The 111,975-nt window shown below is 65.6% G+C and carries 99 protein-coding genes, 1 tRNA gene, 1 other RNA gene and 1 pseudogene; 43 read left to right on the top strand and 59 right to left on the bottom strand.

The annotated features are described in order from the left end of the window. Positions 1-105 precede the first annotated feature (105 nt). The 6 genes from QNN99_RS04120 to QNN99_RS17470 all read left to right on the top strand — a co-directional run bounded on the left by QNN99_RS04120 (position 106) and on the right by QNN99_RS17470 (position 7,487). Positions 106-705 (top strand): GDSL-type esterase/lipase family protein, encoded by a 600-nt coding sequence (locus QNN99_RS04120; protein ID WP_229965164.1) that lies wholly within the window; start codon positions 106-108, stop codon positions 703-705. Between the two features lie 384 nt (positions 706-1,089). Next, entirely contained in the window at positions 1,090-2,844 is a 1,755-nt protein-coding gene (locus QNN99_RS04115) for an ABC transporter family substrate-binding protein (RefSeq protein ID WP_229965163.1), read from the top strand. A gap of 110 nt (positions 2,845-2,954) precedes the next feature. Then, positions 2,955-4,487, top strand: coding sequence for an ABC transporter permease (locus QNN99_RS04110; protein ID WP_229965162.1), 1,533 nt, complete (start codon positions 2,955-2,957; stop codon positions 4,485-4,487). A 12-nt stretch (positions 4,488-4,499) separates the two neighbouring features. Further along, positions 4,500-5,537 carry an ABC transporter permease gene (locus tag QNN99_RS04105; protein WP_229965161.1) on the top strand — a complete coding sequence of 346 codons (1,038 nt, stop codon included), beginning with the start codon at positions 4,500-4,502 and terminating at the stop codon, positions 5,535-5,537. Further along, entirely contained in the window at positions 5,534-7,321 is a 1,788-nt protein-coding gene (locus QNN99_RS04100; protein WP_229965160.1) for a dipeptide ABC transporter ATP-binding protein, read from the top strand. Before QNN99_RS04105 ends, QNN99_RS04100 begins: the two co-directional genes overlap by 4 nt. Before the next feature lie 91 nt (positions 7,322-7,412). Beyond that, positions 7,413-7,487 (top strand): 50S ribosomal protein bL37, encoded by a 75-nt coding sequence (locus QNN99_RS17470; protein WP_369299106.1) that lies wholly within the window; start codon positions 7,413-7,415, stop codon positions 7,485-7,487. Between the two features lie 96 nt (positions 7,488-7,583). Here the strand turns inward: QNN99_RS17470 and rsrA are convergent, their stop codons facing one another. Together rsrA and QNN99_RS04090 are read right to left on the bottom strand one after the other, a co-directional pair. Continuing rightward, positions 7,584-7,844: a mycothiol system anti-sigma-R factor gene (gene rsrA / locus QNN99_RS04095; RefSeq protein ID WP_229965159.1), complete on the bottom strand. Its 261-nt coding sequence runs from the start codon at positions 7,842-7,844 to the stop codon at positions 7,584-7,586. Beyond that, positions 7,841-8,680 carry a sigma-70 family RNA polymerase sigma factor gene (locus tag QNN99_RS04090; protein WP_269439144.1) on the bottom strand — a complete coding sequence of 280 codons (840 nt, stop codon included), beginning with the start codon at positions 8,678-8,680 and terminating at the stop codon, positions 7,841-7,843. The genes rsrA and QNN99_RS04090 overlap by 4 nt, the downstream gene beginning before the upstream one ends. Before the next feature lie 201 nt (positions 8,681-8,881). Between QNN99_RS04090 and QNN99_RS04085 the strand changes: the two genes are divergently transcribed. From QNN99_RS04085 to QNN99_RS04050, 8 genes are all read left to right on the top strand, one after another. Continuing rightward, positions 8,882-9,463, top strand: coding sequence for a DoxX family protein (locus QNN99_RS04085; RefSeq protein WP_229965157.1), 582 nt, complete (start codon positions 8,882-8,884; stop codon positions 9,461-9,463). 4 nt (positions 9,464-9,467) lie between these two features. Beyond that, entirely contained in the window at positions 9,468-10,832 is a 1,365-nt protein-coding gene (gene aroA, locus QNN99_RS04080; RefSeq protein WP_229965156.1) for a 3-phosphoshikimate 1-carboxyvinyltransferase, read from the top strand. Next, positions 10,832-11,947 (top strand): ribosome small subunit-dependent GTPase A, encoded by a 1,116-nt coding sequence (gene rsgA, locus QNN99_RS04075; protein WP_229965155.1) that lies wholly within the window; start codon positions 10,832-10,834, stop codon positions 11,945-11,947. Before aroA ends, rsgA begins: the two co-directional genes overlap by 1 nt. A 112-nt stretch (positions 11,948-12,059) precedes the next feature. Further along, positions 12,060-12,869, top strand: coding sequence for a histidinol-phosphatase (hisN, locus tag QNN99_RS04070; RefSeq protein ID WP_229965154.1), 810 nt, complete (start codon positions 12,060-12,062; stop codon positions 12,867-12,869). 2 nt (positions 12,870-12,871) lie between these two features. Continuing rightward, positions 12,872-13,687, top strand: a complete 816-nt coding sequence (locus QNN99_RS04065) for a class I SAM-dependent methyltransferase (RefSeq protein ID WP_229965153.1) — start codon at positions 12,872-12,874, stop codon at positions 13,685-13,687. Further along, positions 13,684-14,160: a fluoride efflux transporter FluC gene (locus QNN99_RS04060; protein ID WP_229965152.1), complete on the top strand. Its 477-nt coding sequence runs from the start codon at positions 13,684-13,686 to the stop codon at positions 14,158-14,160. The genes QNN99_RS04065 and QNN99_RS04060 overlap by 4 nt, the downstream gene beginning before the upstream one ends. Continuing rightward, positions 14,157-14,528: a fluoride efflux transporter FluC gene (locus tag QNN99_RS04055; RefSeq protein WP_229965151.1), complete on the top strand. Its 372-nt coding sequence runs from the start codon at positions 14,157-14,159 to the stop codon at positions 14,526-14,528. The genes QNN99_RS04060 and QNN99_RS04055 overlap by 4 nt, the downstream gene beginning before the upstream one ends. Before the next feature lie 152 nt (positions 14,529-14,680). Then, complete coding sequence (locus QNN99_RS04050) at positions 14,681-15,793, top strand: carboxylate-amine ligase (protein ID WP_229965150.1); 1,113 nt, start codon at positions 14,681-14,683, stop codon at positions 15,791-15,793. Positions 15,794-15,886: 93 nt separating this feature from the next. Here the strand turns inward: QNN99_RS04050 and QNN99_RS04045 are convergent, their stop codons facing one another. Continuing rightward, a complete protein-coding gene (locus tag QNN99_RS04045; protein WP_229965149.1) occupies positions 15,887-16,333 on the bottom strand; it encodes a DUF2568 domain-containing protein in 447 nt (148 codons plus the stop codon). Positions 16,334-16,368: 35 nt separating this feature from the next. Next, complete coding sequence (locus QNN99_RS04040) at positions 16,369-18,078, bottom strand: glycoside hydrolase family 13 protein (RefSeq protein ID WP_229965148.1); 1,710 nt, start codon at positions 18,076-18,078, stop codon at positions 16,369-16,371. Positions 18,079-18,330: 252 nt separating this feature from the next. On the opposite strand from QNN99_RS04040, the gene QNN99_RS04035 reads away from it, so the two are divergent. Next, positions 18,331-18,822: a DUF1269 domain-containing protein gene (locus QNN99_RS04035; RefSeq protein WP_229965147.1), complete on the top strand. Its 492-nt coding sequence runs from the start codon at positions 18,331-18,333 to the stop codon at positions 18,820-18,822. A 200-nt stretch (positions 18,823-19,022) separates the two neighbouring features. Beyond that, the gene (locus QNN99_RS04030; RefSeq protein WP_331461757.1) at positions 19,023-19,340 is read left to right on the top strand and encodes a hypothetical protein; all 318 of its coding nucleotides are present in this window, start codon (positions 19,023-19,025) and stop codon (positions 19,338-19,340) included. A 78-nt stretch (positions 19,341-19,418) separates the two neighbouring features. On the opposite strand, the gene QNN99_RS04025 is transcribed toward QNN99_RS04030, so the two are convergent. The 9 genes from QNN99_RS04025 to prfB all read right to left on the bottom strand — a co-directional run bounded on the left by QNN99_RS04025 (position 19,419) and on the right by prfB (position 27,147). Further along, complete coding sequence (locus tag QNN99_RS04025; RefSeq protein ID WP_229965145.1) at positions 19,419-20,054, bottom strand: uracil-DNA glycosylase family protein; 636 nt, start codon at positions 20,052-20,054, stop codon at positions 19,419-19,421. A gap of 341 nt (positions 20,055-20,395) precedes the next feature. Then, positions 20,396-20,765: a transfer-messenger RNA gene (ssrA, locus tag QNN99_RS04020) on the bottom strand. 77 nt (positions 20,766-20,842) lie between these two features. Then, complete coding sequence (locus QNN99_RS04015; RefSeq protein ID WP_229965144.1) at positions 20,843-21,205, bottom strand: hypothetical protein; 363 nt, start codon at positions 21,203-21,205, stop codon at positions 20,843-20,845. Further along, the gene (gene smpB / locus QNN99_RS04010; protein WP_229965143.1) at positions 21,205-21,678 is read right to left on the bottom strand and encodes an SsrA-binding protein SmpB; all 474 of its coding nucleotides are present in this window, start codon (positions 21,676-21,678) and stop codon (positions 21,205-21,207) included. Before smpB ends, QNN99_RS04015 begins: the two co-directional genes overlap by 1 nt. A gap of 42 nt (positions 21,679-21,720) precedes the next feature. Next, positions 21,721-23,127, bottom strand: a complete 1,407-nt coding sequence (locus QNN99_RS04005; RefSeq protein WP_229965142.1) for a M23 family metallopeptidase — start codon at positions 23,125-23,127, stop codon at positions 21,721-21,723. 53 nt (positions 23,128-23,180) lie between these two features. Then, positions 23,181-24,092, bottom strand: coding sequence for a permease-like cell division protein FtsX (ftsX, locus tag QNN99_RS04000; protein ID WP_229965141.1), 912 nt, complete (start codon positions 24,090-24,092; stop codon positions 23,181-23,183). Further along, positions 24,089-24,883 (bottom strand): cell division ATP-binding protein FtsE, encoded by a 795-nt coding sequence (gene ftsE, locus QNN99_RS03995; protein ID WP_229965140.1) that lies wholly within the window; start codon positions 24,881-24,883, stop codon positions 24,089-24,091. The genes ftsX and ftsE overlap by 4 nt, the downstream gene beginning before the upstream one ends. A 175-nt stretch (positions 24,884-25,058) precedes the next feature. Next, positions 25,059-25,922: a 3-hydroxybutyrate dehydrogenase gene (locus tag QNN99_RS03990; protein ID WP_229965139.1), complete on the bottom strand. Its 864-nt coding sequence runs from the start codon at positions 25,920-25,922 to the stop codon at positions 25,059-25,061. Positions 25,923-26,028: 106 nt separating this feature from the next. After that, positions 26,029-27,147 carry a peptide chain release factor 2 gene (gene prfB / locus QNN99_RS03985; RefSeq protein WP_229965138.1) on the bottom strand — a complete coding sequence of 373 codons (1,119 nt, stop codon included), beginning with the start codon at positions 27,145-27,147 and terminating at the stop codon, positions 26,029-26,031. A 175-nt stretch (positions 27,148-27,322) separates the two neighbouring features. On the opposite strand from prfB, the gene QNN99_RS03980 reads away from it, so the two are divergent. Further along, complete coding sequence (locus QNN99_RS03980) at positions 27,323-27,646, top strand: hypothetical protein (RefSeq protein ID WP_229965137.1); 324 nt, start codon at positions 27,323-27,325, stop codon at positions 27,644-27,646. 13 nt (positions 27,647-27,659) lie between these two features. Here the strand turns inward: QNN99_RS03980 and QNN99_RS03975 are convergent, their stop codons facing one another. The 12 genes from QNN99_RS03975 to rfbA form a co-directional block, all read right to left on the bottom strand. Continuing rightward, positions 27,660-28,145: a pilus assembly protein TadG-related protein gene (locus QNN99_RS03975; RefSeq protein WP_229965136.1), complete on the bottom strand. Its 486-nt coding sequence runs from the start codon at positions 28,143-28,145 to the stop codon at positions 27,660-27,662. Then, positions 28,142-28,612, bottom strand: coding sequence for a hypothetical protein (locus tag QNN99_RS03970; protein WP_229965135.1), 471 nt, complete (start codon positions 28,610-28,612; stop codon positions 28,142-28,144). The genes QNN99_RS03975 and QNN99_RS03970 overlap by 4 nt, the downstream gene beginning before the upstream one ends. Next, positions 28,587-28,940, bottom strand: a complete 354-nt coding sequence (locus tag QNN99_RS03965; RefSeq protein ID WP_229965167.1) for a TadE family protein — start codon at positions 28,938-28,940, stop codon at positions 28,587-28,589. Before QNN99_RS03965 ends, QNN99_RS03970 begins: the two co-directional genes overlap by 26 nt. Positions 28,941-29,041: 101 nt before the next feature. After that, positions 29,042-29,266 carry a hypothetical protein gene (locus QNN99_RS03960; protein ID WP_229965134.1) on the bottom strand — a complete coding sequence of 75 codons (225 nt, stop codon included), beginning with the start codon at positions 29,264-29,266 and terminating at the stop codon, positions 29,042-29,044. Between the two features lie 25 nt (positions 29,267-29,291). Continuing rightward, a complete protein-coding gene (locus tag QNN99_RS03955; RefSeq protein WP_229965133.1) occupies positions 29,292-30,233 on the bottom strand; it encodes a type II secretion system F family protein in 942 nt (313 codons plus the stop codon). Further along, entirely contained in the window at positions 30,230-31,084 is an 855-nt protein-coding gene (locus QNN99_RS03950) for a type II secretion system F family protein (protein ID WP_229965132.1), read from the bottom strand. The genes QNN99_RS03955 and QNN99_RS03950 overlap by 4 nt, the downstream gene beginning before the upstream one ends. Further along, positions 31,081-32,307 carry a TadA family conjugal transfer-associated ATPase gene (locus QNN99_RS03945; RefSeq protein ID WP_229965131.1) on the bottom strand — a complete coding sequence of 409 codons (1,227 nt, stop codon included), beginning with the start codon at positions 32,305-32,307 and terminating at the stop codon, positions 31,081-31,083. The genes QNN99_RS03950 and QNN99_RS03945 overlap by 4 nt, the downstream gene beginning before the upstream one ends. Positions 32,308-32,482: 175 nt before the next feature. Beyond that, a complete protein-coding gene (locus tag QNN99_RS03940) occupies positions 32,483-33,451 on the bottom strand; it encodes a D-alanyl-D-alanine carboxypeptidase family protein (protein ID WP_229965130.1) in 969 nt (322 codons plus the stop codon). Positions 33,452-33,668: 217 nt separating this feature from the next. Next, positions 33,669-34,880, bottom strand: coding sequence for a glycosyltransferase family 2 protein (locus tag QNN99_RS03935; protein ID WP_229965129.1), 1,212 nt, complete (start codon positions 34,878-34,880; stop codon positions 33,669-33,671). Positions 34,881-34,911: 31 nt separating this feature from the next. Further along, positions 34,912-35,340 (bottom strand): hypothetical protein, encoded by a 429-nt coding sequence (locus tag QNN99_RS03930; RefSeq protein ID WP_229965128.1) that lies wholly within the window; start codon positions 35,338-35,340, stop codon positions 34,912-34,914. A 396-nt stretch (positions 35,341-35,736) separates the two neighbouring features. Next, positions 35,737-36,972, bottom strand: a complete 1,236-nt coding sequence (locus QNN99_RS03925; RefSeq protein WP_229965127.1) for an acyltransferase family protein — start codon at positions 36,970-36,972, stop codon at positions 35,737-35,739. Positions 36,973-37,006: 34 nt separating this feature from the next. Further along, the gene (gene rfbA, locus QNN99_RS03920) at positions 37,007-37,873 is read right to left on the bottom strand and encodes a glucose-1-phosphate thymidylyltransferase RfbA (RefSeq protein ID WP_229965126.1); all 867 of its coding nucleotides are present in this window, start codon (positions 37,871-37,873) and stop codon (positions 37,007-37,009) included. Positions 37,874-37,929: 56 nt separating this feature from the next. On the opposite strand from rfbA, the gene rfbB reads away from it, so the two are divergent. The 4 genes from rfbB to QNN99_RS03900 are packed head-to-tail and all read left to right on the top strand — an operon-like array spanning position 37,930 to position 41,459. Then, entirely contained in the window at positions 37,930-38,928 is a 999-nt protein-coding gene (gene rfbB, locus QNN99_RS03915) for a dTDP-glucose 4,6-dehydratase (RefSeq protein WP_229965125.1), read from the top strand. Between the two features lie 2 nt (positions 38,929-38,930). Further along, positions 38,931-40,373: a sugar nucleotide-binding protein gene (locus tag QNN99_RS03910; protein ID WP_229965124.1), complete on the top strand. Its 1,443-nt coding sequence runs from the start codon at positions 38,931-38,933 to the stop codon at positions 40,371-40,373. A gap of 4 nt (positions 40,374-40,377) precedes the next feature. Then, positions 40,378-41,043, top strand: a complete 666-nt coding sequence (locus tag QNN99_RS03905; RefSeq protein WP_229965123.1) for a glycosyltransferase family 2 protein — start codon at positions 40,378-40,380, stop codon at positions 41,041-41,043. A gap of 5 nt (positions 41,044-41,048) precedes the next feature. Then, positions 41,049-41,459, top strand: a complete 411-nt coding sequence (locus tag QNN99_RS03900; RefSeq protein WP_229965122.1) for a DUF2304 domain-containing protein — start codon at positions 41,049-41,051, stop codon at positions 41,457-41,459. 243 nt (positions 41,460-41,702) lie between these two features. On the opposite strand, the gene QNN99_RS03895 is transcribed toward QNN99_RS03900, so the two are convergent. Beyond that, a complete protein-coding gene (locus QNN99_RS03895; RefSeq protein ID WP_229965121.1) occupies positions 41,703-42,587 on the bottom strand; it encodes a glycosyltransferase family 2 protein in 885 nt (294 codons plus the stop codon). Between the two features lie 179 nt (positions 42,588-42,766). Between QNN99_RS03895 and QNN99_RS03890 the strand changes: the two genes are divergently transcribed. Next, complete coding sequence (locus tag QNN99_RS03890) at positions 42,767-43,546, top strand: glycosyltransferase (RefSeq protein WP_229965120.1); 780 nt, start codon at positions 42,767-42,769, stop codon at positions 43,544-43,546. Between the two features lie 95 nt (positions 43,547-43,641). Here the strand turns inward: QNN99_RS03890 and QNN99_RS03885 are convergent, their stop codons facing one another. Both QNN99_RS03885 and QNN99_RS03880 read right to left on the bottom strand, forming a co-directional pair. Then, positions 43,642-44,565, bottom strand: coding sequence for a glycosyltransferase (locus QNN99_RS03885; RefSeq protein ID WP_229965119.1), 924 nt, complete (start codon positions 44,563-44,565; stop codon positions 43,642-43,644). Between the two features lie 58 nt (positions 44,566-44,623). Next, the gene (locus QNN99_RS03880; RefSeq protein WP_229965118.1) at positions 44,624-45,529 is read right to left on the bottom strand and encodes a glycosyltransferase family 2 protein; all 906 of its coding nucleotides are present in this window, start codon (positions 45,527-45,529) and stop codon (positions 44,624-44,626) included. A 177-nt stretch (positions 45,530-45,706) separates the two neighbouring features. Here QNN99_RS03880 and QNN99_RS03875 point away from each other — a divergent pair, with 177 nt between their 5' ends. Then, positions 45,707-46,978, top strand: coding sequence for a lipopolysaccharide biosynthesis protein (locus tag QNN99_RS03875; protein ID WP_229965117.1), 1,272 nt, complete (start codon positions 45,707-45,709; stop codon positions 46,976-46,978). A 122-nt stretch (positions 46,979-47,100) separates the two neighbouring features. Beyond that, positions 47,101-49,095: a DUF6541 family protein gene (locus tag QNN99_RS03870; RefSeq protein WP_229965116.1), complete on the top strand. Its 1,995-nt coding sequence runs from the start codon at positions 47,101-47,103 to the stop codon at positions 49,093-49,095. Positions 49,096-49,244: 149 nt separating this feature from the next. Here the strand turns inward: QNN99_RS03870 and QNN99_RS03865 are convergent, their stop codons facing one another. From QNN99_RS03865 to QNN99_RS03840, 6 genes and pseudogenes are all read right to left on the bottom strand, one after another. Beyond that, positions 49,245-49,976 (bottom strand): ABC transporter ATP-binding protein, encoded by a 732-nt coding sequence (locus QNN99_RS03865; protein WP_229965115.1) that lies wholly within the window; start codon positions 49,974-49,976, stop codon positions 49,245-49,247. 2 nt (positions 49,977-49,978) lie between these two features. Beyond that, positions 49,979-50,848 (bottom strand): ABC transporter permease, encoded by an 870-nt coding sequence (locus tag QNN99_RS03860; RefSeq protein ID WP_229965114.1) that lies wholly within the window; start codon positions 50,846-50,848, stop codon positions 49,979-49,981. A gap of 2 nt (positions 50,849-50,850) precedes the next feature. Beyond that, the gene (locus QNN99_RS03855) at positions 50,851-52,887 is read right to left on the bottom strand and encodes a glycosyltransferase (protein ID WP_229965113.1); all 2,037 of its coding nucleotides are present in this window, start codon (positions 52,885-52,887) and stop codon (positions 50,851-50,853) included. Then, positions 52,884-54,077 (bottom strand): annotated as a pseudogene (gene glf, locus QNN99_RS03850) (UDP-galactopyranose mutase); the annotation flags it as partial. The gene QNN99_RS03855 and the pseudogene glf, both read right to left, overlap by 4 nt. A gap of 100 nt (positions 54,078-54,177) precedes the next feature. Beyond that, on the bottom strand, positions 54,178-56,184 hold the full coding sequence (locus tag QNN99_RS03845; RefSeq protein ID WP_284015639.1) for an acyltransferase family protein: 2,007 nt from the start codon (positions 56,182-56,184) through the stop codon (positions 54,178-54,180). 401 nt (positions 56,185-56,585) lie between these two features. Then, positions 56,586-57,023 (bottom strand): hypothetical protein, encoded by a 438-nt coding sequence (locus QNN99_RS03840; protein ID WP_229965110.1) that lies wholly within the window; start codon positions 57,021-57,023, stop codon positions 56,586-56,588. A gap of 248 nt (positions 57,024-57,271) precedes the next feature. Between QNN99_RS03840 and QNN99_RS03835 the strand changes: the two genes are divergently transcribed. Then, on the top strand, positions 57,272-57,520 hold the full coding sequence (locus QNN99_RS03835) for a WhiB family transcriptional regulator (RefSeq protein WP_104052537.1): 249 nt from the start codon (positions 57,272-57,274) through the stop codon (positions 57,518-57,520). 178 nt (positions 57,521-57,698) lie between these two features. Here the strand turns inward: QNN99_RS03835 and QNN99_RS03830 are convergent, their stop codons facing one another. The 4 genes from QNN99_RS03830 to QNN99_RS03815 all read right to left on the bottom strand — a co-directional run bounded on the left by QNN99_RS03830 (position 57,699) and on the right by QNN99_RS03815 (position 66,154). After that, a complete protein-coding gene (locus tag QNN99_RS03830; protein WP_229965109.1) occupies positions 57,699-59,180 on the bottom strand; it encodes a sensor histidine kinase in 1,482 nt (493 codons plus the stop codon). Between the two features lie 21 nt (positions 59,181-59,201). Beyond that, positions 59,202-64,049, bottom strand: a complete 4,848-nt coding sequence (locus tag QNN99_RS03825) for an NAD-glutamate dehydrogenase (protein WP_229965108.1) — start codon at positions 64,047-64,049, stop codon at positions 59,202-59,204. An 84-nt stretch (positions 64,050-64,133) separates the two neighbouring features. Further along, complete coding sequence (locus QNN99_RS03820; protein ID WP_229965107.1) at positions 64,134-65,510, bottom strand: CpaE/TadZ family protein; 1,377 nt, start codon at positions 65,508-65,510, stop codon at positions 64,134-64,136. Continuing rightward, positions 65,507-66,154, bottom strand: coding sequence for a CpaB family protein (locus QNN99_RS03815; protein ID WP_229965106.1), 648 nt, complete (start codon positions 66,152-66,154; stop codon positions 65,507-65,509). The genes QNN99_RS03820 and QNN99_RS03815 overlap by 4 nt, the downstream gene beginning before the upstream one ends. A gap of 220 nt (positions 66,155-66,374) precedes the next feature. Here QNN99_RS03815 and QNN99_RS03810 point away from each other — a divergent pair, with 220 nt between their 5' ends. Further along, positions 66,375-66,608, top strand: a complete 234-nt coding sequence (locus tag QNN99_RS03810) for a helix-turn-helix domain-containing protein (RefSeq protein WP_229965105.1) — start codon at positions 66,375-66,377, stop codon at positions 66,606-66,608. Between the two features lie 150 nt (positions 66,609-66,758). Here QNN99_RS03810 and QNN99_RS03805 read toward each other — a convergent pair whose 3' ends face one another. Next, positions 66,759-67,310, bottom strand: a complete 552-nt coding sequence (locus QNN99_RS03805; protein WP_229965104.1) for a hypothetical protein — start codon at positions 67,308-67,310, stop codon at positions 66,759-66,761. A gap of 297 nt (positions 67,311-67,607) precedes the next feature. Here QNN99_RS03805 and QNN99_RS03800 point away from each other — a divergent pair, with 297 nt between their 5' ends. Next, positions 67,608-68,414 carry a LysM peptidoglycan-binding domain-containing protein gene (locus QNN99_RS03800; RefSeq protein ID WP_229965103.1) on the top strand — a complete coding sequence of 269 codons (807 nt, stop codon included), beginning with the start codon at positions 67,608-67,610 and terminating at the stop codon, positions 68,412-68,414. Between the two features lie 144 nt (positions 68,415-68,558). Continuing rightward, positions 68,559-69,188 carry an Rv3235 family protein gene (locus tag QNN99_RS03795; protein ID WP_229965102.1) on the top strand — a complete coding sequence of 210 codons (630 nt, stop codon included), beginning with the start codon at positions 68,559-68,561 and terminating at the stop codon, positions 69,186-69,188. A 22-nt stretch (positions 69,189-69,210) separates the two neighbouring features. Here QNN99_RS03795 and secA read toward each other — a convergent pair whose 3' ends face one another. The 9 genes from secA to mtrA form a co-directional block, all read right to left on the bottom strand. Beyond that, entirely contained in the window at positions 69,211-72,012 is a 2,802-nt protein-coding gene (secA, locus tag QNN99_RS03790) for a preprotein translocase subunit SecA (protein WP_229965101.1), read from the bottom strand. A gap of 91 nt (positions 72,013-72,103) precedes the next feature. Continuing rightward, positions 72,104-73,312, bottom strand: a complete 1,209-nt coding sequence (locus tag QNN99_RS03785; RefSeq protein ID WP_229965100.1) for a winged helix-turn-helix domain-containing protein — start codon at positions 73,310-73,312, stop codon at positions 72,104-72,106. A gap of 211 nt (positions 73,313-73,523) precedes the next feature. Next, on the bottom strand, positions 73,524-75,149 hold the full coding sequence (locus QNN99_RS03780) for an HNH endonuclease signature motif containing protein (RefSeq protein ID WP_229965099.1): 1,626 nt from the start codon (positions 75,147-75,149) through the stop codon (positions 73,524-73,526). A gap of 34 nt (positions 75,150-75,183) precedes the next feature. Then, on the bottom strand, positions 75,184-75,327 hold the full coding sequence (locus QNN99_RS03775; protein ID WP_229965098.1) for a hypothetical protein: 144 nt from the start codon (positions 75,325-75,327) through the stop codon (positions 75,184-75,186). Between the two features lie 517 nt (positions 75,328-75,844). Then, positions 75,845-76,561 carry a ribosome hibernation-promoting factor, HPF/YfiA family gene (gene hpf, locus QNN99_RS03770; RefSeq protein ID WP_229965097.1) on the bottom strand — a complete coding sequence of 239 codons (717 nt, stop codon included), beginning with the start codon at positions 76,559-76,561 and terminating at the stop codon, positions 75,845-75,847. 170 nt (positions 76,562-76,731) lie between these two features. Then, positions 76,732-77,616 (bottom strand): ComF family protein, encoded by an 885-nt coding sequence (locus tag QNN99_RS03765; protein WP_229965096.1) that lies wholly within the window; start codon positions 77,614-77,616, stop codon positions 76,732-76,734. Positions 77,617-77,764: 148 nt separating this feature from the next. Beyond that, complete coding sequence (locus tag QNN99_RS03760; protein WP_229965095.1) at positions 77,765-79,528, bottom strand: LpqB family beta-propeller domain-containing protein; 1,764 nt, start codon at positions 79,526-79,528, stop codon at positions 77,765-77,767. After that, on the bottom strand, positions 79,518-81,257 hold the full coding sequence (gene mtrB, locus QNN99_RS03755; protein ID WP_229965094.1) for an MtrAB system histidine kinase MtrB: 1,740 nt from the start codon (positions 81,255-81,257) through the stop codon (positions 79,518-79,520). Before mtrB ends, QNN99_RS03760 begins: the two co-directional genes overlap by 11 nt. Beyond that, entirely contained in the window at positions 81,229-81,906 is a 678-nt protein-coding gene (gene mtrA, locus QNN99_RS03750) for an MtrAB system response regulator MtrA (protein ID WP_229965093.1), read from the bottom strand. The genes mtrB and mtrA overlap by 29 nt, the downstream gene beginning before the upstream one ends. Positions 81,907-82,169: 263 nt before the next feature. Between mtrA and QNN99_RS03745 the strand changes: the two genes are divergently transcribed. The 6 genes from QNN99_RS03745 to QNN99_RS03720 are packed head-to-tail and all read left to right on the top strand — an operon-like array spanning position 82,170 to position 88,525. Next, complete coding sequence (locus QNN99_RS03745; protein WP_229965092.1) at positions 82,170-83,558, top strand: DUF7847 domain-containing protein; 1,389 nt, start codon at positions 82,170-82,172, stop codon at positions 83,556-83,558. Then, on the top strand, positions 83,555-84,226 hold the full coding sequence (locus QNN99_RS03740; RefSeq protein WP_229965091.1) for a DUF4129 domain-containing protein: 672 nt from the start codon (positions 83,555-83,557) through the stop codon (positions 84,224-84,226). The genes QNN99_RS03745 and QNN99_RS03740 overlap by 4 nt, the downstream gene beginning before the upstream one ends. Then, complete coding sequence (locus QNN99_RS03735; protein WP_229965090.1) at positions 84,223-85,428, top strand: DUF4350 domain-containing protein; 1,206 nt, start codon at positions 84,223-84,225, stop codon at positions 85,426-85,428. The genes QNN99_RS03740 and QNN99_RS03735 overlap by 4 nt, the downstream gene beginning before the upstream one ends. Continuing rightward, positions 85,425-86,501 (top strand): AAA family ATPase, encoded by a 1,077-nt coding sequence (locus QNN99_RS03730; RefSeq protein ID WP_229965089.1) that lies wholly within the window; start codon positions 85,425-85,427, stop codon positions 86,499-86,501. The genes QNN99_RS03735 and QNN99_RS03730 overlap by 4 nt, the downstream gene beginning before the upstream one ends. Positions 86,502-86,513: 12 nt before the next feature. Further along, positions 86,514-87,806: a DUF58 domain-containing protein gene (locus tag QNN99_RS03725; protein WP_229965088.1), complete on the top strand. Its 1,293-nt coding sequence runs from the start codon at positions 86,514-86,516 to the stop codon at positions 87,804-87,806. A 5-nt stretch (positions 87,807-87,811) separates the two neighbouring features. Beyond that, positions 87,812-88,525 carry a DUF4166 domain-containing protein gene (locus QNN99_RS03720; RefSeq protein WP_229965087.1) on the top strand — a complete coding sequence of 238 codons (714 nt, stop codon included), beginning with the start codon at positions 87,812-87,814 and terminating at the stop codon, positions 88,523-88,525. Between the two features lie 25 nt (positions 88,526-88,550). Here the strand turns inward: QNN99_RS03720 and QNN99_RS03715 are convergent, their stop codons facing one another. The 4 genes from QNN99_RS03715 to QNN99_RS03700 form a co-directional block, all read right to left on the bottom strand. Further along, positions 88,551-89,672, bottom strand: a complete 1,122-nt coding sequence (locus QNN99_RS03715; RefSeq protein ID WP_229965086.1) for a uroporphyrinogen decarboxylase/cobalamine-independent methonine synthase family protein — start codon at positions 89,670-89,672, stop codon at positions 88,551-88,553. Then, entirely contained in the window at positions 89,656-90,036 is a 381-nt protein-coding gene (locus QNN99_RS03710) for a chorismate mutase (RefSeq protein ID WP_229965085.1), read from the bottom strand. Before QNN99_RS03710 ends, QNN99_RS03715 begins: the two co-directional genes overlap by 17 nt. A 94-nt stretch (positions 90,037-90,130) precedes the next feature. Next, on the bottom strand, positions 90,131-91,285 hold the full coding sequence (gene mnmA / locus QNN99_RS03705) for a tRNA 2-thiouridine(34) synthase MnmA (RefSeq protein ID WP_229965084.1): 1,155 nt from the start codon (positions 91,283-91,285) through the stop codon (positions 90,131-90,133). Beyond that, positions 91,282-92,544 carry a cysteine desulfurase family protein gene (locus QNN99_RS03700; protein WP_229965083.1) on the bottom strand — a complete coding sequence of 421 codons (1,263 nt, stop codon included), beginning with the start codon at positions 92,542-92,544 and terminating at the stop codon, positions 91,282-91,284. The genes mnmA and QNN99_RS03700 overlap by 4 nt, the downstream gene beginning before the upstream one ends. 102 nt (positions 92,545-92,646) lie before the next feature. On the opposite strand from QNN99_RS03700, the gene QNN99_RS03695 reads away from it, so the two are divergent. The 6 genes from QNN99_RS03695 to QNN99_RS03670 all read left to right on the top strand — a co-directional run bounded on the left by QNN99_RS03695 (position 92,647) and on the right by QNN99_RS03670 (position 97,600). Continuing rightward, complete coding sequence (locus tag QNN99_RS03695) at positions 92,647-93,432, top strand: nucleoside/nucleotide kinase family protein (RefSeq protein WP_229965166.1); 786 nt, start codon at positions 92,647-92,649, stop codon at positions 93,430-93,432. 241 nt (positions 93,433-93,673) lie between these two features. Then, positions 93,674-94,636 (top strand): J domain-containing protein, encoded by a 963-nt coding sequence (locus QNN99_RS03690; RefSeq protein WP_229965082.1) that lies wholly within the window; start codon positions 93,674-93,676, stop codon positions 94,634-94,636. Positions 94,637-94,657: 21 nt separating this feature from the next. After that, positions 94,658-95,125, top strand: a complete 468-nt coding sequence (locus QNN99_RS03685) for a tRNA (cytidine(34)-2'-O)-methyltransferase (RefSeq protein ID WP_229965081.1) — start codon at positions 94,658-94,660, stop codon at positions 95,123-95,125. A gap of 9 nt (positions 95,126-95,134) precedes the next feature. Beyond that, positions 95,135-95,935, top strand: coding sequence for a class I SAM-dependent methyltransferase (locus QNN99_RS03680; protein ID WP_229965080.1), 801 nt, complete (start codon positions 95,135-95,137; stop codon positions 95,933-95,935). Positions 95,936-96,135: 200 nt separating this feature from the next. Continuing rightward, a complete protein-coding gene (gene sigK, locus QNN99_RS03675; protein WP_229965079.1) occupies positions 96,136-96,798 on the top strand; it encodes an ECF RNA polymerase sigma factor SigK in 663 nt (220 codons plus the stop codon). Next, positions 96,779-97,600: an anti-sigma factor gene (locus QNN99_RS03670; protein WP_229965078.1), complete on the top strand. Its 822-nt coding sequence runs from the start codon at positions 96,779-96,781 to the stop codon at positions 97,598-97,600. The genes sigK and QNN99_RS03670 overlap by 20 nt, the downstream gene beginning before the upstream one ends. Positions 97,601-97,729: 129 nt before the next feature. Here the strand turns inward: QNN99_RS03670 and QNN99_RS03665 are convergent, their stop codons facing one another. The 4 genes from QNN99_RS03665 to QNN99_RS03650 form a co-directional block, all read right to left on the bottom strand. Then, positions 97,730-98,515, bottom strand: coding sequence for a PIG-L deacetylase family protein (locus QNN99_RS03665; RefSeq protein WP_229965077.1), 786 nt, complete (start codon positions 98,513-98,515; stop codon positions 97,730-97,732). 4 nt (positions 98,516-98,519) lie between these two features. Next, entirely contained in the window at positions 98,520-99,464 is a 945-nt protein-coding gene (locus QNN99_RS03660) for an electron transfer flavoprotein subunit alpha/FixB family protein (RefSeq protein WP_229965076.1), read from the bottom strand. A 56-nt stretch (positions 99,465-99,520) separates the two neighbouring features. Continuing rightward, entirely contained in the window at positions 99,521-100,366 is an 846-nt protein-coding gene (locus QNN99_RS03655; RefSeq protein WP_229965075.1) for an electron transfer flavoprotein subunit beta/FixA family protein, read from the bottom strand. Between the two features lie 213 nt (positions 100,367-100,579). Next, positions 100,580-102,091, bottom strand: a complete 1,512-nt coding sequence (locus tag QNN99_RS03650; RefSeq protein ID WP_229965074.1) for a S1C family serine protease — start codon at positions 102,089-102,091, stop codon at positions 100,580-100,582. Positions 102,092-102,347: 256 nt separating this feature from the next. Here QNN99_RS03650 and QNN99_RS03645 point away from each other — a divergent pair, with 256 nt between their 5' ends. Next, on the top strand, positions 102,348-104,390 hold the full coding sequence (locus tag QNN99_RS03645) for a TPM domain-containing protein (RefSeq protein ID WP_229965073.1): 2,043 nt from the start codon (positions 102,348-102,350) through the stop codon (positions 104,388-104,390). A 69-nt stretch (positions 104,391-104,459) separates the two neighbouring features. Continuing rightward, complete coding sequence (locus tag QNN99_RS03640; protein ID WP_229965072.1) at positions 104,460-105,200, top strand: PspA/IM30 family protein; 741 nt, start codon at positions 104,460-104,462, stop codon at positions 105,198-105,200. A gap of 237 nt (positions 105,201-105,437) precedes the next feature. Here QNN99_RS03640 and QNN99_RS03635 read toward each other — a convergent pair. The 3 genes from QNN99_RS03635 to QNN99_RS03625 form a co-directional block, all read right to left on the bottom strand. Next, positions 105,438-105,514: transfer RNA gene (locus QNN99_RS03635), tRNA-Met, on the bottom strand. Between the two features lie 63 nt (positions 105,515-105,577). Then, positions 105,578-108,592, bottom strand: a complete 3,015-nt coding sequence (locus QNN99_RS03630) for a UPF0182 family membrane protein (RefSeq protein ID WP_442860472.1) — start codon at positions 108,590-108,592, stop codon at positions 105,578-105,580. Positions 108,593-108,826: 234 nt separating this feature from the next. Next, a complete protein-coding gene (locus QNN99_RS03625) occupies positions 108,827-110,041 on the bottom strand; it encodes a YlbL family protein (protein WP_229965071.1) in 1,215 nt (404 codons plus the stop codon). A gap of 324 nt (positions 110,042-110,365) precedes the next feature. On the opposite strand from QNN99_RS03625, the gene QNN99_RS03620 reads away from it, so the two are divergent. Beyond that, positions 110,366-111,874, top strand: coding sequence for a zinc-dependent metalloprotease (locus tag QNN99_RS03620; protein WP_229965070.1), 1,509 nt, complete (start codon positions 110,366-110,368; stop codon positions 111,872-111,874). The last annotated feature ends 101 nt before the right edge of the window (positions 111,875-111,975 follow it).

The following is a 111,975-nucleotide window of genomic DNA, read 5'->3' as shown; positions in this document are numbered from 1 at the left end:
CGCCGAACACCCTTGACACCACCCCGTGCGCACGCCAGTTGGCTATGTGGGGGGGGGGCCCGGGGGGCCCCCCACCCCGTTTTTTGTGACCGGAGAAGGTGACTAGTGGAACAACGCAAAATCAGGCTTGCAGCCGTTGGGGACGAGCTGCTGGCCGGGCACGGAGACCCGCGGGCCCTGGGCTGGCTGGGCCGAGTCTTGGCCCGCACCACGCCCGAAAACGTGAGCGTTCAGGCGTACGCACTGGCTGCGCCCCAGGAGGGGACTGAATCCCTCGCCAACCGCTGGCTGCAGGAAGCGGGACGCCGGTTCGATGACCGCTGCGAGAACCGCTTGGTAATCGGGCTGTCGGACCGCGACCTTGACCTTGGCTTGTCGACGGCGCGCAGCCGCCTCAACCTCGCCAATATCCTGGACGGTGCGGCGCAGATGAACATTAAAGTCTTCGTTGTGGGCCCCCCGCCCTGCCTGGATGCTGAGCGGAACCGCCGAATTTCGGATTTGTCCGCTGCTTTCGGCGACGTGACGACACGGCGCAAGCATGTGTATGTGGACACCCTCACCCCGCTGCTGAATCACGAGCAGTGGCGCACCGATCTGGCTTCCAACGGCGGCACTCCCGGGCAGGCAGGTTACGGCCTGATCGCCTGGCTGGTCCTGCACCGCGGGTGGTACCGCTGGCTGGACCTGCCGGAAATGAACTGAGCGGCAAGGCTTTACCGGACATCCTGAGAGGACATCCGAATAAGCCGTATTGAAATGAGGGCCCCGGCAGCAGCCGAGGGCCCTCGTTTCGTTAAGACAAACTGTGCCCGTGACACGGCACCCTTGACGCACACCGCGCCGTTGCGACACGCCCGCAGAACAGCGGGTGGAAACTCCGCGGCGCAGGCTCCGGCGACGCCCTGACATGGTCCTGCACCGCTTTTCCCCAAGCCGCTCAGGTAACGATCGGTTAACATCCGCTAACAGTTTGCACACTGGAAACAAATAGTGGCTAGTCTTTCGGACATGTGGCGGTCATCACGGCCGCTTTGGGGGAGCCGCCGATGGTGGTTCCTGACGACTCATCCTCAGTTAGGACTACGAATGCGTACAAAGCGCACGGCAACTCTTGCCGCACTTTCCGTGGGAGCGCTCTTCCTTGGCGCCTGCGGTTCAGCCGGAGGCGGCGAAACCGCCGAATCCGACACCACGGAGGACGCCAACCTCGCGTCGTCCATTTCCGTAGCCATTAGCCAGGCGCCGGACTTCTACAACGGCGGAACGTCCAAGTCCAACAGCGTGTACAACACCTACGTGGACAACCTGGTGCACAGCAACTTCTCGGAGTACAGCCCCGAAGGCGTCATCCGCAACGAGGAGTTCGGCACCTTCGAAAAGGTCAGTGATGATCCCCTGACCGTGAAGTACACCATCAACGAGGACGCCGTATGGTCCGACGGCACGCCGATCGACTTCGACGACGTCCTGCTGAACTGGGCGGCTTTCTCCGGCAAGGTCCTGGAGGGCGAAGCCGAAATCTTCGAGCCCTCCTCCAACAACGGCTACGAATACCTGTCGATGCCCGAGGGCGAAGCCGGGTCCAAGGAGTTCGAGTACGTCTACGAGACTCCGTACGCCGACTGGGAAAACGTGATGATCGGTTCCCTCATGCCCGCCCATATCGCGGCTGAGCAGGGCGGACTGAGCGTTGAAAACGACGGCGAGGCACTCGTCGCCGCGATCCAGGACAACGACCTGGCTTCCCTGAAGCCTGTTGCCGAGTTCTGGAACACCGGCTGGGGTTATGCCGAGGGCCTCCCCTCGCTTCCCGATGCAGCACTGATCCCCTCCTCCGGCCCGTACATTCTGGACAACGCAGCCGGCGGAAACCTGACGCTGACCAAGAATGAGAATTACTGGGGCGAAGAGCGCCAGGGTGCCACGGAGAGCATTGTCTTCAAGACCATCGAGGACACCGAAGCCGTGCAGGCGCTGCAGAACGGTGACGTGGACATCATTGAACCGTCCGGTCCCACCGGTGACACCAAGGACCAGATCGAAGCCATCGGTGAGTCGGTCTCCCTGCTTACCGGTACGGGCATGACGTTCACCCACATTGACCTGGACCAGTCCGAAAACGGCGTGTTCAAGGACCTCAAGGTCCGCCAGGCTTTCTCCAAGTGCGTTCCGCGCCAGGACATCGTGGACAAGTTCGTCAAGCCGGTCGACCCGGAGGCCACCGTGCTGAACCTGCGCGACTTCCAGCAGTCGCAGCCGGAATACGACGAAGTTCTTGAAGCAGCCCCGTCCGCCAGCGAATACGACGAGGTTGACCTCGAAGGCGCCAAGGCGCTGATGGAAGAGGCCGGCAAGACCGAGCCCGTTGACGTCCGTATGCTGTTCTCGTCGGCAAGCCAGGTGCGCGCCGATATCACTGCCCTGATCAAGGATTCCTGCGACCAGGCCGGCTTCAACATCATCGCCACCCCCGACGCCGAGTGGACCGCGAAGCTCGATGAGCTCGGCTCCTGGGATGCCGCACTCTTCGGCTGGTCCGGTTCAGGCCTGGTAGCCAGCGCACAGTCGATCTACGACTCCGAGGGCGTCCAGAACTACGGCAAGTTCAAGAGCGAAAAGGTCGACGAGCTGTGGGACGAAATTGCCCGCACCACTGAAGCCGACAAGGTGCTGGAGCTGAAGAAGGAACTCGAAGAGGAACTGGCCAAGGACGTCTACAACGTCGTTCTTTACACCCAGGCCGACATTGTTGCCCACAACTCCGGCATGGAGAACGTGGAGTACAACCCCACTCAGAGCGGCGTGACATGGAACGCCTTCAAGTGGACCAAGCAGGCCTAACCAAGGCCTCGCGCCTCAACGGTTAGAAGCCGGGATGGGCAGACCAGTGGTCTGCCCATCCCGGCTTTGTGCCGCAACGGCTTTTCGTACCATCCCCATAGGAGCCTTCGGTGTTCTTCTTCATCCTTAAAAGAGCGGTGACCTCGTTCTTCATCCTGCTCGCAGCCACCGTGCTGATGTTCGTCCTGGCCGTCAACTCGGGAGATCCCCTCCAAGAATTCTTCGAACTGCAAAGCGCTGAACGCGACGCACGCATCGCCCAGACCACTGCGGCGCTCCACCTGGACGAACCCGTGGCGGTTCGTTACCTGCTGTGGCTGCAGGAAGTGGGCCGGTGCATCATTCCCGGGGGCGCCGAGTGCACGCTGGGCCTGAACCGGGCCGGCAATCCCGTCATCGAACAGCTGCAGACCGCCATCGGCTCGACGTTCCGGCTCGTTGTTGTCGCCACCCTCGTCGCCCTTTTCCTCGGTGTTGCGATCGGCCTGGTCACCGCCCTGCGCCAGTACAGCGTCTTCGATTACTCCATCACCTTCGTTGCTTTCCTGCTCTTCTCCATGCCGCTGTTCTGGCTCTCCACCCTGCTCAAGCAGTACCTGGCGATCAACCTGAACACCTGGCTCTCTAATCCCCAAATGTCGTATCTGGGCATAGCAGGCATAGGACTGGTTGCCGGAATCGTCGGGGCCGTAGCCCTCGGCGGAGACCGGCGGCGCCGTCTGCGTGTCTTCGCCATTGTTGCCGTTGGCACCTCGGTCACGTTCTATCTGCTGCTCATCTCGAACTGGTTCAAAACACCGGGGCTGGGCCCGATTGGCCTGTTCTTCACGGCTTTTGGCCTGGCACTTGGCATCACGGCCATGCTGGCGGGCTTCCGCCGGCGCCGCATCCTGGTCGCCGCACTTGCCACGGCAGCCGCCGGATTCATCGGATACCTGGTGACCCAGCCTCTGATGGAAGACCCGAGCTGGACCATCATCGCCGGGCTTGCGGTCCTGACGGTGCTCGTATCACTGGCCATCGGCCACTTCGTCGGCGGACCCTATGCCAAGCAGACCCGCAACCTCACGGCAGTCATCGGCCTGAGTATCGGCTTCTTCGTCTTCATCGACGCACTCCTCGGTGCCTACCCCTCCCTGTCCCGTAAAAATGGCGGCCGTCCTATTCCCACCACCGGCTCATCGACGCCGAACCTGGAGGGCACCTTCTGGGAAATCAACCTGGATTACGCCCTGTACCTGGTACTGCCCACGATCGCCATCATGCTGATCTCTTTCGCCACGTACACCAGGTACACGCGTGCCAGCATGCTCGAAGTCATGAACCAGGACTACGTCCGGACGGCACGGGCCAAGGGCCTGAACGAACGGTCAGTGGTTGTCAAGCATGCCTTCCGCAATGCGATGATCCCCATCACCACCCTGATGGCGTTCGATTTCGCCGGAGTCCTCGGCGGTGCCGTGATCACGGAAGCCGTGTTCGGCTGGAGCGGCATGGGCAGGATGTTTACGGATGGCCTGCACGACGTCGATCCGAACGTGATCATGGCGTTCTTCCTGGTGACCGGCGTAGCCGCGGTGACCTTCAACATGCTGGCCGACATCGCGTACGCGTTCCTCGACCCGCGCATTAGCCTGAACTGATAGGCGGACATCATGACTGAAAAAATCCCGTCCGGAACCACCGGCAGCAGTCCGGAACTGACGAGCATGACTCTGGAAAGCCAGCGAACGAACATCGCAGACTCGCCCGCAACCCGGGCAGTGACTGCCGATCCGGAGATTACCGCCGCAAAAAGCCAGGGCCAGCTGGTCAGGGAGAGGTTCTTCCGCCACAAGGGTGCCCTCGCCGGCATGAGCGGACTGATCTTCATCGTCCTGCTGGCCTTCACCTCGATCGGACTCTCCGTGGGGCCGATCCGCATCCCCGGCTGGTGGCCGCATACCTTCTCGTCGGTCATGCCGATGGAAGACGGCGGAGCCCCCACACTGTCCTGGACCGGACTGGGAAACCATCCTTTCGGCCAGGACACCCTGGGACGAGACTACTTCGCCATGACCATGCGCGGGGCCCAGATTTCCCTGACCATCGCCTTCATCGTCGGCATTGTGGGCACCGCAGTCGGGACCGTCATCGGCGCCCTGGCCGGCTACTTCCGCGGCTTTACTGAAGCGGTCCTGATGCGCTTCACCGACGTCATCATCACCATCCCCCTGCTCGTCGTGGCCGCAGTGCTTGCCAGCATCGTCTCGGACTTCGGCATCGTGGTCTTTGCGGTCTTCCTTGGCCTGCTGACGTGGACCAACCTGGCCCGCATCGTCCGCGGCGAGTTCCTCTCCCTGCGGGAGAAGGAGTTTGTCGAGGCGGCCAAATCCGTCGGCGCAAGCTCGAGCCGCATCATCTTCAAGCACATCCTGCCCAACACCGTGGGCGTCATCATTGTGTCCGCGACGCTGGCGATTTCCGGCGCCATCCTGCTGGAGACCGCGCTGAGCTTCCTAGGTTTGGGCGTGCAGCCGCCGGACACCTCACTGGGCAAACTCATCAATGAGAACCGGGCGGCCATGACCACCCGCCCCTGGCTCTTCTTCTGGCCAGGCCTCTTCATCGTGGCCATTGCCCTCACCGTGAACTTCATCGGCGACGGCCTCCGGGATGCGTTTGATCCCCGACAGACAAGGAACAAGGCATGAGCTCGGCACCCCTGTACAGCGACGTCAGCCCCCTGGCATCCACGGCCCCGATCCTGGAAGTAGCGGGCCTCGGGGTCGAATTCAACGTGGACAACAAATGGGTCATGGCGGCCGAGGATGTCTCGTTCACGGTCCATCCCGGCGAGATCCTGGCGATTGTGGGCGAGTCGGGTTCCGGCAAGAGCATGTCGTCCATGGCCCTGCTGGGCCTGCTGCCGGGCAACGGCCGGTCCACCGGCAGCGCCAAGCTGCAGGGCAAGGAGCTGATCGGTGTCCCGCAGTCCGCCCTCCGGAAAATCCGCGGAAACGATATCGCCATGATTTTCCAGGAACCCATGACGGCGCTTAATCCTGTCCTGACGGTGGGCGAACAAATCAAGGAGATCATCGAACAGCACACTGATGCTTCGCCGGCCCAGGCAAAGGCCCGGGCCCTTGAGCTGCTGCGCATGGTGGAAATCCCCGAACCGGAGCGGCGCTACGATTCCTACCCGCACCAGTTCTCCGGCGGCCAGCGCCAGCGGGCCATGATTGCCATCGCCATTGCCAACGATCCCATCCTGCTCGTGGCCGATGAGCCGACCACCGCCCTGGACGTTACGGTGCAGGCGGAAGTCCTGGAGCTGCTCCGGAACCTGAACAGGCGCCTGAACAGTGCCGTCATGCTCATCACGCACGACATGGGTGTGGTCGCCGACCTTGCCGACAAGGTGGTGGTGATGGAAAAGGGCCGCATCGTTGAGGCGGCCCCCGTGGCCGAACTCTTCAACAATCCGCGCGAGGACTACACCCGGCAGCTGCTGGCTGCCGTCCCCCATCTGGGTTCCAAAGTGGGCGGAGTGCTGTCCGCGGTGGAGGTGGAAGACGACGGTTCGCTGCAAATCACCGATGCCCCGCGGGCCGTGCTCAGGGAGTCGGCGGACCTTGCCACCCCGGATGCGGGCGTAGTCCCCGCCCTGCAGCTGACGGGTGTTTCGATTGAATACCCCGGCCGCTTCCGCCAGCCGGGCTTCAAAGCCGTCTCGGACGTCTCCTTCGTCATCAACCCCGGCGAGGTTATGGGCCTGGTGGGCGAGTCCGGATCGGGGAAATCAACCATTGCCCGCGCCGTCACGGGATTGCTTCCGGTCAGCGCCGGCAGCGTGGACATCAACGGCACCAACATCGCCGGCCTCTCCCCCAAGGAGATGCTTCCCCTGCGGCGCAAATTCGCCATCGTATTCCAGGATCCCGCGGCTTCACTGAACCCGCGCATGTCCATTGGCGAATCCATCGGTGAGCCATTGTTCCTCCACGAGAAGCTCTCCCGCACTGACCTGGACCGCCGTGTTGAAGGCCTGCTGGACGACGTCCAGCTGCCAACCAACTTCCGCAACCGTTACCCCCACGAACTCTCCGGCGGGCAGCGCCAGCGCGTCGGCATTGCCCGTGCCCTCTCGCTGCGCCCGTCGCTGCTGGTGGCCGACGAACCCACGTCAGCACTGGATGTTTCGGTTCAGGCACGCGTGCTGGCCCTGCTCCAGGACCTGCAGCAGCAGTACGGCTTCGCCTGCCTCTTTGTGAGCCACGATCTGGCCGTGGTGGAAATCCTGGCCAGCCATATCGCCGTGCTGAACAAGGGGATCATGGTCGAACAGGGGTCAACGGAACAGGTGCTGAAGTATCCGCAGGACGCGTACACGCGCCGGTTGCTGGCCGCAGCGCCGGTCCCGGATCCCGCCGAGCAGGCACTGCGCCGGGAACAGCGCAACGCCATCATGGCCGCGGGCAGTTCCGTCTCGTAACCCGAAAGCATCCGGGCCCCGGTTTAGGTTGTCGGGCTCACCCTGTGGGACACTGGAGGGCAGAACTTTCAGCAAAACGAAGGAGGCAGCTATGAGCAAGCGTGCACGCAAGCGTCGTGATCGTAAGCGCGGCGGCGCCAACCACGGTAAGCGTCCCAACACTTAAGTCTTGGACTCAGCCGTGTGGCCCATCGCCACTAAGGAAGAACCCCCGGAGCCTTGCGGCTGCCGGGGGTTCTTCTTTTTGGGCCCTCGCCGCCAACTAGTGGTCGGCGGTCTGGATCTGGCTGATTCGAGCCAGGATGCTCGCCTTGAGCGTCTCCGGTGCAGCCTCCGTGCAGGAGCGCTTGACCACCGAGCGGATGACGCACTCAAGGTCGTGTTCCTCGGCGCATTCGGGACACCCGTCCAGGTGCTCCTGGATTTCCACGATGTCGTCATGGGACAGAGCCCCGTCAAGGTACTCGTAGAGCCGTTCGATGCGGGCGTCCTCGCAATCGCCCAGGCTTTGGCAATCGCTCATAGCGTGTTCCCCTGTTTCTTTGTCTGGCCAGCACCGGCGGCGGCAGGTGCCGCCTTGCCGCGGATACCGCGTTCGTGTGCATATTCGGCGAGCAGTTCGCGGAGCATTTTGCGGCCCCGGTGCAGGCGGGACATTACGGTACCGATGGGCGTGTTCATGATTTCCGAGATTTCTTTGTACGCAAATCCCTCCACATCGGAGAAATACACGGCTAGGCGGAATTCCTCCGGGATGGACTGCAGTGCGTCCTTCACATCGGAGTCCGGAAGATGGTCGAGGGCCACTGCCTCAGCCGACCGCAGTCCGGTGGAGCTGTGCTCCGCGGCGCGGGCGAGCTGCCAGTCTTCCACCCCGTCCGAATTTGCCTGCAGCGGTTCACGCTGACGCTTTCGGTACAGGTTGATGTAGGTATTCGTCAGGATCCGGTAGAGCCAGGCCTTGAGATTCGTTCCGGGACGGTACTGGTGGAAGGCGGAGAACGCCTTGGTGTAGGCCTCCTGGACCAGGTCTTCGGCGTCGGAGGGATTGCGGGCCATACGCATGGCCGCGGAATAGAGCTGATCCACGTACTGCATGGCATCGCGCTCGAAACGTATCTTGCGGGCCTCTTCCGATTCGGAAGCGACATCCAGCTCGGAGTCTTCCACCTGGGGGCTGCCTTCCGGCGCATCAGTTCTCATCAATTTCAAGTCTACGGTGCGGCGACCCGACTCCACTCGCAGCTGAACCAATGATGCTGCATCCGGCGGTGCTCCGGCTGTTACCGGCGCATCTGCCGTGACCAAGGCAACTGGCACGTTCACTCTCCTCACTGCATTCGGGGACGCCGCAGCCATGGCCGCGGTGTCCCTTGAAGCCGGCAGATCCTCACTTGGCGGAAATGCCGTATGTTCGCTCAACGCTTCCGTACGGGAGCTTATTCCGCCGCACCGTTCCTGCCCCTCCGGCGGCATAAGATGTGCCGGCTCCGTAAAAGTGCAAAACTAAGAGTATTCTGCCCGGCTATTCCGAGACCGGGCGGCAACCAGGAGGTCAATATGTCCGTTGTCCGTTTGCTCGCCCGCCCGCTGCTCGCCACGGGGTTCATTGCGGCCGGGGTTGACCGCCTGCGGGACGCCGACCAGACTGCCGAGCAGCTGCGTCCCACCCTGAACCGCGTTGGCAGCATGGTCCCTGCTGCGGCCTCCGTCACCGCCAACCCCCAGCTGGTTGCCAAGGTCCTCGGCGCAACCCAGGTAGGTGCCGGTGCGCTGCTCGCCTTGGGCAAGCTTCCCCGCCTGTCCGGCCTGCTGCTTACGGGTACCGCGGTGCTGAATGCGGTGGTTGAGTACAAGAATGCGGAGACCGACACCTCCGATGAACGCCAGGCGCGCCGTGCGGGCCTCCTGAAGAACCTCTCACTCATCGGCGCCGTCCTGCTGGTGGCAGTCGACACCAACGGCCGCCCCGGCCTCGCCTGGCGTGCCGGGCACCTCGCTGACGACACCCGCCGCAGCGTTTCGTCGCTGGGCAAGGACGCGGGCCGCAAGACACGCGCCATTCAGAAGGACGCTGCCAAGCAGCTGAAGAAGGCCAACCGCACCGTCCGCACCACCACAGCCGGCATTGTGGGTTCCTAGCCACATGTCCTCCCCCGCCGAACCGCAGCTCATCTCTCCCTGGCCCGCTCCCCGGGTCTCCGCTCCGCTGGACGCCGATGTCCGTGTGCCTGGTTCCAAGTCCCTGACCAACAGGTACCTGGTGCTGGCGGCACTGGCCGACGGGCCCAGCAGGCTTCGGGCCCCCCTGCACTCGCGTGACACTGCGCTCATGATCGCGTCCCTGCGGGCGCTGGGTGCGGAGGTGCGGGAGGTCGAGGGCGAAGGAGCCTTCGGGCCGGACCTGGAGGTGCATCCGATGGAAACCGGGAGCACCTCCAGTACGGAGATTGACTGCGGCTTGGCGGGGACCGTGATGCGGTTCGTGCCGCCCCTGGCGGCCCTGAAGAACGGCACCACGGCCTTCGACGGCGACCCGCACGCCCGCCGTCGCCCCATGTCCGCAACCATCGACGCCCTCCGCGGCTTGGGTGTGAGCGTGCACGACGACGGCGCCCGCGCCCTTCCGTTTTCAGTGCGCGGCACCGGGGAGGTGGCCGGCGGACGGCTGGACATCGATGCCGGTGCTTCCTCCCAGTTCGTTTCCGCCCTGCTGCTGGCGGGAGCACGCTTCCGGAACGGACTGCACCTCGTCCATGTGGGCGCCGCCCTGCCCAGCCGCGAGCATATTGCCATGACGGTGCAGGTCCTGCGCGGTGCCGGCGTGCACGTGGATGACTCAGTGCCGAACGAGTGGCGGGTGGCCCCCGGCCGCATCCGCGCCTTTGACGTCACCATCGAACCGGACCTGTCCAATGCCGGACCGTTCCTGGCGGCGGCACTGGTCGCCGGCGGCACTGTGCGCATGGCCGGCTGGCCCGACTCGACAGCCCAGGTGGGCGATCGGTGGCGGCAGATCCTGCCGCAGCTCGGCGGCCGGGTGACGCTGTCCGGCGGAACCCTGACCGTCACCGGGACCGGCCGCATTCACGGCGCCGAGCTGGCTGACACCAGCGAACTCGCGCCGACCGTTGCCGCACTGTGCGCCCTGGCGGACTCTCCCTCGGTCCTCACCGGCATCGCGCATCTGCGCGGCCACGAGACGGACCGCCTCGCTGCCCTGGCCACCGAAATCACCCGGCTGGGAGGCGACGCCGAAGAGACGGCCGACGGCCTGGCGATCCGCCCGGCGTCCCTGCACGGCGGGACCTTTGAAACCTATGCAGACCATCGAATGGCAACCGCTGGTGCCCTGATTGGCCTGGCCGTTCCCGGCGTCCTGGTCCAGGACATCGGCACCACTGCCAAGACGCTGCCGGAATTCCCGGAGCTGTGGCAGGAGCTGGCCGCCTCGGGCACCTCCCCGGCTTCTCCGCCCCCGGGCTCCGAGCCGAACGGAGGCACCCGCTGATGGGCCGCTCCACCGGCAGCTGGGACGAATCCGACGTCCGCATCCGCCCCAACAAAAAAGGCTCACGCCCCCGGACCAAGGACCGGCCCGCCTACGACGAGGCGGTCACCGGGCGCATCATCACCGTTGACCGCGGACGCTACACCGCGGTCGTTGACGAAGACACCCCCACCGAACGCATCGTCACCGCCGCCCGGGCCCGTGAACTGCGCCGCAACCCCGTGGTCGCCGGCGACCTGGTCTCGCTGGTCGGTGACGTCTCCGGCGGGCCGGACACCCTGGCCCGCCTCGTCCGCATCCAGGACCGCCGCACCCTGCTGCGCCGCAGCGCCGATGACACCGATCCGGTGGAACGCGCCGTCGTCGCCAACGCCGACCAGCTGGTGATCGTGGTGGCCGCGGCCAATCCGGAGCCGCGCACCGGCTTCATCGACCGCGCCCTCGTCGCGGCCTACGACGCCGGCATCTCTCCCCTGCTCTGCATCACCAAGGCTGACATCAAGGATCCGGCGGAGCTGCTGGCCAATTACGAGCATCTGGACCTGGACGTCATCATCAGCCGCACCGCCGCCGATGACGCCTCCGGCATCGATGCCCGCTCCGACGACGGCCTGTCCGCCCGGCTGCAGGGCGATGCCGTCCAGCAGCTGCACAGCCACCTGGAGGGGAAGGTCTCGGTCCTGGTCGGGCATTCCGGCGTCGGCAAGTCCACCCTGGTCAATGCGCTCACCGGGTCCGCGCGCGCCACCGGCGGCGTCAACGCCGTCACGGGCCGCGGCCGCCACACCTCGTCCTCCGCCCTGGCGCTGAAGGTCCTCGACGCCCCCGCCGGCAGCTGGATCATCGACACGCCCGGCATCCGTTCCTTCGGCCTGGCGCATGTGGACCCGGACCGGATCCTGCAGGCCTTCCCCGATCTTGCGCCGGGCACTGAAACCTGTGAACGCGGCTGCCGCCACGATGATCAGGCCCGGGACTGCGGCTTGGATCCGTGGGTGGCATCGGGACAGGCCGGCGCGGCCGGCCCGGCCCGGCTGGCATCGCTGCGGCGGCTGCTGGGATCCGGCACCCGGACCGAGAACCGGGCCTCCGCCAAGGAATTGGGCGCCCAGTGAGGCGTGCAGCACCGGTGCCTGCACGCAGCTGCACTCCCGAAACGGCACCGCAACAGGCCCACAGCCGAGTAATCGTGGGCGCTGCCCACCGAATAAGGATAAGTTGAACCGTATGCCGTTCGCTCAGAGTTACAACGATGACCTGCGACTCGCCCATGTCATGGCCGACTCCGTGGACGATCAGACGATGTCCCGTTTCAAGGCCCTGGACCTGAAAATTGAAACGAAACCGGACCTCACCCCCGTCACCGACGCGGATAAGGCTGCCGAGGACGCGATCCGCGGGCAGCTCTCCCGTGCCCGTCCCCGGGATGCTGTCCTGGGTGAGGAATTCGGCTCCACCGGCTCCGGGCCGCGCCGCTGGGTGATCGACCCCATCGACGGCACCAAGAACTTCATCCGCGGCGTTCCGGTCTGGGCCACGCTGATTTCCCTGGTCGACGACGGCGTTCCCGTCCTTGGCGTGGTCAGCGCGCCCGCCCTGGGCAAGCGCTGGTGGGCCGCCACCGGAACCGGCGCCTACATGGGCCGCTCGCTGGCGTCCGCCACCCGGCTGCGGGTCTCCAACGTCTCCAACCTCGCTGACGCGTCACTGTCCTACTCCAGCCTGGGCGGCTGGAAGGACCGCGGCAACTTCGACGAGTTCATCGGACTCACCGAGTCCGTCTGGCGCACCCGGGCGTTCGGCGACTTCTGGTCGTACTGCATGGTGGCCGAGGGCGCCGTCGACATCGCCTGCGAGCCGGAGCTGAACCTCTACGACATGGCCGCCCTGGTGCCCATCATCACCGAGGCCGGCGGCCGCTTCACCTCACTGGAGGGCGAGGACGGGCCCTTCGGCGGCAACGCCCTCGCCACGAACGGCGCCCTGCACAGCGAGGTGCTCAACCGCCTGAACCCGGGCCTGGACGACCTCCTCTAACGGTGGCAGGCACAACGTCGGGTCCGCGGCTGGAGGCAGTGCGGCGCCGCCAGCTGGCGCGAAGTTACGAGGACGGCGGGGAGCACTACGACCGGATCCGGCCCGGATATCCTTCCGAAGCCGTCCAGTGGCTCTTCGCCGGTGTTTCCGGCCCGGCCGCTGCGCCGGGGGCGCAGGTGGCCGACATCGGTGCCGGTACCGGCAAATACACGCGCTGCCTGGTGTCCGCCGGATACCGGCCCACCGCCGTCGACCCCTCGGCCGACATGCTCAGCCAGCTGCAGCAGGCGCTGCCCGGGATTCCCGTCGTCGTGGGTACGGCAGAGGACACCGGGCTGCCGACCGCCTCGATGGACGCTGCCACGGTGGCGCAGGCCTGGCACTGGTGCGATCCCCTGGCCTCGAGCACCGAGCTTGCCCGGGTGCTGCGCCCGGGCGGTTTTCTGGGACTCATCTGGAACCAGCTGGACGTCAGCGTCCCCTGGGTGCACCGCTACTCCCGCATCATCCACGCCGGCGATGTGCTGCGGCCCGGTTTCCGGCCGGCCGTCGGTCCGGAGTTCGTCCCTGACGCCTCCCACACCACGCACTGGTCCCAGCAGATGACCCCGGAAGACCTGATGGAACTGGCCAAGTCCCGGTCCTACTACCTCTCCGCCGCGGCGCCGGTCCGGGAGAAGGTCATGGCCAACCTGACCTGGTATCTCTTCGAACATTTGGGCCACCGTCCCGGCGAACCGCTGGAGCTGCCCTACCTCACGCTTTCCTGGCGCATGGTCCCCGCCGCACGCCCCGCTGCAGGTCTGCCGGGCCAATGACCCCGCAGCCCGGCACCGGCCGCCCCGGAGCACCCCGGCTGGGCTGGCCGGTTTGGGCCGCCGTCGCCGCCGGAGCCTTCGCCGGTGCGGAGGCTCGATACGGGCTGCTGCAGGTGTTTGCTCCGGAGCCGGGATCCGTGGACTGGGCCACCCTTGGGATAAATGCCGGAGCCAGTCTGGCCCTGGGGTTCCTCACCTCGTGGTGGCTGTCCCGCCCGCAGACGCCCTTCTGGCTCAAGGCCGGCCTGGGTCCGGGATTCCTGGGTTCTTTCAGCACTTTCTCGGCGCTGGCCCTGTCCCTCGAGCTCCCTCTCAGCGCCGGCCGGCACGGTGTCTGGATCAGCAGCCTCACCCTCAGCCTGGCGGGCGGCCTGGCCGCCGCCGCTGCCGGACTGTGGCTGGGGTCCCGTGCCGGAGCGGCCGCTGCCGTTCGCCGTCGCAGCGTCCGTCGTCATCCAGGGGACGTGTCGTGACAGCCCTCTGGGTGGGGGCGGCAGCAGTGCTGGGGGCGCTGGTGCGCTTCGCCCTGGATTCCTGGTTTGCCCGGCGGCAGCGCCCCGGGAAGGCCGCTTTTCCGCTGTCGACCCTGCTGGTGAATGCAGCCGGATCCTTCCTGATCGGCTGGTGCTTTGCGCTGCTGACCCGAGGTGCCATCGGTCCCGGGGAATATCCGGTTGCCGCCGCCGGACTGGCCGGCGGCCTCACCACCTTCAGCTCCTGGACCGTGGGCACGCTGACTCTGTGGCTCGATGGCCGGCGGATGGCTGCGGCAGTGAATGTGACCGCCAACCTGGTGCTCGGTGTCGCAGCCGCCGGCGCCGGACGACTGCTCGCCGCCTGAGAGCCGCTACCTGTCCTCCAACCCCCGGGCACATGTAATCTGGGGCTCCGACCCCGCGGGGTCCTTCAGCCAGTCCAGTCCCACCAGTCCAGTCCCACCCGTCCATTCCATTCAGTCCAGCCGCCGCTCCACTGCGGAACAGGGGTACTTACGTGGTCACATTCGGTATCGAAGAAGAATTCATGCTCATGGATCCGGCAACGGCGGCGCCGAGTGCCCGTGCCGCAGAGGTCATCGGAGCGCTGACCCCCGGCGACGGCGACAGCTTCACGAGTACCGCTGAGTTCCTGGCCTGCCAGGTGGAAAGCACCACACCCATCTGCACCGAGCCTGAAGAGGCGCTGGCCTCGCTGCTCGACTTCCGCGGACGGCTCGCCGCTGCCGCGGCGGCAGCAGGGCTTGCCGCCGCCCCCACCGGTGCCGCACCCCTGGTCGCGGCCGGCCCCGCACTGGTGAGCGGCACTGCGCGCTACCAGCAAATGAGCACGATCGCCGGGGGCGTCGGCGATGAGCAGTATGTCAACGGCACGCACGTCCATGTTGCGGTCCCCAGCCGGTGCGAAGGCGTGCAGGTATTGAACCGCCTGCGCCCGTGGCTCGCCACCCTCGGAGCGATCAGCACCAACTCCCCGTATTGGCAGGGACGGGACAGCAGGTTCGCCAGCTGGCGGATCATCCACTACCGCCGGTGGTCGGTGCAGGGTTTTCCGCCCCATTTCTCCGACGCAGCGGATTACGACGCGCGGATCGCGCGGCTCACTGCCACCGACGTCGTTCTGGATCCCGGCCACGTCGGCTGGATTGCCCGCCTGTCGGACAATTTTCCCACCGTGGAAGTCCGTGTCGCCGATGCCCAGCTGGAAGCCAGGGACGCTGTCCTGCTGGCGCTGATGATCCGCGGACTGGTGACGACGCTGCTGGCGGAAGGGGACACCGATCTCGAGGGCAACACCGATCTGCTGGCCGATCCGGAAATCCTGGACGCCGGCCTGTGGCAGGCTGCCCGATTCGGACTGCGCGGAAACCTGCTGGACCACGGAGCCGGGGGCGGGCATCTGGGCCGCGCCGCAGCGAACCAGGTGGGTGCCCTGTTGGAGTATATTCGCCCCGCGCTGGAGGAATCCGGTGACTATCCCTATGTGCGGACCGGCATGGCACATGTGCTGGCGGCAGGAACCGGCGCCCAGCGGCAGCGGGAGGCCGTCCGCCGCGGCGGCTTTGCCGGCCTCGGTCCGCTGTTCGCACAGTCCCTGACCGCCCAGTAAAGCCCGCGGATCCTCGGGCTGCGCCGAGGCCGGCTTTTATTCAGCGCCGGTGCTTGCTTGGGGTCTGGTGTGTGCTCAGCGTCTGGTGCTTGCTCAGCGTCTGGCCGAGCGCCGGCCGGCGGGCCGGGCCGGTGCCGCAACGGCCGGATAACCGGAGACCAGGTCCCACACCAGGTTGACGACGGCGCCTGCCGCCAGGAGCAACCCCGCCAGTGCCAATCCGCTGAGCATCAAGGCCCCTGCGCCGGCAAGGAACACTCCGGCAGCGACCAGGGGCAGCGCCGGCCAAGGCAGCCGGTGCTTCGCCCGGGGCGCCATCAGCAGCCCCCAAAACAGCACCGCAACCGCCAGCGCACCGGCGGCGGCAAGAGCCTCATATCCGGGGAAGACGGCTATGGCCCCGTACGCCACAGCGAAAAGCAGCGCCGTCTCGAGCGCGAAAGCCAATACCTGCCGTGCGATTCCGGGCCGTGGCCGGCGCCCGACGTCAGTGGCAGCCTGCGCGGAGCCGCTGTCCCGGGAGAATTCTTCCTCTGTCACAGGAGACACTTTAGACCCAGCCGCGGCGAAACCGCCTACCCGGTCTCATAGGTTGAAATATCCACAATCCGCGCCTCCCAGGGACGCAGCCGGTGCGGGTCTCCCGGTTCGCCGTAATTGCCCAGGATGAGGTCGCCCGAGCCCAGGTTCGAGGGCAGTTCCAGCTCCTCTCCGGACACATTGGCCGCCACCAGGATCTGCTGGTCTCCGCGGCTGCGGCGGAAGGCATACAGCACGGGATGCTCAGGATCGAGCAGGTGAAAGTCCCCCAGTGCCACCACCGTGGATTCGTGCCGGAGGCGGATCAGCTGCTGGTAGTAGCGGTAGATGGAGCGGTCCGAGACCAGGTCCGTCGCTGCGTTGATCTCGGGGAAGTTCGAGTTCACCGGTATCCAGGGGGTCCCGGTGGTGAAACCGGCATTGGGTTCCCCCGTCCAGTGCATCGGGGTGCGTGCATTGTCGCGGCTCATCGCGGCCAGGGCGCGCAGCGCCGTCTCCGGGCCGGTCCCGCGGAGAACCGCATCGGCATAGAAGTTCAGCGATTCCACGTCGCGGTAGTCGTTGATGGAGGTAAAACCGGCGTTGGTCATGCCCAGCTCCTCGCCCTGGTAGACGTAGGGCGTGCCGCGGTGCAGGTGGAGCAACGTTGCCCACAGGGTTGCCGATTCATACCGGTACCCGCCGTCGTTTCCGAACCGGGAGACGTGCCTCGGCTGGTCGTGGTTGCCCAAATACAGGCTGTTCCATCCGGTGGTTGCCAGTCCGCGCTGCCAACGGTTCCAGCTGGTCTTGAGGTCGCGCAGGTCCAGTTCCCGGTAGTCCCATTTGTTGCCCGGGCGCTGATCCAGGCTGACATGCTCAAACTGGAAAACCATATCCAGTTCGCCCCGGTGCGGATCGGTGAACAGCAGTGCCTGTTCCACGGTGGCCCCCGGAGTCTCCCCCACCGTGAGGTAGTCCCCGGTCCGGTCCGCAAACACGGCGCGCCGCATTTCCTGCAGGAACTCGTGGATCCGTGGTCCGGAGGTGAAATGCGGCGCCCCGTCACCCCAGACTCCCCCCGGTTCCACCACGCCGTCGGGCAGGGCCGGGTCCTTGGAAATGAAGTTGATGACGTCCATCCGGAACCCGTCCACTCCCCGGTCCAGCCACCAGTTCATCATGTCGTGGACTTTGGCCCGGACCCGGGGGTTCTCCCAGTTCAGGTCCGGCTGCTGCGGAGTGAAGAGGTGCAGGTAGTACTGCTCCGTGGCGGCGTCGTAGGTCCACGCCGAACCGCCGAAGTGGGAGCCCCAGTTGTTGGGCTCGGCTCCGGGCTCGCCCGGATCGAATCCGGGCCGCGGATCCCGCCACCAGTAGGAATCCCGTTGAGCGTTGTTCCGGGAGGATGCTGAAATGCGGAAGGCCTCGTGTTCGCTGGAGGTGTGGTTCACCACCAGGTCCATGATGAGCTTCATGCCGCGGGAGTGAATGCCGGCGAGCATTTCGTCGAAGTCAGCCTCGGAACCGTACATGGAGTCAATCCGGCGGTAGTTGCTGATGTCGTAGCCGTTGTCGAACTGCGGTGACTCGTGAACCGGCGACAGCCAAATCACGTCCACGCCCAGCTCCGCCAGGTAGTCCAGCTTGCCCGTAATCCCCTTCAGGTCCCCGTTGCCGTTGCCGGTGCTGTCGGCGAAGCTGCGGGGATAGATTTGGTAGACGACGGCATTTGTCCACCAGGCCGGCAGATCGGGATCCCTCATGCTGGCGCCTTTCGCTCGGCCCCGCTGGATACCGGGCTCCTGCCGCGGCCGCCTGCACGCGGGTTGCGAGCATTTTACGCCGACCCCCTGCACCTCGGACAGAGGCTCCGGCAGCTGAGCAGCTCTCTTCCTCCGGGTGGTTCCATTTCCTTGCCACCGTCTTCGCCCGGTCATTAGTGTGGGCGCTACTTCGCCGGGCAGGTCCGCATCTGCGGACGTTTTCCGGCAATCGACCGTTTGGAGACATGTGCCATGGCAACATTGACCGTTTGGAAATTCCCGGACTCAGGCGCTGCCGAGCAGGCCACTGAGACACTGTCCAGCCTGCAGTCGCAGGGCCTCATCAACGTGCAGGATTCGGCATTTGTCACTTGGCCGCAGGACGCGAAAAAGCCGCGCACCGTTCAGGAGCACAACCTCCTTGGGGCCGGCGCTCTCGGCGGCGGGTTCTGGGGTCTCCTGTTCGGCTTGATCTTCTTTATTCCGCTGATCGGCCTGGTGGTTGGTGCTGCCGTGGGTGCTCTTTCCGCCTCCATGGTGGACGTGGGAATCGACGATAACTTCATCAAGCAGGTGCGGTCGGAAGTTACGCCGGGAACATCGGCCTTGTTCGTGCTGTCCTCGGATGCCGTGGAGGACCGGGTCCTGGATGCGTTCCGCAGCAGCTTCCCGGATGCCAAGCTCATCGCCACCAATCTCTCCAAGGAGCAGGAAGCGAACCTGCGCCAGGCGTTCGCAGACTAACTCCTGCGTGCGGTCCCGTTTCCCCGGGGCTGCCGTTGTCTGGCTCCCGGAGGCCGGATCGTCGAGGACGGTCCGGCCTTCGGTCATGGATGAACCCGTTGCGTCCCGTATCGTTGATGGGGATGATTACCAGACGCCAGGCTGCACTTGCCTTAGATATCCCCGTTGAAATGGCCACCCGCCATGGAATCCCTCCCCGCATGACGGAGCAGGAGCTCGCTGACCTGCAGTCCGCACCGCCCCAGTGGCTCGTCCAGTCGCGCGCCAACCGAACGGGAAAGCGTCCCGTCTGGGTTGAGCTGGAGTGTGCGGTCTGCGGCTACCGTGAGAACGCCCGTCCGAAGAAGTGGTGGCCTGACTTTGCCTTCCTTGCCTGCGCCGACCACCCCAGCGCTGACTACCCGGAGCTGCCGGCCGGGCGCGTCCGAGGGGAGTACGACGGCATCGGAACCCGGTTTATCGGCTTTGTGGATGTTCCCCTCGCCGATGTGCCGTCCAAATCAGCGACGGCGGAGTAGCACCCCGAGACAGACAAACCAGGCGCCCTGCATCCGCAGGGCGCCTGGTTTTTTATGCAGCTCTCTTGGGCGTGCCGCTTAGCTTTCGGGAAGGGCCAGCCCGGTGCGGGCCATGGCGTCCTTGTAGGCGATGCGCATCGTGGCCAGGCCGTCTTCCTGCCGCTCAGCGGTTGCGCCGAAAGCGCGTCCGTCAACGGAGCGGGCCTTGTAGATCTTGAAGCTGCGCCGGTAGATCATCCGGTTCTCGGTTTTCAGGAACGCTGCGCACAGCCGCTGGGCCTCAGTGCCGTGGGCGACGATCGCGGAGGCACGCGGCACCAGGGCCAGGAAGCGCAGGAGCGGCTTGAGGCCTTCCTGGATCTGTTCCTTGGTCAGCTTTCCGTTGGGCTCACCGGGGACGAACCACGGGTAGGTGTTCCACGGCATGACATACTCCGGACGCAGGCCCACCTGCCAGTGGACCCCCAGAAGACGCGCGACGGCGTCGTCGTCGCCGGCGGTAATGAAGCCGGACGGATGGGCGGTGCCAATGTTGGAGAACAGGCTCACAATGCGGGTGTCTCCCACGTCGTGCATCGGGTCGACGTAGGGCACCTCGGTGCCGGGTTTCAGCGCCTTGAGCGAGTCACAGAGCTGATTGACTTCAGCGACGTTGTCGTCGTAGCGGCGGTTCCAGAGTTCTTCGGATTGTGTTCCATGGTCCAGGCTTTGCATAAAGTGGTGCGTCTCCTACAGGGGTCTTATCGACCGGTTATAGCTCATGTGCCCGGACGGAGCGCGTACGGGCGGATGCTGCCGAGCCGCAGCGCCGGTGCGCGGCGGTATCCAACGGACCCGCCGACAGCGGAAGGCCGAATGCGCTGCCTTGCGAACAGCTCTCCGACTCCTGCCAGTCTAGCAATTCCTACCGGCTGTCCTCCCCCGGACCGGAGGATGCACCCCGGAATTCAGGGAACGTGTGACCAAGGACTCCCGGGAGGGCAGTGCCTGAGGCACATAAAAAAGCAGGGAAAGTGCCCGAAGGCACTTTCCCTGCTTAGTGGAACAATTTTCAGCTGTGGAGATGGGGGGAATTGAACCCCCGTCCGATGTCGTGTTGTCAGGGCTTCTCCGGGCGCAGTCTGCGTTGGATTTTCTCGGCCCCAGCTGTCTTGCAGACAAGCAGCTGATCCGGGCCCAGCCGTCTAAGAGTCCCGAACACGCCAACGGCGAGCATGTTCAGCAGTGGCCCTCTAAATGACGCCAGGATCCGGGACGAGAGCATTCCCGGGCTGACGGACTATGCCCGCTGCTTAGGCAGCGAGAGCGAAGTCAGTGCGCTTTGAATCGGCACTTATTGTTTTGCAAGGAGCGTTTACGAGATAACCCTGCATCCTCGGCCCGCTTCACCTGTCTCGACTAACACCGTCGAAACCTGTCATCCCCATGTGTAATTATCAAACACCGATCCGGGGACCGGTTGGTTAATTGTAGCCCATCTGCGCCGGAGGCTGGAGCTGGAACTAGAACCGGATGCCAAGGACGATGATTGGCATCTCCCACAGCTTGAGGACCACCCAGGAGATCACGGCAAAGAAGACGCCCAGGATGCTCAGTGCTGCTTGGCCGGCAGCCTTGTGCTTCAGCGCCCACACGAAGAGAACAGCGTTGGCAGCAACCAGGACCGGAGCGATCCAGACCAAAAGCGACGCGAGGTAGATGTAGTAGACGAAGAAGAAGGGGACAACAACCAGGATCACGACCGGGATCACGGCCAGCGCGATCAGCAGGTTGACGGTGGTTACCGCCCAGGCCCACAGCGGGGTCCGCCGTTTTTCCTCGATGACGTTCTCTTCGGGCTGCAGCGCCCAGAAGGTGCCGCTCATCAGGCGCCCCGGTTTTTCTCCCGCATGTCACGCAGGGCTTCACGGTTGTCCTGCTTCTCGCGAAGGGTCTGCCGCTTGTCGTAATCGCGCTTGCCTCGGGCTACGGCAATCTCGACCTTGGCACGGCCGTCCAGGAAGTACAGCTGGAGGGGAACAATGGTGAAGCCGGTCTCGCGGGTCTTCTGCATGATCTTGTCCAGCTGCTCCCGGTGCAGCAGCAGCTTCCGGCGGCGGCGGGCCGAATGGTTGGTCCAGCTGCCGTTGAGGTACTCAGGAATGTACGTCGCTTCAAGCCAGAGCTCATCGTTGTAGAACGTTCCGAAGCCATCCACCAACGATGCCCGGCCCTCACGCAGCGACTTCACCTCGGTGCCCATCAAAACCATGCCGGCTTCATAGGTGTCGAGGATTTCGTAGTTGTGCCGGGCCTTGCGGTTGGTGGCCACTACCTTACGGCCACTTTCTTTGGGCACGGTGCAACTCCTTTACGATGAACGGAAAACTCTATTGTAGGCCTACAACAGGCCCATCGGATCAACCAGGGCGCCGTTCAGCACCGTCTCAAAGTGGAGGTGGCAGCCGGTCGAGTTGCCGGTGGTCCCAACGTAACCGATCAGCTGACCGGCGTTCACCCACTGGCCCACGGATACGACATAGTTCGTCAGGTGGTAGTAGTTCGTGGCCAGTGCGCTGTTGCCGATAACGCCGTGGTTCAGCACCACGCGGTTTCCCGTTCCGATCATTCCGTCCGACTGGCCCTGGTCTGCCCGCCAGACCTCTCCCGAAGCCGGGGCGTAAACCGGGGTTCCACAACTGGCACCAAAATCGATGCCCGAGTGCAGGTAACCGCCGGTGCCGAAGAAGTCGATGCTGCCCGGAGGCGTGGCGCGCCAGCCGAAGCCGGAGGAGATCGGGGCGCTGACGGGAAGGGTCAGGCCAAAGGCGGACGGGTTGGTCGGCGCAGTGGACGGCACCTCAGCCGGCGGAGTGGGCCGGTTGTTGCGTGCGGCCTCTTCGGCTGCCCGGCGGTTCGCCTCGGCTACCCGGGCTTCCTCTTCCTTCCGTGCCTTCTCAAGGAGGGCGCGCTGCCGTGCCGCAATGTCCTCGGTTGCCTTGACTTTGGCGGTTTCCAGCGAGGCCAGCTGAGCCTGGATAACAGGCTTTCGCGCTTCCAGGTCGGCATTTGCCGCCGCCGTCTGCTCGATCAGGGAGTCGACTTTGGACTTTTCAGCCGCTGCGGCGTCCCGGGCTTCCTGTTCCAGCCTCAGGGCATCCTCTGCCTGCTCCTTGAGACTGGAAATTTCCTCTTCGACCGCCGCCAGGCGTGCTTCCGAGTTTACGTTCGTGGCGCTTTGCTGCGAGAGCTCCTGCATGGCGGCATTCTGGCCGCGCAGGACCTGCTCCGCCAGGCCCATGGAATCCGTGAGGCTGTCAGCACCCTCGGCGCCGAGGATCAGTGAAAAGCTGGAGGGCACCCCGCCGTTTTTGTAGGCCTGGGCCGCGATCTGTCCGATCACTTCCTGCGATTCGTCCATGGCCGCTTGGTCCTGCTCGATCTGCGCGGTAATGGTGCTGCGGGTTTCCTGGGCCAGCGCCACGCGGCCGGTCAGCGCCGTAACCTTGCCGGTGGCTGCTGAAACGCGGCCCTCGGCATCGGTCAGCGCCTGCTGGGCTCCGGGCAGCTGCTGCTGGTAGATCGCCAGCTCGGCGACTTTCCTGCTGGTTTCGGCGTCGAGGTACTCGTAGGTTTCCTGAACCTTCAGCTGCTCGGCCTCAATGGCTGCCTTGCGGTCGTCGAGTTCGTCGGCTGCGGCCGTTCCGCTGAAGGCGAGCGTCAGCGCCAGCATGGCGGATGCCACCACGCCGGCCGTGGTTTTGCGCAGGGCAGGCTTCGGCGCCTGACTCGAATGCGCGCTAACCATTGATGGAACCGTCCATGGAGTTTGTCAGCTTTCTTTCCAGAGTTTGCAACACTCTAAACCCTTAAGTACCTGCGAAGCGTCAGCAGCGAGGATATTCCTGCCAGGAGTGCCCCAACAACGAGTAATACCGGGCTGAGGACCAGTACCTGCTGGGCGGAGATAAACGCTGTTGCGGGATAGGCCTTGGCCAGCGCACCGATGAAAAAGTGTGCCACTGCCCACAGCGTACCTGATGCCAGGACGGCGCCGATGACCGCAGCGATGACGCCCTCGAGAACGAACGGCAGCTGGATGACTGCCTTGGAGGCTCCCACCAGGCGCATGATGCCTGTCTCCCGGCGGCGGCTGAAGGCCGAGAGGCGGATGGTGGTGGCAATCAGCAGAATGGCACACACCAGCATCACGCCGGCAATTATCAGCGCAATCAGCGAAGCCAGGTTCATAAAGGAGAAGACCTTCTCCAAAAGTTCACGCTGGTCGCTGACTGTTTCCACTCCGGGCATGGAGGAAAACGCTTCATTAATGACTTCATACTTTTCCGGATCCACGAGGGAAACGCGGAAGGACTCCGGCAACTGGTCTGCCGTCACCGAGTCGACCAGCGGGGAATTGGCGAACTGGTCCCTGAAGTGGCTCAGCGCGGTTGCCTGGTCTTCGTAGTCCACGGAAGCCACGTACTGGGCAAAGGCCGGGGAATTCAGCTGCTCCTCGATGGCCTGGCGCTGCTCATCCGTCACCGGGCCGGAGGCACATGAGGGCGTGGTTGAGGAGTCGACGCAGAGGAAGACCGCCACCTGCACCTTGTCATACCAGTAACCCTTCATCTGCCCGATCTGCAGCTGCAGCAGGCCGGCCGCACCGACGAAGGTGAGTGACACGAAGGTCACGAGGATAACGGAGACCACCATGGACAGGTTCCTGCGGATACCCGAGCCGATCTCGCCGAGGATGAATGCCAGCCTCATTTGACTGCCCCCGCTCCTGCTGCGCCGTTTCCGCTGCCCGGCGATTCGACGTCGGCCGCTTTGGCTGCATCGTCCTGCCTGATGACGGCTCCCTGCTGCGTCTGCGGTGCGCCCAAGTAGATGCCTTCACGCTCGTCACGCACGATCTTTCCGTGGTGCAGTTCGACGACGCGCTTGCGCATCGCGTTCACAATGTCGTCGTCGTGGGTTGCCATCACCACGGTGGTGCCGTTCTGGTTAATCCGGTCCAGCACCTTCATGATTCCCTGCGAGGTGGTGGGGTCCAGGTTTCCGGTGGGCTCATCGGCGAGCAGGATCCCGGGCTTGTTGACGATGGCGCGGGCGATGGCGACACGTTGCTGCTCGCCGCCGGAAAGCTCATGCGGCAGGCGGTCTTCCTTGCCTTCCAGCCCGACAGTCTTCAGGACCTCGGGCACTGAGTCGCGGATGACGGCGCGGCTGCGGCCGATGACCTGCATGGCGAATGCCACGTTCTGGAACACCGTTTTGTTGGGCAGCAGGCGGAAGTCCTGGAAAACGACGCCGATTCCACGCCGCAGGCGCGGTACGCGCCAGCTGGGAATCTTGGCGACATTTGATCCGGCCACGTAAACGGTCCCCCGGGACGCGTGCTCTTCCTTGAGGATGAGCCGGATGAAAGTCGATTTGCCCGATCCGGAGGCTCCAACCAGAAACACGAACTCTCCGCGGTCCACTTCGAGGTTCACGGAGTTCAGGGCAGGCCTGGAATTGCGGTCATAGACCTTGGTGACGTTGTCAAAAGTGATCATGTCTGCTTAGCGCCCATCGGTGCGGCCGGAAGACGGGCCTTGGTTTGGGATAAGGGCGCCGGCTGTTCGACTATATCGACGGTTCTACTCGAACGTGCAGATTCCGCCCGGTGTGTCGCCGCCCGCCGCCGCGCCCGTCGGACCGGCGCTGCGGCGCACCTTTTTGAGCCCTCCTTCACCGGCTGGACCATCCCCCGTCCATGGGGTAGGAGGACCCGGTGGCCATACCGGCACTCGGTCCGGCCAGCCATCCGGCAAGGGAGGCAACCTCTTCCGGTTCCACCAGCCGCTTCACTGCGGGCTCCGTCAGCAGGACGGAAGTGAGGACTTCCGTTTCGGAAATGCCGTGGATTCGGGCTTGGTCGGTTATCTGCGCTTCCACCAGGGGTGTGCGGACATACGCAGGGCAGATGCAGTTCGAGGTCACGCCGTGCGGGCCGCCTTCGAGCGCCGTCACTTTGGACAGGCCCTCCAGTCCGTGCTTGGCGCTGACATAGGCACTCTTGAACGCCGAGGCACGCAGCCCGTGGACGCTGGAAATGTTGATGATGCGTCCGAAGCCGCGGGCGTACATTCCGGGCAGTGCCGCCCGGATCAGCAGGAACGGCGCCTCAAGCATCAGGCGGTGGATCAGCCGGAAAGTCTCCGGGTCGAACTCCTCGATGGCAGCGATGCGCTGGATTCCCGCGTTGTTCACGAGAATGTCGGTGTCCAGCACCAGGTCTTCCAGGGCCGAAGTCTCGCTCAGGTCCACATGCCATGCCGTGCCGCCGATATCGTCGGCGACCCGGGCGGCGGCCGCCGCGTTCAGGTCCGCCACGGTGACCTTGGCACCCAGAGCGGCAAAGTGGCGGGCGCAGGCTTCACCGATTCCGCTGGCGCCGCCGGTTACGACGGCGGTGCGCCCGGCAAGCTCCGCACCGCCGGTTCCGCGCTTCGCCGCGCTGACCTGCCCGGTCCCGCCGTCGGATATTTTGGCGCCGGATGTTCCGCCGCCGGGTGTTTTGGCGCCGGTTGTCTTACCGCCTTGCTGGGCCATGGCACTGCTCCTGACCGTTCGGCTGCACCGGTGCGCAGCCTCGGAGCAGCATCATCGCACTCGACGGCCCGCCCGGCGAGCTCCCGGCGGCAGCTTGGACCCGGGGCTACTTGCGGGCCGAGACGCTGCCGTTCGCGCGCCAGCGGATCCCTGCATCGATGAAGTCGTCGATCTCGCCGTCGAAGACCGCTGAGGTGTTGCCGACTTCGTGTTCGGTGCGCAGGTCCTTGACCATCTGGTACGGGTTCAGTACGTAGGAGCGCATCTGGTCGCCCCAAGATGCCTTTACGTCTCCCGCGAAGGCCTTCTTCTCGGCGTCCTCCTGCTCCTTCTTCAGCAGCAGCAGGCGCGACTGCAGGACGCGCATGGCCGCAGCCCGGTTCTGCAGCTGCGACTTTTCGTTCTGCATCGAGACCACGGTGCCTGTGGGGAGGTGGGTCAGGCGAACAGCGGAGTCAGTGGTGTTCACTGACTGTCCGCCGGGGCCCGAGGAACGGAAGACGTCCACCCGGATGTCATTGTCGGGAATGTCGATGTGGTCGGTCGGCTCAATCAGCGGAATGACCTCGACAGCGGCAAAGGATGTCTGCCGGCGGCCCTGGTTGTCGAACGGGCTGATGCGGACCAAGCGGTGCGTGCCGGCCTCCACGACCAGGGTGCCGTAGGCATAGGGGACCTTGACCTCGAAGGTGGCCGACTTGAGTCCGGCCTCCTCTGCGTAGGAGGTGTCCAGGACCGTGGTGGGATAGCCGTGGCGTTCGGCCCAGCGCAGGTACATCCGCAGCAGCATTTCGGCGAAGTCGGCAGCGTCCACTCCCCCGGCGCCGGAACGGATGGTCACGACGGCTTCGCGCTCGTCGTACTCACCGGAGAGCAGCGTCACCACCTCCAGCTGAGACAGCGACTTGCGGAGGGATTCCAGCTCGACGGCGGCTTCTGCCTTGGAATCGGCGTCGGCCTCATCCTGGGCCAGCTCCACCAGTACCTCAAGGTCGTCGATGCGGGATTCCAGCTTTTCCAGCCGTTCCAGCGCTGTCTGCCGATGCGAAAGCTTGGACGTGATCTTCTGCGCCTCTGAGGGGTCGTCCCAGAGATCCGGAACTCCCGCCATTTCACTCAGTTCGGCGATGTCCTCTTTAATCGCTGCGACATCCGAGACCTGCTCGATGGAGGCAAAGGTGGACCTGAGGGCGCGGATCTCCGCGGGAAAATCGATTTCAGCCATGGTAATTACAGCCTACGCCATGAGTCCTCGCCGCTGCTGTCCCGCGAAGCGTGCCGCCCGGCTGCCGCGGGTTTACGGCCCTCCCCGGCCTGCCGTTTCCCGGATTCCGCGTGCCCGGACGTATCTTGGTTCTGTCAGCGAACAGTTCCCGGGAGATCCCCGGAAGGAGCCCAATGTGAGCAACCGGAATGCCGAAGAAACCGCCGCATCCCTGCCCGTCCGCCACCCGGAATCCGGACGCCGGTACTCGCTGGAAGAACTCGAGGCCCTCGCCCGTGAGGGAGATCCCTGGGCCCTGACGAAGACCGACGAATGGGACCAGCATTTTTCCAACGAGTACCGCGTCACAATGAAGGACCGGTGCCCGGATCCGGACTGCGACCAGTTCGGTGAGCCCGCTACCTTCTGTTACGGAGATGACGGCGAGCTGCTGGACATTGACCACGGCGGATGGGCGCATCCCCCTGCTGCCGCCGAACAGCAGGCCAAAGCGTCCTGACCGAGCCGGCCTCCTACTGGCTGAGGCGCGCGCGGGCCTCGGCGACCGCGGTGATCGGGATTCCATCCGGCACCAGGAAGTTCACCAGCGGCGGATGTACGACGCCGGTGAGCACCACCCGGGCCGTGCGGCCGTCGGCTGTTCCGGTTTCACCGGCAACGGTGAGGCCCGGAAGGCGGTCCCCCGCGTTAGTGGCCGCCAGGTACCTGTTCACCTCGGCCTGAACCGCCGCGGGGGCCAGCACGGCCGCCGGCCCTCCGGCGGATCCGGCCGCGGGCCCCAGCGAGAAGGTATCCGCTGCCGCCAGCGCCGCACCGTCCGCGGTGGAGAGGAGCTTCTTGTGCCCGAGGTAGAGGGCGGAGGCACCCATCACCACGGTGACCACCAGCAGACTTACCAGAAGGTATCCGATGATCAGGATCGTGACCTGGCCGTCCTCGCCGCCGGCCCGGGAATGCAGGCAGGCACGGAACCGGGCTGCCCCCGGCAACCGGCTCATCCGTACCGCTCCACAATCTGGGTGGAAGTGGCGTCCACGGTTACAGGGGCGAAATCCGTTCCGGAGAACCCGGACCCCAGCGGCAGCGGCACATCGAAACGCACCAGGACAGTCACGGTCGAGCCGGGCGCCAGGCACTCAGCGGAACAGGCAATATCCAGCAGCAGACCCGCCGGTTCGAATCCGAAATCGGTGAACGCCAGTTCGGCGGCCATCGTGGCCTGCTGCTCGCCGATGAACGGGTCTCCGGAAGCGACGTACACCTTCGCCGCCGATTCCGCGGCGCCGGTTGCGGCGAAGGCGGCACCCTGCACCTGGCCGGCCGTAACAATGAGGTAGATAACCGGCACGAGCAGCACCAGTCCGAGGAAGATGAACTCCACCAGTGCGCTGCCGTTCTCGGCATCGCCGGTTTTCAGTGCCGCTGTTCCGGCGGCCGGGTCAGTCGCCGGCACCGGCCGTGTCATAGCCCCAGACTCCATGTCCGGTCACCTCCAATCCCCCGCTGGGCCCCAGGAACCCCACCACCGGCAAGGGTGCCCGGACCGTGACCTGCAGCATTCGCACTCCGCCGTGAGTGGTTTCGGAAAAGCTGACGTCCTCCGCCAGCGAGTCATTGAGCGCAAGGCGGATCAAGTCAGCTGTGCGGTCTGCGCCGTCGGCCGGGGTCCGGTCCGCCAGGGTGCCGTAGCGTGCGCCCGACGCGGCTGCATCGATCAGGGTGTTCCGGACATGCAGCACCAGCGCCAGCTGGATGATCGACATGAACAGCAGCGTCAGCAGCGCCCCGACCATGACAAAGTCCACCACCGCAGACCCGCTTTCGCGGCCGGTGGCGCCGGTGTGCCCGGCCCGGCCTGAACCGACCGGACCAGAACCGGTCTGGCCTGAACCGGTCAGGGGCCGTTGACCTTGCTCATCGCGGACTCGAACATGGTCCTCAGCGAGGTTTCCGCCAAGACCATGATGACCGCGACCAGCGTCGCCGACATGAGCGTGATCATCACCCATCCCGGTACGTCGCCGCGCTCGCGGTCCCCGCCTGTCACGGTTTGGGACAAGCGGACGATCAGCGCGGTGCCGAGCAGAAGCAGGATGCGGCGTGGGTTGATGGTGCGCATGGGAAGTTCCTTTCATTGGAGGGGCCTAGAGTCCGATTCCCAGCAGGGATATGCCGGGAAAGATCGAGAAAAGCACAGTCAGGGGAAGCACGCCGAAAACCAGTGGAACCATCATGGCGATCTCCTTCTTGCCGGCGCTTTCCATCAGTTCGCGCTTGGCCAGGTCCCGGACGTCCTGGGACTGTGCACGCATGACATCGGCCAAGGGAGTGCCGCGCTCGATTGCGACGGTCAGTCCGTCGACAAACCTGGACAGCGGCGCCAGCCGGACCCGGTCGGAGAAGTGCTGCAACGCACTGGAAAGGGGCACTCCGGAGCGGGTTTCCGCGAGGATCCGTGCAAACTCGCCGGCGAGTTCACCGTGGGCCGTCCGGGCGATCCGTTCCAGGGCGCCGTTGGCGCTTTCCCCGGCTCCGACCGCGAGCGCCATCATTTCCGCGAGGCTTGGGAATTCGGCAAGCATGCGGGTTTCGCGGTTCTTGATTTGTGCGCTCAGCCGGTAGTCCCTCAGGGTGAAGCCCAGGACCGCACCCAGAATGGTGCCTGCTATGACGCCGGGAACGCCGGCCTTGTCCGCGCTGGCCATCCACACCGTGATCGTGCCGCCGGCAAGAAAACCGCCTCCGGTCCAGAGCACCTGTTCCGCCCGAAAATCCAGGACGCTCGTGTTCCGTCCGGCGCGTTCCAACCGGCGTTCCAAGTCACGCGTCACCGGATTTATCCGGTTCAGCCGGCGGACCGCCAGGTGCAGGGCCGGCCGCAGGATCCGTTCCAAGGGGCCGAACGGGGTGAGGTCGCCTGCCGGTGCAGCCAGCAGGCGCGATCCGTGTCCTCCGGTTCGCAGCTGCGGCCCGATGCGTTCGCTGAAGGTGACCGGTCGCAGTGGAGGCAGCCGGAGAGCCGCGAACCAGAGCGATGAGCCCAGGGCAACACCGAAGAAAACGGCCAGGAACCAGGGGCCGCTCATCGGAGGACCCGCTCTTCCTCAGGCAGGGCACCGATTCCCAGCATCAGCCGGTAACAAACCACCGAAATCACGATGCCGGCAACCAGCACCGTCGCCCCGGCCGCTGAGTTGTAGGCCACGATGGCTTCCGGCCGGGAGGCGAGGAGCATCAGGACGATCCAGGGGGCGGCGACGGCCAGGCGCGCGGCATTGACAGTCCACGACTGGCGGGCCAGCAGTTCGCTGCGGGTCCTGGCATTGTCCCGCAGGAATTCGTTGAGGGTCCCCAGCAGCCGGCCCAGATCCGATCCGCCGACCTCGCGGGTCAGGCGCAGCGCTTCCACGATGCGGTCAGCGACGGGATCCGCGAGATTGGCTTTCAACCGCGACAGGGAATGGTCGAACTGTCCGCCGGACCGGTAATCCGCAGCAAATTCCCGGAACGGCTGCCGCAGTTCTTCGGGTCCGTTCTCGCCCAGCTGGATCAGGGCTTCGGGCAGGGACAGCCCCGCCCGGATCGCCGAACGCAGGTGGTCGACGGCATCCGGCCAGAGCTCGGCCCGGGAGGTCCGCTGCTTCCGGGCCTGCCAGCGGACCAGAAACAGCGGCACGCCGGCTCCGAACAGCCCAAAGCAGGCGGCCACCGGCACAGCCCCGGTACCAGCCAGGACCAGCAGCGCCACGAGAAGTCCCGCGGCGATGCTGGCGGCGACCACGGCGCGCGGCGTCACCCGCTGGATTCCGGCCTGCATCAGTTCGTCTTCCAGCCGGCTGGTGCGCGGCTTGCGGGCAGCCGCCGGCGGAACCGCCCAGCAGGCCCGCCAGATCAGGAACAGACCCAGCCCCAGCAGCAGCCCGACGGCCGCGCTCACGGCTGCACCTCAAGGAGCTCCGCTACGTTGAACCCGGCGCGGGCAAACTTTTCGGGTGCCGGCATTGACGCAGCGGTGACCTCGAGCCGCCCGTCGGTGCGCTGGAAGATGGAGGAGGTTTCAATGATGCCGTTTTCGACCCGGCTGCCCAGTGCCAGGATCTCCATCACCTGCCGTTTTCCGGCGGCGTTCCGGGCGCAGTGGACCACCAAGTCGATGCAGGAGGCCACGGTGGGAACCACGAAGGCGCTGGAGATGTTCTCGCCGGCCAGCAGTGGAAGAGTGCAGATTTTCGTGACTGCATCATGGGCGCTGTTGGCGTGCACGCTGCACATCCCCGGCAGGCCCGAGTTCAGCGCAATCAGCATGTCCAGGCTCTCCGCCTCCCGGACCTCCCCCACGATCAGCCGGTCCGGGCGCATGCGGAGGGCTTCCTTAACCAGTCTCCGCAGCGGAATCTCCCCCATTCCTTCCAGGTTCGACTGCCGGCACTGCAGTCCCACCACGTCACGCAGCGGCAGCTGCAGCTCGAAGATCTCCTCGACTGTGACGACCCGCTCCCGCGGCCCGATCGAAGCACCCAGGCAGTTCAGCATGGTGGTCTTCCCGGCCTGAGTGGCTCCGGAGACAAGGACGTTAAGGCCGCTGGAGACGGCGGCACCCAGGAATCTGGCCGCCTGCGGGGTCAGCGTGCCAAGTTCGACCAGGTGCTCCAGCCGGCTGGCCCGGGCAATGAACTTGCGGATGTTCACCGCCCAGTGGCGCCGGGTAATGTCAGGAATCACCACGTGCAGGCGGGAACCGTCCGGCAGCGACGCGTCCACGAACGGCGAGGAAAGATCCAGCCGGCGGCCCGAGCTTTTCAGCATCCGCTCCACCAGGTCCCGTATCTGGTCTGCGGAGAGAACCAGGGAGGTTAGCTCCGACCGTCCGTCGCGGGCGGCATAAATTTCGGTGGGTGAATTGATCCAGACTTCTTCCACGGTGGGATCGTCCAGCAGCGGCTGCAGGGCTCCGAACCCGGCGACGGCGTCGAACACGCGCCGGCGGGCCTGCTCCAGGATGCCGAGGGGCGGCAGCGAACCAAGGAGGGAACGCTCGTCGTAATCGGTCACCGCGTCTTCAACCAGGCGACGGACTTCCGCGAGCTGGCTCGCAGGGTCCAGACCGCGGACGCGGATCAGTTCCCGTACCTCGTCCTCCACTATCGCAACCGCATCCACCGCTGTCCCCCGGACTTAGCACGGCAGGGACCTGTGGATCATCCGCGCCGTAAGACTGGCGTGGCCTGTTTGCGGCCACGGCGGTCAGCCTAGGAGTGCGGGCGGGCTTTTGCGAGGGTAGCCCCGGATGTGTGGATAAACCGGGTAGCCGTACCCGCCTTGCGCACAGCCGGACTCAGTAGTTCTCCGCTGCCGGCAGGCCCAAGTACTCCTCGAGGGTGGCTGTGGCGTGGCGGTGCATGCTCTGCGCCACGTCCGCCCCGACAAAACGCAGGTGCCAGGGCTCGTACGCGTACCCCGTCGTAGCCGATGCGTCGGCCGGATAGCGGACGATAAAGCCAAAGCGGTGGGCGTTTTCCGCTGCCCAGGCTCCCGCTGCCGTCTCCTCAAAGCAGGCTTGCAGCGAGCAGGTGCCGTCGGGAGCCGCAATATCCACCGCGAGTCCGGTCTGGTGCTCGCTGTGGCCGGGGCGGGCAGAGATCGTGTCAGCCGTCTCCCGGCCATACTGTGCCACGTAGCTGTTGTACAGGCCGGCCTGCTGCTCGTAGGACCGGTAGCCGCTGACGATGCTCATGGCGACGCCGTCAGCTGCCGCTCCGTCCTTGAGCTTCCCGAAAGCGGAGGCGGCCTCACTGCGCAGCGGGTGTCCGTCCACGTCAACCAGGTTTTCGGGCACATGGGTGGCCGGGTTCAGGGGCCGTTGCTTGTTAACGACGACGGCGGTGTCCGTTGCATCGTCAATGGCGCGGTCGACCACGAGCGCACCCCGACGTGCAGTGGAGATCGTGCCCCGCTCGAAGTGCTGCGTGCAGCTTCCCTCCAGGCAAACCTGGGCGTCGACCGGATAACCGAGGGTGCCTGATTCGGAGCCCTCGGCAGCCCACGCTGAATGGATGGCCCCGCGAACCGGGTAGGTACCGGTGTTCGGCGACCAGATCGTGGCGCCGTAGTAATGGTTACGGACGCATCCGCCGTCGCGCAAGCCGCAGCTTGCCTCACGGGAGGGCAGCGCCAGGGGAACGGCCGCATCCTTCGGCGCCGGGGACACTGTGTCCAGGCGCGACGGTTCGGCCGCGCCAAGGACCGCCAGGAGCGCCGCGGCAGCGAGCAGGACCGGAACGGGCTTGCAGTAGCGCCGATTCATGGGTCTCCTGGTTTTCGCTTGCGATTCGTACATGGCCTGGTTGGCAGTTTACGCGGTTCGCATCCCGCCCATTGTGCCTGATACGGGAAACCGCATCGGCCGCACCGCATTCAGCTTGCGGATCCGAACAGCCCAGGCCAAGATCCGTGGGCACCGGCCGTACACCTGGCCCAACATTTGGGACCACTCGATCCGCGAACACCGCGCGTGCCGCGGCCTAGGGCCGGTTGGACGAATCCCTCTTCAGCAGCGTAAACAGACCTATTACAACGAATATTCCGCCTAGGATAAACAGTGCCATCGAGCCTACCGCCAGCCCGGTTGCCGCGATCCCGGCAACAAGACCGGCCGCCACATTTACTCCCAGCATCGCCTCACCCTCCGCTTTGTATTGCGCGGCCCACAAGTCGCGCTCTTTGTGGGTGATCTTTTTACGGAGTATTTCCATCCAGGACGCGAGAATCCATCCGCCACGTACGCAAGCCAAGATCTCCTTGGGGACTATAGTCACGGCGATAAGGATGTCCCACTTGTCCTTGAACGGAACGCGAAGGGCAATCTTGAAGTTAATGGCTATGAATAAGAGGGGCACGAGCAGTCCCCACCAAATTATTGTCAAGGCGTCCAGGTATAGTGCCAGGGAAACTACCATCACCCAGAGCGCCCGTATTACAGGTCCGGCCAGATTGAGCATCTGGCTAACCCAATCCCTGATGGTCAGATGGTTGACCCCGAAGCGAAGCAGATCCTGCAGGGTACCCGCCTGCCACTTCATACGCTGCCCCCACAGGGACTTCAGGTTCTTCATCCCGTCGGTATATGCCCTGACGGTGGTGGATACATAGGTCTTGTATCCCGCTTCCCGAAGGCGGTAGGTCAGCTCGTAATCCTCCACAGCGCTTTCGTACGACCACGGTCCTTCCCGGTCGTCCCTGGCGGCAATCTCCCTCAGTGCCCTACCGGAGAATGCAGACCCGGCGCCCGCCAGGACATTGGTCCACCCATTATTCAGCCCCTGCTGGATGTTGTAAGCGTATTCCGATTTCTGTAGCCTGCACCAGAAACCGGGCTGCTGTATGGTGAACTTGGAAGTCGATCCTCCGAAGAGGCGCTTCCATGATTCCTTCTCCCAGTCTTCAATGGCATTGGGGGCAAGCACAGTGTCTGCGTCCATGGACACCACCAGATCAGAGTCACGGCCATAGAGATTCCACCCCGTATTCATGGCCTCGGACTTGCGGTGTTTTAGGCGGGGCAGGTCCATTACGATTACCGGGTACTTCTTGGCTACCTCCACCGTTTGGTCAGTACATCCATTGGCGATAATGATGATCTGGTCCGGCAGCCGGGTCTGCGCGAGAAGGGACTCTATGGTTTGCCCTATAGTTTGCTCCTCGTTATGTGCCGGTACTAGTACTGTGATATCCATTCCCTCCTCCTTCCCGTGCCGGGTGCCGGAATCATCGCTGCGCCCGCGTGACATCGGCCAGCGGTGCACCCCGTCCAATGGCGGCTGCCCGCCCGTCAAGAAACCGGGACAGGAAACTTGCGGTCTGGGGGGTCAGGAGGCCCAGCTCCACCAGGTGCTCCAGACGGCTGGCCCTTGCCGCATAGATCTCCGTCGGTGAGTTGATCCAGTTTTCCTCCACAGCGGGGGCGTCCAGCAGGGGCTGCAGGGAGCCGAACCCGGCTGCGGCGGCGTATGCCCGCCACGGTGCGTGCTCCATCGCTCCAAGGGGAGGAAGCTGCCCGAGGAGGGAGCGCTCGTCGTAATCCGTGACCGTGTCCTCGGCCAGGCGCCGCGCTTCGGCGATTTGGCTGGCCGGATCCAGTCCGCGCACGCGGATCAGCTCCCGAACCTTGTCCTCGGCAATTCCCACTGCATCCATTCGCTGACCTCCGGTAGGCTCCGGAAGGGTCGGCGGCTTCGTCCCTCCCGCGACGGTGGTGCAGCCGGTTATGGGCTGCGGCATCAGGTTATGGGCGCGGGAGAGCTTTGGCGAGCGTAGTGCAACGCGCGAAAAACCGGGTAAGAGTACCCGTACCTGTGTCAGGTAGGCGGAGATCAGTAATCCGCAGCCGGGGTTTCGGCCTGCAGGCCTATGCCACAGCCATTACCTGTGCCGGGCTTCAATCCTCGTACTCGTTGCTCCGGGCGCGCTGGAGACAATGGGCAACCTCGCCAACGCTGGACCGGGTTGAGATGCGGCAGGCACCGCAGGGGTGGGCCACCTCAATCCGTGTGCGGATCCAGGGCGCAACGCGGAATGGTGCCCGTTCCGGAATTATGCCGGCACGGGAAGCGGCCTTGGAGAACTCCGCCTCCGGCCTTTCAGCCGCATGGCCGGAGCCTCGACACAAATGTAGCTGGCCAGCGCCAGCGGCAAAATGCCGGCGAATGCCAGGAGGAGGCAGGCGGGCAGCGAGAGCGCCGGCAGCCAGACTTCCAGAAGGTTCTGCACCGGAACCCCGTAAATGTAGACACCGTAGGACAGATCCTGCTTTGCGCCGATCTTCCGCAAAGGGAGCACCGCCCCCACCACGAAGACAACCAAAGCAAACGGCAGCGGAGCCAGGACAGCAGCGGTTCCGGTCAGTATCGATGCGAGGAGCAGGGCAAGGGACACTGCCAGCGCCGGAACGACCGTTATTCGCTTCGCATTCAGATAAAGAAGTGCTCCACCCGTAAACGCTGCGATAAGAGGCGGTGCCATGGTGAGTTCGCTGGGCGGTACCAGACCGGCATGGGCAGCCAGGGATGCGCCGGTGGCAGCCAGGAACACCGCCGCCGTGAGGACGTTGCGGCGGGCCCGAGTCGCGGCGATGCCGACAATCCCTATTCCGAGATAGCAGCAGCCCTCCCAAAACAGGCTCCACAGGGCTCCGTTCCAGATTTCACCCTCAGCCAGTGTGGACCCGATGCCCGCCTGCGAAATGAACGGAGGATAAAGAAGGAAATTCCGGAGGATATAGGTCAGGGCTTCCGCGGGGACAAAGGACCCCGCGGACCCGAGAGCAACTGACAACGGTGCAAAAACAAATGCCACCATAATCAGGGCGACCAGGAAACCCGGAAAGATTCGCAGGAAACGGGCCCGGAAAAACCGGGATGCCGGTTGACCGTTGAACCTGCTCCGGGTAATCAAGTAGCCCGAGATTCCGAAGAACCCGAGAACCGACCACGCGCCAAGCGTCCGTCCGCCCAGGGAGGGTTCATCACCGTGCCCGCCGATTACCCATGAGTGGGACACCACTACCAGGCACGCCAGTATTAGGCGGATGGCATTGAGGGAATTGTTTTTGGGATCGAACAGTTCCCCCAGCGTCATTCGTAATGGCGAGCGGCTGGGCAGCAGAGGTGGCGCAGATAGGGACATGGACCGATCTTTCGAGTTATCCATCGGGATTGGGAGCCGGCCGAGTAATTTCACGACACGGCTACTCGTGAGCGACCACAAGACTACTTGCATTTCTTTCCAAAAGTGGCCGGCCGGAAACCCGGCCGGCCACTTTATAATCACCGCATTTCCCGCTCCTGCGGCAACGCGGGCACTGCTATTTCTGCGCGAGGAGCTCCATGAGGTACTGGCCGTACCCGCTTTTGACCAACGGCTCGGCCAAACGGCGCAGTTCGTCGTCGTTGATGTTGCCCAGTCGCCACGAGATTTCCTCGGGGCAGCCGATGGACAGGCCCTGCCGCTTCTGGACGGTGCGGATGAATTCCGAGGCCTCGTTCAGGGAGTCGAAGGTTCCGGTGTCCAACCATGCCGTGCCGCGCGGAAGGATCTCCACCTGGAGCTTTCCCTTCTCCAAGTAGATGCGGTTCACATCGGTGATCTCCAGCTCGCCCCGCGGGGAGGGCTTCAGGTCGCGGGCAATTTCGATGACGTCGTTGTCATAGAAGTAGAGTCCCGGCACCGCATAGTGGCTCTTGGGCTTGGACGGCTTCTCCTCCAGGGAGATGGCACGGCCTTCGCCATCGAACTCGACGACGCCGTAGGCGGTGGGGTCCGCCACCCAGTACCCGAACACCGCTCCGCCGTCGATGTTGGCGAAGCGCCGAAGCTGCGTCCCCATTCCGGCACCGTAGAAAATGTTGTCGCCCAGGACCAGGGCAACGGGTCCGGTGCCAATGTGCTCAGCGCCGAGGACGAACGCCTGCGCCAAACCGTCGGGAGAGGGCTGCTGCTTGTAGGTGATGCTGACGCCGAAGCGGCTTCCATCCCCCAGCAGGCGCTGGAACTGATCCGCGTCATGGGGTGTGGTGATGATCAGGATGTCCTTGATCCCGGCGAGGATCAGGGTCGACAGCGGATAGTAGATCATTGGCTTGTCATAGACCGGCACCAGCTGTTTGCTGACGCCAAGGGTGATGGGGTGCAGCCGTGAACCGGTACCGCCGGCCAGTATTATTCCTCGCATAGACCTCATCTTTGCCGGTCTGCTATAGGACGGCAAATCCGGTAGTGTTGATCTACATGCAGAAACTCCTCGTGACCGGCGGCGCCGGCTTTATTGGCTCGAACTTTGTTCGCTACACCCTTGCCAACACCGACCATCACGTCACAGTGCTCGATGCGCTGACCTACGCCGGCAACCTTGAGTCCCTGAACGGGTTGCCCGCTGAGCGCTTCACTTTCGTCCACGGAAACATCTGCGACGCAGAGCTGGTGGACCGGCTGGCAGCAAACGCCGACGTCATCGTGCACTACGCCGCCGAATCCCACAACGACAACTCGCTGCATGACCCGCGTCCCTTCCTGGACACCAACATCATCGGTACGTACACCCTGATCGAAGCTGCCCGGAAGCACGGCGTCCGGTTCCATCACATCTCCACCGACGAGGTCTACGGTGACCTGGAACTCGACGATCCGGAGCGGTTCACGGAATCCACCCCGTACAACCCCTCCAGCCCGTATTCCTCGACGAAGGCCGGCTCGGACCTGCTGGTGCGTGCCTGGGTTCGCTCATTCGGCCTGCAGGCCACGATCAGCAACTGCTCCAACAACTACGGGCCCTACCAGCATGTGGAGAAGTTCATTCCGCGGCAGATCACCAACGTGATCGACGGCGTCCGCCCCAAGCTCTACGGCGCCGGGGAAAACGTGCGGGACTGGATCCATGCCGACGACCATTCCTCAGCGGTCCTGCGGATCATCGACAAGGGCGAGATCGGCCAGACCTACCTCATCGGTGCCGACGGCGAGAAGAACAACAAGGAAGTTGTCGAACTGATCCTGCGTTCCATGGGCCAGCCTGCCGACGCGTATGACCAGGTGATTGATCGGCCCGGCCACGACATGCGGTACGCCATCGACTCCTCCAAGCTGCGCAATGAGCTGGGCTGGAAGCCGGCATTCTCGAACTTTGAGCAGGGGCTCGAGGACACGATTGCCTGGTACCGGGAGAACGAGGCCTGGTGGCGGCCGCAGAAGGACGAGACCGAAGCAAAGTACAAGGTTCAGGGACAGTAAATATGACACTGGAGTTTTCCAAGCCGCTCGTCCCCCATGAGACGCCGATTCCCGGGGTCGTCCTTTATGACCTCCCTGTTCACGGGGATAACCGCGGATGGTTCAAGGAGAACTGGCAGCGGGAGAAGATGCTCGCGCTCGGGCTGCCCGATTTTGGTCCCGTGCAGAACAACATTTCCTTCAACGAAAAGTCCGGCACCACCCGCGGCATCCACGCCGAGCCTTGGGACAAGTACATTTCCGTGGCGACCGGCCGGATCTTCGGCGCCTGGGTCGACCTGCGCGAGGGCCCCTCGTTCGGAACCGTATTCACGGCCGAGCTGGGCCCGGACTCGGCCATCTTCATTCCCCGCGGCGTGGGAAACGCGTTCCAGACGCTCGAAGACAACACTGCGTACACGTACCTGGTCAATGACCATTGGAGTGCCGATGCGCAGGGCCAGTACACGTTCCTGAACCTGGCCGACGAGACCGCCGCCATCAACTGGCCGATCCCGCTGGAGCAGGCCGAACTCTCGGCGAAGGACAAGGCGCATCCGAGGCTGGCCGACGTCGTGCCCATGGCTGCGAAGAAAATCCTGGTCCTGGGTGCCGACGGACAGCTCGGGAAGGCCTTGCGCGCCGCCTATGCCGGCGAGTCCAACGTGGAGTTTGCCACCCGCGCCGACTTCGACCTCACCGATCCGTTGGCCTTCGCCGACCGGAACTGGAAGAACTACTCCACGATCATCAACGCCGGCGCCTACACCGCGGTCGATGCCGCCGAGACTCCCGAGGGGCGTGCCGCTGCCTGGGAGATCAACGTGAACGCAGTAGCCCGCCTGGCCCGCGCCGCGACGGAGAACCGGATAACCCTGGTTCAGGTTTCCTCCGACTACGTCTTTGACGGTACGGCAGCCGAGCACCCCGAGGATGAGCCGTTTTCACCGCTCGGCGTGTACGGGCAGACGAAGGCTGCCGGTGACGCCGTTGTGTCGGCAGTTCCGGCGCACTACATCGTGCGGACCAGCTGGGTCATCGGTGAAGGCAACAACTTTGTCCGCACCATGGCTTCGCTGGCGGAGCGGGGCATCAGCCCCGCGGTGGTCAATGATCAGATCGGCCGGCTCACCTTCACCGAGGACCTTGCCGCCGGCATCCGGCACCTCGTGGAGACAGGCGCCCCGTTTGGCACCTACAACCTCACGAACGACGGCGATCCGGTCTCCTGGGCCGATGTCGCCGCCGATGTCTACGAGACCCTCGGCCGGGCACGCACGGATGTGACCGGGGTGAGCACGGCAGAGTATTTCAAGGGGAAAGCCGGCGTGGCCCCGCGGCCGCTGAACAGTGTCCTTGCCTTGGACAGGATCCGTTCCACCGGTTTCGCACCGGTCGAAGCCTCAGTCCGGCTGGGTCAGTACCTTTCTCCAAAAGCTTCAGCAACCAGCAATATGGGATACTAAACGAGTGAACCGAACATGGATCGTTATTCCGATGTACAACGAAGCCACTGTGGTTGGTTCGGTTATCGAGGATCTCCGCCGGGTCTTTCCGCATGTGGTCTGCGTTGACGACGGCAGCCGCGACGGCTCCCAAGACGCAGCCCGCGCTGCAGGTGCCGTGGTGGTGCAGCATCCGATCAACCTGGGCCAGGGCGCGGCCCTGCAGACCGGCATCGAATATGCGCTTTCCGACCCCGGAATGACCAGCATCGTTACCTTTGATGCCGATGGGCAGCATCGGGTTGTCGACGCTCAGGCGATGGTGGCCCGGCTGGAAGCCGGCGAAGCCGACATCGTGCTGGGTTCCCGTTTCCTGGACAACCGGACCCAGATCTCGAAGGCCAAGCGCCTGGTGCTGAAGACCGCGGCCATCCAGTCGCGCCTGGCCACCGGAATGAACCTGACGGATGCGCACAACGGACTGCGGGCCATGAACCGCGACGTTGCCTCCCGACTGCATTTGACCCAGAACCGCATGGCCCATGCCTCGGAGCTCGTCAACCAGTTGGCCGTGATGAAACCGCACTGGGTGGAGCACCCGGTGGAAATCATCTACACGGACTACTCGAAGTCCAAAGGCCAGTCCTTGCTGAACTCGGTCAACATCCTGGCAGAACTCTTCTTTAGGTGAGCTAAGTGCTACTAATCGTCCAGATCGTCCTCGTCCTGGCAGTCATCCTCGTCTCGCTGGTGCTTATGCGCGGCGGGGCAAACGCCCGCCACCTTGCCGTGCGCCGGATCATGCTGATGGTCTTCGCCCTGGCTGCGGCGCTGTCCATCTTCTTTCCGGACGTCCTTACCCGCGTAGCCAGCTTCCTGGGAGTGGGCCGCGGCACGGACCTCGTGCTGTATGCCACGATCGTCTGCTTCTTCGTGTTCATGGCCACCACGTACCAGCGTTTCCGGACCATGGAGAACTCTGTCACCGCCCTCTCCCGGCGCATTGCCCTCGATGAAGCACCCAAGCCGTGGGTGTCCGCAGACTTTGAGCTGACGGAGTCCCGGACCGATGGGGACCAGCAGCCGAAGGAAGCTCCGCGCTCCTGACGGCACGCACGAATTGCACCGCCACAGCACCGCAACAACCACAGCACCGTAAGAACCACAGCACCGCAACAAGAAGCGGGCGCCCCCCCCCCGGGGGGGGGGCGCCTTTTTTGGGCCCCCGCGGCCCGCGACCCCAAACCCCCCCCCCCCCTAAACCCCCACCCCCCCCAACACACCCCCGCCCCCCCCCCGGGGGGGGGGCGCCCGCTTTTCTGCCCGCACTGCGGCAGGAACCGAATCCGCCTAGCGGAAGAGGTGCTTCGCCAGCTTGGGGATCGCCTCTGTCTTCCGGCTCACCAGGGCGCGCCCGATCATGGTGGCTGCGTTCAGTCGTGAAGTGATGTGGAGGCGGGCGGACCGTGCGGCCCGGTTCCAGCCCATCCGGGAGAAACGCTCGGCTTCGCCTTCAAAGAACCGGCGCTCTTCGTCAAAGCGGCGGCCGTCCAAGGCACGAACCGAGGAATCGGATCCGGAATGGCGCCGGTACAGGAACGCGAGTTCCGGCGTCAGGACCATGGCTCCGCCGTCGGCGGCGATATCCAGGATCAGCGCCAGGTCCTGGACGACGTCGAATTCGCTCCGGAAGCCGATGCGCTTGATGACATCGGAACGCCAGGCGATGGACGGGAAGTAGTGCCAGCCGGCGTGCAGCAGGCTGGTGGCCAGCGCTTCACCTTGAAGCGCCCGCCGGTCATTTCCGCGAGGCGAGGCGGCCTTCTTCACCTGATCAACGAGCGGCTGCGTTGCCCGCCCCGCCTCATCGATAACCTGCACTCCGGGCTGGACAGCGGCGGCCTCGGGGAACTGCTCGAACGCCTCCACCACTACCGAGAGGTAGTTGGGCAGCATGACGTCATCCGCACCCATGATGACCACGATGGGGGCCTCCACCAGGCCCACGGCCTTGCGGTAGTTGCCGTTAGCGCCGAGGTTCACCTCATTGCGCTGGTAGGTCACCCGGGGATCGTCGATGGTGCCGAACCAGCGTGCGGGTTCAGGGTCCGGATAGCCGTCGTCGATGACCACGAGGCGCCAGTCCTGATGCTGCTGCCCCATCACGCTCCGGGCGGCTTGCTTCATGAGTTCCACGTCTCCGTAGTACGGGAACATTACATCAACGGCTGTCACGGCTAGTGGCTTCTTTCACTTCATACTGCAGGCTGCCCAACAGCGGCCGCAGATGGCAGCGCGGCTGCAGGCAGTGTGGAGACATGGGACATGTCCACTATATGGAAGCCGTCCGGCTAAGTCGAAACAGGCCACCGGGTAAACTTGTTGCGTCCGTGCCGCAGATCCTCGAGGAACCCATGACTTCCAGCAGTGCCAGGAACATTCAGACGCCCCAGGTTCGTGTCAGCGTCTGCATGGCGGCGTACAACGGAGCCGCCCACATCGCCGAACAGATCGATTCAATTCTTCCGCAGCTGGGCCCGGCGGACGAACTCGTGATCGTGGACGACGCCTCCACCGACGACACCGTAAAGGTGGTTTCCCGGATCGCCGATGACCGCATCCGCCTGATTTCCTCCAGCGACAACCGCGGATACGTACGGAATTTTGAGGCGGCCCTGACGCAGAGCCGGGGCGAGTACGTTTTCCTCGCGGACCAGGACGATGTCTGGCTCCCGGGCCGCGTGGAGGCAATGATCGCAGCGCTGCAGGACGCCGACGTCGTTGCCAGCAACTTTGGATTCTTCGGTCACCAGCCGCGCCGGATCGAGTCAATCCGGCTCCGGGCCGCGGACAGCTCCCGCCGCTGGGCAAACCTGTTTGCCCTCTGGATCGGTTATCGGCCCTACTTCGGCTGCGCCATGGCGTTCCGCCGCCCGGCGCGGGACCTCATCCTTCCCTTCCCCGATTTCCTGGACGAAACCCACGATCAGTGGATCGCGCTGGTGGGCAACCTCGCGGGGAGGATGGCTCATCTGGAACAGGACACCCTGGTGCGCCGGCTGCACGAGAACAACACCACTCCCAAACAGTGGCGCAGCCTGCGGCTCATCCTGAAAGCCCGGTTCATGCTCGTCCGGGCATTCTTCGAGGCCCGCGGCCGAATCCGCCGCTCGCGCCGCCAGCTGCACCCCTAGCTGTACTGAGACCGGCTAGTTGTACTGAGACCGGCTGCGGAGCCGGCCGTCAGCGACTCCCGCCGGGGGGGGGCATCCCCGGCGGGGATGCCCCGTCAGCGGCGCGGTGTGACCAGTTTGCTGCCTGCCGGGGAGATCTTTCCCATCCGTCCGGTCAGTGCATCCCGGATTCCCAAGCCGATCGCGGCGATCTGGCGGAGGCGGTGCGGCCCGTAAACCACGCGCACACCGTAGAACACCACTTCCAAGCCAATCCTGCGCAGCACCCACACCGGCTGCTTGGTCGCGTACCGGCGGTACATGACGATGCCGTTGCGGGTGATGTAGTAGACCCTGAACGGGGCATGGGAATGGACGAATCGTTTCTGTCCGCCGACGGTGACGTGCCAGGTTCCCAGGCGCATCGGCCTGGCGTCTCCGACGGCGTGAGTGATGTTGCACCCCGGCGCGATGATGGCTTTGAGTCCGTGCTGGCGGATCCGGGCCGTGTACTCGGAATCGACGCAGTCGATGAACAGGTCGTCTTCCAGCATTCCGACCGCTTCAAGCGTTGATGCCGGAATCAGAGTCCCCGACTGCATCGGGTCAAAGGCTTCAGGGAAGTCCTCCCCCGGCTTCTGGAGCATCACCGGAAGCCGGTTGTGGGATTCGGCGCAGACCATGCCCACGGGCACAGCCGCCCGCTTGGCGGCTTCCGCTGCCTGCAGCGCGCGCTCCACGTAATCCGGATCAAGCTCCGAATCCTGGTCCAGGGTCAGATACCATTCGGGGCTGAAGCGGCGCGCGGCAGCGATGCCGGCGTTGAGCGCCGCGGCAATGCCCATGTTGCTTTCCTGCCGGAGAACCAGGGCGCCGGCCGATTCGAGTCCGGCCAGCACCTCCGATACATCCTTCGGAGAACCATCGTCAACGACAACGACGTGGTCGACCTGCTTGAGCAGGCGTTCAACCTTCGCCACCAGGTCTGCCGGCGGGTTGAAGGCGGAGATAACGGCTGTTACTCCGATGGGAACAGACATGCGGGACACCTCTCGCTGAGCGAGTAATCGTTCGGAAATTGCGGCGGTGAATAGGGTGTTACGAGCCCAGGCGCACCGCGCCGCTGATGAGCTGCCCGGGACGGATGGTCCGCGGACGTTTGGCCAGGCCCTCGTACAAGCCGCGGAAGGCCGAGGAGGCCCAGACCTTCCGGTCCTTGGCCTGGGCACCCTGGCGAAGGGCGAGGACCGCCATGCCGGCACCCCAGCGCACCGGGTTCTGCAGCAGCGTGCGCGGCTGCGGGTCGAGGCGCCGCAGCCACAGGTTGTTGCGCAGGTAGTAAAAGAGGCGTCCACCCATGTCAGCCTGGTTTTTCTTCTCGGGGTGGTAGATGCGGCTTCCGGGGATCGCCACGCCGAAGGTGGCCCGGGAGAGCCTCCGGGTGTATTCGGCGTCATCGAACCAGATGAAGAAGTCGGCGTAGGGAAGCGGCATGCCGGCAGCGGCGCGGAGGTCGATCAGGACACCGACAAAGCTGGCGCTGTTGACGGCAATGCCGCCAAGCGCCGCCGCCTTGAGCTGCTTGGACACGTCGCTCGACAGGTCCGGAAGATGGCCCTCGTTGGGCTCACCGGCATCATTGACCACCAGCGAGGTGATGAATCCGGGTCGCTCGTCGGCGTTCTCCATGGCCTGGACCAGCGGACCCAAGCTGCCCTGCAGCGGTTCGGCGTCGTCATCCATCAGCCAGGCCGCATCGTGCCCGCGGGCGATGGCGTGCTCCAGCCCCCAGGCGAATCCACCGGCGCCGCCAAGGTTGTTTCCGGTTTCAAAAATCGTGATGTCCGGGAATTCGCTGCGGACCATGTCCGGGCCCCCGTCCGTTGATCCGTTGTCCACGAGAATGATCTCGTCCGGCCGGTGGTCCTGGTTCTGCAGCGCCGTAAGGCATTTGCGGAGCAGCTCAATGCGGTTGAAGGAGACGACGACGGCTGCTACAGACAAGGAATTCCAATCGTTGATGCAGCACTCCAACGACGGCTTGCGACAGTCAGAGTGCAGGCGGGCACTAGCTCGATGATACCAAGCCAAAGAGCGCCCTGCGTTAGACTTCAATGCGGGACGGGGCAGCGACGGACGGCCGCTGAACTCCGCGCAGCCCGGCAAACGGAGGATATTTCTTTGGGTCAGCGAACGGTGCTGCGGCACGTCCGGCGGTTCGGCGCGTTTGGCGCCTCAGTGGGGATTACCACGCTGGTCGGTGTCTTCGCCATTCCCATTGTCATCGGCAACGCCGGCCAGGAAACGTGGGGCATCATCGCCGTCGGGCAATCGATCGCCCTGCTGTTCGGTGTCCTGGTGTCGTTCGGATGGGGAACGACGGGTCCGGCGATGGTTGCCGGGATGCCCGCGCCGGAGCGGCCGCAGATGTTTTTCGACTCGCTGGTCAGCCGCCTGTACCTCTTTCTCCTGGCCCTTCCGTTGGTCGCGCTGACTGTCCATCTCGTCGCCTCCGACGACGTCGCTGTCAGTTTCACTGCGGGCGTCACCTACCTGGTGCCCTTCCTCGGCGCCTCCTGGTACTTCGTCGGCGACGCCCGGCCGGGACGACTACTGGTCTTCGACACCCTGCCGGTAACCCTCGGAACCGTCCTGGGACTGGTCGGGCTGATGCTGACCGGAAATGTCTTTGTCTACCTCTTCAGCCAGCTGGCGCTCAGTGTGATCGGGGTGTGCGCCAGTGCACTGCTGATCCGGCGAAACGCCGATGAGGCGCCCCGCGTTGACCTCAACCTGCGTCGGGCGGCCGCCCGGCTCGCGGGCCAAAGGCACGGCGTCATCACGGCGGCAACGTCCAGCTTGTATGTCAACACTCCCCTGCTGGTGATCTCAACCGTCATCCCGGCCGGGCGCCCGCTGTTTGCCATGGCGGACAAGTTCTTCCGCTACGGCCTGACAGCGGTCGGGCCGCTGGTGCAGGTCCTTCAGGGCTCCATTGCCGACCCCGTCCCCGCTGTACAGGACCGCCGGATCCGTGTTGCAACGCGGCTGGCCCCTGCCGTGGCCATCGCCGGTGCGGCAGTCATGGCGCTCTGCATCCCCTGGGCCAGCCGGCTGCTCTCCTCCGGCGAGATCGCGGTGGGCTACGGTCTCGCGATCCCCATGGGCATCGTCTTCGGCGCCGTCACCATCTCTCAAATCGTGGGGCTGGCCTGCCTGATCCCCATCGGAGAAGGCAAGGCTCTGGCGTCCTCCACGGTTTTAGGTGCCGGCATTGGAATTCCGCTGATTATTGTCGGTTCGCTCACCGTTGGCGTGGATGGGGTCGCCTGGGCCCTGGCAGCATCGGAAATAACAGTGGCCGTCTACCAGCTCGCCGTCGTCCGGCGCTATTTCCGCCGCCGGCAGGCAGAACCGAAGGACCAGCAGCACAGCTCGCCCGACGCTTCCTGACCGCGGCAGTGTGCGCGTTTGCTCTCACCGACCCAAGTATTTGACCCCGCTCGCGGGGCTGAGGGATAAACTGAGTGCTGGCCGTTTACAGCGGCGCGTTTTAAATTCACCAAGGAGGCCAATTGTCCTGGATACCCGCTCTGCCCGCTCTTCTGACGACGGCGGGGCTGGTGGTCATTCCAGGCTTTGTAATTGCCTTGTGCCTCCGCTTCAAGGGTTTTTCGCTCCTGGCCCTGGCTCCGGCGTTCTCATCAGCCGTCGTCGGCGTCTTCGGAGTCCTCGCCGGCCTTATCGGCGTGCAGTGGAATATCTGGACCTATCTGGCCGGCACGGCAATTACGGCTCTGGCTGCCTTCCTCCTGACTCTCGGCGGCCGGCGCCGGAACACCCCGGCCGCTGAGACTGCGTCGACCGGTGCCCGCAGGGAAAACCATTGGCGCACTGTCTGGGTGCCCGTGGCAGCAGTTGTCATCGCCGCGGCCATGGTGGCCCGGCGCCTCATGCAGCTGATCGGCCAGCCCGACAACTTCGCGCAGAATTTCGACAATGTCTTCCATCTCAATGCCATTCGCTACATTGTCGAAACCGGCTCCGCATCGTCGCTGACGCTCGGACAGGCACAGGGCGAGGGTGCCCTTGGCCTGTATCCGGCCCTGTGGCATTCCTTTGCCGCGATGACGGTCCAGCTCACCGGGGCATCGGTGCCCCTGTCGGAAAACTCAATCAACATTGTTGCCGCAAGCCTGATCTGGCCGCTTGCCTGCGTGTTCCTGGTCCGGAAGGTTTTCGGCACCAATCCCGTCATCACCCTGGCTGCCGGCGTGCTCTCCGCCGTACAGGTAGCCTTCCCCTATATGCTGCTCGTCTGGGGACCGGTGTTCCCCACCATGCTGGCGGTCACCATGCTTCCGCTGCTGATCGGCGTTGTAGTGATGCTGGCCCGCGGATCCGCTTTGGACGCCGACCAGCCGCTGCGCCGCTCCTGGTGGTTCGCCCTCCTCCTGGGACTTGCCGGGATCTCCACGGCGCACATGAGCGCGGTGAACGCCGTCCTGATCTTCGCTCTCCCGGTAATTCTGGTCGCCTGGGGCCGGGCGGCACGTCCGCTCCTCCGCAAGCCCGTCAACGGCAGGAAAGTCGCACTGTTCGCAGTGGTCACCGTGGCCGGAGCAGCAGTGGCGGCTGCCCTGTGGATGTTCCTGCGCCCGGGGTTCTACGACCACTGGGGGCCGACCTCGACGATGGGCGGCGCCATCGGCGAAGCGCTGACCAACGGGCCGATGGGGATGTCCGTCAACTGGCTGGTAACGATCCTGGCCGTAGCCGGCACCATCTATCTGTTCCACATCCGGCAGCACCGCTGGCTGGTCGTCAGTTACGCCATCGCCGTCACCCTCTATGTGGTCGATGCTGCCGTGGAACGCGGCTTCCTGCGCAACTTCCTGACCGGCAACTGGTACCAGGACACGAACCGCATCGCCGGGTTCCTTCCGGTTTTCGCCACGGCGCTGGGCGCCGTTGGCGCGTGGGCCATCGTGGAGTCCGTAATGAAGTTTGCAACCGCCAACGCTGATCGGCTGCGTCCGGGTCTCCGCCGGTACGGAAAGCCGCTGGCCGCCGCAGCTCTCACCGTTGGCACGGTGGGGCTTGCTCTGGTGGGCTACTTCGGTCCGGTCCAGCAGTACATCAAGGAGAAGACCATGCTCTACTCCTTCACCGAGGCTTCGCCGCTGCTCACTCCGGCCGAACTCGAATTGGTCGACCAGCTTGACGAGTACGTTCCGGAGGACTCGGTGATCGCAGTCAATCCGTGGAACGGCAGTTCCATGGCCTACGCGCTGAACGGCCGCGAGGTCCTGACGCCCCATCTCTTCGCACCCCCGGACCCGGAGCGGGTGCTGATCTCCGCGGAACTCGACACTTTCACACCGGAGGTCTGCGCCGCGGTCGAGGACAAGAATGTCGACTATGTCCTGGACTTCGGCAATCAGGTCCTGGCCGAACTCGGCGGGGTTGAATATGTGGGTGTAACGGATCTGGCCGGCGACCCGGGGTTCGAATTGGTAGCCTCCACTGGTCCCGCCTCGAGCCTGTACCGCGTCACCGGCTGCGACTAGGAGCCCCGGGGCGCCCAGCCCCCGGGCATTACACCCGGCCCCTGGGCATTACAGTCCCCGGCAGCAAAGAAGCCAGGATCGACAAGTCGATCCTGGCTTCTTTATGCGGCTGGCTTTTTATGCTGCGCTCAGCTCAGTTCACGGGGTGCTTACTCCTGGCCCCGCATGCGGGCCACCACCTGGGCGACCGGAGCGTCCATGACGATCTGGCCGCGTTCCAGCAGCACGCCCCGTTCGCAGATCTTCGCCACCAGGTCCAGGTCGTGGCTGACGACGACGAGGGTCTTGCCCTCCTCCGCCAGTTCCCGGATCTTGGCGATGCACTTTTTCTGGAACGGCTCGTCACCCACCGCAAGGATTTCATCAACGAGGAAAACCTCAGGATCGGTGTGCACCGCAACCGAAAAAGCCAGGCGCAGGTACATGCCCGAGGAGTAGAACTTCACCTCGGTGTCGATGAACTGTCCGATCTCGGAGAACTCGACGATGGAGTCGAACTTCTCGTGGATCTCGGCCTCGGACATGCCGAGGATGGCACCGTTGAGGAAGACGTTGTCACGTCCGCTGAGGTCCGGATGGAATCCGGCCCCCACCTCGATCAGTCCGGCCACCCGGCCGCGCGTCCCCACGGTACCGGAATCCGGCAGCATGACGCCGGAGATCTGCTTGAGCAGGGTCGACTTTCCCGAACCGTTGAGTCCCAGCAGGGCCACCGATTCGCCCTGCTTCACCTCCAGGGAAACATCCTTCAACGCGAAGAACTTCTCCGAGAGGTCGCCTTTGCGTCCCTTGACCAACCAGACGAACGCTTCCTTGATGGACCGGGTGTGGCGAAGGACGAATTCCTTCGAAACGTTGTGCACTTCAATTGCCGTGGACACGTCTAGAGCTCCTGAGCGAAGCGGCCTTCCAGCCGCCGGAAGGTGAATTGCCCCAGAATCAGGACAAGGACGGACGTGACCAGAGCCACGGGCATCCAGAGCGTGAGGAGTCCCGGCGGGGTCTCGGCAATCACTGCCGCATCATCCCAGCCGGTGGTCGGCAGCCAGAATGCATGGTGGAACAGTTCCACGGCGGTGGTCAGCGGATTCATCTGGTAGATGGTCAACGCCGTCGTTCCCAGTGAATCGCGGACCATCTGCCAGTGGTAAAGCACCGGGGAGGCCCAGGTGGCGATCATCAGCAGCATGTCCACAAAGTTCTCGGAGTCCCGGAAGTAAACGTTCACGGCGCCGAAGAACAGTCCCAGCCCGGTGGCCAGCAGCGCCACGATCACGAAGCCAATGATGGCAGCACCGATTTCGGACAGGCCCGGCCGCCACCCGGTGATGAGCGTTGCCACCAGGAGAATCAGCAGCTGCGGCAGGAAGTGCACCGCTGAGACCCAGACCGATGCCACGGGAAACAGTTCCCGGGGCAGGTAGATCTTCTTGATCAGGCCGCCGTTGCCGACGATTGAACGGGACGCGTTCCCCAGCGCTTCGCTGAAGAAGTTGATCAGGATAATGCCCGAGAACAGGTAGATGGGGAAGTTCGGCGTTGACTCGTTCAGCCCGAGGAAGACTCCCAGCGCAAACCAGAACACCAGGAACTGGACCCCGGGCTTGACGTAGGACCACAGCAGGCCCAGCACCGACCCGCGGTAACGGACCTTGAGTTCCTTGGAAACGAGCAGCTTCAACAGATAGCGCGACCGCAGCACGTCGCGCAGCCCTCCCCCGGAACCGGGGGTAACGAGTTCTCCGGTAGACAAGCTTATTTACTCTCTTCCGAGTGCTTTTCGAATGTCGCTTTCCACGCTTCCATGGACGTGATTTCCGGCAGCGCCTTGCGGTACTTCTGGCTCAGCTTGTGCCAGTCCTTCAGGATCTCCGCATTCAGGCGGGCACCTTCAGCCAGCAGGGCGCGCAGCTTCTTGGGGTCGCGCTGGTACCAGGACGCGGCCGTTCCGTCGGCGTTGGTAACAACAGCGCTGTCGTACTGGGACATGCGCCACCAGCGGTTGTCGATGTGCGCGACGCGGGCCTGCGGACGCTCGATGCTGGCCTTGGCAACAGGCTTGGTCAGCTGCCGCACGATGGTCTTGGCGGCCCACGGAACGAGGGTCACGTAGGACGGGGCCTTGAAGCCCTGGCCGTGCCGCGGGGGCTTGCCCATGCCGGGGCGGGGGAACGCTTCGGGGTCGGCCTTGAACTGCGCCTCCGAGAACTCGTTTCGCATCGCCTGGATGGCGGGCAGCCTGGAGGGCAGGATCTCGTGCAGCTGCTCCGGTCCGGCGATCAGGTCCTTCAGGGCCATGACGCGGCCCTGGGCCGTGAAGTACTGCATGGAGATCAGGTGCTTGACGTCGATGAAGCTGCCCTCCCGCACCACGCGCCCGCCGCGGGGGTAGGGGCTGTGCAGCAGGGCCGTGATGATGCGGTTGCGGCTGTGGAAGTACGCCTGCCAGTCGACGGCGTCGTCCTTGTCGGCCCAGGTGATGTGCCAGACCGCGGCACCGGGCATGGACACCGTGTTGTAGCCGGCGGCCTTCGCGCGCAGGCCGTACTCGGCGTCGTCCCACTTGATGAAGACCGGCAGGGAGAGCCCGATTTCACGGATGACCTCGGTGGGGATCATGCACATCCACCAGCCGTTGTAGTCCACGTCCACCCGCCGGTGCATCCATGAGGTGGTGCGCAGGTTTGTGCGGGCAAAGTCGTGGCCCAGGACCTGTTCCTTGAAGGGATGGTCGGGCTGGAAGCGGAACAGGTTCACCGTCTCGCCGAAGGTGTGCAGGACCGACCGGTTGTAGAGGTCGAACATGTGCGCGCCCACGATGGTCGGGGTCTTGCAGTGGTCCGCGAAGGTGAGCATGCGGGTGATGCTCTCCGGCTCCATGACGATGTCGTCGTCGAGCAGCAGGGCGTAGTCGCTGCCGTTTTCCACCGCTTCGTACATGCCGCGGGCAAATCCGCCGGATCCGCCCAGGTTGCCCTGATGGATCATCCGGAGCTTGCCGCCCAGCGCAGCCTTGGCTTCTTCGAAGCCCTCGGCGTCAACGAGCTTCTTGGTGCCCTGGTCAACGATCAGCACTTCGGCGACGTTTTCCAGCGCTTCCGGGTTCTCGGCCAGGATCTTCAGGTTGTTGAGGCAGAACTCGTTCTTGTTCAGCGTCGTGATTTCGAGCGTGATCGAGCCGGGCTTTTTGGCTTCGCCCGGCGCGCGCCAGTCGGCGTTGACCAGGGCCATGGGCTCGGAGCCGGACACCAGGTCAAACCAGTACCAGCCGCCGTCGCCGAACGGCTTGAGCGTGAGGTCGATGTTTGTCTCGGCGTCGCCGCTCACCCGCCGGGTTTCGACGTGCTGCAGCGAACCGCGGGCATTCGACTTGTAGACGCTGATGGCGCCGGCACCCTTGGTTTGCACATGCAGCCTGACGCTTTCAACGTCCGTCCAGCGGCGCCAGTAGCTTGCCGGAAAGGCGTTGAAGTAGGTGCCGAAGGACAGCCGCTGTCCGGGCCGGGAAATCGTGGAGGTGCGGGAGAGGAAATCCTCGACATGCACCTCGCCGCTGACTGCGATCGCCTCGGTGTTCTTCGTCGAGGTCGACTTCATCATGGAGCCGTCCATGGTGTTGAACTGAGCACCCATTGCGGAGCCGCTGTCCACGTACAGCAGGGCGGTATCCATCTGGCTCTGGTCGGGGAAAATGATCCGCTGCAGCGTGTGCCACTGGGTTGATTCCCCGGCTGCCGCCTTGGCCGCTTCCTTGGCTGCGCCGGGCTTCGATTCGGTTGTCGGATGGCTCATGCGTCCACTCCTCCGCTTTCAAGCTTTGCCCCGCCGGTGAAGTGGGGCTTGATCTTGTTGTCGTACATCGACAATGCCGATCCGATTGCCATGTGCATGTCAAGGTACTTGTAGGTTCCGAGGCGGCCGCCGAACAGCACCGACTTTTCGCCCTTGGCCAGGTCCCGGTAGGCGAGCAGCTTTGCGCGGTCTTCCGCGGTGTTCACGGGGTAGTACGGCTCATCGCCCTTCTCCGCGAAACGGGAGTACTCGCGCATGATGACCGTTGCGTCCTTGGTGTAGTTCCGTTCCGGGTGGAAGTGGCGGAACTCGTGGATCCGGGTGTAGGGAACGTCTTCGTCCGGGTAGTTCATGACGGAGGTGCCCTGGAAGTCCTCGACGGGCAGGACCTCTTCCTTGAGGTCGATGGTCCGCCAGGACAGGTTGCCTTCGGCGTAATCGAAGTAGCGGTCCACGGCGCCGGTGTAGACCACCGGCACCTGTCCCAGCGTGGAATTCCGGGAGAACTCGTGGCCTTCGTCGAAGAAATCGGTCTTCAGGTGCACCTGGATGTTCGGGTGGTCGGCCATCCGCTCAATCCACGCGGTGTACCCGTCCTTGGGCAGGCCCTCATAGGTGTCGTTGAAGTACCGGTTGTCATAGGTGTACCGGACGGGCAGTCGGGAAATGATCTCCGCCGGCAGGTCCTTGGGATCCGTCTGCCACTGCTTGCCGGTGTAGTGCTTGATGAACGCCTCGTACAGGGGCCGGCCGATCAGCTGGATTCCCTTGTCGTTGAGGTTGGCCGGATCAGTGCCTGCCAGTTCCCCGGCCTGCTCCTGGATCAGGGCGCGCGCTTCTGCCGGGCCCATGGAGGAGCGGAAGAACTGGTTGATAGTTCCCATGTTGATGGGCATCGGATACACCTCGCCCTTGTGGCTGGTGTAAACCTTGTGCACGTAGTTGGTGAACTCGGTGAAGCGGTTGACGTACTCCCAAACCCGCTCGTTGGAGGTGTGGAACAGGTGCGCACCGTAGCGGTGCACTTCAATGCCTGTCTGGGGTTCATTCTCACTGTAGGCGTTGCCGCCAATGTGATGGCGGCGGTCCAGCACTGCGACCTTCAGGCCCAGTTCCTTGGCAGCCCGCTCGGCTACAGTCAGGCCAAAAAAGCCCGACCCAACGACGACGAGGTCAACGTTCACTTGGTTCTCCTGTTTGTTTCGGTACGGCCTATCCGGGCACGTACCCGACGGTCTAGGTTATCTGACATTCCAGTGGGGGGCACATTTTCCGTGAACGTCCCGGCTGCTACCAGCCGAGGGCTGCATGGAACCTGCGGTCGAATTCATCGGCCATCGACGATGTGTAAGTGGTCGTGAGGTGGTTGCTGTCCATATACACGTACACATTGCCGACGAGGGGCACGCAGTTTCCGCCGGGGCAGATCATGTCGGTCATGTCCACCAGCTCCACCCCGGGCAGGGAGTCGAAGTAGGAGACCACTGTGCCGGGATTCGAGAGCTTCTCCGACACCTCTGCGGAGCACTCGGCCGACACGGCACCGTGCGTTTCCGCGCACTCAAGCACATCAAAGTCATAGCGCGGGTTGTCCCGGACGCCCACCACCGGGATACCTTCCTGCCGGAGCAGTTCGGAGGCCTCCGGGAGACCGGCGACGGGCAGATCGGCGGCGTCCGCAGACTGGGCCGCTGTCGCCATGGCGACGACGGCATCCGGCTTCAGCTCCAACGCGTAGTCCAGCACTGCGCTGTTGAAATCGTTGCATGCCGGTCCGCGGCTTTCCGAATACGCGCCGAAGGAGCATCCGCCCAACAGCAGGGCAACCACCCGGTAGTCGTGATTCTCTGCCATCGGTTCGATGGCCCCCAGCCACTGTTCGGTGTGCGAGTCGCCCACCACCAGGATGGTCTTCTCCGGATCCGTGACGGGTTCGGTGCTCATGCAGCGTTTAGCGAGCAACGGGTCCGTTGGTCCGTCGCCGTATTCCGTGCAGTCGCCCGGAAGCCCGCCCCACTCCTGGTTCATCATGCTGGGGGCCGGAATCGGCTGTGCTTCTCCGCTGCTGACATCGTCGAAATCAGCCAGCAGCACGCGCGCTCCCGGGTTTTCCTTGATTGCCTGCTCGGCCAGGTGCTCGGCCTGCAGCCGCAGGCCCTGCTGCCATCCGGCGAGTGGAGCCGCAACTACGGCGAGGCACACCGCTATGACTCCGACGGCGCGGAGGGAAGTGCGGTTGACCCAGTCCGAGGACCGCAGAGGACGCTCGACAAGCTTGGTTGTGAGGTAGGCCAGAATGAGTGACAGGCCGATGATTGCCGTTCCTCCCAGCGGGCCCACTTCCTGGCGACCGCGCCAGATCAGGTAGATCACAAGGACCGGCCAGTGCCACAGGTAGAGGGCGTAGGACATGTCGCCCAGACGCATCAGCGGCTTCCACGACAGCAGGCGGTCGGCACCAATACGGCTGCCCGTCTGGCCGGCAAGGATCACCAGGGCTGCGGCCAGGAGCGGGCAGAGAGCCACATATCCGGGGAACTGGCCCTGCACGTCCAGCAGGAACCCGACACTGAGCATGGCGGCGAGCCCCAGCCAGCCGGCGGCAACCCGAAGGCCGCGGGGCAGCTTCAGGTACGGCAGCGCGAGGGCAAGCAGGGTGCCGAGGGCAAATTCCCACAGCCGGGTGCGGGTATCAAAGTAAGCGTGCGCCTGGTTTCCGTAGGTCTCCAGTATGGAAAAGCTCAGGGAGGCAATAAATACGCCGCCGAAGACCGCCAGCACGACGCGGCGGAAGCGGATCCGGCAGGTTCTCGCCAGGAACGCCGATGCGGCGAACAGCAACGGCCAGAGAAGGAAAACCTGGCCCTGAATCGACAGCGACCAAAAGTGCTGCAGGGGGCTGGCCGTGCTGTGGTCGGCGGCGTAATAGTCCACGGATTCGGCGGCCAGGACCCAGTTCTGGAAGTACAGGAGCGAGGACCAGCTCTGCGAGAGGATGTCCGTCCATCGGCTCTGCGGAACGAACAGTGCCGTGGCGGTCAGTGTTCCGATCAGGACTACCGCGACCGGCGGCAGCAGGCGCTTGAATTGGCGCAACCAGTAGCGCCCAAGGTCCAGTGCCCGGCCGGCTTCCACCTTGCGGACAAACGACAGCGTCAGCAGGAAGGCGGAGATCAGGAGGAAGACGTCCACCCCGCCCGAAACCCGGCCAAACCAGATGTGGTAGGTCACGACCATCAGTACGGCTAGGGCCCTCAGACCCTGTACTTCCGGGCGGTAACTGGATTGTGGTGCCACTGGAGGTGTGCTGTCGGCGGAGTGCCCGTGGGTATCCGTTTGTTGCTGCGACACAAAAACCTCTCATTGGTACAGGTATTTCAGCCATAGACTCTACCCCCCCAACCATGGGAGCTCCGGATGGCGGCCGCCGCGGCCGGTCCCTCCGCGAACCCGCTGCCACATAGTTTAAGGAACGGCCGCCTGCGGTGCCGAATCCGCCGTCCTGACGCTCCCCCGAGCGTCCGGGCGCGCTTCCCGGTCGGGCTTCCGGTCTGGCGATCACGGCTCGCGGGGCTCACGGAAGGAGCCGCTGGAAGGGGTTTGCGAAGCAGAAGTGTGTGGCTGATCCGACAGCGGAACCGCGTCTGCACCGCACCGGGATCTTCCGCACGGGGATGTCCCGCACGGGGGTGTTCCGGCTAGAACGCCTTGGGGTCTCCGGACACTTTGCTGGTGTGTTCGAGCACGGGTCGCGTAAACAGCAGCAGCAACACTGTTGCTGCCGGCAGCAACAGCAGCAGCCCGGTGAGGATGACCCCGCCCTGGAGGGTGGGCACGGCGATCACGACGGCGAAGAGCTGGAAGACCAGCGCACCGGCACGGGTCCAGCGGTATCCGCGGAAGAAGAAGTGCCCGAGGGCCAGCAGCCAGATACCGGCTGCCGCGATCAGGACCGTGGTGAAGACGGCCCCGCCCATGGAAGCAGGGGTGGCAGTGAAGAGGTTGTAAACGAACCAGCCGGCGATGCCCAGCAGCACGAGGGCTTCCAGGACCAGGACGGCGGAGATGATGAGAACTGCCGGCGGACGGGACACCGGATGACCGGCGCCCGGGTGCGGCTCATTGGGTCTTGACACACTGGCACACTACCGGAGATAGTCGGAGGACGCCCACGTCTCCGGCCCCCCACCCGGAACGCTGTGACGCATCCCTCATGGTTTGGCGGAAAGTAAGAGCGAACTAACCCTTGTCTGAGTTTCCGTATCGTGGAATCCTAGTAGTTGGGGAAATCAGGGGCCTGAACTGGCCCCTTTCGTTTGCAGTTGCTCGTGAATGTTTTCACAAACACGTGGGAGTCAACTATCTAGAGGAGATTGTGATTAGCATGGATTGGCGGAGCCGCGCAGCGTGTCTGGATAAGGATCCGGAGCTGTTCTTTCCTGTGGGCAACACCGGCCCGGCTCTTCTTCAGATCGAAGAAGCCAAAAGTGTGTGCCGCCGATGCCCGGTCATGGATACCTGCCTCCAGTGGGCTATCGAAACCGGCCAGGACGCTGGCGTCTGGGGCGGTATGAGTGAAGACGAACGCCGCGCCCTCAAGCGCCGTGCCGCTCGTGCACGACGCGCGTCCTAACTGACGCACTAACTGCGGACCCAGGTCCGAGAGACTTCGAAGGGCCGCTGCCCAGGGCAGCGGCCCTTGGTGTTTAACCGACACGGTATTTAACAGGCGCAGCGTTCAACCGGCACGGTGTTTAACAGGCGCAGTGTTCAACCGGCGCTGCGTTTAATAGACGCAGTGTTACCCCCGGTCAGCTCTTGCGCGATTCGGCGTCGAGACCCATCTCGATGCGCACCTCGGTGCCGCCGCCCGGCCGCGAAGACCAGTCGATGGTGCCGTCCAGTTCGCTCTGCACCAAAGTGCGCACGATCTGGAGTCCGAGTCCTTCCCGGCGCGGCCCCGGCGGCAGCCCCACGCCGTCGTCGGCCACGGTTACCGTGAGGATCTCCTCGGCGTCGGGCCCCATTTGGCGGGCGGCACTGAGCCAAACCGTGCCCTTGCGGTCCGAAAGTCCGTGCTCGACGGCGTTAGTCACCAGTTCATTGATCACCAGTGCCAGCGGCGTGGCGAAGTCACTGGGAAGCTCCCCGAAGGACCCCTCCTTCTCCGTGCTCACCTGCTGGGTGGGCGAGGCGACCTCGGCCGCCAGACGGAACTGCCGGTCGATCAGGTCATCGAAATTCACGTTCTGGGTCAGGCCCTGGGAGAGCGTTTCGTGGACCAGGGCAATCGTGGCGACGCGGCGCATGGCCTGGTCCAGCCCCTGCTTGCCCTCCTCGCTCTCCATCCGGCGGGACTGCATCCGCAGCAGCGCAGCGACGGTCTGCAGGTTGTTCTTCACCCGGTGGTGGATTTCGCGGATCGTGGCGTCCTTGGACACCAGCTCCATTTCCCGGCGCCGAAGCTCGGAAACATCCCGGCACAGCACCAGGGCGCCGAAGCGTTCCTTCTCGTCCCGCAGCGGTATGGCCCGCAGGGACAGGCTGACCCCGCGCGACTCGATCTCGGTGCGCCACGGCATCCGCCCGGTCACGACCAGCGGCAGCGTTTCATCCACCATCCGCCGGTCCTTGAGCAGCGCCGTCGTAATTTCCGCGAGGGAACGTCCTTCGAGGCTTTCCATGTCCCCCAGTCGCCGGAAGGCGGAAACCCCGTTGGGAGAGGCATACTGCACGACGCCGTCGGCATCCATGCGGATGAGCCCGTCGCCGACGCGCGGCGCACCCCGGCGCGACCCGGTGGGCGTGGCGAAATCCGGCCACAGGCCCAAGGTTCCCATCCGCAGCAGGTCGTAGGCGCATTGGCGGTAGGTCAGCTCCAGGCGCGATGGCATGCGGGAGGAGGAGAGGTCCATGTGGCTGGTCACCACGGCCAGGGTGCGGCCGTTGCGGACGAAGGGAATGGCCTCCACCCGCATGGCCGTGTCAGTCGTCCAGTTGGTTTCGCTGGAGCGTTCGATGACCTGGCTGGCCCAGGCCTTGTCCACCAGCGGCTGAAGGTCCGCACGGATCCGCTCCCCGACGAAGTCACTGTGGAAAACAGTGTGCGACGTCGAGGGGCGGGCGTGCGCCAGCGCCACGTAGCTGCCGTCGGGCAGCGGAAACCAAAGCGCCAGGTCGGCGAAGGCCAGGTCGGCGACCAGCTGCCAGTCGCCGACCAAAAGGTGCAGCCACTCCGCATCCCCCGGTCCGAAATCGGCATGGTCCTTGATGGGATCGGTAAATATGGCCACTGTCTCTTTTTCTTGTTGTTTCTAGCGTCGAACGATGGAGCGCAGCAGGCGCAGGGCAACCGAGAGGGAAGCCATGTCGTCGTGCTCGAGCTTGTTGACATCTTCGAACATCACCCGGGCGCGTTCCAAATTGTCGGCGTTCTGGTCTTCCCACAGTTCAACCCGCTTCAGCGGGTCCTCCCCCGCCTGTCCGACCGTGGCCTTCAGCGCTGCCACCGTCATGTCGGCCACGGTGGAGTAGAGGTCATCACGCAGGGCTGCCCGTGCGAGGGCCTGCCAGCGGTCGCCGCGCGGCAGCTTCGTGATCCGTTCCAGCAGGTCGTCAATGCCGAACCGCTCGTAGAGGGCAAAGTACACACCGGCAACGTCTGCCGCCGGTTCGTCCACCCGCTTCGAGGCCAGGAGGGCGACGTCCAGCAGGCCGAAGCTCTCGAACAGCTCGGCCCAGTAGACGCAGAGCTCTTCGGGAACCTGCCACTCGCGCGAGCGTTCCAGCTCGGTGCGGTACCGTTCCTGGTCCGCTCCCTGCAGATAATCCAGCAGGTTCTCCCGCAGCGGACCGATGATCGGCTTGAACGCTTCGATGTCCTCCTCGATGGAGCTGCCGCGCCCCACATGGTTGACGAACCAGCGCACGGCGCGGTCCAGCAGGCGGCGCATGTCGAGGTGGATGGTCGTCCAGTGTTCCGTGGGGAAGCTTGCCGGCAGGTCGTTCAGGGCCTGCACCGCGCCGTCGATCTCGTAGATCTCGCGCAGGGCGGTGAACGCACGCGCCACCATGGACTCGGTGGCGGACGTTTCCTCGATCACGCGGAACGCGAAGGTAATTCCACCGATGTTGATGATGTCGTTCGCCACCATCGTGGAGATGATTTCCCGGCGCAGCGGATGGGTGTCGAGCTGGTCGGCGAACCGCTCCACCATCTGCTTCGGGAAGTACCGGCGCAGGGTGCCGCTGAAGTAGGGATCATCGGCCAGGTCGGAGTTGGTCAGCGCCTTGGTCAGTTCGATCTTGGCGTAGGCGGCCAGCACCGACAGTTCCGGCGAGGTGAGGCCCTCGCCCGCTGCCACCCGGGAGCGGAGCTCGGCGTTGGTCGGCAGCGCCTCGAGCTCGCGGTTCAGGTCGGCGTGCTTTTCAAGCCAGTCCATCAGCCGCTCAAAGCTGGGGCTCCACTCGATCACGTGCCGGCGGTCGTTGAGCAGGAGCATGTTCTGGTCCTTGTTGTCCTGCAGGACCAGGCGGCCAACCTCATCGGTCATGGAGTGCAGGAATTCGGCGCGCTCAGCCGGATCGAGGCGCCCGGCAGCAACCATCCGGTCCACGAAGATCTTGATGTTGACCTCGTGGTCGGAGCAGTCAACGCCGGCCGAGTTGTCGATGGCGTCGGTGTTGAGGATGACGCCGGCCCGGGCAGCCTCGATGCGTCCGCGCTGGGTCATGCCCAGGTTTCCGCCCTCGCCGATCACCTTGACCCGCAGGTCGCAGCCGTCCACGCGGATCGCGTCATTGGCCTTGTCCCCCACCTCGGTGTTGGTCTCCGTGGAGGCCTTCACATAGGTGCCGATGCCGCCGTTGTAGAGCAAATCGGCCGGTGCCTTGAGGATGGCCCGCAGCAGATCCGGCGGGCTCATCTTGGTTACGGATTTGTCCAGGCCCAGGACCTCGCGGACCTCCGGGCTCAGCGGAATGCTCTTGGCCTGGCGCGGATAGACTCCGCCGCCGGTGCTGATCAGCGAGGCGTCGTAGTCGGCCCAGGAGGACCGGGGCAGTTCGAACAGCCGGCGCCGCTCCGCATGGGAGAGGGCCGGATCCGGGTTCGGGTCCAGGAAGATGTGCCGGTGGTCGAAGGCCGCCACCAGCTTGGTGTGCTCGGAAAGGAGCATGCCGTTGCCGAACACGTCTCCGCTCATGTCGCCCACGCCGACGGCCGTGAAGGACTCGGACTGCGTGTCCACGCCCAGCTCGCTGAAGTGGCGCTTGACCGATTCCCAAGCGCCGCGGGCGGTGATGCCCATGGCCTTGTGGTCATAGCCCACGGAGCCGCCGGAGGCGAAGGCGTCACCAAGCCAGAAGTTGTATTCAGCCGACAGCTCGTTGGCAATGTCGGAGAAGGAGGCCGTTCCCTTGTCCGCAGCAACCACCAGGTAGCTGTCATCGCCGTCGTGGCGCACGACGCGCTGCGGCGGCACCAGCTGCTCCTCGCCGTCGTCGGACAGCACCAGGTTGTCGGTGATGTCCAGCAGTGCGCGGATGAAGGTGCGGTAGCTTGCCTTGCCCTCTTCCATCCAGGCGGCACGGTCCGCGGCGGGATCGGGCAGCTGCTTGGCGTAGAAGCCGCCCTTGGCCCCGGTGGGCACGATGACGGCGTTCTTCACCGTCTGTGCCTTGACCAGGCCGAGGATTTCGGTGCGGAAGTCCTCTCGGCGGTCGGACCAGCGCAGACCGCCGCGTGCGACCTCGCCGAAGCGCAGGTGCACGCCTTCCACCCGCGGGGAGTAAACCCAGATTTCGTATTTGGGCCGCGGGAACGGCGCGCCCTCGATGGCCGCGGTGTTCAGTTTGAAGCTGACGTACGGCTTTTCCTGGTAGAAGTTGGTGCGCAGGGTGGCGTTGATCAGGTTCGCGACGGTCCGCAGCACCCGGTCGGCGTCGAGCGTGGGTACCTGCTCCAAACCGGTTTCGAGGGCCTCCCGGGCTTTCTCTTCCGCGGCGTTGCGCTCCTCCTCCGACAGGTCGGGGTTGAAACGGGACTCGAACAGGCCCACCAGGGCGCGCGCCACGTCCGGGTTGCGCCGGAGCGTGCCGGCAACAAACCCGTAGGAGTTGGTGTTGCCCAGCTGGCGCATGTACTTGGCGTAGCTGCGCAGGATGACCACCTGGCGCCAGGAAAGTCCCAGCTCCAGGATGAGCCGGTCGAAGTAGTCGGATTCGCTGGCGCCGGAGGTGCCGGCGCGGAACGCCTCGGCCAACAGTGAGCCCGTCTTCACCGGGTCCATGCCGGCCGGGTACTTCAGCCCCAGGTCGTACAGGTAGAACGAGGTGCCGTCTGCCCTGCTGATTTCAAAGGGACGCTCGTCGAGAACTTCCAGGCCGAGGTTGTGCAGGATGGGCAGGATCTGGGTCAGGGAGCGCGGCTGCAGCAGGTACAGCTTCAGCCGCGCGTCTTCGCCGCCGCTGCGGCGGGACGCTTCCGGCACGTAGACGAAAAGTTCGGGGGCAGAGTCCGGAGCCGAGACGCGGGCTTCGAAGCGGGCGATGTCCTCGAGGGCATCTTCAACCTCGTAGCTGACGCGGTAATCGGCGGGGAAAGCTTCAGCCCACAGGGCCGAGAGTTTTCCGGCCTGCTCCCGGTTGAACTTGGAGCGCAGGACTTCGCCGATGCCTTCGCTCCAGGAGCGGGCCGCCTGGACCAGGCGCTGCTCCAGCGCGCCGGCATCCAGCTCCTCGATTTCGGCGCCGCGGGGCAGCCGGATCCGGAAGAAGATCCGGGCCAGGGCCGACTCGGTCAGCCGCGCCTCGAAATCAATCGATTCGGCATTGAAGCTCGACCGCAGCTCGTCCTGGATGCGCAGCCGCACCGATGTGTTGTACCGGTCCCGCGGCAGGAAGACCAGTGCAGACATGAAGCGGCCGTACACGTCGGGGCGGAGGAACAGCCGGGTGCGGCGGCGCTCCTGCAGGCGGAGAATGCTCCGGGCAGTCTCCAGCAGGGCGTCCACGTCAATCTGGAACAGCTCATCCCGCGGATAGGTTTCCAGGATGGAGAGCAGGTCCTTGCCGGAGTGTGAATCGGCGGGGAAACCCGCCCGGCGCATGACGTCGCGGATTTTGTCCCGGACGATCGGCACGTTGCGCACCGAACCGGTGTAGGCACCGGTGGAGAAGAGCCCGATGAACCGGCGCTCACCGTTCACGTTGCCCTGCGCGTCGAAGCTCTTGATGCCGATGTAGTCAAGGTACGCCGCTCGGTGAACGGTGGAGCGGGAGTTGGCCTTGGTGATGACCAGTGCGCGCTTTTCGCGGGCCTTCGCCCTGCCTGCGCTGGTCAGGTGCTGGACCCGGCCGGCCACGGAGGCACGGCTCAGCAGTCCCAGTCCCTTGTCTTCGCTGACGCGCAGGACGTCCTCGCCGTTTTCGTTAATGAGGTCGTATTCGCGGTAGCCCAGAAAGGTGAAGTTGCCGTTGTCCAACCAGGACAGCAGTTCGCGGGCCTGCTGCAGGTCGGGGATGTCGCCGGCGTTCGCGGCCTCGCCGAGGGAACGGGAAACCTCGTGGACCTTGGCGCGCATGGCGGGCCAGTCCGTAACTGCCAGCCGCACATCCTCAAGGACCTTGCGCAGCCCTTCGGTGAGCTCATCCCGCCGTGTTTCGTCGGGGAGGCGTCCGATCTCAACGGAAATCCAGGACTCGATGCGGGTGGTTTCATCCTGCCGCCCCAGCAGGGCTGACAGATTCGGCAGTGCCGCGGTGTCGCCGCTGGAGACCCCGGCGGCAGCCGGCACGCGGTGCACGGCCTGCAGTTCTCCGCTTTCCCGGTCGCGGCTGACCAGGAAGGTGGGATGCACAACGAGCCGGATCGCGGCATTTTGCCGGACAATTTCCGCTGTCACGGAATCCACCAGGAACGGCATGTCGTCGGTGACGATCAGGACTACGCTGGCATCGCCCTGATCGAAGACGGATACGGAGGCCTGGCCCTCGGGCCGCAGCGACCCCAACGCACGGTGACGTTCGGCCCTTTCGCGCAGGGTTGAGCGCGGATATCCGTCTGCGTCTTCCCCTGCCAGATGCTCGTAGTAGTTCCCTGTGAATTCGTCCAGGGAATCGTCGGTACCTGATAGATCCGGAATACGGGATCCAGACGACATGTAATACGCCTCCGTTATAGCCTTCTTACCTCCCGCTTCTTTGCGGTTGGCCTCACTCGAGCCTATCCCGCAAGAATGAAAAGGTCACTTTGCAGCGGACATCACCCGCTTGGAACGGCGCCGGGAGGACACCCTGACGTTGGCGAGCGCAGCGATTGCGTGCCGAAGGGGCGAGGACGGCGCCGTTTCCAGCAGTGCGGAACCCGCAAGCAGTGCGGCGTCCACGGTGGAGAAGTCAGCGGGCAGGAACGCGGTAACCGGTATTCCGGGTCCGAACCTCTCCCAGGCATCACTCAGCTGCCGCTCCGGGGAGCGCCCGACGGCGGCGGAACGGACCTTGTTCAGCACCACCTTGGGTGCCGAGCCCGGTACTGCCGCTTCCAATTCGGCGAGCGCCCGGACCAGTCGTGGAACGCCCACCGAGTCTGCCGCCCCGACGGCATACACGGTATCGGCCAGTTCCAGGGCCCGCAGCGTGGCGCCGTTCCGGCGCGGCGCCAGGGTGTCGAAGCTCAACTCCTCATCGGCTTCCAAGCTGAATCCGCAATCTATGACGATCAGGTCGGCCACCTTGCGTGCCTGCTCCAGGACCAGGCCCAAGGCGGTGGGTCGCAACTCGATCCAGCGGTCCGAGCGCGTGATCCCGGTGAGCACCAAGAGCCGCTGCCCTTTCAGCGACACGCTAAGCGTGCTGCGGAGCAGTGACTGCGGGTCGAGCAGGCCCTGGTCGGCCAGCCGGCAGGCCTGGGCCACGCCTGCGGATTCGTCCAGCAGCCCCAGGCTCGCGGCGACGGAGGATCCATAGGTGTCGGCGTCAACCAGCAGCACTGTCTTTCCGTCCGCTGCGGCTTCCGCTGCAAAGTTCACGGCCACCGTCGTTCGTCCCGGCGCGCCCGTCGGCCCCCAGACTGCGACAACGGTTCCCGCAGCCCGGATGTCATCCCCGGACTCCTGTCCCCGGTCGCCGTCCTCTCCGCCGTCGGTCCTGGCGTTGGTCCTGCCGGCGGCAGAGTCGCCCCGCCCCGCTCCGCGGTCGGGGGCTCCGGCGGCATCGAGCGACCAGGTGCGCAGTGCTGCCGAGGGATCGGCCAGCAGCGTGGAGGCACTGCGGCCGTCCATCCGGCCCACTGCGTCTGACACCAGGTCCGAGAGCAGTTCGGCGGCGGATCCGCGGGGAGCGTGGGCGATGCTCAGCGCATCGAGGCGCTGTTGGGAGCCTTCCTCATCCGCCAGCACGAGCAGGGCCACGCCGGTGGCGGCAAGACGCTCGGCAAGGGCGGCGGTGACCTCGCCGGCGTCGTCGGCCACGATCGCCGCCCGGGCGATGCCGCTCTGGCAAGCTGCGATCAGTTCTGACAGCTCGGCGCAGCGGCGGACCACAGTGACCGGCCCGTGAAGTCGCTCCAGGTCCCCGACCAGGTTGGTGACACCGTTGCCCACCGTCACGACCGGAATATTCATGATCCTGCACCTGGATTCAGGACCACGGCTATTTTGGCGCCGTTCGACTGGGCGCTAAGGAGTCCGGCCAAGTCGTCGTCCTCCACCAGGACCAGGAGCTGCGTGGACCGGCTGGCACCCAGCACCGACTCGTCGACCGTAAGTTCTGAGATTTCGGCAGCGGTAAGGATCTGCTGTGGTTCCTTGAAGCCGTTGCGCTCATTCGGCAGCGCCACCCAAACGTCAACCCGCGACCCCGCTTCGGTTCCGCTCGGAAGAATGTCGTCGACACGCAGTCCCACCGGCTTCCGGTCCAGGTCATCCGCGGTGCCGAGGTCGGTGCGGGCCACCAGCTCGCCTTTCCGCAGCAGCCCCGACGCCACGGCGTTTTCAGGTATTCCCTCGGCCGCAGGCAGGTAGGAACCGGAGACGTCACCCAGCCGGACGGGAACCACGGCGAGATCCTGGGCGCTGACCGATGAACCCACCGGAATGTTCTCGTCAACGACGAACACCTCAGTGGTTTGGTCCGCGGAGCCCACGAGTGCAACGACGCCCGCGGTGGAGGCCAGCACCAGCATTATGCCGAGCAGCAGGCGCGGATCTTTCCACGACGGTTTTTTCAGGCGCGGTGCGGACGGCTGCACGGTTGTAGTGAGACTCATTTTTCCCCCTGGTAACACCGGAGTCCGGGGCTGCATGGCACCGGACGGGCAATCGCTGCCATTGTTGACCACAATTCGGCGGAAGGAAACGGTGATTTTTCGGAAACTTCAAAGTGTGGATAACTTCGCCGGTCCGGCTGCCGGAGTGGGAGACTGAATGCGACAGTGCGTCGGATGGATCCGGCGGATGGATAGGGTGGATGGATGTTGAGGTGGATACGTGGGTGAGAAGCGGTTCCTGACACTGGCCGATGTCGGCGAGGTGTTGAACATATCCTCGTCACAGACATACGCCCTGGTGAGGTCGGGGGAACTCCCAGCCATCCAGATTGGCGGGCGGGGGCAGTGGCGGGTGGAATCCCGTGTCTTGGAGGAATTCATCGCCGACGCCTATCGCCGCTCTGCTGCCGTACAGCGCGACGACGCATCCGAAAGGGCCGCCTCCGAGCAGTAGCCCCGCTGGTTTCCCGCCTGGGCGCTGCCCGTGACTTGCTTATTTCCCGCCTGGGCGCGCTTATTTCCTGCTAGGGCGCTGCCCCCTGCCGAGCCGATTTCCTGCACATTTCCCGCCTGGGCGCTGCCCGTGCCGGCCCGCGCCCAATCGTTAGACGGCCGAGCAGACCGCCGCCACCGCTCGCAGGGGGACGGTGAAGACTCCGCGGACGTTGCCTTGCCGCCGAGGTTCGCCGCGGGGAGTCAGCGACAGTTCGAAAAAATCCTTTCCGACCCGGTCTACGCTGCCATCCAGGGCAGAGGCGGGCGGCTGCCCTGCCAAGTACACCTGCACGGCCGCGCGGTCACGGGACAGGCCCCGCAGCGCGGACGCCAGCCCCAGCCGTGCCGCTGGTGCATCCACTGTGGAAAAGCGGTCCATTCCGCCGATCAGCACCACGTGGTCAAGCGCAATGACCGACGAGCGCCGTTCACCGTCCAAGCCGATCCACCCGCGGCCCACATGGCTGAGTTCCCCTTCGAAGGCCCCGCATGGACCGACGTCCACCTTCAGGTACCGTCCGGTCTGGCTGTGCAGCCGGCCCGCCAGGTCCATGCCGGCAAAATCGGTCCGAAGCCGCTCGGAAACCTCAGCGTCCTGCACCAGCTGGTGAGCAGAGGCCATTTGGGCCTCCATGTCGGCAAAAAGGGCGTCCCATCGCATGTGCACAGGCTAGCCGCTGCTCTCCGCACCTACTACCACGGGCCCAGGCAAACAATCTCAAAATCACCCTAGACACCGGGGCAACCGCACTGTAGACAAGTCCCACCAAACGATCTAGAAGCCATCAAACAGCGTTATCCATTATCAAACGGCAACAAACTGCATCAAACTGCATCTTTCCGGCAGCGAAATCCACCGATCGGTAGCGGCGGACCGGGCCGCCGAGGTGGATAGATACCCAGGATGAAGGAGACGCCGCGTGGACAAGGCTGGCGCCCGAGACGAAGGAGGACCCGAATGAAACACCTGCTGCGGGACCTCCTCGTTCTGGGTGCCGGAATCGCCGCCTCCGCCGTCCTGCTGTGGGCCGGGCTGGCGACGCTGCCGGATTCGGTAAGCCTCCTCCAGGGATCGGTGTCATCCCTGCAGGGGCTGGCGGGCTTCGCTGCCGCTGCGGCGGGTCTTCTCATCGCCCTTTGGTGGAGTCTGGGGCTGGTCCTGGCCGTCCTATCCGCCCTGCTGCAGAAAGCCGGACATGCGGCAGCCGCTGCAGCTGCCGGCGCCTTGGCTCCCGCCTTTATGAAGCGACTCGCTGCCGCTGCCATCGGCCTGAACCTCGTGGCCGGCGCCGGTGCCGCCCAGGCAGCCGATCCGTTGCCTGCGAATCCGGGGCAGAGCGTCTCCATGCTGCAAAACCCGCTGGATGCCGCGGTGCATCCCCAGTGGAACCCCACACTGGTGCTGCCGGAACGCGGCTTGGGTCCGGCAGGCACCGGAACGGTTGCCGGCAACTCAGCGGAGCCGTCACCCACTGACAGTCCGGCGAATCCGCAGTGGAAGCCTCGGGCGCAGGAAGTGACGCCAAACGTTTTTATCCGTCCCGGACGCACCGATGCATCCGGGCGGGCAGTGGTCCGCTCGGGAGACTCCTTGTGGAGCCTCGCCGCCGAACAGCTTGGCCCTCTAGCCACGGACGCTGAAATCGCTGCCCACTGGCCGCGCTGGTACGAACGGAACCGGGACGTTATTGGCGCTGACCCGGACCTGATTCTGCCCGGCCAGATCTTCGCGGTGCCCGAAGTGCCCGAAGTGCCCCGCCAATAACGAAGTCTCCAACCTCGCGCAGCACCCGGGCACCGGCACTGCTGCTGCAGTGCGCCTTGCCCCGGCGTTTCACCGACCGTGCCTTCGTCATACCTCCGGTACCGCCGCTCATTCCACAGCGGACTTCCAGGAAAGGACAGCACCATGACCACCGTCATTACATTTCCAGTCCAAGAGGCAGCGGACGAGCTGGCCACCGCGTCGGGGGCTCCGCGTCCGCTCACCGTGCACCGCATTCCGGTTACAGGCTATTCGCCGGCCGGAGCTCCACCGGTCAAGCTGCGCCCCCGGCAGCCCGCCCCGCAGGCGGCTAAACCCGCCGATTCCAGCCCGGCGACGCAGGACCAGGCTCACTGGCACAGCACCCCTGAGGACGACGCGCGGGTGAACGCCATAGCCCGGTCCGTCACCCAAGCGGCGCTGGAAGTACTCGGCGGAACCCGGCCGCTTCAGCAGATGGCCCGGTGGCTCGATCCCCCGAGCTTCGAGCGTCTGCAGCTGCGCGCCAATCTGGTCCGCAGCAGGGAACTGGGTGCCGCAGGAGGGACCGGGTCCAGGGCTGGAACCGGGGCAGCCGCCAGGCAGGGAACGCGCACGATGCCGGTGCGCCTGCACCGGCAGGTCGTGATCCGCTGCTGCCGAATCTGCCCCGTCTCGGAAGGCATCTACGAAGCATCGGTCGTAGCGGCCGAACAAAGCAGAGTCCGCGCCGCGGCTCTTCGTATAGAGCTGCGGCGCGGACTCTGGAAGGTCACGGCCCTGGAGATCGGTTAGATCCCGTTACTGCGGAGCACGGTTACTTGCGGCGCTTGGACTTCTTCGGAGCCGCATTCGGCGTCTTTCGACCCTGGGCATCCGCAGCCGGTGCAGAACCCGCGGTCTTGGCTGCGCCTGTCTTGCCGCCGGCTTTCGCCGGTTTGGCGGATGCAGCCCGCTCCACCCGGGTCTCCACGCCGCCTTCGGTGTTGGGTGCAGAGAACTGCAGGCTCGCGGGACGCTGCGGTGCTTCAAGACCAGCAGCCGTGATGGTCGGCTGGCCGACCACACTGCGGCCGTCCTTCAGACCGGCAAGAGCCGGAGGAACGTCAGCGGCCGGCGGGTTCACCTTCACTTCTGCGTTGAACAGGTAGCCAATGGACTCCTCGCGGATGGCTTCGGTCATGGTCTGGAACATGACAAAACCTTCGCGCTGGTACTCCACCAGGGGATCGCGCTGCGCCATGGCGCGCAGGCCAATACCCTCCTTGAGATAGTCCATCTCGTAGAGGTGTTCCTGCCATTTGCGCCCGATCACGGAGAGCACTACGCGGCGCTCCAGTTCGCGCATGGCGGGAGCGCCCAGCGCGGCCTCCCGTGCCTGATAGGCCAGCTTCGCGTCGGAGAGGATTTCCTCCTGCAGGAATTCCCGGGTGACCTTGGCGCGTCCTCCGGCTTCGTCGACCACTTCGTCAATGGTCAGGCCCACCGGGTACAGGGTCTTGAGGTTGGTCCACAGCTGCTCGTAGTCCCAGTCGTCCCCGTGCCCCTCGGCAGTGGCTTCGTTGACGATTGACGTGACAACGTCCTCCAGGAAGAAGCCGATTTTCTCCTGCAGATCATCGCCTTCCAGGATCCGGCGGCGGTCGCCGTAGATGGCTTCGCGCTGGCGGTTCAGGACGTCGTCGTACTTCAGGACGTTCTTGCGCTGCTCGGCGTTCCGGCCCTCGACCTGCCCCTGGGCATTCTGGATGGCTTTCGAGACGAGCTTGGATTCCAGTGCGACGTCGTCGGGCATGGACGAGCTGTTCATGATCCGCTCGGCGGCGCCTGAGTTGAACAGCCGCATGAGGTCGTCGGTCAGCGACAGGTAGAAGCGTGACTCCCCCGGGTCTCCCTGACGGCCGGAACGGCCGCGGAGCTGGTTGTCGATGCGGCGGGACTCGTGCCGTTCGGTGCCCAGCACGTAGAGGCCGCCAAGGTCAATGACTTCCTGCTGTTCAGCGGCCACGGCCTTGCGTGCCTTTTCGAGGGCGTCCGGCCAGGCGGCTTCGTACTCATCCGGGTTCTCGCTCGGATCCAGTCCCCGTCGTTCCAGTTCGGAGATGGCATTGAACTCGGCGTTGCCGCCGAGCATGATGTCAGTGCCTCGGCCGGCCATGTTGGTGGCGACGGTGACGGCGCCCTTGCGTCCGGCCTGGGCCACGATGGCAGCTTCACGGGCGTGGTTCTTGGCGTTAAGGACCTCGTGCCGGATGCCGGCCTTGGCCAGCTGCTTGGAGAGGTACTCGCTCTTTTCGACGCTGGTGGTGCCCACCAGGATCGGCTGGCCGGCGGCGTGGCGCTCGGCAATGTCCTGGACGACGGCGTCGAACTTGGCGATTTCGTTCTTGTAGATCAGGTCCGGCTGGTCGATCCGGGCCATCGGCCGGTTGGTGGGAATGGGCACCACTCCGAGCTTGTACGTGCTCATGAACTCGGCCGCTTCAGTCTCAGCCGTTCCGGTCATGCCGGCGAGCTTTTCGTAGAGCCGGAAGTAGTTCTGCAGCGTCACCGTGGCCAGCGTCTGGTTCTCGGCCTTAATGGTCACGCCCTCTTTGGCCTCAATGGCCTGGTGCATGCCCTCGTTGTAGCGGCGTCCGGCGAGGATGCGTCCGGTGTGTTCGTCAACGATCATGACTTCGCCGTTGAGGACCACATAGTCCTTGTCCCGCTTAAACAGTTCCTTTGCCTTGATGGCGTTGTTCAGGAAACCGATGAGGGGCGTATTCGCCGACTCGTACAGGTTGGAAATGCCCAGGTAGTCCTCGACCTTCTCAATGCCGGATTCCAGCACGCCCACGGTGCGCTTCTTTTCGTCCACCTCGTAGTCGGTGTCCAGGACCAGGCGCTGCACTACCTTCGAGAACTCGGTGTACCAGCGGTTGACGTCGCCGCTTGCGGCTCCGGAGATAATGAGCGGGGTCCGGGCCTCATCGATGAGGATGGAGTCCACTTCATCAACGATGGCGAAGTGGTGGCCGCGCTGGACCAGTTCGGCGGCGCTCCAGGCCATGTTGTCGCGCAGGTAGTCGAAGCCGAACTCGTTGTTGGTTCCGTAGGTGATGTCCGCGTTGTACTGCTCTCGGCGGACTGCGGGGTCCTGGTTCGACAGGATGCAGCCACTGGTCATGCCCAGGAAGCGGAAGACGCGGCCCATCAGGTCCGACTGGTACTCGGCCAGGTAGTCGTTGACCGTCACGATGTGCACGCCTCGCCCGGTCAGCGCGTTGAGGTATGCGGGAGCGGTGGCGACGAGGGTCTTGCCCTCACCGGTCTTCATCTCGGCGATGTTGCCCAGGTGCAGGGCCGCGCCGCCCATCATCTGGACGTCGAAGTGGCGCATGCCCAGCGTGCGGCCGGCAGCTTCACGGACTGCGGCGAAGGCCTCCGGGAGCAGATCGTCCAGGCTCTCGCCGTCGGCGTAGCGTTCCTTGAAGCGGTCGGTCTCGCCCCGAAGTTCGGCGTCGCTCATGCCCCTGTACTCGTCCTCGAGCACGTTGATCGCATCGGCGTAGTTGCGCAGCGTCTTCAGCGTCTTCTTATCGCCTGTACGAAGAACCCGTTCGAGTAGTGATGCCACTGATTTGCTCCCAATCTAGTGTTGCCTAATTCTGGCGTCCCCAGTCTACGTGAGAGACGTTTGGTGGTGTGCAGGGGTTCCCGCAGCGGATCTATTCCCGGCATACTGCCAGTTTTAATGCCTCCGCCAAATCACCTGATGGTTTTACAATAACGTCGTCGAGCCCCAGCCAATCTGCCATCATACGTAGTTCCGCGGCAAGCTCAACGGCTGTGCGGGCCGGAGCGCCGTCCTCGCGGTGGGCGGCCTGGACCAATAGGGCCTTGTTTGACCGGTCAGCTTTGAGATCCACCCGTGCCGCAAATTCCTCCCCCAGCAGGAACGGCAGAACGTAGTAGCCGTACCGGCGCGCCGCGGGCGGAGTGTAAATTTCGAGGCGGTACCGGAAACCGAAAAGCGCTTCCAGCCGTTTCCGTTCGAACACCATGGAGTCGAAGGGGCTGAGGAGGGCACGGGCCGAGGAGCGGCGCGGGATAACCGTTTCCGCGTGCAGGTAGGCAGGCGAACGCCAGCCAGCGACCCGCACCCGGCGCAGTTTCCCCGTGCGGACCAGTACGGCCGCCGCCGACGCGGTCTCCCGCTGGGGCAGCCGAAAGTAATCTGCCAGGCAGCGGACGGTGGCCACCCCGTGTGCGCGTGCGGCCAGTTCCGTCAGACGCAGTACTGCTTCCTGCGGATCGGACGGCTCCAAAGCGGCAGGGCCCGCAGGGTGCACGGCAGCCGTGGGAGCGTAAAGACGCTCAAACTGCGGAGTCCGTCCGGCCGAGCTGAGCAGGCCTGACGCAAACAGGTCTTCGAGCACCCGCTTCGAGGCGTTCCAGTTCCATCCCCAGTTGCCTTTGGTCCTCACCTCACCGCCCCCCAGCCTGTCGGCTATTTCCCTCGCGGTGAGTGGCGGTCCGCCGGCCAGGAGCCCCAGGATCTGTTCGCTCAGCCGGTTCTTCACCTCGGTGGGAAGTGAGTGCGCTGTCATCCACACACGGCGTTGGACTGTCCGCAGATCGGGGAAAAGCTCCGGGCGGACGTAGCTGGCTTCATGTGCCCAGTACTCCACCATCTGGCGCGGAGCCTTGGAGGCCAACCTATCGGGAACGGCAGTATCGTACGGACCCAGCCTGGAAAACAGCGGCAGGTAGTGGCTCCGGGAGAGCACGTTCACTGAATCAATCTGCAGGAGGTGCAGCTGTTTCAGGACCCGGCCAACCGATCTTGAAGTGACGGTGGCGGGCCGCCCCTTGACCAGGCCCTGTGCGCCCAGCGCGGTGAGCCGCGCCTGCCGGGCAGTGAGGGTTGGTTCCATAGTGCCCATCCTAGGTCCGAGGCTCTCCCGCTCTGACACGTGCCACGCACGGCAGATGGGCGCGGGGACTCCGACGTCCCTGCCACAGCCGAACGTCTCAGGGCGAGAGCCGCATTCTGCTGATCCGCTGGTCGCTGCTGGTCGAAAGGGTTGCCGTACTCTTTGACTTCCGGCCGTACTCTTTGACTCCCGGCCGTACTCTTTGACTCCCTCAGAAAGGCGGCGGATCGTCGCCGTAGTCATCCGGATCGTCTGGAGCACTTGGTCCGCCGGCATCATGGGCCGGTGATGGATCAACGCCCGTTGCGTTGCCTCCGCGATTCGCCTGGCCACCATTCGCCTTGATGTCTGGTCCCGCCGATATCTCCGACCGACGCTGGCCGCCGTCAACGCCGCAGGTTTCCCGGGACAGGCTCAGTTGCGGTTCCGTCCGGTAACACCTGCCGCCCGGTGAGGTCCACTCAATCACCCCGGGACGAGGCTGCCTGGCCTTCCAGAACCCTTCGGTTTTGAACATGTGATGCCGCCGGCACAAATGCTCCAAATTGTCATGATCCGTCGGCCCGCCCTGAGCCCAGGGCTTGGTGTGGTCAATCTCGGAAATCACCGCATTGGTCCGGCACCCCGGGAACCGGCACGTCCCGTCCCGCACCCGCAGGACCCGCTTTAATCCGTCGGGGACCTTCCGTCGTTTGCCGACCCGCAGGATTTCTTCGGTTTCGGGGTCGCGTTCCACCGGTGTCCATTTCGCCGCTTCCCGAGCCATCCGCCGGGCCGTTTCCGGGCTGATCGGCCCGTATCCGTTCAGTTCCGCCGGCTGGTCATCGGCTCCGAAGAGGGTTTCGGCGTTGATCATCACCAGGATCTCCGTCCGAGCCCTGGGCCCGTGGCCAATCCGGCAGGACCCGGCCCCCTTCCCAGATCCGGCCCCGGTATCGGAGTCGGAGCCGGCAGCAGAACCGGACCCCTCACCTTGGATGCTGGCCTTGTTGCCGGAGCCGGAACCCTTACTGCGGCCTTTGCCCGTCTTGCTCTTCGCACCCGCACCAGTGCCGCCGCTGTCTCCGCCCCTCCGGCCGCTGCCGCCTTTGCCGCGGCCGCCACCACCGTTTCTGTTTCTGCACTCGTCCCCGCACTCATGCTCGTGGCCGCCGAGCAAGTCCGTCAGGATATCCGTGCGCAACTGATCCACCGTGCGCGTGTCCCCGGCGGCCCGCTCACCCCGGGCCGCAACACTGAGCTGAGTAAAAATGGCCTGGGCTTTCTCGGCCGGCAGTAACGCCGAGAGCCAAGACATCCCGTCCGGCTCCGGCCGCACCCACACCGTCCGCTGCTCAAACGCCGTCAACTGCCGCTGCACAATGGTCTCCGGATAGTACTGCTCCCGCAACCGGTGAGCCTTCACCCGGAACTGGGTTCTGGTCTGGCCCGCAGCCAGACCCAGCAACTCCGCCTCGAACCCGGGCAGCTCGCCCGGCACCACTCCCATACACTGCTCCACCAGAGTCTCGACATGCCCGTAACTGATCTGTCCGGACTCCAACGCCTTCAGCGTGGCCGTGTTCCTGGTGCAGAGATCACCGGCCTGACTCAGCAACGCCTTTCCGGTACCGGTGGGCACTCCCAGAATGGTTGCGGCTTCCTCCGCAGCGAGACTGAACGCCATCTCCGCGTCCCGCAACCCGGTAACGGACAGGGTCTCGTCCTCGTAGACGGTCTGCAGCCGGGACAGGACCCGAGCCTGCTGCGCCTGCACCCACCGCGACAAATGATTGAGCCGGGCCAACACCGTCCCGGTTTGCTCCTCGGTCAGGGACTCCACGTTCTGCAGAACCAAAGAGCCGGTAAACCCATCGCGGAAGCCAGCAAGATCAGGGCCCTGCCACCTCAGGCTTCCCAGCCTCCGACCCGGCGCCCTCCGGGTCGGCTACATAGACGAACCGGGTGCGCGCCGCAGCCTCATCGCCGGTGCCATCGGCACCGGGAGTCCCGGTCGAAGATCCGTTCTGATCCATGACTCCAGACTTTCACCCGGCACTGACATTTCCGTCTCGGAAAAGGCCCAAAACGACCCCAAACAGGACGATTTGGGGACCCACAAATACCTGTCTTTTTCGACGGACTACCCACGCACCACAGCCGATACCTGTGCACGTAGCACGACTGCATCTGTCGGTCACGGCTCCTGCACCCTGCGCGCAGTCGACCCCATCGCACTACTGGCCGGCAGTCGCACAGGTTCCCCCGCAATGTTCCGCTCCGGGGCTGGCGTGACTCCACCAGGCAACAGGGGCAACAGAGAGTGGGAACCAGTGCGGCGCCGCCCCTAAGAGACTGGTTTCGCACTGAGGTGAAGGTTCTGCAGCCGAAAACCAGAAAGGCCCCCGGGCGGGTGAACTTCTAACAAGTTCTTCCCTGCCCGGAGGCCTTCCACAATAACCTCAACGGTTTCGCTCGTGATGCCTGCTGACCGGTCCCTATTCGCACCGGTTCACAGCCGGTGCAGGCTACCTCCGCAGTCCACGAGAGAACCTACGCGATCTTTGCTGCCCCTTCCGAAGGCCGGTAGGCCCGCGTTTCATCCCGCAGGTCTTCGGTGCCTTCGGCACAGCGGGAGTCCAAGGTGATGACACCGTAGGTCCAGCCCCGCCGCCGGTAGACAACGGAGGGGGCTCCGGTAGCAGAATCCACAAACAGGTAGAAGTCGTGGCCGACCAACTCCATGTTGTCCACGGCGGCGTCAAGGCTCATGGGGGCACCCGGGAAAACCTTGCGCCGGATCAGGACTGGGCTGTCATCTGTGGGTTCTGCGGTATCGGATTCGTCGACCGTCGATTCGGCCGCAGCTGCTGCGTTCTCCATCTGCACGTACAGGGGTTCGTCGCTGCTGACCGTATCCAGGTCTGCGGTAGCAACCCGCACGGCGACCGGGGTGTGCCGGCCGTGGTGGACTTTCCGGCGGTCGCTTGCCCGGCGCAGGCGCTCAATGAGTTTGGCGTAGGCCAGATCAAAGGCTGCAAACTTGTCGCCGGACGTGGCTTCAGCCCGTACCACCGGACCTCTGCCGATAACGGTAAGTTCCACGGTAAGAGAGCTGTCGGCCTCACGGACGTTGGGCTGCTTGGTGATTCGTGCGTCTACACGCTGGACCTTGTTCCCAAGGTTCTCCACCTTGGCGATTCGTTCCTCGGCATACTCCCGGAACCGGTCGGATACTGCAACGTTGCGTCCGCTGATCATGAATTCCATGGTGCCCTCCAATAGATTTCGGTGACACAGCAACGGCCGCTGCCAAAACCTCTGCGACCGCTGCCGCAGGAAAGCTCCTCTTCTTGAAGCTGTCCATACCAACACGTTAGATCACCCAACAGCGTTATTCACCTTCGGACATTCCGATTACCTGACCTGTTCGGCTTGGACTAGGCTCCTCCTTTGGTGTTATTTGCGTCACTTGCCGGAGCCGCTGTTGCAGCTATCACCGCGGCCCCTTCAACCCTTGCTCCGGCCGCCCTCAGCGCGCGGGCGGCCTCGGCGATAGTGGAGCCGGTGGTCAGCACGTCATCGACCACGAGGGTGCGGATCCCGGCCAGTGAGCCCGGATTCCCGGCCGTCATAGTTCCGTAAACATTGGTCCGGCGCCCTCTCCGCCCGAGGTTCTTCTGGCTGCTGGAGGCCCGCCCGGAAACTGCGGCGCTCAAAGCTTCGGGATGCAGGCGACTCCGCAGCCCCGCACCTGACAGCCGGACAAGCGGCTTCACAGTGGTCTGCGCCGGAAGGAGACCACTGGCCTGAAGAGAGCCAAGGAGCAACCCCAGCGGGCTGTAGCCCCGCCGCTGCAGCGCACGCCGAGTGCCCGGGACCGGAACCAGGACGAGGCCGCGGCGGCCGGCGTCGGCGGCGGCCTGATGAAGCACGCCTGCCAGCATCGGACGCAGGACAGCGGCCAGGTCCGTGTGCCCGTGGTTTTTATAGGCGAGGACGACTCGCGCGAGGCTGCCGGCGTACCGCCCGGCAGCCAGCACCGGCAGCACGCTGTCCGCCGACGAATCACCGTCCGTTTCGGCACCGGGGAGCAGCTCGGCGGCATCTTGGGCATACCAGGGGTGGGTGCCGCTGCGTCGGACCGCCCGCCGGCACCTGGGGCACAGCGAAGAGTCCGCCGCGCCGCAGACAACGCACGACGTCGGCAGCAGCGCCGCTGCCAGCTCCGCCACCGCTGCGCCCATGGCTGCGGGCAAGGGCTGCAAACGGCAGCGGTCCGCGGCCCTGCCCAGTCCGGACGCTGAGAGATCCACCATGCGCATACGGACAGCATGTCCAACGTCCGGCGCACCGGCTGCGGATCCGGACCGGCGGTGGACAAATTTCCCGGCACATCCGCCACACCCCCCGCTGTGCAGGAGGAGTGCAGGAGAAGCCAAGGAGAAGTGGAGGACGAATCCAGGAGTAGTGCTACCCGGGGAACGCCGGATCGGTCAGCCCCTCGCTGACCTGATACCAACTGTTACCCATCCGCTTGAACATCGCCAAGGGCGTCTGGACATAGATGTCCTGCCCGCCCTTTCCGGCACTCAGGCCGGTAATGCCGGCAAGTCCGGCCAGGGGCTCGGGCCTGGCACCCAACCCCAGGATGATCGGGGTGACCCGATCATCCTGCGAAGTCTGGACGACGACGATGGAGTCTTCGGTGACCCACTTGGCCCGGTCCACCGGAAGGGTCTCCGGGATGCCGGAGCCCGGATCACCCGTGACGGCCAGCTCCAGCGGGGTCGTCAAGGTGCGCGGGACGCCGGCGGCGTCCCGCACGACACCGGCCACCAACACCTGGCTGCTGCCGCCGTGGCTGGTGACCAGCAGGGCGCGTGATCCGTCGCGGGAGATCCGCAGCTCGGAAACGTTGACCTCGGCCAGCCACGGGACGGGCAGGGACAGGACGTCCTCGGCTCCGCCGCCCGGGGGCAGGGCCAGGATGGTGGCGCCGCCGCCGGCTTGGGAAGCCGTCCACGTCCACTTCCCCGGATCAATGCTGGGGGCCGTCAGCAAGCTGCCCTCCACGACTCTGCGGACTTCCTGGTTCGGTCCGGTCATGAACAGGGACGATCGGTTTCCGTTCAGGAAGGCGATGGTCGCCAGGTCCAGTGAGAGGGCAGGGTCTCGGGGCGCGTGCTCGGCAACACTGGGAATCCCCTCGATCGGTTGCGGCTGTCCGTCCTTAATGTAGGCCAGTTCGTTCTGATAGGCGCCGATCTGCGTCCCGCCCACCTCGGGGTCTGCCACCGCTTCAACGAGGGCGCTGCTTTCCTTCCCCAGATCCACGGAACGCTGGTTGACGGTCATGTTCACCGAGTTCACATTGTTGAGGTTGACCAGGTTCTGATGCAGCTGCAGCGCCATTTGCTGCCGGTTCAGGTCACTGGAATCCTGCAGGACGTCGGCGGACAGATCGACTGTCGCCGCTCCGGACACCACCGGCACGGCATCCCGGGCCAGTGCGGTGCCGGCCGGAAAGGCACTGCTCACCGCTCCCTGCAGATACGGTGCCGGTCCCTCGAGCATGGCTTTGACCACGTTGGCCACGAGCCCGGATTTCTGCGCGAACCAGCGGGTGTCGGGAACCCAGAAGTCGAAGCCGCTCGAGTAGAAGTAGAGGTTATGGGAGAGGAACAGCAGCGAAAAACTGACCTCCGAGACGATGATGCCGTTGGGCACGGCACTGATTCGCCACTGCCCGTCCACCTGTTCCAGGTTGGCGGTCAGCGTTTCGGTGGTGCCCGAGGCCCGGTCCGTCCGGATCCCGCGGTTATCAACCGAACCAACCACTTCGAGCTGGATGGAATAGGTGTCACCCTCGGGGGACGGCACGATGTTCGGATCGGCGCCGTAGATCAGCACGCGGTCGGTGGGAATCCAGGTTTCGGCTGCGGCGTCCGTCAGGAATTCCCGCGCCACGCTGTAATCGTCGGCGGCACCCGTCCCCGCTGTGATGAATCCCTGCAGAATCTCCCCCGGCGTTTCTCCCCCGTCTTCGCTGGGGCCGGGCGGCGCGACGGCAAAGCTGTCCACGACCAGGTTCCCGTCACTGTCGGCGGACGCCGTGCCCACCGGACCTGTCGTGGGAATGGAGGAACAGCCGGAAAGCACCAGCAGCACAGCGGCAACCATAACAATCAGCCGGGAGAACGGACGCGCAGCGGCGGAGTGCGTGCTAGCTGGCATCGGTCTTCTCCTCAACTGGTGGTGGTGCCGGGGCGGCCAATGCCCGGGTACCCGGTGCGCCGTCGTACGGGGACAGAGGAACGGGCGAATCCGTGAACGGTACCCCATGCCGGCGCGGCAGCGTGAGCCGGAAGCAGGCGCCGTCCCCCGGGCGCCCCCAGACCTGGAGCAGGCCGCCGTGCAGCAGCGCATCCTCTACGGCGATCGACAGCCCGAGACCGCTGCCTCCGGTGGTTCGCGCCCGGGCCGGGTCGGCTCGCCAGAAGCGGTCAAACACGCGGGACGCCTCCTCCTCGGTCATGCCGATCCCGTGATCCCGCACGGCCACTGCGACGGCGTCCATGTTGGATCCGATGGCAATCTCTATCGGCTCCCCTTCGCCGTGCTCCAGCGCATTAACGACAAGGTTCCGAAGGATCCGCTCGATGCGCCGCGGGTCCGCGTCAACCATGCAGCTGGTTTCCTTCGAGACGATGGTGACCGTGGAACCGATGTTCAGGGCCAGCGGTTCCGTGGCTTCGATGACCTCGCGGACCACGGCGAAGATGTCGGTGGGTTCCAGATCGGGGGTGGCCGCACCGGCGTCGAACCTCGAGATTTCCAGCAGGTCAGCGAGCAGCGCCTGGAAGCGCTCGACCTGGTGGTACAGCAGCTCCGTGGAGCGGCGGCTGATCGGGTCGAACCCGTCGCGAGCGTCGTAGAGCACCTCGGCTGCCATGCGGACGGTGGTCAGCGGGGTGCGCAGTTCGTGGGAGACATCGGAGACGAAGACCTGCTGCATGCGTGAGAGCTGGGCAAGCTGGGTGATCTGGTCCTGCAGCGTGGCCGCCATGTGGTTGAAGGAGGCCGCCAGGCGTGCGACGTCGTCCTCGCCCTTGACCACCATGCGTTCCTGGAGCTCGCCGGCAGCCAGCTTCTCGGAAACCGCTGCGGCATCGCTGACAGCGCCGACGCCGGCCTTCGCGACGATCCACGCGATGGTGCCGATGATCACCATCAGCAGCCCGCCGGCGATCCACAGGATGCGGTGGATGTCGTCCAGGGTCTGCTGCATGGAGGACAGGTCATAGATGAGGTAGAGCGCGTATTCGGCGCTGTCCGGCGGCAGTGTGACCTTGGTGCCGAATGCCAGTCCCGGTTCGCCGTGGGCCAGGGCCAGCGGGGACCAGTGGATGGTGTCCTGGTCGCTGTTCACGTCGATGCTCCGGACGGATTCGCTCAGGACGGAAGGAATGCTGCCGGCAGTGATGCCCTCGCCTAGGGTCTGGGAGACAAACAGGTTCTGTTCCTGGTCCGGCATGGGAGTGAGCAGGTACAGCCGGCGTGCGTCGGCACCCTGCCCTTCCAGCAGCGAAAGGGTATTCGAGACCAGCCGCTCGGTTCCTTCACGGTCCGTTGCCGCCGTGGTGCGGAAGTTTTCCTTCGCCGAGTTGAGTCCGGCGGTGGCCTCGGACTGGAACTGGCTCAGACGCTCCTCGTAAAGGGCGTCCGCGATCTGGTGGGATAAGAACGCGCCAACGCCGGCACAGGCCAGCGTGACCAGCAGCAGCGTGGAGACCACCGTCTTGAACAGCAGGGACCGCCGCCACCGGCGGGCGATCCGCTGAAATGTTGCCCTGCGCAGGGTGTCGCGGAACCGCTTGAACGTCCGCACCGTTGCAGGCAGGACTTCGGCCGTCAGGGCCGAAGTCCGCGAGCGCCTAGCTCTGGCCCGCTTTGTAACCGACACCGCGCACCGTCAGAACTATTTCGGGTGCTTCGGGGTCGCGCTCGATCTTGGAACGGAGCCGCTGCACATGGACATTGACCAGCCGGGTATCCGCCGCATGGCGGTAGCCCCACACCTGCTCCAGCAGCATTTCCCGGGTGAACACCTGCCAGGGTTTGCGTGCCAGGGCCACCAGCAGGTCAAATTCCAGCGGGGTCAGCGAAATGGTATCGGCACCGCGCGAGACCACATGTCCGGCGACGTCGATGGAGACTTCCCCAATGCTGAGGGTCTCAGGAGACTTGGTGTCGCCGGGACGCAGCCGGGCGCGCACCCGCGCCACAAGCTCGGCGGGCTTGAACGGCTTGGGGACGTAGTCGTCGGCTCCGGATTCCAGCCCGCGCACGACGTCGGAGGTGTCGGACTTTGCCGTCAGCATGACAATGGGAACATCGGACTCGCCGCGGATTTGCCGGCACACCTCGATCCCGTCAATTCCGGGCAGCATGAGGTCCAACAGGATTAGGTCGGGCTTGGTATTGCGGAAGATCTCCAGTGCCTTGGAACCGTCAGCGCAGAAGACAGGGTCGAACCCGTCGTTGCGGAGCACAATGCCGATCATCTCGGCCAGTGCTTCGTCGTCGTCCACGACCAATATGCGTGCCTTCATAACTCCCTGTTCCCAGTTGACTGCTCAAGCGGTTCTTCGTTGCGGTGCCTGTCCTGCCGGCTTCCGGCTGCCCGGGTACTCCGCCGGGCTTCCTGCCAGCTGTTGAGGATGCGAGGCGTCCGGAATGTCCTGAGACACGGCAACAGCCGACGATAACCCTCCCATCCTAGAGGACAGAGTTTCCGGTGCTTTCCCCGCGGGACGCCGGGCGACGTCTGGAACTATAGTCGGAGCAGGGCAAACAACTCTTTTAGGGGCACACCTTGGGTCAGGACAATCACAACGGCAAATCCCCGCAGGAGCGGGATGAGCCTTACGGCTCCCGGCCGGAGCAGGCCGACGGCGAGGGCAGCCGCGACGCCGCAGCCGACCAAGGTGGCGGCGAGGCTGCCAGTGACGGACGGAACGCAGGCACCGGTCCGCCGCCGCCTCCCGGAGCCTCTCCCGGCCCGCTGCAGCCTCCTTACGGCCAGCCGAATCCGCAGCAGCCGGTGCCCCCGCCGTCGTCCCAGCCGTGGGGCCACCCCGCAGCACCCCGAAACCCCTGGGAGCAGCGGGGCCAGCAGTGGGCCGCTCCGGGGTTTCCTCAACCCGGCCAACCCGGCCAGCCCGCCCAGCCCGGCCAACCCGCCCAGCCCTGGGGTTCCCCCGGCTTTCCCCAGCAAGGCGGCTGGTCGCCTCCGCCAAAGCCCGGCGTCATTCCGCTGCGGCCGCTGGGTTTGGGCGAACTGCTGGACGGCGCCTTCCAGGCCTGCCGCCGGAACGCCGCGGCAACCTTCGGCACGGCACTGCTCATTCAGGCCGTAATCTCCCTCCTGACGCTGCTGTTGGCCCGCGGGCTCCTGTCCCCGGACACCTTCAGCGCGGATTTTGACGCCGCCCAGGGAGCAATTGGCTCGACGCTGACCTCGGGAACCCTTCTGCTCATAGCCTCGGTCGCCGGGGTCCTGCTCTTGCAGGGAGTGCTCGTCATACCCGTGGCGCGGTCCATCCTGAACCTCAAAACGGGCTTCGCCCAGACCTGGAAGCTCAGCCGCAAACGGCTCCTGCCGCTGGCCGGACTGGGGGCCCTGCTGCTGCTGATGATGATTGTCGGTGCAGTGGCCTTCTCCGTCGGTCTTGCCGCGATCCTGGCAGCGCTGGGACCGGCTGGCATCCCCGTGCTCATCCTCGGCATCCTGGCCCTGGTCGCCGTCACTGTCTGGCTGGGCGTGAAGCTTTCCCTGGCTCCGGCGGCCCTGGTCCTGGAACCCGCCGGAGTCTTCGCATCGCTGGGCCGTTCCTGGCAGCTGACGCGACGCAATTTCTGGCGCAGCTTCGGCATCCTGGCGCTGACCGCCCTGCTGGTGAGCATTGTTTCCTCGGTGATCAGCACCCCGATCGTCTTTCTTTTGAGTCTCATCGGCGCGTTTGGCAGCGGCGGTGAACCCGGGCCGGAGGCTACGGCGGCACTGGTTGCCGTCAATCTGGCCGTCACCGCTTTTTTCGGTGCCATCGGATATGCCTTCCAAGCGGCCGTCACCTCGCTCCTGTACGTTGACCTGCGCATCCGCCGCGAGGGCTTCGACATCACGCTGATGAAAGACCAGGAACTGGTCGGCACCGCCGATGCGGATCTGGTGCCCGGCCGGAACCGGAGCGCCGGGTTGTGACGCCCCTGCTGTCCGCGCACCCGACGGCAGATGTTCCGGTTCTTCCGGATGATCTGCAGGGGCGCGATTGGGCCGAGCAGGAACTCTCCCGGTCCGTCTATCAGGAGGCCAAGCCGAGCCTGCTCGACCGGTTCTGGCAATGGGTGCGGGAGTTCTTCTCAGATCTCCTCGACGGCATCACCGGTGTTGACCCCTCTCTCGGTGTGTTGCTGCTGGCCGTCGGCGCGGCCGCGGTGCTGGCCGTGGCCATTGTGCTGGTGCGCCCGCGCTTGAACGCCCGCAGCCGCAGGGAACTCTTCGATGCCGAGGAAACCCGGGTCGCGGTGGACCACCGCAGGCTGTCAGAGGAGGCCGCCGCCCGCGGTGAGTGGGACACGGCGCTGGCTGAACGGCTGCGCGCCGTGATCCGGTCTGCTGAAGAACGCGTCATCCTTGAGCCGCGGGCCGGCCGCACCGCGGCGGAGGCAGGGCACGAGCTCGCCCTTGCCTTCCCGGCGGCGGCTCCCGACATCCGATGGCTGGCACGGCGGTTTGACGAGGTCCGGTACGGGCATCTTCGCGCCACTGCCGCCGATTCCGAGCAGGCCGCAGCCCTGGACCGACTGTTGGAAGGCTCTGCTCCCCGCACTCCGGCCACAGTTCCCGCAGCACTGGCGGTGCCGCGGTGACCGCTTCCGGAACAGCCTCAGCAACTCCGCCGCAGGCCGCAGCTCCGTCCGGCATCCGGGGCGGGCTGCGGGCGCGCCTGCATGCCTGGCGGCTGTGGATCATCCTGGCCCTGGTGCTGTGCCTGGTTGTCATCCTGGGTATCCTGGCCGGCTCGGAAACCGACGAGACCGCACTCTCCCCCGCAAGTGCCGCCCCGGACGGGGCCATGGCCGCAGCCCGGATCCTGGACGAGCAGGGGGTGGAAGTCCTCCGCCCCGGGTCCCTTGACGAGGCACAGGCACTCCTCCGGGACAAGCGCTCAGACACCACGCTGTTGCTCATCGATCCCGACAACTTTCTTAACGCGGACCAGCTGGCCGAGCTGGACGGGATAGCCAAGCGGCAGGTTCTGGTGGAGCCCTCCTTTGAACAGCTGGGCGCGTTGGCCCCGGGCATCCGCTCCGCCGGCCTGCTTCCTGAAAACAGCGGCGACTCCGCCCTCAGCGCTGACTGCGATGTGCCCGACGCCGCGGCCGCGGAGAGCATCGATGCCGGCGGTCTTGCCTACCGGGCGCCGGTTGTCTGCTTTCCTGCCCCGGGAGGCCCCGACTCCGGGGGTGCCTACGCCGCTGACGACGACGGCGCCGTCGTCGTTCTGGGCAACGCCGCAGTGCTCGCCAATGAGACGCTCGCGAGCCGCGGCAACGCCGCACTAACGCTGCGCACACTGGGTTCCACCGGCACACTCGTCTGGTACCAGCCGACGGCTGCAGACATTTCCGCCCCTGATTTGCCCGTCGATCCGCGGGCCCTGTTGCCCGAGTGGGTGAATCCGCTGCTGCTGTGGCTGCTGGTGGTGGCCGGCCTGGCGATGTTCTGGCGCGGACGCCGCCTGGGACCGCTGGCCGCAGAACCGCTGCCGGTGGTGGTACGGTCCGCAGAGACAGCTGAAGGCCGTGCCCGGCTTTACCAGGACGGACGGGCCTCGGACCGTGCGGCGGCGACGCTTCGTGCCGCGGCACTGACGCGCCTTGCTGCCCGCCTGCGGCTGGGCCCGCAGAGCACCGCCGACATGGTGGTGCGGGCGGCAGCGCACGCCACCGGCCGTTCGGTGGACGACGTCGACCGGTTGCTGAACCGCCCGCTGCCTGGCGGCGATGCGGAACTCGTGCAATGGTCCCAGGATTTGCAAGCCCTAGAGGAAGAGGTCACCGCATCATGAGCCAGCAGTACCAGCCACAGGCAGCACCCGGCCCGGTTCCGCGCCCGGCGGAGTCCGCGGACCCCTTCGTCCCCGTTCCTGCCGGCGCGCCGAACCCTGCCGGCCTTGGCGGACAGGGCCGGGCAGACCCTGTCCGCCAGGCGCTGCTCGATGTCCGGATGGAGGTCGCCAAGGCCGTGGTTGGACAGGACGCTGCCGTGACCGGGCTGATCATTGCGCTGCTGGTGCGGGGTCATGTCCTGCTCGAGGGTGTTCCCGGCGTCGCCAAGACGCTGCTGGTGCGGAGCCTCTCTGCGGCTCTGGACCTGGATACCAAGCGCGTGCAGTTCACCCCCGACCTGATGCCCGGAGACGTCACCGGATCGCTGATCTATGACGGACGCACCTCCGAGTTCTCCTTCCGGGAGGGTCCGGTTTTCACCAACATCCTGCTGGCCGACGAAATCAACCGCACGCCTCCGAAGACGCAGGCCTCGCTGCTGGAAGCCATGGAGGAACGCCAGGTTTCCGTTGACGGCGTGTCGCGGCTGCTGCCCGATCCCTTCATGGTGGCTGCCACCTCCAACCCGGTGGAATACGAAGGAACGTATTCGCTGCCCGAAGCCCAGCTGGACCGGTTCCTGTTGAAACTCACACTGGATCTGCCCGGCCGCAACGAGGAGATCGAAATCATCCGCCGGCACAGCAGCGGATTCGATCCGCGGAACCTGGCCGCAGCGGGAGTCCGCGCCGTGGCCACCGCCGCTGACCTTGAAAAGGCCCGGCAGGCAGTGTCCAGGGTGGCAGTGTCCCCGGAGGTCCTCGGCTACATCGTGGATCTGGTCCGCGCCACCCGGGCGGCGCCGTCGTTCCAGCTCGGGGTCTCTCCCCGCGGCGCGACGGCGCTGCTCAACACCTCGCGCGCCTGGGCATGGCTCTCCGGCCGCGCGTTTGTGACACCGGACGACGTCAAAGCGCTGACACTGCCCGCGCTGCGGCACCGGGTCTCGCTGCGCCCCGAAGCCCAGATGGACGGCGTGAACGCGGACGACGTGCTGGGCAGCATCCTGGCCACCGTCCCGGTACCCCGCTAGGACGCGGAAGCGATGGCAATTTCCGGCCGGCTGGTCCTCCTTGCCGCAGCAGGTGCCGTGCTGGTCCTGCTGTTTCCCGGCTCGGGTGCAATCTGGCTGTGGGTGCTGCTCCTGTCCGCTGCAGTCGCCGCGGACCTGCTAACGGCCGCCTCGCCCCGCGCCCTGACCCTGACGCGCACCGTTCCGGCCGGGGTGCGCCTGACCGAGCCCGCCCCCGCGGTGCTGACCGTCCGCAACACCGGCGGGCGCGCCCTGCGCGGCAGCTTTCGGGACGGCTGGCAGCCCTCCGCCGGCGCCCGCAACCCCGTGCAGCGGCTGCGGATTCCGGCCGGAGAAGCCCGGAGGTTCGAGGTGCAGCTGATGCCGGAGCGGCGGGGCGAACTGCACAGCAAATGCGTCACGGTCCGCAGTTTCGGTCCGCTCGGCCTGGCGGCACGCCAGCGCACGCTGCAGAGCCCGGCCGTCCTGCTGGTGCTGCCGCCCTTCCATGCCAAGCGCCACCTTCCGTCAAAGCTGCGGCGGCTGCGGGAACTGGACGGCAACGCCTCGGTCCAGCTGCGGGGAGCCGGAACGGAATTCGATTCGCTGCGCGACTACGTGCGCGGCGACGACGTCCGGTCCATTGACTGGCGCGCCACCGCCCGCCGGCGGGACACCGTGGTGCGCACCTGGCGTCCGGAGCGCGACCGGCGGGTGGTGCTGCTCCTGGACACGTCCCGCACTTCAGCGGCACGGATAGCGGATGAGCCGCGCCTGGACACCGGGATCGAGGCCGCCCTGCTGCTGGCCATGCTGGCCCACGGCGGAGCGGACCGGGTGGACTTCCTGGCCTTCGACCGGCGGATCCGCGCCCGCGTGCAGTCCGGTGCCCGGGGCAATCTCCTGAACCGGCTCGTCACGGCCGTGGCACCGCTGGAAGCCGAGCTGATCGAAGCTGACTTCACCCTGGTGCCCGGAGCCGTCCAGTCGGTTTCCACCCGCCGTTCCCTGGTGGTGCTCATCACCGCACTGGACTCCGGCGCCATCGAAGAAGGCCTGTTGCCGGTGCTGCCGCAGCTGCTGGACAAGCACGTGGTGGTGATTGCCTCGGTGCGCGACCCCGAGCTGGAGGAACTGCGCCGGCAGCGCACCACCGCCACCGAGACCTTCCGTGCGGCGGCGGCGGAACGCGCCCTGCTGGACCGGGCGGCGGTAACCGCACAGCTGCGGTCAATGGGCGCGGAAGTCGTTGACGAGACGCCTCATGAACTGCCGCCCAAGCTCGCCGACCTCTACATCCGGCTCAAGGCCACGGGCAGATTGTAGGAACCATGGACAGCTTCCCGGCACCGCCACCCGCATCCAGCGGCGAGGATTCCATCTACCGCCGGGTCCTGGGACCTGACTTTGAGCGGCTGCAGCCGCAGCTGCAGGAGTATTTCTCCGGCACCCCGGGCTCGGGGATCTGCGGCGAAGGCACCGGTGTTTTCGAAACCGCCGGCTGTCCCCGCGCCTGGCTGCGCCCGCTGCTGGCGCTGATTCCGGTGTCGAACGCGTTCTTTCCCGACTACGGAACACAGATCCCGTTCAGCATCCGCAATTATCCGCACCTGGATCCGTGGGGCCGCCCCTCCCTGACGGCGGTGCGGACGTTCCGCTTTCCCCGCGGGGAGCGGATTTTCGAGGACACCACCAGCCTGACCGGACCCGGTGAGCTGACTGATTATCTGGGCCGGAAACGGAACCTCGCCACTAACCTGGTGCTGTCAGTGACCGAGGAGGGCCATCTGCTGATGGACTCCCCCGGCAGCCGCCTCTTCCTGGGCCCGCTGCGGCTGCCGCTTCCGGCCTTCGCCGCCGCTGATGCGCACGTGGAGCAGTGGTACGACGCCGCCGCCGGAACCTTCCGGATTAGCACCCGCGTAGTGCAGCGGCAGGCGGGAACGGTCTTCGTGTACGACGGCAGCTTCACGTACGGCCCCCGGGACTGGAACGGCACGCTTCCCGCCGATGCCGTTCCTGCCCGCTGGGAGCGGCGGCGCTGAACCGGCCCGGCCTGCGGCCCGCGGCTTAGCCTTCGGCCGCGACCTGGGTCAGGGCCTCGGCCGCCTGCGTGAGCCGGGCCAGGACCTTGCGGGCCGCCGACGGCGACGCGTCCGCCAGGTCAGCTGCCGGCGTCAGGCGCAGCGCGGGCAGCGACCCGGCGCCCAGGCCGATCTTGGTCCAGGGCCGCAGCACGTCATCGACCAATGCCGTCACCTGCCGCGGTTCCGCGGTGTTCGCCGGGACCGGCAGGATGCCCAGCCAGATGCTTTTTCCGGCTTCCACGGCCTCGGCCAGAGCTTCCCAGTCGGCTCCGGTCAGGCCGGCGGCCGGCAGTGCCGCGCCCTGCGCGCCGGCTCCGAGGGCCAGTGCGAACGGGGACTGCGCACCGGCGCGCAGGGCTCCGGAACGGGCAGCCTCCGGCAGCTTCAGCACCGTCTGGGAAGCTCCGGCGTCGGACAGGGCCGAGATGATCTGGTGCCAGGCCTGCGACACTTCGGTGGAGGACACCGAACGCAGGGTGCGGTAGCCGCTGGCCGTGGGAATGGTTCCGCCCAGCACATCGGCAATCTCCGGCTCGTCGAGCTGAACGATGATGTCCGCGCCGGGTGAAGCCTCACGGGCACGCGAGACAAAGCCCGCCGCCCCGGCGGTCAGCGACTGCAGCAGCTCGCGCCGGGCGCCGGCGTCGGACAGTGCCCGCTCGCCGTTGTGCAGATGGAGCCCCGCGGCCAGGGACAGCGGTCCGCGCAGGGAAATCTTCAGCGAAGGAGCGGGGCTGTCCTCTGCGCCGACGACGTCGGCCAGGGCGTTGAGGTCCTGGCCGAGCAGGGAAACGGCCCGCCGGTGGTCCTTGCCGGGCCGGGGCACCAGACGCCAACCGTGCGGCTGGACGTCCACTGCCAGGTCCACCAGCAGGGCAGCGGTCCGGCCCAGCGCGTCGGCGCCGGGGCCTCGCGCGGGCAGCTCCACCAGGAACGGCAGGTGCGGGGCTCCGAGCTCGCCGCGGATAATCCGGGTGGCTTCCAACGGGTCGGTGCCGGGCCAGGATCCCAGGGCAGTGGCCGTGACAGTCGTGGAAGCTTCCTGCTTGGATGACTGCTCTGATGCCTGCCGGGCCGGTTCCTGCGCTCTAGAGTCCTGCTGCATTGCTGTTGCCGCCGTTGTGGTTGTCGGAGATCGCCTGATGATGCCGGATGACCTCGCTGATGATGAAATTCAGGAACTTTTCGGCAAACGCCGGGTCCAGGTGCGCGTCCTCGGCGAGGCGGCGCAGCCGGGTGATCTGCGCGGCTTCACGGCCGGGGTCCCCTGCCGGCAGGCGGTGTTCGGCCTTGAGGAAGCCCACCCGCTGCGTGGCCTTGAACCGTTCGGCCAGCAGGTAGACCAGCGTGGCGTCGATGTTGTCAATGCTGCTGCGCACCGCCAGCAGTTCCTGCATGACGTCATCGGAGACTTTCCCGGAGAGGGAACTGGCCGTGGGATCAAACTCGTCTGCGGGAGTATCAGTCATGGGTCCAGTCTAGGGTCCGGCCGCCGGCAGGAGAGCGCACGTTACGCCGCCCGCCCGGTGGGACGGGCGGCGCGTCACCAGCCCCGCGAGTGCGTCAGGAGACCGCCGCCGGATCCCATTCCAGCGAACGGGCCTTGTCGATCGTGGCCTGCCCCAGCACCCGCGTCCCCTGGTAAACGACCATGGACTGGCCGGGGGCGACGCCGCGCATCGGCTCGTTCAGCCGGACCACCAGCTCTTCGCGGATGCCGCCGTCCGCCTCTTCGGAAACCACGTCCTCCATCCAGCCGCGGGCCGCCACGGGGTCGCCGTGCGCCCGGACCTGGACCATGCAGTCGAATTCGGTGCGGGCAGCGATCTCGGGGATCGGCAGGCCGGCCCAGGAAATCTTGATGCCGCGCATCTGGTCGATGTTCAGCAGCTTCTCCGGTCCGACAATGACCTTGTTTTCCTTGGGCCGGATCTCGAGCACGAAGCGGGGCTTGCCGTCGTCGGCCGGGCGGCCCAGCTTCAGGCCCTTGCGCTGGCCGACGGTGAAGGCGTTGGCTCCGGGATGGGTGCCGATCTTCTCGCCGGAAGCATCGACGATGTCGCCCTCGGACAAGTCGATGCGCTCTTCGAGCCAGCCGCGGGTGTCGCCGTCGGGGATGAAGCAAATGTCGTGGCTGTCGGGCTTGTTCGCCACGGACAGGCCGCGCCGCTCGGCTTCGGCCCGCACCTCGGCCTTGGACGGGGTGTCCGCGAGCGGGAACATGGAGTGCTTGAGCTGTTCATGGGTCAGCACGCCGAGGACGTAGGACTGGTCCTTGGCCCAATCCGCGGCGCGGTGCAGCTCCGGGTTTCCGTCGGCGTCGGTGAGCACCTTCGCGTAGTGGCCGGTGCAGACGGCGTCGAACCCGAGGGCGAGCGCCTTTTCCAGCAGCGCGGCGAACTTGATCCGCTCGTTGCAGCGCATGCAGGGGTTCGGGGTGCGGCCGGCGGCGTATTCGGCGATGAAATCATCAACCACGTCCTCCTTGAACCGCTCCGAGAAGTCCCAGACGTAGTACGGGATGCCCAGAATGTCGCATGCCCGCCAGGCATCGCGGGAATCTTCAATGGTGCAGCAGCCCCGGCTGCCGGTGCGCAGCGTTCCGGGCATGCGTGAAAGCGCCAGGTGGACGCCGACGACGTCGTGCCCGGCTTCCACTGCCCGTGCTGCGGCTACCGCGGAGTCGACTCCGCCGCTCATTGCTGCCAAAACCTTCATGAAGTAAAACCTGTTCCTGCTGTTTGGATGCTGCTGACGTGGGAAGCCATGCCGGCCTTTTTCGCCCGTTCGTAGGCTTCGGGCAGGGCTGCCAATAATGTGTCAACGTCTGCAGCGGTGGTTGTATGCCCGAGGCTGAAACGCTGCGCCCCGCGGGCCTGCGTTTCGGTCAGGCCCATGGCCAGCAAAACGTGGGAGGGCCGCGGCACTCCTGCCGTGCAGGCCGAGCCGGTGGAGGATTCCACTCCGGCCAGGTCCAGCAGGAACAGCAGCGAATCTCCTTCGCAGCCGGGGAAGGTGAAGTGCGCGTTGCCCGGCAGCCGGCGGGGCATGCCGTTGCTGTAGCTGCCGCCGGCCGAGCCCGCTTCGCCGTCGGCGTCGCGGGCGCCGCGGAGCACCGCGTCGGGGATGGCGCGCTCGACGCCGGTGATCAGTTTCTCGCGCAGGCTCCGCAGCCGGGCCGATTCGGCCGGCAGGTTCTCGGTGACCTCGCGGGCTGCGGCGGCGAAGGCCGCGATGCCGGGGGCATCGAGGGTGCCCGAGCGGATGTCCCGTTCCTGGCCGCCGCCGTGCATCACCGGAGTGAGTTTGACCGCCCGGCCGACGACAAGCGCGCCGATGCCCACCGGCCCGCCAATCTTGTGGCCGCTGATCGCCATCGTGTCCACGCCGGAAGTGCGAAAATTCACCGGCAGTGCGCCGAAGGCCTGCACCGCGTCGGTGTGCACGGGCACGCCGTAGGAATGGGCGAGCGCCGTGATGGCAGGGATGTCCTGGACGGTGCCCACTTCGTTGTTGGCCCACATGATGGTCAGCAGCGCGGTGGTGTCCGCATGCGCTTCCAGTTCCGCGCGGATGGCGTCAAGGGGCACGACGCCGTCGCCGTCCACCGGCAGCCAAACAACCGTGGCGCCCTCATGCTTTTCCAGCCACTGGACCGTGTCCTGGACTGCATGGTGCTCAATCGGCGAACAGAGGATGCGGGTGCGGGCCGGATCGGCATCCCGGCGTGACCAGTACAGGCCCTTCACGGCCAGGTTGTCGGCTTCGGTGCCGCCGGAGGTGAAGATGATCTCCGAGGGGTGGCAGCCCGCGGCCGCAGCCAGCGCCTCGCGGGACTCTTCCACCACCATCCGGGCGCGGCGGCCGGAGCCGTGCAGCGAGGACGGATTGCCGCTGCGGCTGAGTTCTGAGGTGAGTGCGGCGAGGGCCGATGCCGAGATAGGCGTGGTCGCCGCGTGATCTAGGTACACGGGCACCTCCCAATTCTAACGGCGATCGCTGTGGATGCCGATTCTTCCCCGGTTTCTTCCTCCGGACCTTCCCTGAACCGCCGTGGGGGATGGCAGACTGCTCCTGTGATGCCGCCGCCGGAACCCGCCGCTGTCCGCCAACCCGTGCCGGCCGCCGAACCGGATGCCGTGCGGGACTCCGTGCCGGACGCCGAACCTGACGGGCGGTCGAGCCTCCTGCGTGCCCTCGCCGCACGGTTGGCCGGCATGCACCCCGAGCGGCGTATTTTCGCGGCGGTCGACGGCGTGGACGGCTCCGGCAAGACGACCTTCGCCGATGCCCTGGCCGCAGTGCTGACGGCCGCCCCGCACCACCGCCCGGTGCTGCGGGTGTCCCTGGATGACTTCCATTTCCCCAGCGCTGTGCGCTACCGGCAGGGGCGCGGGTCAGCGGAAGGATTCCGGTTTGATTCCTACGATCTGGAGCAGTTCCGCGCCTACGTGCTCGATCCGCTGAGACCCGGGGGCAGCGGCTCCTACCGGCCGGCCGGGCACGACCTCGCGACCGACGCGGTGCTGTCTCCGCCGCCGGTGCCTGCCGCAGCCGCCGCCGTCGTCCTGGTGGACGGGTTGTTCCTGCATGGGGACGAGCTGGCAGCGGAGTGGGACTTTTCGGTGTTCCTGGACGTGCCGTTTGCGGTTAGCGCGGCCCGGATGGCGGTGCGCGACGGCTCGCCGACGGACCCCGGCCACCCGGCGATGCGCCGGTACGTGGGCGGACAGCGGCGCTACTTCGCGGATTCGATGCCCGCGCTGCGGGCCTCCATGGTGGTCGAGAACAGCGACCCGGCGCGCCCACGCATCGCTGCCGGCTCCGAAGCCAGCTGCAGCAGGGACTCCAGCGGATCCGGCTAGAATCATCCTTCCGCATCCAGAATTGATCAGAAGCGATCCGCGCGGACAAACTGCACGGGAAAGCGGCGGAAACGCAGCGCCCCTCTGCGTCGTTGTACCTGCTGCGGATCCGTGGTGTTTTGCGGAGCTGCAACATTTTGGAGCTGCGACATATGGCGCTGCGACATCGTGGAGCTCCAACCGGGCGCTGCAACATTTGTACTGCCAACGAGAATTGCCCTTCCCTACGAGAGGAACTGCTGTGAGTCCGTCACCCAGGACGCTGTATGAGGTTTTGGGTATTACTCCCTCGGCCACAACAGAGCAGATCAAAACGGCATACCGGAAGGCGGCCCGTGCCACGCATCCGGACTCGGGCGGCAGCAGCGAGACTTTCCACATCGTTGCCCAGGCCTACGAGGTCCTGTCCGATCCGCGGCAGAAGGCCGCATACGACCTGAGTCTCGGCCGAGGCCCGGCAGCGGGGTCCGCAGCTCCGGCTCCGCGCGGCGCCGGCACGCGCACCGCCGGTCCGCGCGGCGGAGCCGTCCCGGCCGAAGATGCCCTGGACACTCCCCCGCGCTTTGTTCCCGATTTCTCCCCGGGTTCTCCGCCCGTGCTGCCGCTGGCCCTGGCGGGCCAGCAGATCCACGGTTCGCCGCGGCGTCCCGGCTTTTTCGCCCGGCTCGGGTCCGGCGCGGCCGCCCGGTACGACGGCGAGAACCTCACCATCGGGCTCCTGGAACGCAGCCTGCTCGAGGACTATCCGGCCGGGCGGCTCGTCAACGGACTGCATCTGCCGGACCGCTCGCCGCGCGGCGGGAACCTCGACGTCGGGCATGTCCTGCTGGGCGGCTACCGGATGGCAGTGCTGGAATCCCAGATGGCCTCGGCGGGCAACTACAACTGGGACGGCAGGCACCTGCGCAACGGCGGCCGCGAGGTCAACATCGGCCGGCTGCCTGACGCCGTGCGCACCCTTCAGGACCGTTTCCCGGAGTGCAACGTCAGCGGCTGGGTGGTGCTGCACAGCTTCAACGGCAATCCGTTTGAACCCGTGATCGACTATCCGCCCTCGCTCAGCCGCAGTTCACCGGCCACGGTTCATGTGGCGAACGCCGGAACGCTGCAGCGGGAGCTCCGGCGGTTCTTCAACGACGGGCCGCAGCCCAATGTGGTGCAGCTTCCAGTGCTCGGCGGCCTAATCGATGCATCGGTGCGGTAGTCGGCGGCATAGGATGGGGGTGTGTTCCGCATCCTCTTCCACACCCCCGAAATTCCCGGCAATACCGGAAACGCAATCCGCCTCGCGGCGATCACCGGCGCCGAACTCCACCTCGTTGAGCCCCTGGGCTTCGAGCTGGAGGATTCCAAGCTGCGCCGCGCCGGCCTTGATTACCACGACCTCGCCGTCCTGCACGTGCACCCCACGCTTGAGGCCGCTTGGAAGGCGCTGGCTCCGGAACGCGTCTACGCGTTCACTTCCGACGGCGATACGTCCTACACTGACATCGCCTATCAGCCCGGTGACGTATTGCTTTTCGGCCGCGAATCCGTGGGGCTGCCCGACGACGTCAAGGCGGACCCGCACGTCACCGCCCGGGTCCGCCTGCCCATGCTGCCGACCCTGCGCTCCCTGAACCTGGCCAACTCCGCCTCCATTGCCGTCTACGAAGCCTGGCGTCAGCACGGCTTCGCAGGTGCACAAATCTAAGGATTCCGCATGCCCGAGACCTCCATTGGAACAACGTTCGACGAGGGCGCCGCCGACTTTGAACGCTTGGCCCCCTCGCTGTGGAACCCGATGGGCAACGCCTTGGTAGCTGCCGCCTCAGTTGGCATGGGCGACAGCATCCTGGATGCAGGCTGCGGAACCGGTGCCACCACCATCCCCGCAGCACAGTATGCGGGACCCGGCGCCCGCGTGGACGGCGTCGACCTCTCGGCCGAGATGCTGGCCCTGGCCCAGGCGAAGGCCACCACCCTGTCCCTGGACAACGTCGCCCTGCACATCGGCGACGTCTCTGAGTGGACCGCTGACGAAGCGTACGACGTCGTGCTGTCCGCCTACTCCGTTTTCTTCCTGCCGGACATGGATGCCGGGGCCGCGAACCTGGTTGCCAATCTGCGGCACGGCGGACGCCTCGCGCTCAGCACCTGGGCTGAAGGTTCGCTGACGTCGTTCACCGAGCTGCTGTTGCAGGCGTGCCGCAAGGAGACGTCCGACCCGGCCGAGGGCATCTCCAGGACGCGGAAGAACTCCGAGCGCCTGAATACCCCGGAGAAACTGACCGCCTGGCTGGAAAGCCTCGGACTGCAGGACATTAAGGTCCTCGCCACCCCGGCGCAGGTCCAGCTCAGCCCGTCGCTGGCCTGGTCACTGGTGTTGGGCAGCGGACTGCGGTATCTCCTTCCCGCCGATCCCGAGGCCGCCGACCGGGTCAAGAACAGCTTCCTGGACCTGCTGGGCGAGGAATACAACCTGAACGCCGACACGCTGATCGCGTCCGCGACCCGTCCCTAACCCGGGCTGGCCCGGGTTGCCGGGCCCTGGTTGCCGGGCCTGCCCATCCTTTTCCCCCGCCGCACCGAATACCGGGTATGGAAGCACAGGGACAGGCCGCGGTGGCAAACCTTCCGGCGCGCACGGAAGCCGCGGATGGCAGCGGCTTCCTTCAGGTTCCCGCACCCGCAGCGGCCGCCGGCCGCTTATGCTGGAACCCTATGGACACGTCCAACACGGGACGGCCCTCCGCCGCGCAGGCCTCCACACCGGAGGGCGCCGCCGATGCCGCAGAGAAATCCGGATCCCACGCCGGCTCGCAAGCCCCGCTGGCAGCACTCTTGGCGGGTATTGCCGGCGGCAGCCAAGATGACTTTGCTGCCTTCTACGCGCTGACATCACGCCGGGTTTACGGCCTGGCCCGACGGGTGCTGATCGACGCGGAACTCAGCGAGGACACCACGCAGGAGGTCTACCTGCAGGTTTGGACCAGCGCCGCCCGCTTCGACCCGGCCGTCGGCTCCCCGCTGGCGTGGCTGCTGACCCTCGCCCACCGCCGGGCTGTGGACCGGGTCCGCTCCGAACAAAGCTCCGCCAACCGCGAGGCCCGCTTCGGCGCCGCCATGCAGGAACCGGACCATGACAACGTGGTTGACACCGTCACGCAGCAGCTCGAAGCCGACGCCGTGGTCCGGTGCCTGGACTCGCTGACGGACACCCAGCGGGAATCGGTCCGGCTCGCCTACTACGGCGGGCTGACCTACCGCGAGGTCGCCGAAAAGCTGTCGGCCGCCGTGCCCACGATCAAGTCGCGGATCCGCGACGGACTGATCCGACTCAAGAAATGCCTGGGGGTGAATTCAGATGCCGGACAACAGCTTTGATGCCGCGTCGGACGCCCTGAACCGGGACCTGTCCGAGGGACGGCTGCTGGAGTGGGCAGAAGTTTATGCCCTGAATGCCCTCCCCCGGGAGGAGCAGCAGGCAGTCGACGATGCCCTCGAGCAGGCTGATTCCGCTGTCCGCCAGGCGTTCCTCACACGCGTCTGGAGCACGCGGGAAGCACTCGCCGGAGGTTACCGGGCAGAGGCTCAGCCGCCGGCCGACCTCTTTGCCAAGATTGCGTCCCGGCTGCCGCAGCAGGACGCACCGCCGAACCGGGACGCCCCGGACGCTTCCGCCGATCCGCCGCGGCCGGAGGACGAGCTTGCGGCCCGCCGCAGCCGCCGGTCTCCGCTGAAGTCCGCCGCCGGCCGCTGGATCCTCGCCGGCGCCGCGGCCGCGGCCATCGTGGTGGGCGGTGTGGCCATCGGCAGCAATCTCGGACCGGATACGGTCCGGGAGGAAGTCCTTCAGGCCTCGGACGTGCAGCAGCGCACCATCGACCTGCCCACGGGCGGCACGGCAGAGGTGGCCACCTCTGCGGGCGAGAATGCCGCCGTTGTGACGCTGAGCGGGGTTCCCGCACCGCCTGAGGGATCGGTCTACCAGATGTGGCGTGTTCCGGCGGACGGCTCCGAGCCGGTGTCGGTGGGTACGATGACCGGCGAGGAAGTCGCCGGCACCAAGGCCACTGAGCTCACCGACATCGACCCGTACAGTGCAGTCGCCGTCACCGTGGAGCCCGACGGCGGATCGGCGACTCCCACCCTGCCCGTCGTCCTGGTGATTCCCTTCAGCGCCTGAAATCCCGCTTGACCTTGACGCTGCGCCAACCCCTGCGGCGGGTGGTATGGCCGGAATCCGCCGGCCGCCCGGTGGGGAAGGAGCCGGAAGATGTGTTGACCCTCCGGGAACTCCAGTACTTCCGGACGGTCAGAATCCGGCGATGGTCCGGTCCGTGTTGACGCCCACTGCGTGGAATGTTTCAGCGCTTGCCCCGTCGGCTAGTCCGAAGCGGCGGGCATTTTCCTGCAGCATTCCGCGCACCGCAGTCTCCATCCCGGCAATGTCCGGGTGCTGGCTGGCGTGGATCCGGATGGCCGCGAGCTTTTCCTCCACAGTGGCGCTGACGTCCACCGCGTGGTTTTCCCGCTCGCGCGGGGCTCCGTAAAACCAGAGCCACGGCACTTTGTAGGCATCCAGGCCCTGTGCGGCCAGGTGCGGAAAGGCAAACGGATTCTCCGCGGCGGGATAGACCGCCCGGGTCACGATTTCCCCGCACGCCAGGTGGTCCGGGTGGCTGGCCTGGATCCGGTCCCAGTTCCTCTCCGGGTGCATCGAAAGCACGACGTCGGGGCGGATGCTCCGGATCAGGGCCACGGTTTTTTCCACCACTTCCGGCGTGACCGCTAGGAAGCCGTCCTTCTCGCCCAGGAAGTGGAGGTCCCGGACCCCCACCAGTTCGGCGGCTGCCCGCTGCTCGCGTCGGCGCAGCTCGGAGACGGCGTCCCGGTCGCCGGCCTCGAACCCGCCGGCGTCGCCGGAGGTCATCACGCAGTAGGATACTTCGGCGCCGGCCGCAGTCCAGGCGGCCACGGTTCCGGCGGCACCAAAGTCAATGTCGTCAGGATGGGCGGCGAAAGCGAGCACCCGCCGAACGGTCGCTCCGGCCGGGAACGGGGACACCGGCTGCGGTGACGGGTTCAACGAAGAATCCACGGCGCTAGGACCTGCGCTTCTGAATTTCCTCGGTGGCCTGCGGCAGCACGGAGAACACATCTCCCACAATGCCGAAGTCCGCGATCTCGAACACCGGAGCATCCGGGTCCTTGTTAATCGCCACGATCACCTTTGCGGTCTGCATGCCGGCCTTCTGCTGGATCGCCCCCGAAATCCCGGCGGAGATGTACAGCTGCGGCGAGACCGTCTTGCCGGTCTGGCCGACCTGCGCCGAGTGCTCGATCCAGCCGGCGTCGGTGGCGGCGCGCGATGCACCCACGGCACCGCCGAGCACGTCGGCGAGCTCCTCCACCGGACCGAAGTTCCCGTCCATCCCGCGGCCGCCGGCCACAATGACCCGGGCCTCGGACAGCTCGGGGCGTCCGCTGACCCGCTTTTCGGTGCGTCCGGTGACCCGGGCAGCGGGTCCGGCATGGGACACGGCCAGCCGGCGGCGTTCCGGAGCGGCGGGCGCATCCGCGGGAGCCGGCTCCACGCTGTTGGCCTTGACGGTGATCACCGGGACGCCGGACTGCACGCGGCACGTGGAGGTGTAGGAACCGGCCAGGACCGATTTGGTGACCGACAGGTCCGGTGCCACGGCAACCGCGTCGGTAATCACGCCGGAATTCAGCTTCACGCCAACGCGGGCCGCCACCTCCCGGTCCTCGAAGGAGTTGCCGAGCAGCACTGCGGCCGGCTCGGCGGCGCGCACGGCGTCGGCCAGAAAAGCGGCCTTGGCGGCGACCAGGACATCGGGCAGCACGCCCTCGGGCTCGTACACGGCGCCGACGCCGTAAGCGCCCAGCGCCTGCAGCACGTCGTCATCCAGGGCGCGCGGGCTCGCCACTGCGGGTTCCCCCAGGCCGCGGGCGATCGTCAGCAGCTCTCGGCTTGCCCGCGGCAGCGGCAGGCCCGGGACGTCGATAAAGACCAGGACAGAGGCCATGGGAGGCTCTCCTTAGTGCTTCGGGCGCGGCCGCAGCAGCGCCGGTGGAAAGATTGTCAGATCAGTTTCTGGGCGGCAAGGTAGTCCACCAGCGCCACGCCGGCGGTGCCGTCGTCGGTAATGATGGTGCCGGCCGAGCGCGGCGGACGGGGAGCGGAAGCGGCAACCGTGGTCCACGAACCGTCCTGTCCCACCTGCGCGGGATCGATTCCCAGGTCCTGGAGCGACAGCACCGTGACGGTTTTCTTCTTGGCCGCCATGATGCCCTTGAAATTGGGGTAGCGCGGGTCATTGGCCTGGTCGGTAACGGAGACCAGGGCCGGCAGCGGCGCCTCCAGCGTTTCGGAGTAGGAGTCACCGTCCCGCCGGGCGCGGACGACGACGGCGCCGTCGTCGTCGTCGTCGTGCACCTCCAGCTCGGAGGCGAAAGTGATCTGGGCCAGCTGCAGGCGTTCGGCCAGCTGCGCCGGTACCAGCGATGTCTCACCGTCGGTGGAGGACATGCCGGCCACCACCAGGTCGGGCAGTCCGGAGCCGCCGCCGACCGCATGCCGGACCGCGGCGGCCAGCACCAGGGAAGTCGCTGCCGCATCGGAACCGGGCAGGGCGGCGTCGTTAATGTGCACCCCCTGGTAGGCGCCCATCTGCAGGGCCTTTTTCACGGCGTTGACCGCCGCCTCCGGGCCCATCGTGAGGGCGGTGACCATGTTCCCGGCAGCCTGTCCCCCGCGGGCCTCGGCCAGCTGAAGGGCAGCCTCGAGGGCGTACTCATCGAGTTCGGAAAGGATGGAGTCGGATCGGTCCAGGGTGTGGCCGGGTCCGGAAAGATGCCTGTCGAACTGGGCATCGGGCACGTGCTTCACCAAAACGACGATGTTCAGCGGCCTCTTGGATTCCTGCATGCGGGGCCTTTCTGGCGTTGTAGATCTTCCCGGGCGCGGCTGCACCGGGTCCGTGGCCACCCGCGCAGGGCGACTGAACAAGCTAATCACATTGCGCGGACGCACCGTGCCGGCATCCGGCAGCAAACAGTGCAGGGACTGCCCCTCCCGGGAGAGGAGGCAGTCCCTGCAATCCTTCTGCGTTCCTGGCACGCCGCCGGGGCGGGCGTTGTCCTACTGGTCGGCGGAGTCGCCCAGCGTCACGTCGACGCTGTCGGTATCCCCGCCCCGGGTGTAGTCAACGGTGACTTTGCTGCCCGCTGCCTGCATCCGGATGGCGGCTGTCAGGGACTGCGCATCGGTGACGGGGATACCGTTCACGGCAGTGATGACGTCGCCCTGCTTCAGCCCTGCCCGGGCAGCCGGGGTTCCGCCGGCCGGATTCTCGGCCACCTCGGCACCCACGGTGAAGGTGGAGGAGCTGGACGCTGTCGCGGGGGTTACGGACACGCCAAGGAATCCGTGGGTTGCCGACCCGGTTTCGATGATCTCGTCAGCCACCCGCTCGGCGTAGCTCATGGGAACCGCAAAGCCGACGCCGATGCTTCCGCTTTCCTCGCTGGCCGAGGCAATCGCCACGTTGACGCCGATCACGTCGCCGTCGGTGTTCACCAGGGCGCCGCCGGAGTTGCCGTGGTTGATGGCCGCATCGGTCTGGATGACGTCCAGATAAATCGAGCTGGACGCTGCACTCTGTTCCTGGCTGGACCCGTCCGGCGGAGCGAAGCGGAAGCCGAAGCCGTCATCCTCGCCCGATCCGTCGGACTCCGATTCCGGAGCCGCCGAGGACTGCACGCTGATGGTGCGGTTCAGGGTCGAGACGATTCCGTCGGTGACGGTGCCGGCAAGACCCAGCGGAGCACCGATGGCGATGACGGTGTCACCGACATTAAGATCGTCCGAATTTCCCAGGGTGGCGGGCGTGATGTCATCGGCGTCGACCTTGATGACGGCCAGGTCGGAAACCGGATCGGTCCCGACGATGGTCGCCGTGAAGACCCGTCCGTCGTTCGCCTGGACCTCGATGGTCGGGTCGGCGACGGTACCGCCCAGGGTGACCACGTGGGTGTTGGTCAGAATGTGTCCGTCGTCGTCCAGGATGATCCCGGACCCGGTGCCGGAACTGCCGCTGGCCGCCACGTCGATGGTGACGACGCTGGGCGAAGCCTTCACTGCGGCGGCCGTGACGGCATTGACGCTGTCTTCGTTGTTCACGACAACGGTCTGCGCCTGGCCGGTGCTTTGGGGAGCCGAATCATCATCCAGCCAGTAATTGGCGGCTACTGCAGTGCCGCCGCCCAGGAGTCCGGCCAGCAGCATGCCGGTCACCAGCGTTCCGGTGCCAAATCTGCGGGCGGGCGGAGCAGCGGCGGGCCGGTAATCCGGGCCGTAGGGGGCCTGGCCGTAGCCTGAGCCGGAATAGCTGCTGCTTCCGGAAGCGGGGCCGTAGGCCGGCGGTGCCGCGACGCCCGGAGCGCTGTCCTGGTGCGTCGAGCCGTAGAACGGCTGATTGGAGGGCGGCGGCGTCTGGGCGTGCCGGTCGCCGGCTTCCGGCTGGACGGGGACCTGCTGCGTCTGCCCTTCGCCGTCGGCCGCAGTTACGCCGTCGGAGGAAGCAGGCGGGGCAGGCGGGCGGGGAGGCAGTGGACGCTGCGGGTCCCCGGCGCCTCCGTATTGCTCAGACATGTGCTGTCCTTTCCAGATCGGTGTGCCCATGAACGTTGCTCACTCAACTATGACAGCACTTGCTGTGACGCGCTCTGGAGATTCCTGAACGGTTCCTGAGAGTTCGCCGAAAGCTGCATGGCCACGAACGTGGTGGACTGGGTATCCGGCGAACCATAGAATCGATGCAACTGCTTGCCCGCCCCGAAAGGGATTTGACGGGTCCGGCGGAGCGCGGCGGATCAGTCAGATGCCATTACGAACCTGAGGACAATTTATGCGGTTGAAGACCAAGCGGCTAGCGGCCGTGCTGGGTTTGAGTGTCACGGCGGTGCTGGGTACGGCCACGGCTGCTTCTGCCGTGCCGCCCGTGACCATTCCGCCGGGACAGTTTGTGGTCGACGACGCCGGTGTACTGGGTTCGGACGCAGACGAGGTCCGCAACGCGATTTCCGAGACGCGGCAGGACAGCGGCTACACCCTGTTCGTGGTTTACGTGGACGAGTTCAGCAATCCCTCTGATCCCGCGGCCTGGGGCAACCAGGTGGTCGCGCAGAGGAACATGGGTGAACGCGAGGTCCTGCTCAGCATCGCCACGGAGAGCCGGCAGCTGCAGGTTTCTGCCCCCCAGGACACCGTCCTGACGCAGAAGCATGAAGAGGCGATGGTGGCCGCGGCCACCGACGAACTGTTCGGCAAGGAGACCATCACCTCGTCCGACTGGGCCGCAGCAGCGGTCAACACCGCCGACGCGCTGGAGACCGGCCGGAGCGGAAGCTCATCCGGCGGCTCGGCCGGCGCCAGCCTCGCCCCGGTCCTCCTCATCGGAGGCATCATCCTGCTCGGCGGCGGCGCCGCATTCCTGTTTGTCCGGAGCCGACGCCAGGGTGCCGTCACGGCGGGCCCCGCCCGCGCCGAGGATGCCCCGCCCACCGATCCCCTTGACGAGCTGAGCGTGGAGGATCTCCGCAAGCGCGCCGGCAGCCTCCTGATTGCCGCCGACGACGCCATCAAGTCCAGCGAGCAGGAGCTTAACTTCGCGATGGCCTCCTACGGCGACGAGGCCGTGAAGACCTTCACCGAAGACCTCGCCGCGGCACAAACCCACATGAGTGAATCCTTCAAGATGCAGCAGCAGCTGGACGACCACATTCCGGACACCGAGGCCCAGCAGCGGACCTGGCTCAAGGACATCATCCGGCGGTGCGAGGCAGTGAACTCCTCCCTGCAGGCGCACAAGGAAGACTTCGACAAACTGCGTGAACTGGAGAAGAACGCGCCTGCCGCCCTGGCCGACGCGCGCCGGAACGCCCAGGCGGCGGCCAGCCGGCTGGGGGCGGCCGAACGCTCCCTGGCCGAGCTTCGCCAGCGCTACGCGGATTCGGCCCTCACCCAGGTTTCCGACAACATCGAGCAGGCCCGCGAGCGGCTGGAATTCGTGGACAACGCGGCGGAAGCCGCCTCCGCGAAGCTCGACGAGGGCGACACGGCGTCGGCAGTGGTTGCCGTCCGCGCCGCCGAAGAGAGCGTGCACCAGACCAACGTGCTGCTCGACGCCATTGAGAAGACCGGGCGGGAACTGGACTCGGCCCGCGGCGAGCTGCAGCGCGCGGTGGCTGATGCCCGGCAGGATCTGGCCCAGGCCCGTGCCTTCGCCGCAAACGGAGGCAACAACGGCCTCGCGGGCCCGGTTGCCGGCGTCGAGGCGGCCCTGTCCGCCATCGACAGCGAATCCTCGACCAAGAACAACCCGGTTGAACTGCTGCGGCGCCTGGAGACTGCCAATGCGCAGCTGGACCGCGCGTTGGAGGGCATCCGCGACCGGCAGGAGCAGGAACGCCGGGCCAGGGATGCTCTCCAGCATGCAGTCATGTCTGCCCAGGCCCAGATCTCCGGCACCTCCGACTACATCCGCGCCCGGCGCGGCGGTGTCGGCAGCGAGGCACGGACCCGGCTCGCTGAGGCAGAGCGGAACCTCCAGCAGGCCATCGCGCTGCAGTCCTCGGATCCCGTGAGCGCCCTCGCCTATGCACAGCAGGCGAATGCGCTGGCGGCGCAGGCAGCTGACATGGCCCAGCAGGATGTCGACGGCTTCGGCGGCATGGGTGGCGGCGGCTTCGGCGGCGGCGGCATGTATGGAGGACGCGGCGGCGGTTCGGGTCTTGGCGGAGCCATCCTCGGCGGCATCCTCATCGATTCCATCCTCCGTGGCGGAGGAGGAGGCGGCGGCTGGGGCGGCGGCGGTTTCGGCGGCTTCGGCGGAGGCGGCGGCTTCGGCGGGGGCGGCGGCGGCTTTGACGGCGGCGGCGGAAGTTTCTAGGTTCACGTTCCGCTGATGGCTCCAACACTTTTTTCCAAATTCGTAACCAAAAACCGAAAGGCAGACATCGTGGTAAAGCAGTCAATCTTTGGACGTATCACCCAGCTCGCCAAGGCGAACATCAACGCCATCCTCGACCAGGCCGAGGACCCGCAGAAGATGCTCGACCAGATGGTCCGGGACTACAGCAACAACATTGCCGAGGCTGAGAGCGCTGTCGCCCAGACCATCGGCAACCTGCGCATGCTTCAGGACGACTACAACGAAGACATCCAGAACGCGCGCAACTGGGGCAACAAGGCGCTGGCCGCATCGCGGAAGGCCGACGAATTCCGGTCTGCCGGCAACACCGCCGACGCACAGAAGTTCGACAACCTCGCCAAGGTTGCCATCCAGCGGCAGATGGCTTCTGAAAACGAAGCCAAGGGCGCCGAGCCCACCATCGCTTCGCAGGAAGAGATCGTGGAACGGCTCAAGACCGGCCTGGATCAGATGAAGGGCAAGCTGAACCAGCTGCAGAGCAAGCGCGACGAACTGATCGCCCGTGCGCGCAACGCCCACGCCCAGACCCAGATGCACGAAGCCATGAAGAGCATCGACGTCATGGATTCCACCTCCGAGGTGGGCCGCTTCGAAGAGAAGATCCGCCGCGAAGAAGCCCGCGTCCGCGGTGCCAATGAACTGGCCTCTTCCAGCTTGGACGCACAGTTCGAAAGCCTGGAGGACCTGGGCGAGCAGACCGAGGTCGAGGCCCGCTTGGCCGCGCTGAAGAGCTCCGGCTCCGGACAGTCGGCCCTCGAACAGAACTAGCACCGGCTAAGCCGGCGGCGCCGGCCAAGCCGGCCGAACGGGCGGCACTCCATTGGAGTGCCGCCCGTTGCTGTTTCCGGCACGGCTCCCCCGCTGCGCTTCAAGGACCAGAGCACGGCAGAGGAGACTGCGCCAGAGGAGGCAAAGACGCCCAAGGCAAAAAGTCCCGGCAACGCAGAAAGTCCCGACCGGCATTTCTGCCGATCGGGACTTCCTGATGATGCCAATGCCGCTATGTGGTTGCGGGGGCAAGATTTGAACTTGCGACCTCTGGGTTATGAGCCCAGCGAGCTACCGAACTGCTCCACCCCGCGGCGTGATAGTTAACTCTACCTGCCGCGGGGCTGAGCCGCAAATCGTCTGCTTCCGCTTCCCGATTAGTCGCCCTGGGTGCCCTCGGTGGGTGCGGGGGTTGCGCCCTCCGCGCCCTCTGTGGCGGCGCCGTCGGCCTCCCCGGCGGCTGCTTCCATGGCTTCCTGGGCCGCGATGGCCTTCTGGATGGCCGCGTTGAGCTTGTCCTGCGCTTCGCCGTAGGCGGCGAAGTCGTTGGCTGCCAGTGCGGACTGGCCCTCCTGGATGGCGCTTCCGGCATCAGCCAGTGCGGCGGCCAGGTCGGCCTCGGCACTGGTGTCGCCCGGTACCTCTCCCGGGCCCGGAGCGGGCGTCTGGCCAACATTCTCGGAGTCACCGGTGATGGCACCTGAGTCGCCGCCGAAGACCTGGTTCAGGGCTTCGTCCAGTGTGGGGGCGAACCCAACCTTCTCACCGAAGTTGACCAGCACGCGCTGCAGCGTCGGATAGGAAGCGTCGCCGGAGGACTGGACGTAGACCGGCTGCACGTAGAGCATGCCCTCGCCCACGGGCAGGGAGAGCAGGTTGCCGTTGATGACCTCGGAGGCGCCCTGGCGCAGCAGGTTCAGTGCGTTCGAGACCGTCGGGTCGGAGTTGAACCGGTTCTGTGCCTGGCCCGGACCCGGTACAACGGTGTCGGTGGGCAGCGAGAGCAGCCGGAGCTTGCCGTAGTCCTCGCTCTTGACCCCGTCCTCGCCGGTGCCGGCATCCGCTTCTGCGGCCAGGAAGCCGTAGAGCACGTTGCGGGCCTCGCCGTTGGGCGAGACAAACGGAATGAACGGCGTGGTGAGCGAGAACGCGGTCTCGTCCTGGCCCGGCATCTGCAGGGACAGGTAGTAGGGCGGCTGCTTGACCTCGGAGTTGGTGACCGTGGGGTCGTTCGGAACGCTCCAGGCGTCGTCGTTCTTGAAGAACGAATCAGCGTTGGTGACGTGGTACTTGCCCATGAGCTCGCGCTGGACCTTGAACTGGTCCTCCGGGTAGCGCACATGCGCCATCAGGTCAGCTGACATCTCGCTGTACGGCTTGAGCGTGGACGGGAAGACACTCTGCCAGGACTGCAGCAGCGGGTCCTGGTCATCCCAGGCGTAGAGCGTGACGGAGCCGTCGTAGGCGTCCACCGTGGCCTTCACCGCGTTGCGGATGTAGTTGACCTGGTCGGCGGGCAGCGCCGCAGCACCGGTGGTCAGGGAGTCAGTGGTTGCGGCCTGAAGTTCCTGCTGGGTGGAATACGGGAAGTACTTGCTGGTGGTGTAGCCGTCCACGATCCACTGGACCCGGCCGTCCACGACGGCGGGGTAGGCGTTGCCGTCTACTGTCAGGTACGGCGCAACCTTCTCCACGCGTTCGCGGGGATCGCGGTCGTAGAGGATCTGGGATTCTTCGTTGATCGCGTCCGAGAGCAGGAGCTCGGTGGACTGGAACTTGATGGCGTAGACCAGCTGGTTGAAGAGGTTGCCCACGCTCGGGCCGCCCTCGCCGTCGAACGTGGTCTGGGACTCGGTGTCCGAGTCGCCGGTCTGCGGGCGGTCGATTTCCTGCGGTGCGGACCCTTCGGGCGCTCCGACTACCGAGTAGTCGGGTGAGGATTCGCCGAAGTAGATCCGCGGCTCGTAGTCCCCAAGCACGCCGCTGGACGGAATGCCGGATTCCATGAAGCTGGGCTTGCCGTCGGCCTGGACGGTGGAGCCGCGGGCGGCAACCACGCCGTAGCCGTGGGTGTACAGGATGTGTTCGTTGACCCAGCCGTCGGGCACGCCGTCGGTGTTCAGCTCACGGACCGCGATCACGGTGTCCTGGATCTCGCCGTCGATGTCGTAACGGTCAACGTTGAGCGTTTCCGGGAACTGGTAGTACTGGCGGAACTGCTGCAGCTGCGAGAAGGCCGGGGACACCACGTTCGGGTCCAGCAGGCGGATGTTGGAGGTGGTGCCGGAATCTTTGGCGAGCGCTCCGGCGTTGGCTTCAACCGTGGCCTTGTACTCGGTAACCTCGGTCTCGTCCAGGCCGTAGGCCTCGCGCGTCAGCTCGATGTTGCGCTGGATGTACGGCTCTTCCTTGCTCAGTTCCGAGGGCTTGACCTGGTACTGCTGGACGATCCACGGGTAGACGCCGCCGGCCACGATGGCCGTAATGATCAGCATGGCCGTACCGATGATCGGCAGGCGCCACCGGCCGATGAAGGCGGACACAATGAACAGCAGGGCCACGATGACGGAGGCCACGGTCAGGATGGTCTTGGTGGGAATGACCGCTTCGACGTCCGTGTACAGGGCGCCGGTCCAGGTGCCGGAGGTGCTCAGCAGGGTGTTGTAGCGGTCCAGCCAGAAGTTGGCAGCCTGCAGGAGCAGGAAGGCCGCGGCGATGACCGCGATGTGGATGCGTGCCTGCCGCGAAGTGAAGATGCCCTTTTCCTCAAGGCGGATGCCGCCGTACAGGTAGTGGGTCAGCAGCCCGGCGATGCCGGAGATGACCACAACGCTGATCAGGAAGCCAACGATGAAGCCCAGGAAGGGCAGGGTGTTGAGGTAGAAGCTGAAGTCCAGGCCGAATTCCGGATCCTTCCGGCCGAACTCGCGGCGATTCAGGAACAGCAGCACCTGCTGCCACATGGACATGGCCGCCGTGCCGGCAAAGCCGCCGACAACGACGGGGATGCCGATCATCAGGAGCTTGCGGACGGGTTCAAGCTGCGCCTGGTAACGGTTCAGGTTGTCCTGCAGCGCACTGTCGGGTGCATACACGGGCCGCGATGCGTAGGCCGCCCGGATGCTGAAGAAAACGCAGCCGGCCATGACGATGAAGGCACTGAGGAACATCGCGATGCGGGTCAGGTTTTCCTTGACGAAGACCTCGAGGTAGCCCAGCTGGTTGTACCAGAGGACATCCGCATAAACCTGCGAAAAGTACACGAAGCCGATCACAAGGATCGCCACCACGATCAGCGTGGCGATCAGGGGGCTCGGGCCGCGCCGCTTGCCGGGGCTGGTGCCCGTACTGGGGCTTGGTCGGGAGAATGGGCCGTTTGGTCCGGAAGTCACTGTTACCTCATCGTTCGGTGCGTCGGTCCACGGCCCCTGCAACGGGTGCTGCAGGACATTTTTGCTGTCCCCTCCGCAAGTTGCCGTGCTTTCTCATTCTGCCTTGTCTTCCTCGCACGGGGCCACTAACCCCGCCTTTGCGAAAGAACCTTTTCACGATCGTGATGGGCCGCGGCCTGGCCCGAGTCCTTTTCCGGCCGGATCCAGGTCACTGGCTCATGCAGGCGCCTCGGGTCAGGGTTCCTGGTCCGCGGTGCACTGTGCGAGCTCCGCGGGGCTCGTTCCGCCGGCCAGGGCCTCAACCGCGGTGCGTGCCTCGTCCAGCGTGGCGACGCGTACGACGTCGAGCCCCTCCGGAATGTGCCCGACAACTTCACCGCAGTTGTCCGCCGGAGCCAGGAAGAACTCAGCGCCGGCGTCGGACGCGCCCACCATCTTCTGCTGGATGCCGCCGATGGCTCCGACATTTCCGGCCGAGTCAATGGTTCCGGTTCCGGCAAAGTGCTTGCCCCCGGTCAGTTCCCCGGGGGTCAGCCGGTCAATAATTCCCAGCGCGAACATCATGCCGGCGGACGGGCCTCCGACGTCGTTCAGGGCGATCGTGACCTCGAAGGGGAATTCGAAGCTGGTGGCCAGGAAGATTCCGAGCTGGTAGCTGCCGGTATCGCCGAGCACCGGCGTCACGGTTCCCGTCTGTTCCCGGCCGTCCCGCCGGAACGTTATCTCCACCGGAGCCCCGCCGCTGGCCTGCAGTTCCTCGCGCAGGGTGTCTATTCCGTCAATGTCAGTGCCGCCCACGCTGAGCAGGGTGTCTCCGGCCTCCAGCACCCCGGCGGCGGGCGAGCCATCCACCAGTTCGGCCACGGACAGGTCCTCGCTGAAGGCCACGTCCAGTTCGCGCAGCGCCGCCGCGACTGACGCCTCCTGCGAAGAGGTCATGGCGGCCGCGTTCTGTTGGTCGATGTCTTCACCGGTGGTTCCGCGCGGATAGACGAATTCCTGCGGCACGACGGCGTCCTCCGGGTTTAGCCACGCGCCGACGGCTTCCAGGAAACTCATGGCGGTGCCCGGTCCGCCGGCCACGTAGACAGTGGTCAGGTCAAGCTCTCCGTTGGTGGGGTACGTGGGCGCCCCCTCAATCTCGATCAACGGCGCCTCCTCCCCCTCAGCCGTCTCCACGGTGCCCACCGTGTTAAAGGTGGGACCGGGAGATTCCACCACATACGGCGCCGGAAGAAACAGTGCAACGGCTCCCAGCACCAGGGTCAGCGCGCCCGTCACCAGCAGCGCCCGCGAGCGCGGGTCCGGACGGTGCCCCCCGCTGAAAGGTCCGGAAGCTCCGTCCGGCAGCGGCGCCGGAACCGCGGGAAGCCCGCCCTGCCCCGGGTACGGACCCGCGGCCCGGGCGCTGGAAACGGAAGGGTCGTGCGGATGGTCTGAGGGGCGCAAGTGGCCAACCTTTTCTGAAGGTGGGAACCCGAGGCAGCTCGGTAAGGCTGAAACGGCTAACGAGGCTGATACGGCGGATACTGGCCCCAGCTTACGCCCGCGGGCCCTTTCCCCGCGGGTTCCCCGCGGGCGCCAGCGCGCTTAGGGCTTTGCCATCAGCGAACGAACCGGTGAATACAGGACAGGCGTCCCGGGCTGCCGGTAACGTAAGGAAACCATGGTCCGTGATTCAGCGGCCCGTGGTCCGGAGCAGCCAGGGCCGCCAACCGCGGGCTGCCTGTTCCGCGTTATGCACGTCAATCTTCCACAGGACCGGTGGTATCCATGAGCTCCAACCCTTCCGATCCCGGGGACACGCCCCAGGATCCGCTCTCCGAAATGCTTGCCCGACTGTTCGGCGGAGCCGGCGCCGGCGCCGGCGGCATGGATCCGCAGGAGCTGGCCAAAGCAGCCGGCCTGCCCTCCGATCCCAACGCCATGGCCATGATCTTCCAGCAGGTCCAGGCCATGTTCAGCGCCCCCTCGGAAGGCCCGGTCAACTGGCAGCTTGCCAAGGACAATGCCCGCAGGGTTGCCGCCACGGACAGCGATCCCTCGGTGCTGCCCGCGCAGAGCAAGGAGGTGGACGAGGCGCTGCACGTCGCCCAGCTGTGGCTGGATCCCGTGACCGATTTCGCTTCCATTTCGGCGCTGGGCCAGGCCTGGAGCCGGGCGGAATGGGTGGAAGCCACCATGGATTCCTGGAAGCGGCTCACCGAACCCGTTGCCGTCAGCATCTCCCAGGCGCTGTCGAACGCGATCAGCACCCAGATGCCTGAAGAGATGAAGTCCATGATGGGCGGAGCATCCTCCATGCTCGCCAACATGGGCGGCGCAATGTTTGCCATCCAGCTCGGCCAGGCTGTCGGCGCCCTGTCCAAGGAAGTCGTCAGCTCCACCGACATTGGCCTCCCCCTCGCGGGCGGAACCATGGCGCTGCTGCCGGCCAACGTCGCCAAGTTCGGCGAAGGCCTGGACATCCCGGAAACGGAGATCCGGCTTTACCTGGCCGTCCGCGAAGCTGCGCATGCCCGGCTCTTCGCCCACGCTCCCTGGCTGGCGGGACACCTTTTCGGCGCCGTTGACAGCTACGCCCGCGGCATCCACATCGACATTTCCAAGATCGAGGAAGTTGCCCGGGACCTGGATCCGTCCAACCCTGAGTCCATTCAGGAAGCCCTCTCCGGCGGCGTTTTCCAGCCGGAGCGGACGGCGGCGCAGGACGCAGCCCTGGAACGCCTCGAAACAGCGCTTGCCCTGGTGGAGGGCTGGGTCGACGAAGTCACGGCAGCCGCAACGGTCAATCTGCCGTCGGCCGCCGCACTGCGCGAAATGATCCGCCGCCGCCGGGCAAGCGGTGGTCCCGCCGAGCACACCTTCTCCTCGCTGGTGGGCCTGGAGCTGCGTCCGCGCCGGCTCCGGGACGCGGCGACCCTTTGGTCGCAGCTCCGGGAGGAGCGCGGCATCGAGGGCCGCGATTCCGTGTGGGAGCACCCGGACCTCATGCCCACGGCCAAGGACCTGGATGATCCGAAGGGCTTCAGCAAGCGGCGTGAGCTGCTGGACGCCTCGGATTCCGACGTCGATGCCGCTTTGGAGCGACTCCTCAACGGCGGGTTTGATACGCCGGACCCTGACGCCGCCGATGGCGAGAAGGGAACTGCCGACACCACAACCGACGGCAACGGAACTGACGGCAGCGATACTGCCAACGGCACCGATTCCGAGAACGGGGACGGCAACGAGAACGGTGACGACACCGATCCGGGTGCCGGCGGACAGCCTCGGCCCTAACCGCACCGCTTGACCGCACCAGCGTAAGCCCGCAGCGGGCCCGGCAGCCTTTCGGCGGGCCGGCCCGCGGCGTTAAGCGGCGTCCCTGATAAGGGGTCCTT

The sequence above is a fragment of the Arthrobacter sp. zg.Y820 genome, assembly GCF_030125555.1.
Classification (GTDB): domain Bacteria; phylum Actinomycetota; class Actinomycetes; order Actinomycetales; family Micrococcaceae; genus Arthrobacter_B.
This window is presented reverse-complemented; position numbering and strand designations above follow the sequence as displayed.

Bases quoted from the DNA above. Each gene is read 5' to 3' on its own strand.
- QNN99_RS04115 (WP_229965163.1), top strand. From the start codon at position 1,090: ATGCGTACAAAGCGCACGGCAACTCTTGCCGCACTTTCCGTGGGAGCG.
- QNN99_RS04105 (WP_229965161.1), top strand. From the start codon at position 4,500: ATGACTGAAAAAATCCCGTCCGGAACCACCGGCAGCAGTCCGGAACTG.
- QNN99_RS04100 (WP_229965160.1), top strand. From the start codon at position 5,534: ATGAGCTCGGCACCCCTGTACAGCGACGTCAGCCCCCTGGCATCCACG.
- rsrA (WP_229965159.1), bottom strand. From the start codon at position 7,844: ATGAGCGATTGCCAAAGCCTGGGCGATTGCGAGGACGCCCGCATCGAA.
- QNN99_RS04090 (WP_269439144.1), bottom strand. From the start codon at position 8,680: ATGGCTGCGGCGTCCCCGAATGCAGTGAGGAGAGTGAACGTGCCAGTT.
- QNN99_RS04085 (WP_229965157.1), top strand. From the start codon at position 8,882: ATGTCCGTTGTCCGTTTGCTCGCCCGCCCGCTGCTCGCCACGGGGTTC.
- aroA (WP_229965156.1), top strand. From the start codon at position 9,468: ATGTCCTCCCCCGCCGAACCGCAGCTCATCTCTCCCTGGCCCGCTCCC.
- rsgA (WP_229965155.1), top strand. From the start codon at position 10,832: ATGGGCCGCTCCACCGGCAGCTGGGACGAATCCGACGTCCGCATCCGC.
- hisN (WP_229965154.1), top strand. From the start codon at position 12,060: ATGCCGTTCGCTCAGAGTTACAACGATGACCTGCGACTCGCCCATGTC.
- QNN99_RS04060 (WP_229965152.1), top strand. From the start codon at position 13,684: ATGACCCCGCAGCCCGGCACCGGCCGCCCCGGAGCACCCCGGCTGGGC.
- QNN99_RS04040 (WP_229965148.1), bottom strand. From the start codon at position 18,078: ATGAGGGATCCCGATCTGCCGGCCTGGTGGACAAATGCCGTCGTCTAC.
- QNN99_RS04035 (WP_229965147.1), top strand. From the start codon at position 18,331: ATGGCAACATTGACCGTTTGGAAATTCCCGGACTCAGGCGCTGCCGAG.
- QNN99_RS04030 (WP_331461757.1), top strand. From the start codon at position 19,023: ATGACGGAGCAGGAGCTCGCTGACCTGCAGTCCGCACCGCCCCAGTGG.
- QNN99_RS04025 (WP_229965145.1), bottom strand. From the start codon at position 20,054: ATGCAAAGCCTGGACCATGGAACACAATCCGAAGAACTCTGGAACCGC.
- QNN99_RS04015 (WP_229965144.1), bottom strand. From the start codon at position 21,205: ATGAGCGGCACCTTCTGGGCGCTGCAGCCCGAAGAGAACGTCATCGAG.
- QNN99_RS04005 (WP_229965142.1), bottom strand. From the start codon at position 23,127: ATGGTTAGCGCGCATTCGAGTCAGGCGCCGAAGCCTGCCCTGCGCAAA.
- ftsX (WP_229965141.1), bottom strand. From the start codon at position 24,092: ATGAGGCTGGCATTCATCCTCGGCGAGATCGGCTCGGGTATCCGCAGG.
- ftsE (WP_229965140.1), bottom strand. From the start codon at position 24,883: ATGATCACTTTTGACAACGTCACCAAGGTCTATGACCGCAATTCCAGG.
- QNN99_RS03990 (WP_229965139.1), bottom strand. From the start codon at position 25,922: ATGGCCCAGCAAGGCGGTAAGACAACCGGCGCCAAAACACCCGGCGGC.
- prfB (WP_229965138.1), bottom strand. From the start codon at position 27,147: ATGGCTGAAATCGATTTTCCCGCGGAGATCCGCGCCCTCAGGTCCACC.
- QNN99_RS03975 (WP_229965136.1), bottom strand. From the start codon at position 28,145: ATGAGCCGGTTGCCGGGGGCAGCCCGGTTCCGTGCCTGCCTGCATTCC.
- QNN99_RS03970 (WP_229965135.1), bottom strand. From the start codon at position 28,612: ATGACACGGCCGGTGCCGGCGACTGACCCGGCCGCCGGAACAGCGGCA.
- QNN99_RS03965 (WP_229965167.1), bottom strand. From the start codon at position 28,940: ATGGTCGGGGCGCTGCTGACGCTGCTGTTCATGTCGATCATCCAGCTG.
- QNN99_RS03960 (WP_229965134.1), bottom strand. From the start codon at position 29,266: ATGCGCACCATCAACCCACGCCGCATCCTGCTTCTGCTCGGCACCGCG.
- QNN99_RS03955 (WP_229965133.1), bottom strand. From the start codon at position 30,233: ATGAGCGGCCCCTGGTTCCTGGCCGTTTTCTTCGGTGTTGCCCTGGGC.
- QNN99_RS03940 (WP_229965130.1), bottom strand. From the start codon at position 33,451: ATGAATCGGCGCTACTGCAAGCCCGTTCCGGTCCTGCTCGCTGCCGCG.
- QNN99_RS03935 (WP_229965129.1), bottom strand. From the start codon at position 34,880: ATGGATATCACAGTACTAGTACCGGCACATAACGAGGAGCAAACTATA.
- QNN99_RS03930 (WP_229965128.1), bottom strand. From the start codon at position 35,340: ATGGATGCAGTGGGAATTGCCGAGGACAAGGTTCGGGAGCTGATCCGC.
- rfbA (WP_229965126.1), bottom strand. From the start codon at position 37,873: ATGCGAGGAATAATACTGGCCGGCGGTACCGGTTCACGGCTGCACCCC.
- rfbB (WP_229965125.1), top strand. From the start codon at position 37,930: ATGCAGAAACTCCTCGTGACCGGCGGCGCCGGCTTTATTGGCTCGAAC.
- QNN99_RS03910 (WP_229965124.1), top strand. From the start codon at position 38,931: ATGACACTGGAGTTTTCCAAGCCGCTCGTCCCCCATGAGACGCCGATT.
- QNN99_RS03890 (WP_229965120.1), top strand. From the start codon at position 42,767: ATGACTTCCAGCAGTGCCAGGAACATTCAGACGCCCCAGGTTCGTGTC.
- QNN99_RS03885 (WP_229965119.1), bottom strand. From the start codon at position 44,565: ATGTCTGTTCCCATCGGAGTAACAGCCGTTATCTCCGCCTTCAACCCG.
- QNN99_RS03855 (WP_229965113.1), bottom strand. From the start codon at position 52,887: ATGAGCCATCCGACAACCGAATCGAAGCCCGGCGCAGCCAAGGAAGCG.
- QNN99_RS03835 (WP_104052537.1), top strand. From the start codon at position 57,272: ATGGATTGGCGGAGCCGCGCAGCGTGTCTGGATAAGGATCCGGAGCTG.
- QNN99_RS03825 (WP_229965108.1), bottom strand. From the start codon at position 64,049: ATGTCGTCTGGATCCCGTATTCCGGATCTATCAGGTACCGACGATTCC.
- QNN99_RS03820 (WP_229965107.1), bottom strand. From the start codon at position 65,510: ATGAATATTCCGGTCGTGACGGTGGGCAACGGTGTCACCAACCTGGTC.
- QNN99_RS03815 (WP_229965106.1), bottom strand. From the start codon at position 66,154: ATGAGTCTCACTACAACCGTGCAGCCGTCCGCACCGCGCCTGAAAAAA.
- QNN99_RS03805 (WP_229965104.1), bottom strand. From the start codon at position 67,310: ATGCGATGGGACGCCCTTTTTGCCGACATGGAGGCCCAAATGGCCTCT.
- QNN99_RS03800 (WP_229965103.1), top strand. From the start codon at position 67,608: ATGAAACACCTGCTGCGGGACCTCCTCGTTCTGGGTGCCGGAATCGCC.
- QNN99_RS03795 (WP_229965102.1), top strand. From the start codon at position 68,559: ATGACCACCGTCATTACATTTCCAGTCCAAGAGGCAGCGGACGAGCTG.
- QNN99_RS03785 (WP_229965100.1), bottom strand. From the start codon at position 73,312: ATGGAACCAACCCTCACTGCCCGGCAGGCGCGGCTCACCGCGCTGGGC.
- QNN99_RS03775 (WP_229965098.1), bottom strand. From the start codon at position 75,327: ATGGATCAGAACGGATCTTCGACCGGGACTCCCGGTGCCGATGGCACC.
- hpf (WP_229965097.1), bottom strand. From the start codon at position 76,561: ATGGAATTCATGATCAGCGGACGCAACGTTGCAGTATCCGACCGGTTC.
- QNN99_RS03765 (WP_229965096.1), bottom strand. From the start codon at position 77,616: ATGCGCATGGTGGATCTCTCAGCGTCCGGACTGGGCAGGGCCGCGGAC.
- QNN99_RS03760 (WP_229965095.1), bottom strand. From the start codon at position 79,528: ATGCCAGCTAGCACGCACTCCGCCGCTGCGCGTCCGTTCTCCCGGCTG.
- mtrA (WP_229965093.1), bottom strand. From the start codon at position 81,906: ATGAAGGCACGCATATTGGTCGTGGACGACGACGAAGCACTGGCCGAG.
- QNN99_RS03730 (WP_229965089.1), top strand. From the start codon at position 85,425: ATGAGCCAGCAGTACCAGCCACAGGCAGCACCCGGCCCGGTTCCGCGC.
- QNN99_RS03725 (WP_229965088.1), top strand. From the start codon at position 86,514: ATGGCAATTTCCGGCCGGCTGGTCCTCCTTGCCGCAGCAGGTGCCGTG.
- QNN99_RS03720 (WP_229965087.1), top strand. From the start codon at position 87,812: ATGGACAGCTTCCCGGCACCGCCACCCGCATCCAGCGGCGAGGATTCC.
- QNN99_RS03715 (WP_229965086.1), bottom strand. From the start codon at position 89,672: ATGCAGCAGGACTCTAGAGCGCAGGAACCGGCCCGGCAGGCATCAGAG.
- QNN99_RS03710 (WP_229965085.1), bottom strand. From the start codon at position 90,036: ATGACTGATACTCCCGCAGACGAGTTTGATCCCACGGCCAGTTCCCTC.
- mnmA (WP_229965084.1), bottom strand. From the start codon at position 91,285: ATGAAGGTTTTGGCAGCAATGAGCGGCGGAGTCGACTCCGCGGTAGCC.
- QNN99_RS03695 (WP_229965166.1), top strand. From the start codon at position 92,647: ATGCCGCCGCCGGAACCCGCCGCTGTCCGCCAACCCGTGCCGGCCGCC.
- QNN99_RS03680 (WP_229965080.1), top strand. From the start codon at position 95,135: ATGCCCGAGACCTCCATTGGAACAACGTTCGACGAGGGCGCCGCCGAC.
- sigK (WP_229965079.1), top strand. From the start codon at position 96,136: ATGGACACGTCCAACACGGGACGGCCCTCCGCCGCGCAGGCCTCCACA.
- QNN99_RS03670 (WP_229965078.1), top strand. From the start codon at position 96,779: ATGCCGGACAACAGCTTTGATGCCGCGTCGGACGCCCTGAACCGGGAC.
- QNN99_RS03660 (WP_229965076.1), bottom strand. From the start codon at position 99,464: ATGGCCTCTGTCCTGGTCTTTATCGACGTCCCGGGCCTGCCGCTGCCG.
- QNN99_RS03655 (WP_229965075.1), bottom strand. From the start codon at position 100,366: ATGCAGGAATCCAAGAGGCCGCTGAACATCGTCGTTTTGGTGAAGCAC.
- QNN99_RS03650 (WP_229965074.1), bottom strand. From the start codon at position 102,091: ATGTCTGAGCAATACGGAGGCGCCGGGGACCCGCAGCGTCCACTGCCT.
- QNN99_RS03645 (WP_229965073.1), top strand. From the start codon at position 102,348: ATGCGGTTGAAGACCAAGCGGCTAGCGGCCGTGCTGGGTTTGAGTGTC.
- QNN99_RS03620 (WP_229965070.1), top strand. From the start codon at position 110,366: ATGAGCTCCAACCCTTCCGATCCCGGGGACACGCCCCAGGATCCGCTC.